Origin of the sequence: Halomonas sp. 328 (assembly GCF_015645095.1) — a bacterium.
Classification (GTDB): Bacteria; Pseudomonadota; Gammaproteobacteria; order Pseudomonadales; family Halomonadaceae; genus Bisbaumannia.
On the sequence record NZ_JADOTW010000014.1, the window covers coordinates 1 to 104,770 of the forward strand.

A 104,770-nucleotide genomic window follows, 5' to 3' on the forward strand; every position below is an offset into this window, starting at 1 on the left:
CGCCTTTTTTCCCTTGTCTGCCCTCCCCCCGCCGACTTTGGGAAAAAGGCCAGGTTACCTACCATCCAATGGCGGCGCCCCCGACTAGTGGGGGGCGCCGTTTTTTTGTGGGGGCGCGAGGTGGGAAAGGCTAGCAGTGGCCCGGGGCCTCGACGACCCACTCGCTGGCCACAAAGTGGCTGGTGCAGAGTGGTGGTTCGGGGCCCCGCAGCCGGGCGGCGAGGCGCCGCAGGGCCTGGCGGCGGTCGCCATTGGCCTGGTAGGGGCTCGCCAGCTGCTCGCTCTCGGCCACTGGCTGCCATGCCTCGCCCTCTCCCTCGCCCCCGCGGGTCGCCAGGGTGAAGGCGAAGGGGTGGAAGCCGGGGAAGCCCAGGCGCAAGTCGGTGGCGATCAGGGTCTCCTGTCCCTCCCAGTCGAGCGTCTCATAGCGCAGGAAGGGGCCGGCGAACCAGGCCAGGCGTTCGCCCCGGGGGTGGCTCTGGGCCAGAGGCTCCCACTCGGCGCCGCGACGGTAGCGCTCCAGGGACGGCTCGGCGGCACCATCGAACAGGCCCACCAGGGCCTCGTAGTGATCGTCGCCATCGATTACGGTGGCCCGCCACACCAGGGTGTTGAACGGCGTCGGCTGCACCAGGCGAGGCGCCGACTCGAGCCCCTGGGCCGCCAGCACCGGGGCCAGGCGCTGCTCCACGCTGAGCTTGGCGCCGGCGGCGAAGAGCAGGTAGGCACAGGCCAGCGCCAGGCCCCAGGCGCTGGCGCGATGAACCCGGCCGCCGACCAGGGCGGCGAGGAGGCCGCCGAGCAGGGCCAGGGTATAGAGCGGGTCGATGATAAAGACGATAGGGTAGGCGACGGGGGCAACGTCCAGTGGCCACCACAGCTGGGTGCCATAGGTGGTCAAGGCATCCAGCAGGGGGTGGGTGACCAGGCAGAGCACGAAGAAGGTCCACCAGCGCCCCAGGGAGATATCCCGGGCCGGGGCGAAGCGCCGACACAGCAGCGCCAGCAGGCTGGCGAGGCCGGTCAGCACGAACAGCGAGTGGCTGAAGCCGCGGTGCTCGGTGACATTGGCCACGGCGTCGCCGTAGTCCAGCACCACGTCAAGATCCGGGAGGGTGCCCAGCAGGGCCCCGATCACTATCGCCTTGCGGCCCAGGCGCCGTCCCAGCACCGTGCCGCCCACCGCTGCCCCCAGGGCCGCCTGGGTCAATGAATCCATAAGGTCGCTCCGAGCGTCGATAATCGTTGGATAGAGGCCTCAGGGCCCCGAGGGTTCCCGTCAGCGGGCCCAGGCGGGACCCGCGGCCAGGACTCGGGCCTGTATCGGGCAGTCGTCCCGGTGGGCACCGGGCAGGTAGCCGCTGCTCATCAGGAACTCGCCGACGATTTCTGGGCCGGTGAAGCGGAAGGTGCGGCGAAACAGCTTGACCCAGTCCGCATGGTTCAGGGGATGGTGCGCCTCCAGCCAGGCGTGGAAGCCGCCGTGGGAGTCGCGCAGCTCGCGCAGGACCCGGGCGTTATGGATCACTGCCTCGACCTTCAGGCGGTTGCGGATGATGCCGGCGTCGGCGAGTAGCCGGGCCCGTTCGGCCTCGCCATAGGCGGCGACCCGGTCGATCGCGAAGTCCTCGAAGGCGGCCCGGAAGGCCGCACGCTTGTTGAGCACGGTGAGCCAGGAGAGCCCCGCCTGATTGATCTCCAGTACCAGGCGTTCGAAGAGCGCGGCCTCGTCGGTGAGGGGAAAGCCATACTCATGATCATGGTAGGGGCCGTGCACGGGGTGGGACGGCGCCGTGTCGCAGTAGTGGGGCATGGTGACTCCTGTCGTGGCGGGGTATCCTGCCGTCAATGCCTGATAAGGGGAGACGATCGATGTTGGCAAGACCTATTGTACGCCGCCTGGCGGCCCTGGGGCTGGGCCTGATGCTCGCGCCCCTGGCCATCGCCGGGCCGCTGGTGGAGGTATGGAAAGATCCCGGCTGCGGCTGCTGCACCGCCTGGGCGGAGCACCTGGAGGCCGAGGGTTTCGAGGTGCGTCTCCATGACACTCGGGAGATGCGCCAGGTCAAGGTCGAGCGGGGCGTGCCGCCGCGGCTCGCCTCCTGCCATACCGCGGTGGTGGACGGCTACGTGATCGAGGGCCATGTGCCCGCCGCCGATATTCGCCGTCTGCTGGCGGAGGAGCCCGAGCTCGCCGGCCTGGCGGTGCCCGGCATGCCCCACGGCTCGCCGGGTATGGAGACCGGCCGCCTCGACGACTACACCGTCTACGGCTGGCATGCCGACGACCGTGCTCCGGATGTCTTCCAGCGCTATATTCAGCAGTAAAGGAGAGCCCCCATTATGCAATACCTACACACCATGGTTCGTGTCAGCGACCTGGAGGAATCCCTCTACTTCTACTGCGACCTGCTGGGCATGATCGAGATCAGCCGCAAGGAGAGCGAGAAGGGGCGCTTTACGCTGGTGTTCCTGGCTGCCCCGGAGGATGAGCTGGCGGCCCGGGAGAGCCGTGCGCCGATGCTCGAGCTGACCCACAACTGGGACCCGGAGGAGTACACCGGCGGGCGCAACTTCGGCCACCTGGCCTATCGGGTCAACGACATCTATGCCCTGTGCGAGAAGCTGCAGGCCGGCGGGGTGACCATCAATCGTCCGCCCCGGGACGGCCATATGGCCTTCGTCAAGAGCCCCGACGGCATCTCCGTGGAGTTGCTTCAGGCCGGTGAGCCCTTGCCGCCCAAGGCGCCCTGGAGCGAGATGGAGAATCACGGTACCTGGTAGAGAGTGCCTTCGAAAAGACGCCGCCCGGGGAAACCCGGGCGGCGTCTCGTTATTGGGCACCGCTCAATCCGGGCGGACGGCCAGGCGCCCGCTGCCGAGGAAGATCAGCGCCGCGGCGCCAAACAGGAAGAGGCCCTGCAGCTCCAGCTGCCAGCCGCCGGTCTGGTTGAGCATAAAGAGCTCGTGGCTGTGTACCAGGGCGATGGCCACCACCATATTGCCGGCCATCAACAGGCCCGCCACCCGGGTCTGCCAGCCGACGATGGCCATGATCGGGGCGATCAGCTCGCCGATCAGCACCCCATAGGCGAGGAAGCTGGGCAGGCCATAGCCGGCCAGCAGGTCGCCGATCCAGTTGAGGCTACCCGGGTTGAGCAACTTGTCGATGCCGTGCAGCAGCATCAGCACGCCCACCGAGAGGCGCAGGATCAGTTTGCCCAGGGCATCGTTATGAAGGGCTCGCAGCATAGGAAGGCTCCTTGATCGGGGAGGGGCACTGCCCCGGGTCCGTTTAGCATAGCCGCTCCATTGTTCCCCAGTTCGCTCGTAAAGAGAATCCTGATAAATCCCGGGGGCCGGCCTGGCGACAGGGCGTTCGACGCTGGCCAAGGTGCGGGGGATAGGGCACCCTTAGGCCTTTCGGATCAGTAACCGTTGGATCGACGAGAGGAAGGACGATGGTAAAGCCCTGGTGGATCGGCGCCCTGGCATTAACGCTGCTGGCGGGTTGCGGTAGCACGCCGCCGGCCCCGGAGCGGGAGGCCACGACGCCGGCGGCGAGCCGTGACGCAGACTCCCCGGTGATTGGCCCGCGCTGGCAGTTGATCCTGCTGGGCACCGACGAGCGCTGGCAGGGGGCCGAGCCGGCCTGGTTCGAGGTGGCGCCCGGACGCGGTGGCCTGCGGCTCACGGGCAGCGACGGCTGCGGCAGCCTGGATGGCAGCCTGACCCTGGACGATGGCAACCGCATCGCCATCGAGGGGCTCGGTGCGGGGCGCGACTGTGGCGCCGCACCCCAGGCGGCCCGGGCCGCCGAGATGATGCAGGGGGCCTACCGTTACCTGATCGATCACGATCGGCTGGTCTTCTTCGGCCGTGATAGCCGGGTGCTGGGGGGCTTCCAGCGCCGCTGATGCCCGTCCCCACGGAAAAAGGCCAGGCCCGACTGACGGGCCTGGCCTTTTTCGTGGGCGTTTGAGTCCTAGCGAGCCGGGCGCAGCCGGGTCTTGAGAGCGATCAGGCCGCGGGTAATGGCGGCGGCGGTGCGCGGCGCCAGGGGCGTGCACAGGGCCCAGGGCAGCAGGATCAGGGCGATGGCCAGGGCCCCGAAGTAAATATCGCTGAACCAGTGGGCGCCGCCGAGGATCCGCGGCGCGCTGAGCACCATCATCAGCAGGAGGCTGACCAGGCCCACTCGGCGCCCGGCGAAGCGCCACATAAAGGCGGCGAAGATCATCAGCATCAGGCCGTGGTCGCCGGGGAAGCTGACGGTCGAGACCGCCTTGGTGGAGTAGTCCACCAGCTCGGTGATCCGGTTGGCATTGTCATAGACCAGGGTGGGGCTGGGGTGGCTATAGGTGATGACATAGGATTCGATGCGATTGACGATGCCGGCGGTGAGCAGCATGGTGATGCCGATGCCACCCCAGCGCAGCAGTCGGTGCTCCACCTGTGGATCGCGGCGCATGGCCCACAGGAAGACCGCCAGTAGCCCCAGCAGGGTGACGCCGTCGAAGGCGCGGTTGTTGGAGAGTGCCACCAGATGCACCCAGGCCATGTTGCCCTCGTGTAGCCAGGCATTGGTGGTGAAGAAGACGGCGTCGTCCATGGCCTCCCAGATCAGCAGGTTGGGCGACCACCAGCTGAGGATCAGGGCGATCCCCAGCAGGTTGTAGAAGAGCAGTCGGGCCGGTGCGAACTCGGGGTGTTTCGGCAGCATGGGGGAACATCACCTGGGAACGATTTGGCCCCATTCTAGGCGATCCCCCGATAAGGGAACAGTGTTCCCAATGACCGCGGCGGCGTTCGCCGCCGCGACACGATAACGCAGGCCATGCAGCGCTACTGCATAGACCCGCCGTTCCAGCCGTTACTGCATATACCCGCCGTGGCTGGCGTATCACTACGTGAGTGCCCGGTGGGCACGCCGCTACTGCATATACCAGCCGTGGCTGGCTTATCACTACGAGAGTGCCCGGTGAGCACGCCGCTACTGCATATGCCAGCCGTGGCTGGCTTATCACTACGAGAGTGCCCGGTGAGCACGCCGCTACTGCATATACCAGCCGTAGCTGGCGTATTACTACGAGAGTGCCCGGTGAGCTGCGCTGTGACACGAGAACGCCGTTACTGCATATACCAGCCGTGGCTGGCCATCACTACGAGAGTGCCCGGTGAGCTGCGCTGTGACACGAGAACGCCGTTACTGCATATACCAGCCGTGGCTGGCTACCACCGATTGCCCGGTGAGGGCCGCCGAGGGGAAGGCGGCCAGGTGCAGGGCCACCTCGGCGATATCCTCCAGGGTGGTGAACTGCTGATCCACGGTGTCCTTGAGCATGATATCGCGGATCACCGCCTCCTCGGAGATGCCCAGTTCCCGGGCCTGCTCGGGAATCTGCTTGTCCACCAGGGGGGTGCGCACGAAGCCGGGACAGATCAGGTTGCTGCGAACCCCGTGGGCGGCGCCCTCCTTGGCCACGGTACGGCAAAGCCCCAGCAGGCCGTGCTTGGCGGTCACATAGGGGGCCTTGAGGGGCGAGGCCAGCTTGCTGTGTACCGAGCCCATGAACAGCAGGCAGCCGCCGCCCTGGGCGTACATCTGACGCAGGCTGGCGCGGGTGACCAGGAAGGCGCCGTCCAGGTGCACCGCCAGCACCCGGCGCCAGTCCGCCAGGCTCAGCTCGTGCAAGGGCTGGATATGCTGGATGCCGGCATTGGCCAGGGCGATATCCAGGCGTCCCCAGTGCTCCACCAGGCGGCTGACCCCCGCCTCCACGGCGGCCTCGTCGGTGACGTCCATGACCAGGGCCAGGGCCTCGCCGCCGGTCTGGCGGATCGCCTCGGCGGTGGCCTCGGCGGCCTCGGCGTCCCGGTCGGCGATGGCCACCCGGGCCCCCGCGGCGGCGAAGCGTTCGGCCACGGCGCGGCCGATGCCACCGGCGGCGCCGGTGATCAGGGCGGTCTTGTTATCGAGTCGCATCATGAAGTCTCCGAATCAGCGGCCGCCATAGATTTCGCTGGGCAGCCAGGTAGCCAGGGGGGCATAGAAGAACACTAGCAGCAGGCCCAGCAGCTGGATGGCCACGAAGGGGGCGACCCCCAGGTAGATATGCCGGGTGGTGATCTCCGGCGGGCAGACGCCCTTGATATAGAAGAGCGCGAAGCCCACCGGTGGCGTCAGGAAGGAGGTCTGCAGGCAGATGGCGAAGAGCATGGCGAACCACAGCGGATCGACCCCCAGGCTCATCACCACCGGCGCCACTAGCGGCAGGATGATCAGGGTGATCTCCACCCAGTCGAGGAAGAAGCCCAGCAGGAAGACCACCAGCAGGATGGTCAGCACGATCCCCGTCTCGCCGAAGGGCAGGCCGGTCAGGGCCAGGCGTACCACGTCGTCACCGCCCAGGCCCCGCAGCACCGCGGCGAACACCGTGGCCCCGATGAAGATGGCGAAGATGAAGGCAGTGGTGCGGCTGGTCTGGAAGAGCGCCTCGCGCAGGGTGTGCAGGGTCAGGCGGCGGTTGGCCAGGGCCAGCAGCATGGCCCCCAGGGCACCCACCGCCGAGGCCTCGGTGGTGGTGGCGAAGCCGGTGAAGATCGAGCCCAGCACGGCCAGGATCAGCGCCAGGGGCGGTAGCACCGCCTTGAGGACCCCCAGGAAGGCGGCCGCATCCAGGCGCTCGCGATCCTCGGGGGCCGGGGCCAGGTCCTTCTTCAGGTAGGCGGCGATCAGGATATAGGCGATATACAGCAGCCCCAGCATGATGCCGGGCACCAGGGCCGCCATGAACAGGCGCCCCACCGAGGCCTCCGGGGTGCCCAGGCGGTCGGCCATCAGCACCAGCATGATGCTGGGCGGTACCAGGATGCCCAGGGTGCCCACCGAACAGGCGGTGCCCACCGCCAGGCTCTTGTCGTACTGGGCGCGCATCATGGGGCCCAGGGAGAGCATGCCCAGCAGCACCACCGAGGCGCCGACGATGCCGGTGGAGGCGGCCAGCAGCACGCCGACGATCACCACGGTGACGGCGTAGCCGCCGCGCAGCCCGCCCAGCACCCGCACCAGGGAACTGACCAGGCGCTCGGCGATGCCCGAGCGGTCGAGCATGATGCCCATGAAGATAAACAGCGGCAGGGCCACCATCAGCTCATTGGCGACGATGCCATAGATGCGTCGATCCAGGGCGCCGATGGTGCCGCCCCAGCTGAACCACAGGTCGGCGTCGAAGAACTCCACCAGCCCATGACCGATCAGCGCGAAAAGGAAACCGATGCCGGCCAGCGACCAGGCGACGGGGAAGCCGGCCAGCAGCAGGCCCATAAAGCTGGCGAACATCGCCAGTACCAGGAATTGTTCCAGTCCCATGGAGAACCTCGTGACTCAGCGGGTGGGCGGCGTGCCGTCGCCCTCGAGGCGGCGGGGAAAGCCGAACAGCAGGGTGGCGCAACGTAGCGCCCGGGACGCCAGGGCGATGGCTACCAGGGTCAGGCCGATGGGAATCAGGGTCTTGATGATGAAGCGGTAGGGCAGGCCGCTGGGGGCCTGGGAGCGCTCGCCGCGCTCGAAGGCGCGGTAGCCGTAGGCATAGAGGGCCTCCAGCATCAGATAAAGGATCGGCAGGGCCAGCAGGACGATACCGAGCAGCTCGATCCAGGCCTGGGCGTTCGGTGAGAAGCGCTCGCGCAGCACGTCGACCCGCACATGGTCGTCGCTGACCACCGCATAGGCGAGGGTCAGGATCATGGTGGCGCCGAACAGGTGCCAGGAGAGCTCCTCCACGGCGATGGAGCCGCGGCCGAGGATGAAACGGTTGACCACATTGGTCAGCACCACCGCCAGGGTGGCCAGCCATAGCCAGGAGACCGCCTTGCCGATCCACAGGATGGCGCCGTCCAGACGACGGCTGAGACGATTGGTGGGCAGCACGGGGCTGCCCGCCGACCCGTGGCCGGCGGAGGAATCGGGGAGAGACATGGATGACTCCGAAGCGAAGGGACCGCCGCCCGCGGGCGGCGGTCACGGTCAGGGATCAGTCGCGGGTGAGGGCCTCGGGAGCATAGTAGCTGCGCGGCAGGTGGCCCTTGTGGTGCCAGGTGCCATGCACTTCCATGAACTCCCGCTGGCTCTCCAGGACCCGGGCGAACATCTCGTCCTCGGCGGCGATCTCCGCCTGCACCTCATTGGTGACCCGGCGCAGCTCGGCGAGGATCTCGTCGGAGAGTACCTGGGCGTTGACGCCTTCCGCCTCGAAGTCACGCAGCGCCTGGGGCGTCTCGAACTCGCTCTGGGCGTAGCCATAGAGGGTGGCGGCGCGGCAGCCCATGTCGATCTGTGCCTGGCTCTGGGGCGAGAGGGCGTCCCAGCTCTCCTGGTTGACCAGCAGATGGGCGGTGGTGAAGGTCTGGTGCCAGCCCGGCATCACATAGTTCTGGACGATCTCCTGCATGCCCAGGATGCGGTCCACCGCCGGCGCGGAGAACTCCATGGCGTCGATCACGCCCCGCTCCATGGCCTGGTAGAGCTCGCCGCCGGGGATCATGGTCACCGAGGCGCCCAGGCGCTCCATGACCCGGCCGCCGATGCCGGCGAAGCGGATGCGCAGGCCGTCGATCTGTTCCAGGGATTCCAGGGGTTCGGCGAACCAGCCGGCGGCCTCGGGGCCGATCATGCTGCACAGCAGGGGGTGAACGTCGTAGTCGGCGTAGATCTCCTCGAGCAGCTCGGCGCCGCCGCCGAAGTAGTGCCAGGCCAGGTAGGCGGGCGGCTCCATGCCGAAGGGCGCGCCGGCGAAGAGCGGCAGGGCGGGGATGCTGCCCTGGTCATAGCCGACCCAGGTGAAGCCGGCGTCGTAGATGCCCTGGGAGACCGCATCGAGGATCTCGAAGGGGGGAATCAGCTCGCCGGGCTCGTAGTAGCGCAGGGTGATATTGCCATCGGAGGTCTGCTCCAGTGACTCGCTGAGGTAGCGCACCGGGGTGCTCAGCCCCACCAGGTGGGAGGGGAAGGCGATGGGCACCTGCCAGCGCACCCGCTCCTGGGCCTCGGCCTGAGGGGCGGTCATGGGCAGGGTGGCGGTCCCCAGCATCACGGCGGTAACGGCGGCGGTCAGCGGGGCGGGACGGAAGATCTGGCGTGAGAGCGGCATGCGGGCTCCTGGTCTCATTGTTGTTGAGGAGGTGCCGTCGTCGCGGCACTTGCCTGATCCAATGCAGATGCCGTGCCAGAAAAGAAAAGTTGTTTTAAAACATATTGTTACTGATGTTCTGGAGGAGCCTGGCTCGAGAGGTGTCCGGATTTCTGGACGCTATTCAGAGGAATGCGAAACAAACTGTCCGTTAATGCGGTCAGTTGTCCGGATCCAAGGACAGCTTGGCCAGCTTGGTATAGAGCACCGAGCGGGGAATGCCCAGCAACCGCGCCGCCCGGGAACGGTTGCCGCCACTGGCGGCCAGGGCCTGGCGAATGGCCTGGCGTTCCGCCTCCGCCACGGCCTCCGCCAGGGGGCGCAGCGGCGGGGCGGGGGACGTCTCGCCGCCGGGCCGGGGCAGGGCGGGAGCCAGGGTGGCGGCGTCGATCACGCTGCACGCCTCGTGGAGGGCCAGGGTCTGCTCCAGCGCGTTGCGCAGCTCGCGGATATTGCCGGGCCAGGGCTGGGCGGCCAGCAGGGCCACCGCGTCCGGGGTGATCTCGGCGCGGGGCTCGCCGCTCTCCAGGGCCAGCTTCTCCAGCAGCGCCTCGCAGAGAATGCCCATGTCGGCGGGGTGTTCGCGCAGCGCCGGCAAACGGATGGTCAGCACATTGAGGCGGTAGTAGAGGTCGGAGCGGAAGCGGCCCTCGGCCACCATGGTCTCCAGGTCGCGGCTGGTGGCGGCGATCAGGCGCACATTCACCGGCTGCACCTCGTTGGAGCCCAGGGGCTCCACCTCGCCCTCCTGGATGGCCCGCAACAGCTTGGCCTGCAGCGCCAGGGGCATGTCCCCCACCTCGTCGAGAAACAGGGTGCCGCCATCGGCGAGCTGGAACTTGCCCTGGCGGGCCCGCTTGTCGGCGCCGGTATAGGCCCCCGGGGCCACGCCGAAGAACTCCGCCTCCAGCAGGCTCTCCGGTACCGCCGCCACATTGACCGCCACCAATGGGGCCCCGGCCCGGGGCGAGGCGGCATGGATGGCCTGGGCCAGCACCTCCTTGCCGGTGCCGGTCTCGCCGAGCAGCAGCACTGGCGTCTGGCGGGCCGCCGCCAGGCGGGCGCGACGCTTGACCTCCAGCACCTCGGGGCTGGCGCCGACGAAGTCGGCCATCTCGTAGCGGGCCCCGCGCCGGGCCAGGGCACGCTTGGCGGCGGCCAGGTCACGCTGCAGGCGCCGGTACTTGCTGACCATGGGGGTCAGCGGCTGGAGGTCGTCGTAGAGGATGAAGGCCACGGCACCGATCACCCGGCCATCGGTCTCGTCATGCACCGGCAGGCGCATCACCACCAGTTGCTGGCCATGGGCCTCCATGATGTCCAGCAGGATGGGGCGGCCGCTGCGAACCACCTCGGGCATGCGGGTATGGGGAATGATCCGGGCCACCGGCTGGCCGATGACGCTCTGGGGATCGTGGATCTCCAGCAGGCGACAGTAGCTGTCGTTGATCCAGGTGATGCGGCTGTCCACATCCACCGAGATGGCCCCGGCGCTGGCCTGCTCGAAGATCGGGAAGAGGATGTCCACCGCCTGGGGGCTGAGGCCCTCCCGGGGGGAGGGCGAGTCGCCCCGGCGCGGCTCGCCGGGGAAGGCGGCCCGGAAGCCGCCCTCGCGCTTAGACGTCGCCATGGCTAAGGTGTATGGCTCGGGTTCAGAGCGCGGCGATCTTGTCGCGCTGTTCGGCCAGCAGGCGGCGGGCGGCCTGGAAATCGCTTAGCTTGCCGCGTTCCTTCTCCACTACCGCCGCCGGGGCCTTGGCCACGAAGCTCTCGTTGCCGAGCTTCTTCTCGATGCCGCCGATCAGCTTGTCCTGCTTGTCGATTTCCTTGTCGAGGCGGGTCAGCTCGGCCTCCTTGTCGATCAGGTCGGCCATGGGCACCAGCACTTCCATCTCGCCCACCAGCTGGGTGGCGGAAAGCGGCGCCTGGGCCGGGTCGTCCAGCCAGGTGATGCTCTCCAGCTTGGCCAGCTTGGCGAGGAAGCGACGGTTGGCCTCCAGGCGCGCCCGGTCGGCCTCGCCGCCCTTGGTCAGCAGCACGTCCAGGGGCTTGCCCGGGGCGATGTTCATCTCGGCGCGGATATTGCGCACCGCCACGATCACCCCCTTGAGCCACTCGATATCCCGGGTGGCGGTCTCGTCGATCTTGTCCGCTTCCGGCTGGGGCCAGGGCTGGGCCATGATCGAATCGTCCCCGCCCTGATGGGTGCCGGCCAGGGGGGCGACCTTCTGCCAGATCTCCTCGGAGATATAGGGCATCATCGGGTGAGCCAGGCGCAGGATCGCCTCCAGCACCCGCACCAGGGTACGCCGGGTGCCGCGCTTGGCCTCCGCGCTGGCGTTGTCGTCCCACAGCACCGGCTTGGAGAGCTCCAGGTACCAGTCGCAGTACTCGTTCCAGACGAAGTCGTAGAGGGCCTGGGAGGCGTGGTCGAAGCGGAACTCCTCCATCGCCTTGGTCACCTGGGCCTCGGTCTGCTGCAGCCGCGAGACGATCCAGCGATCCGCCAGGGAGAGCTCGACCGGCTCGCCATTCAGGCCGGTATCCTCGCCCTCGGTGTTCATCAGCACATAGCGGGAGGCGTTCCACAGCTTGTTGCAGAAGTTGCGGTAGCCGTCCAGGCGGCCCATATCGAACTTGATATCGCGGCCAGTCGTCGCTTGAGAGAGGAAGGTGTAGCGCAGGGCGTCGGTACCGTGGGGCTCGATGCCCTCCGGGAACTCGGCGCGGGTGGCCTTGGCGATCGCCTTGGCCTTCTGCGGCTGCATCATATTGCCGGTGCGTTTTTCCACCAGGGTATCGAGCTCGATGCCGTCGATCAGGTCGATGGGATCGAGGACATTGCCCTTGGACTTGGACATCTTCTGGCCCTGGCCGTCGCGCACCAGGCCGTGCACATAGACCTGCTTGAAGGGCACCTCGCCGGTGAACTTGAGGGTCAGCATGATCATCCGCGCGACCCAGAAGAAGATGATGTCGAAGCCGGTGACCAGCACGCTGGAGGGGTGGAAGGTCGCCAGCTCCGGGGTCTGTTCCGGCCAGCCCAGGGTGCCGAAGGTCCACAGGCCCGAGCTGAACCAGGTGTCGAGCACGTCCTCGTCCTGGGTCAATTCGAGATCGGCGGGCAGGTCGTGCTTCTGGCGGGCCTCCTCGGCGGTACGGGCCACAAAGACGTTGCCGTCCTTGTCGTACCAGGCGGGGATGCGGTGGCCCCACCACAGCTGGCGGGAGATGCACCAGTCTTGGAGGTCGCGCATCCAGGCGAAGTACATGTTCTCGTAGTTCTTGGGCACGAACTGGATATCGCCCTTCTCCACCGCCTCGATGGCCGGCTTGGCGAGCGTCTCCACGGCGACGAACCATTGATCGGTGAGCAGCGGCTCGATGACGTCGCCGCTGCGGTCGCCGTAGGGCAGGGTGTTGTTGACCGTCTCGATCTGCTCGAGCAGGCCCGCGGCCTCCATGTCGGCGACGATGCGCTTACGCGCCTCGAAGCGGTCGAGGCCGGCGTAGGCCTCGGGCAGGCTCGGATCGATCTCGGGCAGCGGCCGGCCCTGGATATCGAAGGCCTCGGCCCGGGCCAGGATGGCGGCGTCCTGGGTGAAGACGTTGATCAGCGGCAGGCCCTGGCGGCGCCCCACCTCGTAGTCGTTGAAGTCGTGGGCCGGGGTGATCTTCACGCAGCCGGAGCCCTTATCCATATCGGCATGCTCATCCGCCACCACGGGAATGCGCCGGCCCACCAGCGGCAGCTCGATAAACTTGCCGATCAGCGAGGCGTAGCGGGGATCCTCCGGGTTGACCGCCACCCCGGTATCGCCGAGCAGGGTCTCGGGACGGGTGGTGGCGACCACCAGGTAGGCCTTGCCGTCGTCGGTGGTGACGCCATCGGCCAGGGGGTAGCGGAAGTGCCAGAACTGGCCCTGCTGGTCGCGGTTCTCCACCTCCAGGTCGGAGATGGCGGTGTGCAGGGTGGGGTCCCAGTTGACCAGGCGCTTGCCGCGGTAGATCAGCCCCTCGTCATAGAGGCGCACGAAGACTTCCTGCACCGCCTGGTAGAAGCCGTCGTCCATGGTGAAGCGCTCGCGACTCCAGTCGACGCTGGCACCCATGCGGCGCAGCTGGCGGGTGATATGGCCGCCGGACTCGGCCTTCCACTCCCACACCTTGTCGATAAAGGCGTCGCGGCCCAGGTCGTGACGGCTCTTGCCTTCCTCGGCGGCGACCTTGCGCTCGACCAGCATTTGCGTCGCGATCCCGGCGTGATCGGTGCCCACCTGCCAGAGGGTGTTGTGGCCCTGCATCCGCCGCCAGCGGATCAGGGTGTCCATGATGGTGTCCTGGAAGGCGTGACCCATGTGCAGGCTGCCGGTGACATTGGGCGGCGGAATCATGATCGAGTAGGGGGTGCCTTCGCCCGAGGGGGCGAAGCGGTTGTCGGCTTCCCAGCGCTGGTACCAGCGGGCTTCGATCTGTTCGGGTTGATAGGTCTTGTCCATGGGGCCTTCCGGAGCAATAAGAGTGATACCGCCCGGGAGGTCGCTTGGCGCCACCGGGGACGGGAAAAATGGGCACGATTATAGCCTGTCGCCGGGGGTAGCGTCAGCTAGGGCGTTTTTCGCTATCACCATCCGGCGAGGCCCGGGGCTCTCCTGGGGACAGGCCTTCGCGGGGCGCTGTGAACCCCTCCCTGGGCGCTACCGATGCCATCCATGGCATAGGACCCCCGCTCTTACCTGTCCCCAGGGCCCCTCAGCAATTGCCTCAGCGATGGCCTGGACGCTTGCTTAGGTCGTGGGCGGTAACCGGGTAGCCGCGCTTCTTGTAGGTCTGCCAGCAGGCGCGCTTGGTGGTCAGCACTTGCTGGTGCTGGTTGATGATCTCGGCGACCCGCTCGAAGCGGGAGAACCACTCGGGGATCTCCGGGTGCAGGTTGAGCAGCGCCTGGACCTCCCGGGCCGGGTCCGGCGGCGCCTCCCAGCCCAGGGTCACCGGCACCGTCTCGGCCTCGGCACTGCCCAGCAGGGCATGGGGGAGGTAGGCGTCGTCGCGGAAGCTCCAGAGCCGCTCGTCCAGGGCCTGGCCCATGGCCGCGTCTTCGCAGTGCAGATGCAGCCGATAGCCCTTGCCGGCGATGGTCTCGGCGAGCCGGCAGGCGAAGTCGAGGCGGGCGTCCAGGGTGGTCTCGGGGAGGATATAGAAGTCGACTCGGGTCATGAATATCCCCTTCGGGGAGCCATAAGCTGTAAGAGCGGAGCTTCGCTCCTGGAAGCTGGAAGAGCGAGGCTTCGCCCGGATACAAGCCTTAGGCTGGAAGAAAAGCTTGATCACAGGGTTGGTGGAATCACTCTGCCTTCCAGCTTCCAGCTCAGGGTTAGACCAGGCGGGTCAGCCAGCCGTGGGTATCCTCGGCGCGGCCGTACTGCAGGTCGAGCAGCTTGGTGCGCAGGCGCTTGGCCACGGGGTTGCCGTTGTCCGCCTTGAGGCGGATCGGCCCCTCCTCGGTGACCAGCTCGCCCACCGGGGTGATCACCGCGGCGGTGCCGCAGGCGAAGACCTCGGTCAGCTCGCCAGAGGCGGCGGCCTCGCGCCACTCGTCGATGCTGATCGGGCGCTCCTCCGGGGTCAGCCCCTCGTCCTGGGCCAGGGTCAGCACCGAGTCGCGGGTCACCCCCTCGAGGATGGTGTCGGTGAGCCGCGGGGTGGCGATGCGCCCGTCCTTGAAGACGAAGAAGAGGTTCATGCCGCCCAGTTCCTCGATCCACTTGTTCTCGGCGGCGTCGAGGAAGGCCACCTGGCCGCAGCCGTGGTCGCTGGCTTCCTTCTGGGCGGCCAGGGAGGCGGCGTAGTTGCCGCCACACTTGGCGAAACCGGTGCCGCCGGGGGCGGCGCGCTTGTAGTGGCTGGAGAGCCAGATGGAGACCGGCTCGATGCCGCCCTTGAAGTAGGCGGCCGCCGGCGAGGCGATCACGTAGTAGTCCACCTCCCGGGCCGGGCGCACGCCGAGGAAGGTCTCGCTGGCGATCATGAAGGGGCGCAGGTAGAGGCTGCATTCGTCGGCCGCGTCCTTGGGCGTCGGCACCCAGGTGTGATCCTGGGCCAGCAGCGCCTTGATCGAGCCGATGAAGTCCTCGTCGGAGAGCTCCGGCAGGGCCAGGCGGCGAGCGGAGCGGCGGAAGCGCTCGGCGTTCTTCTCGGGGCGGAAGGTCCACACCGAGCCGTCGGCATGGCGGTAGGCCTTGATGCCCTCGAAGATCTCCTGGGCGTAGTGCAGCACCGCGGCGGCGGGGTCCAGGGTCAGGGGGCCATAGGGGCGCACCTCGTGGCCGTGCCAGCCGGCGTCGAGGGTCCAGCGCACATGGGCCATATGGTCGGTGAAGTACTGACCGAAGCCGGGAGCGGCGAGGATATTGTCACGCACGACGTCGGCGGCGGGCGTCGTGGAAGGCAGCAGGGCAAAGCTTGCAGTGGACACGGCAAAAGGGTCTCCGCTAAGGCCGGCGGCATCAGGCGCCGGCGTCTCTCGAGCGATACGGGACGGCGGGCCTGGGCCCGCCGGGTGTCACAGATGTAAAGGTTGCCGACCGGCTTGGCAACCCCTAGGCGGCGGTGTCGCCCTCCTCGATCTGGCCCTCGACTTCGCGGTCCAGCAGGTACTGGGTCAGCATGCCCACCGGGCGGCCGCTGGCGCCCTTCTGCTTGCCTGAGGTCCAGGCGGTACCGGCGATGTCCAGGTGCGCCCAGGGGAACTGGTCGGCGAAGCGTGACAGGAAGCAGGCGGCGGTGATGGTGCCCGCCGGGCGGCCGCCGATATTGGCCAGGTCGGCGAAGTTGGAGTCGAGCTGCTCCTGATACTCGTCCCACAGCGGCAGGTGCCAGGCGCGATCCCAGGCGGTCTCGCCGGCATCCAGCAGGTCCAGGGCCAGGTCGTCGTCGTTGGAGAGCAGGCCGGTGGCGTGGTGGCCCAGGCCAATGATGCAGGCGCCGGTGAGGGTGGCGATATCCACCACGCTGGCGGGCCGGAAGCGCTCCACATAGGTGAGGGCGTCGCACAGCACCAGGCGCCCCTCGGCGTCGGTGTTGAGCACCTCAACGGTGAGGCCCTTGAGGGTCTTGATGATATCGCCGGGCTTGGTGGCGCGGCCATCGGGCATGTTCTCGGCGGCGGCGACCACGAACACCAGGTTGAGCTTGGGACGGATGGCGAGGATCGCCTGGGCGGTGCCGAAGACACTGGCGGCGCCGCACATGTCGAACTTCATCTCGTCCATGGCCTCGCCGGGCTTCAGCGAGATGCCACCGGTATCGAAGGTGATGCCCTTGCCCACCAGCACATGGGGAGCCTCGTCCGGGTCGTCGGCCCCCTGGTACTTCATGACGATCAGCCGCGAGGGCTGCTCGCTGCCGCGGCCCACCGAGAGCAGGCTATGGGCACCCAGGGCCTCCAGGGCGGCCTCGTCGAGGATCTCGGTGGTCAGGGTACCGCCGGAGGCGGCGGCCAGCTGCTCGGCCCGTTCGGCCAGGTAGCTGGGGGTGCAGACATTGCCCGGCAGGTTGCCGAGCTGGCGAGTCAGGTTGATGCCCTCGCCGATGGCGGCGCCGATGCGTGCGCCCTCGGCGGCGGCCGCGGCGTCATCGGCCTCGCTGACCAGCAGGGTGACCCGCTCGAGGCGCGGCTTGGGCGCCGGCTTGGACTTGAAGTCGCTGAAGCGATAGCCGGCGCGCAGGGCCGCCTCGGCGGTCATGCGGGCCTTCCAGTGGCCGTCGCGGTCGGCCACCGGCACGTCGGTGAAGGCCACGGCGGCGTCATCCACCGGCAGGCTGCTGAGCTGAGCGAAGGCAGCATCCAGGGCCTTGCGCAGGGCGGCCTCGTTGCACTTGGTGGCCTCGCCCAGGCCCACCAGCAGCAGGCGCTCGGCATTCAGGCCGGGCGCGAAGGGGACCAGCAGCACCTTGCCCAGGTCGGCCGAGAAGTCGCCGCGCTCGATCAGCTGGCCGATCAGCCGCTCGCTGGCATCGTCGAGCTTGGCGGCGGTGGGCAGCAGGTCGGCGTCCTTGAACACCGGAACCACGAGGCAGGCCGTCTCGGCCTTGGCCGGATTGGCCGTCTGAACAGGGAATTCCATGGCGTCTCCACAAGACAAGCGAAGGGGGATTCTGGATAATGCCGGCACGGCAGGCCGCCGCGGCCGAACCCCCAGTGTACGCAATGCGTGGCCGCAATGCATGGGGGTGACAAGGACGCCACGGCAATCGATGCGGAGACCCTCTTGATCCTATTTCGTTACCTGACCCGCGAGATCCTAGTGACCATGGCCGCCGTGGCCGGCGTGCTGTTGCTGGTGATCATGGGCAGCCGTTTCATTCGCTACTTCACCGATGCCGCAGAAGGCGAGATCCCGGTGGCCATCCTCGGCAACCTGATGCTCTTCCATCTGCCGGGCTTCCTGGAGCTGATCCTGCCCCTGGCCTTCTTCCTGGGGGTGCTGCTGGCCTATGGACAGCTCTACCTCAACAGCGAGATCACCGTGCTGGTGGCCTGCGGCATCAGCCCCGCCCGCTTGCTCCAGGTGAGCCTGGTCCCCGCCACCCTGGTGGCCGTGCTGGTGGGACTGTGCAGCCTGTGGCTGACCCCGGCGGGGGCGCTGCACAATGCGCTGACCCTGGAGGAGCAGCGTAGCCGCCTCGACTTCACCGCCCTGGCGCCCGGGCGCTTCCAGGCCTTCGGTGGGGGGCGCACCGCCTATGCGGAGGCCTTCAGCGAGGATGGCCAGGAGATGCGCGGGGTCTTTATCAGCGAACGCCAGCGTCGCGGCGATGGTGCCCCGGAGAGCGTGGTGACTCGCGCCGAGAGCGGCTACCAGACCGTCGACCCGGAGACCGGCAGTCGTTTCCTGGTGCTGGCGGACGGCCAGCGCTTCGGCGTCGACCCGGGACGCCACGAGGCGGAGGCGCTGCGCTTCGGCACCTACGCGGTGCGTCTCTCCGGTGGCGGCGAGCGCCACGAGTTGAGCGCCGCCGAATATGCGTCGACGCCGGCCCTGCTGGGCAGTGACGACCCCCGGGCCCAGGCCCAGCTGCAGTGGCGGCTGTCGCTGCCGCTGATGGTCTTCGTGCTGGTATTGATGGCCATGCCGCTCTCCCGGGTCAATCCTCGCCAGGGGCGCTTCGCCAAGCTGCTGCCGGCGATCTTCCTGCATATCAGCTACCTGAGCCTGCTGCTGGCGGCCCAGGACGGCATTGCCCGGGGCGCCTGGCCGGTGGCCGTCGGCATGTGGCCCATCCACCTGGGCTACCTGCTGATCGGCCTCGGCCTGCTGTGGCGGGCCCAGCGGCGGGGGATGCGCTGATGCTCGCCGATCGTCTCGACCGCTATATCGCCCGCAACGTCCTGGGCGCCATCATCGTGGTTCAGGTAGTGCTGCTGGGTCTGGACCTGGTGATCTCCTATATCAATGACCTGGACGACGTTCAGGGTGACTACGGCGCCTTCCAGGTGCTCCAGTACCTGCTGATGCGCCTGCCCTGGCGCTTCTATCAGTACTCGGCGGTGGGGGTGCTGATCGGTGCCCTGATCGGCCTGGGCAGCATGGCCTCCAGCAACGAGCTCACCGTGATGCGGGCGGCGGGGCGCTCCCTGACCCGCATCCTCTGGGGGGTGATGAAGCCGATCATCCTGGTGGTGGTGGTGGTCCTGCTCAGTGCCGAGTACGTGAGTCCGCGCACCGAGCAGTTCGCCAGCGCCTGGCGGCTGGAGAAAATGCAGGGAGAGGGCGCGGTGCTGACCCAGAGCGGCGGCTGGCAGCGGGAGGGAGACACCTTCTACCGCTTCGGCGCCATCCGCGCCGACGACACCGTGATCGACCTGACCCGCTACGCCTTCGAGGGCCAGGCCCTGCGCAGCGCCACCCAGGCGGCCCGGGCGGTATGGGATGGCGAGGCCTGGCGCCTGGAAGAGGTGGCGGTGACCCGATTCGAGGACGATCGCACCCGGGTGGCCCACCACGACACCCTGGCCTGGGAGACCCGTTTCACCCCGGAACAGCTCAACCGCCTGCTACGGCCGATCAATAGCCAGGCGCCCAGCGAACTCTGGGCCTATGCCCGTTTCCAGCAGGCCCAGGGGCTCCAGGCCACCCAGCCGCTGCTCTATTTCTGGCAGAAGTTGCTGATGCCGCTGACCATGGCCTCCCTGGTGCTGGTAGCCGCCTCCTTCGTGTTCGGCCCGTTGCGCAGCGTGGCCGCCGGTACTCGGGTCTTCTACGGGGTGATCACCGGCCTGAGCTTCAAGTACCTGCAGGACCTGTTGGCGCCGGCCTCCACGGTGTTCGGTTTCTCGCCGGTGTGGGCGGTGCTGGGGCCGACCCTGCTGTGTGCCGCCCTGGGACTCTACCTGCTGCGCCGTTCGGGCTGATCCCGTGCCGCGCGCTTTATCTTGTGCCGCTCGGGCTGATCCCGTGCCGCGCACTTTATCCTGTGCCGTTCGGGCTGATCCCGTGCCGCGCGCTTTATCCTGCGCCGTTCGGGCCAATCCCGGGCCGCGCCTTATCGGATGCTTTGAACGAGGACCGCATGCAACGACGCCAATTTTCCGATCTCGATCGTACCTGGCCGGCCGGGCTGGGGGTGCGTCTCGGAGCGATGATCTATGACGGCCTGGTGGTGATCGCCATCTGGGTGGCCCTGGGCTTTTTCGCCGTGGCCATCAACCAGGGCGAGGCCAACGAGACGCCGCTGTTCCACAGCGTATTGCTGGTAGCCACCTTCGCCTTCTTCGCCTTCTCCTGGATGCGCGGCGGCATGACCCTGGGCATGCAGGCCTGGCGGTTGCGGGTGCAGACTCCGGAGGGCGCGAGCATTACCCTGACCCAGGCGCTGCTGCGCTTCTTCGCTGGCCTGGCTTCCTGGGCGGCTCTGGGGCTCGGCTACTGGTGGATCCTCTTCGATGCCGAGAAACGCAGCTGGTCGGACATCGTCTCGGGTACCCGGGTGGTGGTGCTACCAAAGAAGTAACTGCTAATGATTCGCAAGGGGCTTGCCATAGTCTCTGCGAATCATTTACATTTGTTCTTGCAATGAATCGCGAGGACACCCACATGTATGTCTGCCTGTGCAAGGGAGTGAATGACCGAGCCATCCGCGACGCCGTGGAAGAGGGCGCGCGTAGCTGGCGCGAAGTGCGTGAGCGCACCGGTTGTGCTACCCAGTGCGGCAAGTGTGCCGGCACCGGCAAGGGTGTCATGCGCGAGGCGATCGCCGAGGAGATGGCGATGGCCGCCCAGGATCTCGCCTACGCGGTCTGAACGCCGCCATAAGAACCTAACGCATTGCTATTTTCTCTCTCCGACGGCAATGTCCCGCGCTTGAGAAGCTGTCGTAACCTGCTGTTATTCATGGAAATTTCATAAGTTCTGTCGCATACTTTCGGTGTCCCCTGCCGAAGGTGCGTTGCGTCGTGCCTGGCACCCAGAAAAATCGAGGAGATTCCCATGAAAGGCGACGCCAAGGTGATCGGCTACCTCAATACCGTGCTCGGCAACGAGCTGGTGGCCATCAACCAGTACTACCTGCATGCCAAGATGTACAAGGACTGGGGGCTCAAGGCCCTGGCCAAGTGGGAGTACGAGGAGTCCATCGAGGAGATGAAGCACGCCGATACCCTGATCGAGCGTATCCTCTTTCTGGAGGGGCTGCCCAACCTGCAGGACTATGGCAAGCTGTTGATCGGCGAGAACACCCGCGAGATGCTCGAGTGCGACCTCAAGCTGGAGCACAAGGCACGCAAGGACCTGATTGAGGCGATTACCCACTGCGAGAAGGTCAAGGACTATGTGAGCCGTGATCTCTTCCGGCATATCCTCGACGACGAGGAAGAGCATATCGATCACCTGGAGACCGAGCTGGGCCTGATCGACAAAGTGGGGCTCGAAAACTACCTGCAGAAGCAGATGCACGCCGCCGACTGAGTCGTGGGCCGGCGTCATGCCAGGAGGGCCATGTCGGCGCCATTATCCCCATCTCCTGCAACCCTGAGGGTGTCCGGAGAGACCCTCCACCTGGGGGGCGACTGGATTACCCTGCGCCTCTCGGCGGTGGCCGACGAGGCGCTGGCCCTGGTGCCTCAGGCTCCCTGGCACCTGGAGGCCAGTGACCTGACCCGCCTGGACAGCAACGGGGCGCGGCTGATCGGCCTGCTGGGTGGTGGCCGAGCCCCCGACGGGCTCGACGCCCGCTGGCAACCGCTGCTGACCCTGGTGCAGGAGGCCGTGGACGAGGCCCCGGCGCGGCCCCTGCCCCGGCAGGGCTTCCTGCACCGGCTGGGAGAGCGAGTGCTGGCGCCCCTGGCCAGTCTTCGCTCGTTGCTGACCATCCTTGGCCAGTTGCTGCTGGCGCTGGTGGCCCTGCTGCGTGACCCCCGCCGCCTACGCTGGCGGGAGACCCTCAATGTGCTCACCGCCAGTGGCGCCATGGCGGTGCCCATCATCGCCCTGCTGGCCTTCCTGCTGGGGGGCGTGCTGGCCTACCAGGGCGGCATCCAGCTGCGCACCTTCGGTGCCAATATCTTTATCGTCGAGCTGGTCACCCTGACCCTGTTTCGCGAGTTCGGCCCCCTGATCACCGCCATTATCGTCGCCGGTCGCTCCGGGGCCGCCTTTACTGCGGAGCTCGCCACCATGCGCGGCAACCGTGAGATCGATGCGTTGATGACCCTGGGCCTCTCCCCGGTGGAGCGCCTGCTGCTGCCCAAGTGGCTGGGGCTGGTGATCGCCATGCCGCTGCTCACCGCCCTGGCCAATGCCGCCGGCCTGGTGGGGGCCATCCTGGTGGCCGACGGCCTGCTGGGGGTGGGCTTCGAGACCTTCTACCGCCGGGTGCCGGAGGTGGTGGCGGCCCACCACTTCTGGGTGGGCATCGGCAAGTCGGTGGTCTTCGGCATGGTGATCGCCCTGGTGGGGTGCAGCGAGGGGATGCGCGCCCGGGGCGATGCGGAGAGCATTGGCCGCAACACCACCTCCAGCGTGGTGCAGTCGATCTTCTGGGTGATCGTGCTGGATGCGCTCTTCTCGATCCTCTTCAACGAGCTGGGGTGGTAGGCATGGACGAACCCGCACCGATTCGGCTATCCGGCATCGAGACCCGCTTCGGCGCCACCCAGGTGCATCGCGGCGTCGACTTGGAGGTGCGGCGCGGCGAGGCCCTGGGGCTGGTCGGCGGCAGTGGCAGCGGCAAGTCGGTGCTGCTGTCGGTGATCTCCCTGCTCAAGGCGCCCAGTGCCGGCGAGTTGGCGCTGTTCGGCGAGCGGCTCGATAGTGCCATGGACGAGGCGGCCCTGATCCCGGTGCGCCGGCGCATCGGGGTGATGTTCCAGCAGGGGGCGCTGTTCTCCTCGCTGACGGTGCTGGAGAACGTCATGCTGCCGCTCAGCGAGCACAGTGGCCTGCCGGCGCCCCTGGTGGAGGAGTTCGCACGCCTCAAGATCGCCCTGGTGGGGTTGCCCGCGGCGGCGGCGGGGCGCTATCCCCGGGAACTCTCCGGCGGTATGCTCAAGCGAGCGGGGGTGGCCCGGGCCCTGGCCCTGGACCCGGAACTGCTGCTGCTGGACGAACCCAGCGCCGGCCTGGATCCGGTCAGTGCCGCCGAGCTGGATGCCCTGCTCAATACCCTGCGCCACGCCCTTGGCCTGACCCTGGTGCTGGTCACCCATGACCTGGATTCGCTGTTCACCGTGACCGACCGGGTCGCCTACCTGGGCCAGGGGCGGGTGCTGGCGGTGGCCCCGGCCACCGAGCTGAGCGAGAGTCGGGAGCCGGAGATCGCCCGCTATTTTGGCAATGCCCGTGCCGCGCGCTTTCGTGACTCGGGGGGCGCCTGAGGAGGCGTTATGCAGACACGTATCAACCCGGCCCTGGTGGGGGGCTTCGTGCTGGGCCTATCGCTGCTGCTGGTCGGCATGGTGGTGTGGCTGGCCGGGGATCGGGACCAGTCCGACTACCTGCGCTACCGGGTGGTGGTCACCGAGTCGGTGGCGGGGCTTAACGAGCGGGCCACCGTCACCTACCGGGGCGTCGAGGTGGGCTTCGTGGAGGCGATTCGCCTGAGCTCCGACCTGGAGCGCATCGAGCTGGCCCTGCGGATCGCCCCCGATTACCCGCTGCGGGAGGGCACCACGGCCACCCTGCGCAGCCAGATCCTGACCGGGCGCAGCAGCGTCGAACTCTCCGGTGGGGAGGGGCCGATCCTCTCCCAGGGAAAACCGGCGCCGCTGATCACCTATCAGCCGTCGCGGCTCTTCCAGCTCGACCAGGCCCTGGGCGAGGCCCTGGACCGGGTCGATGTGATGGCCGAGCGGCTGGGCAGCATCGGTGCCAGCGTCGAGGCCCTGCTGGGGGAGGAGAATCGCGACTCGGTATCGCGTCTGCTGGATAGCGTGGCGGGCAGCGCCGAGCGCATCGAGGCGCTGCTGGATGACGAGGCCATGGCCAGTTTCCAGACCACCCTGGACAACCTGGCGGTGATCAGTACCCGGCTGGAGCGTTTCTCCGGCGGCGCCCTGGCCGACCTGGATGGCCTGGGCGACGAGGCTCGCGGCGTGCTGGCGGAGCTGGGCGTCACCCTGGAACAGCTGACCCGGGGGGCCAGCGAGACCTTCAGCCTGACCGGCGAGCAGGCGCGCCAGACCCTGCGGCGCTTCGATCGCCTGGTGGAGGAGCTGGCTGCCCTGACCCGGGAGCTGGAGGCCAATCCCCGTCAACTGCTGTTCGGCCCGGAGCGTCATCCGCCGGGTCCCGGCGAGCGATAACCCCAAGCAAGGAGTGCTTATGTCAATGCTGCGCCTGGCCCTTGTGCTGTTATGTGGCTTGCTGCTGGCGGGCTGTGCCGGGGCGGTCAGCCGGGAGGCGCCGACCCCGCTGCGCCTGGAGCCGGTGGCGGTACCCGCCGCCTATGCCGAGAAGCTGGCGCGCCTGAGCGTGGAGACGCCACGTATCGGCGCCGCGGTGGATCACCATGACCTGCTCTACAGCGAGGAAGACTTCCTGCGTCGCCCCTATGCCCGGGTGCGCTGGGGAGCCCCGCTGGGCCAGCAACTGGGTGACCTGGTGGTCGAGCAGCTGACCCGCAGCGGCCTGGTGGGAGCCATCCAGCAGGGTGGCGACCCACGCCTGGAAATCGAGGTGGTGGAGTGGCTGCACGACTATCGGGGCGAGGCGCCCGAGGCGCGGCTTGCCCTGCGCAGCAGCCTCTATCGGGGCGAGCGGGTGGTGGCCCAGTGGCGCTGGTCGGACAGTGCCCCCTTTAGCCCTGAGGGGCCCCTGCCGGGGCTGGCCGCCCAGCAGCGGCTGCTGGAGGCCTGGCTGGCGGAGCTATTGGCCTGGCTCGATGGCTTGCCGGAGTAGCCCGCGAGCTGGCTTAACCGTGGCGAAAGGCCTTCTCCAGCGCGAAGCGCGGCTGTTCCTTGCCGTCTTTCACCACCGTCTCGGTAAACATTGCCAGGGGGCGGACCCAGAGGCCGTAGTCGCCATAGAGCGCCCGATAGACCACCAGTGGTTCCTCGGTTTCGCTATGTCGGGCCAGGCCCATCACTTCATAAAGGGGGCCCTTGTAGTGCCGATAGATACCGGGTTCAGGGATGGCCGGATTCATGGGGTCTGCTCCTGGGGGGCTTGGGTGGTTTGCTGCTCTGCCTCGCGCTGGGCGCGGCGGGCGAATCGTGCCATCACCCGGGCGGCGGCGGCGAAGCCGAAGCTCCCGGTGACGAAGGTGGCGGCGCCGAAGCCCTCGGCGCAGTCGAGGCGGGTGGCATTGCCGGCGCCGGGTTTCTGCAGGCACACCTCGCCGTCGCTACTGGGGTAGACCAGCTGCTCCTCGGAATAGACACACTCCACGTCGAAGCGCCGCTTGGGGTTGCGCGAGAAGCCGTAGTCCCGGCGCAGCCGCGAGCGCACCTTGGCCAGCAGGGGGTCGTGCTGGGTGCGTGCCAGGTCCGCGACCCGGATGCGGGTGGGGTCGGTCTGGCCACCGGCGGCGCCGGTCACGGTGATCGGCAGCTTGCGGCGCTGGCACCAACTGATCAGCGCCGCCTTGGCGATCACGCTGTCGATGGCGTCTACCACATGGTCGGCGTCGGCGGGCAGGCGTTCGGCGAGGTTCGCCGGCGTCACGAAGGCGGTATCCGCCACCACCGTCATCTGTGGGGCGATGGCCCGGCAGCGTTCCGCCAGCACTTCCACCTTGGGGCGACCGATGGTGCCGTCCAGGGCGTGGAGCTGGCGATTGACGTTGGAGACGCATACATCGTCCAGGTCGATCAGGGTCAGCTTGCCGATGCCGGCCCGGGCCAGGGCCTCCACCGTCCAGCTGCCCACGCCGCCCACGCCCACCACCACCACGTGGGCGCGGCGGAAGGCGTCGCTGGCGCGGCGGCCATAGAGGCGGCGGATGCCGCCGAAACGCAGGTCGTAATCGTCGTTATGCATCAACGGGATTCTCGGAGTCTGTCTGGGGCTGGGGCCAGGACACGGGCGGCGACTCGTGCCAGGTGACGCCGCCGCGGGGTAGGTGGCCGGCCCAGCCGAAATGCTCGAAGAGCGCCGTCATGCTGGCGTCCAGGGGCGCGGTGACGTCGAGCCAACGGCCGTGCCGGGGGTGCTCGACACCCAGCGACACCGCCGCCAGCAGCAGCCGGGGGCAGCCCAGCCGCTCGGCGAAGAAACGGTTGTGTACCCCTTTGCCGTGCTTGGCATCGCCGATGATCGGGTAGCCGCGCCGGGAGAGATGCCGACGGATCTGGTGGCGGCGCCCGCTATGGGGGCGCGCCTCCATCAGCGAGTAGCGGCTCTGGGGGTAGCGATCCACCGCCACCGGCAGCTCCACGCTATCCAGGCGGCGTACCTCGGTCAGCGCCGACTGGGCCGGCATCTCCGCCTTGGGGCGGGGGCCATCCTCCTCCCGCAGGGGGTAGTCGAGGCGCGCTGCCTCGGGGCCGACGCCGCGCACCACCGCCAGGTAGCGCTTGCTGACCCGCTGCTCGGTAAAGGCGGCATTGAGCCCGGCGGCGGTGGACGAGTCCAGGGCGAAGAGCATCACCCCGGAAGTGGGGCGGTCCAGGCGATGCACCGGGTAGACCCGCTGCCCCAGCTGGTCGCGCAGCTGCTGCACCAGGAAGCGGGTCTCGCCCCGGGCCAATGGGCTGCGATGGACCAGCAGTCCGCTCGGCTTGTGCACCGCCACCAGGTGCTCGTCCCGGTAGAGGATGGCGATGGGGGTGTCGTCGGGGGAATGGCTTATGGGCACTACTTGCAAGACCTGAGCATCGGCAAAACGGGGCCTATTGTCGCCGCTGGGCGCCGCCCTGTCACGATGGCTGTCGCTCGATTACAGGAGCCTCCACCTTGGTCGTCTCGCCGTGACCGCTGGATTCCGCCAGGCTAGGGGCTGCTGCCTCTGGAGCCCGCCATGAAACTCTCCGCCGCCTACCGCCTCGCCGCCACCATCCTCCACGGCTTCGACGAATACCGTACCCGCTTCCGGGCGATTACCCGGGATGCCAGCCGGCGCTTCCGGGATGCCGCCTGGCGGGAGGCGCAGCAGGCCTCGGCGGCGCGCATCAACCTCTACGACGAGAAGGTGGCCGCGACCCTGGGGCGCCTGCGACGCACCTTCCAGGCCGAGGTGCTGACCCACTGCGAGTGCTGGCGGGAGGCCAAGGCTCACTACGCCGAGCTGATCGACCAGCGTCTCGATTACGAGCTCGCCGAGACCTTCTTCAACTCCCTGTTCTGCTCGGTCTTCCACCACCGCCATATCCGCGACGACTGGATGTTCGTCTACAGCTCCCGGGATAGCGCACCCCGCCACTCGGGCATCTGCCTGACCCGCACCCGGCGGGTCGCCGGCGACTGGGCCGGCGCCCTCCATTGGGCCCTGGGGGCGGCGCGCCTGGAGACCCCCTTCGATGATCTCGAGCGGGACGCTCGCCTGGGCGCCGACTTCCTCGTCGGCCATCTGCCTGCGGCGCTGCGCGACGGAGCGGAGACCGAGATGGAACTGCTCGAGAGCGTCTTCTATCGCAACAAGGGGGCCTACCTGGTGGGGCGGCTGCGGGGTGGTGGCGAGCAGCTGCCCCTGGTGCTGCCGATCCGCCACGGCGAGGGCTATGGCGAGGAGGCGGGGGCCAGCGAGGGACTGCACCTGGATACGGTGCTGATCGAGCCGGAGGAGGTCTCGATCATCTTCTCCTTCACCCGGGCCTACTTCCAGGTCGATACCCAGGTGCCCGGCGAATGCGTCGACTTCCTCCAGGAGCTGATGCCGGACAAGCCGGAGGGGGAGCTCTACTCCGCCATCGGCTTCTACAAGCACGGCAAGACCGAGTTCTTCCGTGGCCTCAACCGCCAGGTGGCCAGGCGCGAGGACCAGTTCATCATCGCCCCCGGGGTGCGCGGCATGGTGATGGCGGTCTTCGTGCTGCCCTCCTACCGCACCGTCTTCAAGATCATCAAGGATCGCTTCGACCCGGCCAAGGAGGTGACCCACCAGACCGTTCGCGACAAGTACCAACTGGTCAAGTGCCACGACCGGGTGGGGCGCATGGCGGATACCCAGGAGTTCTCGAATTTCATCGCCCGCCGCGACCACTTCGATCCCGAGTGCCTGGAGCACCTGCTGGAGGTGGCGCCCTCCACCGTCTCGCTGCGCGACGACAAGGTGGTCATCAAGCACTGCTATGTCGAGCGGATGATGACCCCCCTGAACCTCTACCTGGAGCAGTGCGATGAGGCCGAGACCCGCGCCGTGCTCAAGGACTACGGCAATGCCATCAAGCAGCTGGCGGCGGCCAATATCTTCCCCGGCGACATGCTACTGAAGAACTTCGGGGTGACCCGCCATGGCCGGGTAGTCTTCTACGACTACGACGAGATCTGCTACCTCACCGAGTGCCACTTCCGCCGCCTTCCCCGCACCCAAGCCTCGGGACAGGGAGAACCCGCGGAGCCCTGGTTCTCGGTGGGACCCAATGATATCTTCCCGGAAGAGTTCGGCCCCTTCATGGTCGCCAACCCCGAGCTGCGCGCCCTGTTCACCGAGCTGCATCCGGAGCTCTTCGACCCCGACTACTGGCAGGGGCTGCAGCGGGCGATCCGCGAAGGCAAGGTGATCGACGTGACCCCCTATCGCGACAAGCAGCGCTTCGTCGAGGCGGCTGCCCCGACCCACTGACGAGTCATCATGAGCGAGTCCCCCCATCTGGTGGTATTGAGCGGCGCCGGCATCAGCGCCGAGAGCGGCATCGCCACCTTTCGTGCCAGTGACGGCCTCTGGGAGAACCACCCGGTGGACGCGGTGGCCACCCCCGAGGCCTGGGCGCGGGATCCCGAGCGGGTGTTGCGCTTCTACGATGCCCGCCGTGACCAGGTGCGTCGGGCACGCCCCAATGCCGCCCACAAGGCCCTGGCCGCCTTGGAGAAGCGCGGCTTCCGGGTCAGTATCATCACCCAGAACATCGATGATCTTCACGAGCGGGCCGGCTCCCGACGGGTACTGCATCTGCATGGCGAGATCCTCCAGGCCCGCTCCACCGCCCACCCCGGCATGCGCTACCCGCTGCGTCGTGGCGGCATTCGCCTCGGCGATCTCTGCGACCTGGGCAGCCAGCTGCGCCCCGACGTGGTGTGGTTCGGCGAACCCGTGCCCCGCTATGTCGAGGCCCAGGAGATCGTCGCCGAGGCCGACCTGCTGCTGGTGGTGGGCACGTCGCTTGCGGTGATGCCGGCGGCCTCCCTGCTGGATCAGGCGCCACTGGATGCCGAGGCGATCCTGGTCGACCCCCAGGCCCACCAGCTGGCGCCCCCCGGGGTGGTGCGGCTCAGTCAGCCCGCCGGCCGCGGCGTACCGGCCCTGGTCCGGCACTGGACGCGGGAAGGGCGGCTATGGATGCCGGAGACGTTGCTGGAGCCGTAAGCGCGACAGCAGGGGGAGAGGGAAGTGACGGCGTGGGGTGGTAGAATACTGCCCCCTTCGACTCACCCGGACCCGAGCCCCATGCAGGAAGACGTTCATTCCCGCGATGCCACCGACCGCGATCCCGCCACTGGTCATCCGCGCCCGCCGCGCCGGGAGTTCAAGGCCCGAGGCAGCTTCGTGGCGCGCTGCGCGGGCTGCAACCTGCCGACCCTCAACTGCCTCTGCCCCTATCGGGTCGAGGCCGAGAGCACGGCCCGGGTGTGGCTCGTGACCCACCCCCTGGAGCACCACAAGCCCACCAATACCGGTCGCCTGATCCGCGACGTGCTGGGCAGCACCGAGGTCTTCACCTGGTATCGCACCGCCCCGGACGAGCGCCTGCTGGCGCTGCTGGCGGACGAGCGCTATGCCCCCTTCGTGATCTTCCCCGACGACCAGCCCGACTATGCCCACCGGGTGGTGGGCATGGAGGCCGTGGCGGCGGTGAAGGCCGCGGCGCGGATTCCGGTCTACGTGATCCTCGACGGCACCTGGCGCCAGGCACGGCGTATCTTCCGCAAGAGCCCCTATCTCGAGGCGCTGCCGGTGCTGCCGCTGCGTACCGAGCGCCTGACGCGTTATCGACTGCGCAAGCCCGCCTCCGAGGCCCATCTGTGTACCGCCGAGGTGGCCGCCGAACTGCTGCACCAGGGCGGCGACAGCGACGCCGCGGCGATCCTCGACGACTACTTCCAGGTCTTCAACGACAGCTATGCCGCCAGCCGCCGCTTCGAGAAGCTCGAGGCGCCGACGCCGGCCATGAGCCGGCTGCTGGCCCGGCGCGGTATCGAGGCCTGAAACGCCATCGCCCCGGTCAGGGCCGGGGCGATGCGTAAAAGTCGCGAGCGGGGGCTAGGCGCCGCCGCTGCCGAATAGCGCCCCGGCGATCCGTAGCCCCGCCACCCAGGTACCGGCGGCGGAGCCGATGGTGGCCAGCATGAATACCAGCAGGGTGCGCGAGACCCGGTTGCGCCACCAGCCCTTCACGCTGGCCACGTCGTGGCGCAGGGTGGAAAAGTCGCGCACCTTGGGCTTGCGCATGGCCAGTTCGACCCCGGCGGCCACGAAGCCGGCGCCGATGGTGGGGTTGAGCGAGGTCAGCGGCGCGGCGAAGAAGGTCGCGGCGATGGTGGCCGGGTGCCCCAGGGCGATGGCGGTCCCCAGCGCCGAGAGCACGCCATTGATCAGGAACCACTCGCCCACCAGTTGCAGGCCCAGGCCGGTGTCCCGGGAGAAGCCGATGGCGAAGCCGGTCAGCACCAGGGCGGTGATGAGCCAGGGCAGCAGCTTCCAGATCCGCGAACGGGGCGGGGTGTACTCCAGGGTCTCCCGCTCCACGCCGGGGGCCTGGGGCAGCGGCGCCTCCAGGTGCTCGCTAAGCCCCTTGAGGTGGCCGGCGCCGATGACGACCAGCACGTGGCGGTAGCGATTGGGATTCTCCTCCGCCAGGCGCAGGGCCATATAGCGATCCCGTTCGCGGATCAGCGGGGTATAGAGGGCCTCGGACTGCTCGGCGAATTCGCTGAAGGTGGACTCCAGCACGTCGCCCTCCTTGAGTCGCTCGATTTCCGCCGGGGAGACCTCCTGGCGGGAGATGACGCTGCTCAGCAGGCCGCTGATCAGCCCCATGCGCTGCCACCAGGGTACATTGGTGTAGATGCGCTTGAGGGTGATGCCCACGTCCCGGTCGATCAGCAGCAGCGGCAGCTTCGCCGCCTCGCTCTCCTCCAGGGCGGCGCGCATCTCGGCGCCGGGCTCGATGCCGGACTGCTCGGCGAGGCGCTGCTGGAAGGCGCCCAGGGCCAGGCTGGCGGCTACCATGCCCGCCTTGCCCTGGCGAAAGACCTGGAAGAGGTCCTGGTCGGCCATGGCATCCGGTTCCACCAGGCTGTGGTGGCGGGAGGGGCAGAGCTCGATGGCCACCGCATCGAAGTCGCCGGAGCGAATCAGCTCGCGCACCTCCGCCGCGCTCTGGGCGGAGACATGGGCGGTGCCCAGCAGGGTATAGCGGGTCTCGCCCACCTGCAGCACCTGGCGCGGTCCCGCCGTCACGCTTCCCGCTTGGGAGGGCTCGGCGGCGGTGATGTCCTGGGAGTCGGTCATGGAGGCTCGGCATCTGAGAGTGATGGCCCGATTATCCATAATGCCGGGTAGGGGGCGCAAACCCTTGGCGCCTGCCCCCCAGCGGCAACGCCCCACCTTGGGAGCTTCAGCGTCGCCAGAAGGCGGGGGTAAAGAGTACCAGCACGGTAAAGATCTCCAGGCGCCCCAGCAGCATGGCCATGACCAGGATCCACTTGGCGAGGTCGGGCAGGTCGCCATAGTTGGCGCTCGCCTCGCCCAGGGCCGGGCCCAGGTTATTGAGGGCCGAGGCCACCGTGGACCAGGCGGTGACCTGGTCGACGCCGGTGGCCATGACCCCCACCAGCATCAGGAAGAACAGCATCACATAGACCGAGAAGAAGCCCCACACCGCCTGGGCGATGCCGTCCGGCACGCTATGCTTGCCGACCTTGACCGCGATCACCGCATTGGGGTGGATCAGGCGCATGATCTCGCGCATCCCCTGCTTGAGGATCAGGATGATGCGGATCACCTTCATGCCGCCGCCGGTGGAACCGGAACAGCCGCCCACGAAGGCGGCCATGAACAGCAGGAAGGGCAGGGCCCCGGGCCAGACGGAGAAGTCGGCGACGCCGAAGCCGGCGGTGGTGGCCACCGAGACCACCTGGAAGAGGCCATGGCGCAACCCCAGGCTGTCGTCGTAGGTGGCGGTGGCCCAGAGGGCGCCGACGGTGATCAGCGCCAGGCCGCCGAGGAAGAGCAGCAGGAAGCTGGCCTCCGGATCGCGCAGGTAGTGGCTCAGGCGTTTCTCCCGCCAGGCGACGAAGTGCAGGCTGAAACTCATCGCCGAGACGATCATGAAGCCCACGCAGATCAGCTCGATGGTGGCGCTGTCGAAGTGACCGATGCTGGCGTCGTAGGTGGAGAAACCGCCAATGGCCACGGTGGAGAAGCCGTGGCCCAGGGCATCGAACCAGTGCATGCCCGCCGCCCAGTAGGCGAGGATACAGGTCAGGGTCAGGGAGGCGTAGATATACCACAGTGCCTTGGCGGTCTCGGTGATCCGCGGGGTGAGCTTGGAGTCCTTCAACGGGCCCGGGATCTCGGTGCGGTAGAGGGCCATGCCGCCGACGCCCAGGGTCGGCAGGATGGCCACCGCCAGGACCACGATCCCCATGCCGCCCAGCCACTGCAGCTGCTGGCGGTAGTAGCGCACCGACTCGGGCAGGCCCTCGATGCCGGTGATCACGGTGGCGCCGGTGGTGGTCAGGCCGGAGAAGGACTCGAAGAAGGCATCGGTCACCGACAGGGCGTGGACGCCATCGAGCATCAGCGGCAGGGCCCCGAAACTGGCCAGCACCGTCCAGAAGAGGGCGGCGATCAGGAAGCCATCTCGGGTGCGCAGCTCCTTGCGGGCGTGGCGGTTGGGCCAGAAGATCAGCGCGCCGGTGGCCGCGGTGATGCCCAGGGCGATGGCGAAGGCGCTCCACACCCCGTCGAGGAACAGCAGCGAGATCAGGATGGGTGGCACCATGGTCAGGCTGAACTGCATCAGCAGCAGGCCCAGGATGCGCAGGATCATGCGTAGACTCATGGTGCCGCTTTCCTTAGGGAAACCACCCGGTTCATCAGAAGAAGGTCAGGCCGACCTGGAAGAGGCGCTCCACGTCGCGGATACGGCGCTTGTCGATCACGAACAGGATGACGTGGTCGCCGGACTCCACCACCACGTCGTCGTGGGCGATCAGCACCTCCTTGCCGCGCACGATGGCGCCGATGGTGGTGCCGCTGGGCAGGTCGATCTCGCCGATGGCACGGCCCACCACCCGGGAGGAGCGGGCATCGCCGTGGGCGATCGCCTCGATTGCCTCGGCGGCGCCGCGGCGCAGCGAGTGGACATTGACGATATCGCCGCGTCGCACATGGGTCAGCAGGCTGCCGATGGTGGCCTGCTGGGGGGAGATGGCGATATCGATCTCGCCGCCCTGCACCAGGTCCACGTAGGCGGCGTTGTTGATCAGGGTCAGCACCCGCCGGGCGCCGAGGCGCTTGGCCAGCATCGACGACATGATATTGACCTCGTCGTCGTTGGTCAGGGCGCAGAAGATATCGCAGTCCTCGATGTTTTCCTCCAGCAGCAGGCGCTTGCTGGTGGCGCTGCCGTGGAGCACCACGGTGCGGTCGAGGCGCTCGGAGAGGGTGGTGCAGCGCTCCAGGCTGTGTTCGATGATCTTCACCTGGTGGCTATGCTCGAGCATCTCGGCGAGGCGCTCGCCGATATTGCCGCCGCCGGCGATCACCACCCGGCGGAAGTCCCGCTCGACCCGGCGCAACTCGCTCATCACCGCGCGGATATCGCGGCGGGCGGCGATGAAGAACACCTCGTCATCGGCCTCGATGACGGTGTCGCCGCGGGGAATGATCGGCCGGTTGCGGCGGTAGATGGCGGCGACCCGGGTATCCACGCTGGGCATGTGGCGGCGCAGGAAGCCCAGGTCCTGGCCCACCAGGGGGCCGCCGTAGAAGGCCTCCACCGCCACCAGCTGCACCTGGCCGCCGGCGAACTCCAGCACCTGCAGGGCGCCGGGGTACTCGATCAGGCGGCGGATATGGTCGGTGACCACCTGCTCGGGGCTGATCAGCACGTCGATGGGCACCGCCTCGTGGGCGAACAGCCCCTTGCGGGTCAGGTAGGCGGTGGCGCGGACCCGGGCGATCTTGGTGGGGGTGCGGAAGAGGGTGTGGGCGACCTGGCAGGCGATCATGTTGACCTCGTCCTGGCTGGTCACCGCGATCAGCATGTCGGCATCCTCGCAGCCGGCCTGGCGCAGCACCATGGGGTAGGAAGCGGGGCCGCTGACGGTGCGGATATCGAGGCGGTTGTGCAGCTCGCGCAGCCGTTCGCCATCGGTGTCCACCACCGTGATGTCGTTCTCCTCGTGGGCCAGGTGTTCGGCCAGGGTGCCGCCGACCTGACCGGCGCCGAGAATGATGATCTTCATGGCAGGAGGTTCCGTCTGCTGATGATCCGAGCCACCACCGACTCAGGGGAGGTCGGCGGTGGGTCGAAGGCGCCGGCTAGCATAAACCACCGGGCAACGAGGGTCACTCTTCCAGGGTGAAGCCCACCTTGATGGTGACCTGCCAGTGACCGACCTTGCCATGCTCGATATGCCCGCGGGTATCGATCACCTCGAACCAGCGCATGTCGTGGAGGGTGCGGTGCGCCCGGGCCAGGGCCTGGTGGATGGCATCCTCGATGCCTTCGGTGGAGGAGCCGGTGAGCTCGATATGCTTGTAGACGTGGGACATGGTGCCTCCCGTACCGATGGACAGGGCCCCGCCTGACGGCGGGGGCTCCTGGCAGTATAGGGCGGGAGGCTCCAGGGGCCGGTAAACGCTAATTCTTCACCGCTTCAGGGTGCCTTGCGTAGCCTGGCGTAGAAGAAACCGTCGTGGCTCTCCTCCTCGGGCAGCAGCTGGCGGCCGGCGCCGGCGGGGCGCCCCCAGGCCACGTCGGCGGGGGTGGTGACCTCGACGTCCGGGGTGCGGGCCAGGAAGGCCCGGATCTGGTCGGCATTCTCCTCGGGGAGCACCGAGCAGGTCGCATAGAGCAGGGTGCCGCCGGGGGCCAGCTTGGCCCAGAGGGCATCCAGCAGCCGGGCCTGGAGCTTGGCCAGTTGGGGAATGTCCTCGGCCCGGCGCAGGGCCTTGATGTCCGGGTGACGGCGGATCACGCCGCTGCCGGAGCAGGGGGCATCGAGGAGGATGGCGTCGAAGGGGGTGCCGTCCCACCAGGCGTCCTCGGCGGCATCGGCGTGCAGCAGGGTGGCCTCAAGATTGAGGCGCTCCAGGGTCGACTCGACCCGGGAGAGCCGCGTGGCGTCGCTGTCGATGCCGGTCAGGGCCAGGTCGAAGACCTCCAGCAGGTGGGCGGTCTTGCCGCCAGGGGCGCAGCAGGCGTCCAGCACCCGGGCCCCGGGGCGGGGGGCCAGCACCGGCCCCAGCAGCTCGGCGGCGAGCTGGGCGGCCTCGTCCTGGACGCTCACATGGCCCTCGGCGAAGCCGGGCAGCTGGTAGACATCGCAGGGGGTCTCCAGGGTCAGGCCATCCGGGGAGTGCAGGCAGAGCCGGGCCGGCTGATGCACCTCGTAGAGGCGCTCCATGTAGGCCTCCCGATCGCCGTGGCGGCGGTTGATGCGCAGGGTCATGGGGCCGGCCACGTTATTGGCCGCGGCGATGGCGCGCCAGTCGTCCGGCCAGGCCTGGCGCAGGGCCTTGAGCAGCCAGGCGGGGTGCATCAGGGCCACGCAGGGATCCTTGTCCACCTCGGCCTGCAGGGCCGGGGCCTCTCGCTGCAGGCGGCGCAGGCAGCCGTTGAGCACCCGGGTGGCCCACTCCTTGCCGAGCAGCCGGGCAGCGCCGGCGGTCTCGCCCACGGCGGCATGGGCCGGCACCCGCAGGTAGAGCAGCTGGTAGATGCCCACCAGCAGTAGGGCCTGGATATCCGCGTCACGACGCTTGAAGGGGTGCTTGAGCAGCCGGGTCGCCAGGGCTTCCAGGCGAGGCTGGGTACGGCAGACCCCGTAGCAGAGCTCCCGCAGCAGGCCCCGGTCACGCTGGCCTACCTGGCCCTCGTCGAGGGTCGCCAAGGAACCCTTGGCGGTGATCACCGGCACCAGGTTGCGGGCCGCGGCGGCGCGGACTTCCTGGCCATTGGGGGGGCGACGATCGTTCATCGGGGCGCCTCCGTGGGGGCGTCACCCAGGCGCATGCCCGGGGTGAAGCGGGCCTTGCCGGCATTGAGCAGTTCCCGGGCCGCCAGGGGCTTGCCGCCGGGCAGCTGGGCACGGCTCACTGCCAGCACCTCACGACCGTCGGCACCGCAGGCGATACGCAGGGCATCGCGGTCGGCGGAGAGCAGGGTACCGGGAAGCGTCTCCGGGTCCTCGGCGTGACGCTCGCCGACCGCCGCCAGCCAGAGGCGCAGGGGCTGGTCATCGAGGCGGGTCCAGGCCACCGGCCAGGGGTTGAAGGCGAGCACCCGGGCGGCCAGCTCGGCGGCGGGACGGTGGAAGTCGAGCTCCGCCTCCGCCTTGGAGAGCTTGGCGGCATAGGTGACGCCGGCCTCGGGCTGGGGAGTGGCCTCGAGGCCGCCTCCGGCGAGGCGGTCCAGGGCCTCGACGATGGCTTCGCCACCCAGCGCCGCCAGGCAGTCGTGGAGCTCGCCGCCGGTGGTGGTCTCGGTGATCGGCGCGGTGCGGGTCAGCAGCATGGGGCCGGTGTCCAGGCCGGCGTCCATCTGCATGATGGTCACGCCGCTCTCGCTGTCGCCGGCCTCGATGGCGCGCTGGATGGGGGCGGCGCCACGCCAGCGGGGCAGCAGGGAGGCATGCACGTTGAGGCAGCCCAGGGGCGGAATATCCAGCACCGCCTGGGGCAGTAGCAGGCCATAGGCCACCACCACCATGATGTCGGCATTCAGGGCCGCCAGTTCCGCCTGGGCCTCGGCGCTCTTCAGGCTCTGGGGCTGGTAGACGGGCAGGTCGTGCTGCTGGGCCAGGGCCTTGACCGGGCTGGGGGTCAGCTTGCGGCCACGGCCGGCGGGACGATCGGGCTGGGTATAGGCGGCGATGACCCGGTGGGGACTGTCGAGCAGTGCCTGGAGGCTGGCGGCGGCGAAGTCCGGGGTGCCGGCGAAGATCACGCGAAGGGGTCGAGTCATGCAGGATGGCCTTGCTGGGTCGTCGGTTCTGACAGGGTAGGCGACATGATAGCGCAAGGCGGCCCATAACGACGAAGGCCGGGGGATACCCGGCCTTGTCGCGTGGGGGAAGCCTAGGCTTCCTGCAGCTTATGGCGCTTCTGCATCTTCTTCATCACCCGCTGGCGCTTGAGGGCCGAGAGGTAATCGACGAAGAGCACGCCCTCGAGGTGGTCGGACTCGTGCTGGATGCAGTGGGCCAGCAGGCCGTCGGCTTCCAGCTCATAGGGCTGGCCGTCGCGATCCAGGGCCTTGAGATGGACCCTCAGGGCGCGGGGCACCTCGGCGTAATACTCGGGCACCGAGAGGCAGCCCTCCTGCATCGGCTGGCGCTCCTCGCCGATGGGGGTGTACTCCGGGTTGATCAGCACCAGCGGTTGGCTCTGGTCGTCGCTGACGTCCATCACGATGACGCGGCGGTGCACGTCCACCTGGGTCGCTGCCAGGCCGATGCCACGAGCGGCGTACATGGTCTCGAACATGTCATCGACCAGCTGGCGAACGGTGTCATCGACGCCGTCGACCGGAGCCGCCTTGGTGCGCAGACGCTCGTCGGGAAATTCGAGGATGGGTAACTTGGCCATGACGTTGAAATCACCGTTGTGCGGGAGGTCGAGTTTCTTTCCATATTGTAGAGGGGTGGCGACGGCAACGGAACCTCGCGGTTTCCCCATGGGCTCAATAGTCAGCCACTATCGTGGATCCTAGGGTGCGGGGGCGGGCCGCGGGGATTACACTGATTTACGAAACGCTACATGATAAGGCGGGGAATCAACCGGGCCGGCGCCCGTCGGGGCCGGCAGCGCTGGGGGTGCCAAGGGATGAAACGACTATTGCGAGTTTGCCGGGCCGGGACGCTGATCGTCCTGGCCATGCTGATGGCGGGGGTGGCCACGGCCCAGGCCCAGGCCCTGAGCTATGCCGGGCTTCGAAGCGATGCCCCGGAGCGCTATACGGTGGTGCGCGGCGATACCCTCTGGGACATCTCCGGGCGTTTCCTGCGCCATCCCTGGCAGTGGCCGGAGATCTGGCAGGTCAATCCGCAGATCCGTAACCCCCACCTGATCTACCCCGGTGACATCATCTACCTCGAGGACTGCAATGGCCGTCCCTGCCTGCGCATGGAGCGGGGGCAGGGCATGGTGCGGCTTTCGCCGGAGGTGCGTCGGGTGCCCCATCGGGAGGCGATCGCGCCCCTGCCCCTGGAGGTGGTGGAGAACTTCCTGCGTCGCCACCGGGTGGTGGACGATGCCGAGCGGCTCGATAACCTGGCCTATGTGGTGGGGGGCGACGACCAGCGCCTGATCAGCGGCGCCGGAGATGCCATCTATGTGCGCGGCGACCTGCCGAGGGAGGGGCGCCTGGGTATCTATCGGCTGGGCGACCGCTACCAGGACCCGGAGACCGGCGAGCTGCTGGGCATCGAGCTGACCAGCGTGGGGCGCGCCCTCTGGTTGCGTCGCGACGGCGATATCAGTCGCCTGGAGGTCACGGCATCCAATATCGAGGTGCGTAACGGCGACCTGATCCTGCCGGTAGAAGAGCGCGAGTGGGCCGGCCAGTTCCTGCCCCGGGCCCCGGACAGCGCCATCAGTGGGCGCATCCTGGCAGTGCCCGGTGGCGTGCGCTTCATCGGTCGATTGCAGGTGGTGGCCCTGGACCTGGGGCGTCGCGACGGCATCGAGGCGGGCCATGTGCTGCGGGTCGAGCAGCAGGGCGAGCTGGTCACCGACCCGCGCACCAATGAAGTGATTCAGCTGCCCGGCGAGGATGCCGGCCTGGTGATGGTGTTCCGTCCCTTCGAGAAGGTGAGCTACGCCCTGGTGATGCAGGCCAGTCGCTCCCTGGCGGTGGGGGATCGGGTCTATCACCCCGACCGCAGCGAGCTGCTGGCCGGCGCGCCCTGACGAGGCGTCACGCGGATGCTGACCGCCAGGGAGTGGGGGTTGCTGAGTCGCCTGCCGGGCCTCGGGGCCCTGCAACTGGCCCGGTTGCGGGCCCGGGAGCCGGCCTGGCCCGAGGGCTGGCTGGCCCTGCTGCCGGGGCGGGCCCGCCAGGCCTTGCGCCTGTGGCTCGAGCACCCCTCCCGCAGCCCACTCCAGGCCGAGCTGGACGCCCTGGAGGCCTGGGCGGCGTCGGCCCCGGATCATCACCTGCTGCATCCCGATCACCCGGCCTGGCCGCTGCTCCTCGACGAGCTGCCCGATCCGCCGCCGCTGCTCTGGGCCCGGGGTGACCTGGCGGCCCTGGGGCCATCCCGCCTGGCCATGGTGGGGTCGCGACGTCCCACCCGGGATGGCCTGAATAACGCGGCGGGTTTCGCCCAGGCCCTGGCCGAGCGGGGCTGGTGCGTGGTCAGCGGCATGGCGCTCGGCATCGATGGGCGGGCCCAGACCGCTGCCCTGGAGGCCGGAGGCACCAGCCTGGCGGTGCTGGGCTCCGGCATCGATGTGATCTACCCCCGCCAGCACGCCGGGCTCTATGAGCGACTGCGCCATACCGGTCTGCTGCTCTCCGAGCATCCCCCCGGCACCCGCCCCCATCCCGGGCACTTCCCGCGGCGCAACCGCATCATCACCGGTCTCTCCCTGGGCGTGCTGGTGGTGGAGGCCGCCGAACGCAGCGGTTCCCTGGTCAGTGCCCGCCTGGCCCTGGAACAGGGGCGAGATCTCTTCGTGCTGCCTGGCTCCCTGCATAACCCTCAGGCCCGGGGCTGCCTGCAACTGCTGCGCCAGGGCGCGACCCTGGTCACCCAGCCCGAGGAACTCCTGGAGGAACTGGGGCACTGGGAGGGCCCCTTGGCCGTGCCGATGACCCCGGACGAAGCGCCCGTCGAGGAGCCGCTGCTGTCCCTGCTCAGCGAAGTGCCGACGCCCCTGGATGCCCTGGTGGCGTTGACCGGCCTGTCGGTGGCGGAGTGCCAGCGGCGCCTGCTGAGCCTGGAGCTGGAGGGGCGGGTGGCGGCGACCAGCGGCGGCTGGATCCGCCTGCCCTAAGGCGCAGGCCATGGTAGACTTCGCCTTTTCAGCGAGAGCGATGAGGTCGCCATGGGTGATGCGCATCTTTCCAGTGAATCTTTGGCTCAGGGCGTCGCGGCGCTGCGTAGCGGCGGCGTGATCGCCTACCCTACCGAGGCGGTCTGGGGGCTCGGTTGTGACCCGGATGATGAGCAGGCGCTGACTGCCCTGCTGCGACTCAAGTCCCGGGATCCGGCCAAGGGGATGATCCTGGTCGCCGGCGATATCACCCAGTTCGGTCCCTGGCTGGAGGGCCTCGATCCGGCCCTGCATGCGCCCCTGGTGGCCAGCTGGCCCGGCCCCAATACCTGGCTGGTGCCGGATAACGGGCGCTCCCATCCCCTGGTGCGGGGGGGCCACCGCAGCGTGGCGCTGCGGGTCAGCGCCCATCCCCTGGTCGCCGAGCTATGTGCCGCCTTCGGCGGGCCCATCGTCTCCACCTCCGCCAACCCCGCCGGTGAGCCACCCGCCCTGAGCGCCGGACAGGTCCGCGACGTCTTCGGTGATGCCCTGGCGGCGGTGGTGGAGGGCTCCCTGGGCGGCCTCGATCAGCCCAGCACCATTCGCGACCTGGTCAGCGGGCGCGTGCTGCGCGGCTGATCGTTCTCGTTACCTTTGCATCGAGGCCGGGCGCTGGCGCCCGGCCCATCAACGACCGGAGGCCCCGTGGCTCACGCCCATCTCGATGCCGTCAAGACTTACCTGCTGGACTTGCAGGATCGCCTGTGCCGGGGCCTGGCCGAGGAGGATGGCCAGGCCGAGTTCCGTGAGGATGCCTGGACCCGAGAGGAGGGCGGCGGCGGACGTTCCCGGGTGATCGAGAACGGCGCCCTCTTCGAGAAGGGCGGCGTCAACTTCTCCCACGTCCATGGGGCCCAGTTGCCGCCATCGGCCACGGCGGCGCGGCCGGAGCTTGCCGGGCGCGCCTTCCATGCGGTGGGGGTCTCCTGGGTACTGCATCCCGAGAACCCCCATGTGCCCACCAGCCATGGCAATGTGCGCTTCTTTATCGCCGAGAAGGCCGGCGAGGCGCCGGTGTGGTGGTTCGGTGGTGGTTTCGACCTGACCCCCTTCTATCCGGTGCACGAGGACGTCCTGCACTGGCACCGGGTGGCCCGGGACGCCTGTGCGCCCTTCGGCGACGACGTCTATCCCCGTTACAAGGCCTGGTGCGACGACTACTTCTTCCTCAAACACCGTGGCGAGACCCGCGGCGTGGGCGGGCTCTTCTTCGATGACCTCAACGAGTGGGGCTTCGACCAGAGCTTCGCCTTCCAGCGCGCCGTGGGGGAGGCTTTCCTCGACGCCTACCTGCCCATCGCCCGGCGCCGCCGGCAGACCCCCTGGGGCAAGCGGGAGCGCGACTTCCAGCTCTATCGCCGGGGCCGTTACGTGGAGTTCAACCTGGTCTGGGACCGGGGCACCCTCTTCGGGTTGCAGAGCGGCGGGCGCACCGAGTCGATCTTGATGTCGATGCCGCCACTGGCCCGCTGGGACTACGGCTGGGAGCCGCAGCCCGACAGCCCGGAGGCGACGCTCTATCGGGATTACCTGCGTCCCCGGGAGTGGCTGGACGAGGCGGAGGACGGCCAGGAGAAACAGGCATGAGAGATCGCTACTGCGTCTTTGGCCACCCTATCGGCCACTCCAAGTCGCCGGCCATCCACGCCGCCTTCGCCGCCCAGTGCGGTGAAGCGATCGACTACACCGCCATCGAGGCGCCCCTGGATGACTTCGCCGGGGCCTGGCGCGCCTTCGTCGCTGCCGGGGGGCGCGGCGCCAATGTCACCGTGCCCTTCAAGGAGGAGGCTTATCGCCTCTGCGATACCCTGAGTCGCCGGGCCCGGCGGGCCGGGGCGGTCAACACCCTGGTGCTGGGCAAGAACGGCGAAGGTGACGATCCCAAGGTCTATGGGGATACCACCGATGGCATCGGCCTGGTGCGCGACCTCAAGCGCCACGGGGTGACCCTGGCCGGCGCACGGATCCTGGTGCTGGGGGCCGGGGGCGCGGTGCGCGGGGTGCTCGAGCCGCTGCTGGCCGAGGCGCCGGTGAGCCTCGAGGTGGCCAACCGCACCGCCGCCAAGGCCGAGGCCCTGGCCCGGGATTTCGCCGACCTGGGGCCCATCCAGGGGGGCGGCTTCGCGGCCGTCGCCGGGCCCTTCGACCTGGTGATCAATGGCACCAGCGCCAGCCTGGGCGGCGAGCTGCCACCCCTGCCCGACGAGCTCTTCGCCCCGGGGGCCAGCGCCTACGACATGATGTATGGCGCCGAGCCCACCGTCTTCCTGCGCTGGGCCGGCGAGCGAGGTGCCCATGGTATCGACGGCCTGGGCATGCTGGTCGAGCAGGCTGCCGAGGCCTTCTTCCAGTGGCGCGGCAAGCGCCCGGATACCGCCCCGGTGCTGGCCGAGCTGCGCCGCTCGCTCTGAATCGCTATCGCCAATCCCTAAGATGCTTCAGCACGCTTAGAATGGCCGAGGGGCGCTGGGGGCAGGGCGGAGCGGGGGTTTTTTGCCAGGGGTGAGGAGCATTGCTCCGAACGGGCTGGCCAGGGATGGCCAGCCCCGGTCCTGCAAGCGGAGCAGGATGCGAGAGCGCTGCAGGGCAAAAGTAGCGCCCAGGGAGGGGGTCACAGCGCCCCGCGAAGGCCTGTCCCCAGGGTAGCCCCGGGCCTCCGTGCTGAAAGTGTGCTAATTGCGATAACTCCGCCTAGCGGCGCTTGGTATAGAGCCCCACCATGCATAGCCCCACCCCCAGCACCGACAGCAGCATGCCGCCGTTGACCAGCAGGGGCTGACGTTGCAGCAGGGAGACGAAGGGCTGGGGCGTATCGCGGCAGACCCGCTCCAGGTAGTCCCAGTGGCCCCCGCCGTAGGTGCATTCGCGCAGTTGGCCCAGTTCCCAGAAGTAGATGCCCATCAGCGCCAGGGAGGGGACGATCAGCAGCAGTAGTCCGAGTCGTAGCATAAGGGGTCCGTTGTCAGGTTAGCCGGGAGCGCGGCAGTTGGGGGCGCGGCCGGCCTGGCGAGCCCGCTCGTAGCGGCTCAGGGCGTTGCCCATCTCCGCCTGGAGGGCTGCCATGCGCTGGCCATGGCTGGGGTGGGTGGAGAGCCAGGCGGGCGGCTGCCCACCGGAGGCGGCACGCATGTTCTCCCATAGGGTGAGGCTGGCGCGGGGATCGAAACCGGCGTCTGCCATCAGCCCCAGGCCGATGATATCCGCCTCGCTCTCGTGGCGCCGCGAGAAGGGCAGCAGGATGCCGTACTGGGCGCCGGCCCCCATCAGCCCCAGCAGTTGCTCGCTCTCGACGCCGGCGGAGCTCTGCAGCACCGACAGGCCCAGTTGGGTCATGGACTGGGTCGAGGCTCGCTCGTTGGCGTGGCGAGCCAGCACATGGCCGATCTCGTGGCCCACCACCGCGGCCAGCTGATGCTGGTCGGTGGCCACGCCGAGCAGGCCGGTGTGTACGCCCATATAGCCGCCGGGCAGGGCGAAGGCGTTCACCGACTCCTCGTCGAAGACGCGGATCTGCCAGTTCTGGTGACGCTCCCGCTCCGGCAGGGCGGCGACCAGCGCATTGGCCACGCACTCGGCGTAACGCTGGGTGGCGCCACCGGCCAGGGGCAGGTCCGACTGGTACTGGTCGAAGGCCTGCTGGCCCATCTGGTTCAGTTGCTCATCCGAGTAGAGGGTGAACTGCTGGCGCCCGGTGGGCGAGGTGGCGCAGGCGGTCAGGGTGGTGACGAGCGCGCCAACGGCCAGGTAACGCATCCATCCCATGGGGAGTCCTCATCGTGTCGTGGGCCGCCCCGGCGTCTCCGCGGAAGCGGTGTCCTGGGTAAGACCCTGGACGGGGGGCGAGGGTTCGCCACAAGATACCCCGATGCCATCCCAGGTCAACCACAGGAGTGGAGCAATGAATGAGGAATTGAGCCAGCGGCTGCTGGCACTGCTGGCGCGGGTCGAGCCCTGGCTGCCCCCGCCTCCCCAGGCGGTGGACTGGCGTCGCGACGTGGCGGCGCTATGGCAGCGCCATGCCTTGGGCGGGCAACTGTTGCCGGTACCGCCCCGGGATGCCCTGGGCTTGGACGACCTGCTGGGCATCGAGCGCCAGAAGCTGGCCCTGGTGGACAACACCCGCGCCTTCCTGCGGGGCCTGCCGGCCAACCATGCCCTGCTGTGGGGCTCCCGGGGTAGCGGTAAGTCGTCGCTGATTCGCGCCCTGCTCAACTCCCTGGCCGGCGAGGGGCTGAGATTGGTGCAGGTCGACCGCCACGACCTGGCCGGCCTGCCGCTGCTGGTGGAGCAGTTGCGCCGTGAGCCGCATCGCTTCGTGGTCTATTGCGATGACCTCTCCTTCGAGGGGCACGACGACGCCTACAAGGCGCTGAAGAGCGTGCTGGATGGCGCCCTTACCGGACCGCCGGAGAACGTCCTGCTTTACGCCACCTCCAACCGTCGCCACCTGTTGCCCGAGTCGATGAGCGACAACGACGCCAGTCGGCTGGTGGGCGAGGAGCTCCACCACGGCGATGCGGTGGAGGAGAAGATCTCCCTCTCCGACCGCTTCGGTCTGTGGCTCGGTTTCCACCCCTTCAACCAGGACGTCTACCTGGAGGCCTGCTGCCACTGGGTGACCCAACTGGGTCAGGCCAGCGACTGGAGTGGCGAGGCCCGGGCCGCGGCGATCCGCTTCGCCACCCTGCGCGGCGGGCGTAGCGGCCGCGCCGCCTGGCAGTTCGCCAACCAGTGGGTGGGCGGCCGACGCCTGGCCCAGGGCTAGCCTTTTTAGCCCTGGGGAGCCCGAGGAGTCAGGGTGCCGTCCTCGCCCACCGCGAAGCGCAGGGTGGGCGTCCAGAGCCCCGCCGGCAGGGTCATGCCCAGGCCGCGCAGGTCCCCCGGGGTGATCGCCAGCTCGCTGCCGGCGGGCAGTTCCCCCTGGCTGGCGAGCTGGGTGGCCAGCTCCACCATGGGCGCCAGCCGCGAGTCGCCGGCCAGCAGGTCGAAGCCGATGGGCAGACGCAGCTGGCTCGCCTCGCCGCCACCGCTGAGGCTGACGCTATCCCGGTAGTTGCCGCTCAGCGGTTCGACGCCGGGCATCTCCAGGGCCCAGCGGAAGCCCGCCATCTCCACCGCCGGCATGCCGGCGGGCAGGGCCAGGCCCATGGCCAGGGTGGCCTGAACCGGCAGGCTGCCCATGCCCAGGCTGGAGGCGATCAGCCGCGAGATATCGCTGGTATCCAGGCCCGCCTGAACCTTGTAGGGACCGATCTGCACCTCCTCCACGCCGAGGGAGGTAATCGCCAGGCGAAAGGCGAAGAGGCCGGTCTGCGGCAGGGCCAGGCAGCCCACCAGCAGGCTGGAGAGGCACAGCGGCGCCAGCAGGCGCCAGCGGCGGGCGAGACGGCGAAACGAGAACATGGCGACCTCCGAAGCGGGAATCGGCGCATTTAAGGGCCTGGGAGCGGCGGCGTCCAATGCCATCTTGGCATGGGCCGGAAATACCACTGTCCGGAGCCTCGGGGATGCCAGCCTGGCATGGGCCGCGAAATGCGCCACCGCCCGGGGCATCGAGGATGCCACCGGGCGGTGGGAAAGGCGAGGCGAGGGCCAAGGCTTTGTCTGAAAAGTCGGCGAGCGAAGGTCAGACAAGGCAAAAATCAGCGAAAAGACGGAGTTTACGCGGTGTAAATGAGTACTTTGAGCCGATTTTTAACGCCGTATGGCCGAGCGCAGCCAGTTTTCGGACATAGCCTAGCGGCGGTTCTTGCGCGCCTCCTTGGTACGCCCCAGCTCGCGCTTCTTGGCCTTGACCCGATCGCTGGCGCCGGCATCGGCGTCATAGGGGTTGTGGCCGGAGCGGAACTCGAAGCGGATCGGCGTGCCACGCACCTTAAGCACCTTGCGGAAGGTGTTGGTCAGGTAGCGCTTGTAGGCCTCCGGCAGCGACTCGGTCTGGTTGCCGTGGACCACGATGATCGGCGGGTTGGCGCCGCCCTGGTGGGCCATGCGCAGCTTGATGCGCCGCCCGCGCACCAGCGGTGGCTGGTGCTCGCTGACCGCGTCCTGGAGGATGGTGGTCAGGCGGTTGGTGGACCAGCGGGTGGTGGAGGAGGCGAAGGCCCGCTCGATGGAGGGGTAGAGGTCGCCCACCCCGGTGCCGTGCAGGGCCGAGATGAAGTGCAGGTCGGCGTAGTCGGCGAAGCCCAGGCGACGCTTGACCTCGGCGCGCATCTTCTCCTTCTGCTCGCTCTCCAGGCCGTCCCACTTGTTGACCGCCAGCACCAGGGCGCGACCGCTGGAGAGCACATAGTCGAGCAGGTGCAGGTCCTGCTCGACCAGGCCGGAGCGGGCATCCAGCACCATGATGGCGACGTGGCACTCCTTGATCGCCTCCAGGGTCTTGATGATGGAGAACTTCTCGGCGATCTCGCGGACGTTCTTGCGGCGCCGGATACCGGCGGTATCGACCAGCACATAGGGCCGGCCGCGGCGCTCGAAGGGGATCTCGATGGCGTCGCGGGTGGTGCCTGCCTCGTCGAAGACCACCACTCGCTCCTCGCCGAGCAGGCGGTTGACCAGGGTCGACTTGCCCACATTGGGGCGGCCGATGACGCCGATGCGGATGCCGTCGTCCCGCGCCGGTACCTCGTCCTCCTCGGGCTGATCCGGGAAGGGGGCGAGCACCTCCTCGATCAGGCGGCTGACGTTGCGGCCATGGGCGGCGGCGATGGGCCAGGGATCACCGCCCAGGCCCAGCTGCCAGAAGTCGGCCATGGCGGAGTGTTCCTCCAGGCCATCGGTCTTGTTGACCACCAGCCAGGTCTTCTTCTGGTTGACCCTCAGGTGGTTGGCGATGGCCTCGTCGGCCACGTTGAGACCGGCCCGGGCATCCACCAGGAAGAGCACGATATCGGCCTCGTCGATGGCGGCCAGGGACTGCTCGGCCATGGCCGCATCGATGCCTTCCTCGTCGCCGCTGATGCCGCCGGTGTCGATCACCGTGAACGGCTTGTCGCCGAGGCGTCCGTTACCGTACTTGCGGTCGCGGGTCAGGCCGGGGAAGTCGGCCACCAGCGCGTCCCGCGAGCGGGTCAGCCGGTTGAAGAGGGTCGACTTGCCCACATTGGGGCGGCCGACCAGGGCGATTACTGGGGTCATGGTGTCTCGCGAATGGTCAGGGCTTCGAGGCGCCCGTCGTTGGCCAGCACATGGATCTGGCGGCCCTCGGTGAGGGGGCGCAGCGTGATGCCGGAACGGTTGATGCGGGTGCGGCCGGCCAGCTCGCCGTCGCGGGCCTCCAGCAGGTGCAGGTAACCCTCGAAGTCACCGAACACCAGCTTGCCGTCGGCGAAGGCCGGGGCGGTGAGCCAGCGACCCTCCAGGTCCTCGTTACGCCAGATCAGCTGGCCGTTGAGGGCGTCCAGGGCGAGGACATGGCTCGCCTCGTTGACGGTGAACAAGAAGTCGCCCACCAGCAGCGGGGTCAGGTAGCTGGAGTGCTCGCGCTCCCACAGCACCTCGCCGGTGGTGGCTTCCAGGGCCACCAGGCGGCCGTTGTAGCTGGTCACGTAGAGGCGGCCATCCGGGGTCAGCAGCGGCTGGCCGTCCAGGTCGACCAGGCGGGCGATCTCGCTGCGCCCCTGGGGCACGGCGACCCGCAGGTCCCACAACGGCTGGCCGCTGCGGTTGTCCAGGGTCACCAGGCGGCCGTTGGCGAAGCCGGCGAAGGTGACCGGCTCGATCACCTGGGGTGTGCCGGTGCCGCGCAGGGTCAGCGCCGGCTCGTTGGCGCTGTAGACCCAGCGTTCGGCGCCGCTGGCGCGATCCAGGGCGGTAACGCTGCCGTCGACGCTCTGCACCACCAGCAACTGCTGGCTGGGCTGGGGGGCGGCCAGCACCTCGCTGGGTACCCGGGCGCGCCACTCGACGCTGCCGTCGGCCTGGCGCAGGGAGAGCACCTCGCCGTTGCGGGTGCCCAGGTAGAGGCGCTCGGCCACCGCGGTGATGCCGCTGGAGATGGCCTCGCCCAGGTCCTGGCGCCACTCGACCTCGCCACTGTCGGCGTCGATGGCCATCAGCCGGCCCTCGGCATCGGCGGCGAACAGGGTGTCGCCGTCCCGGTCCGGGCTGATCGGGTAGCCGGCACGGCCCAGGCCGCCGCCGACGCGGCGGTTCCAGTCGCCGGAGAGGGAGGCGCTGGCCTCGAAGCGCTCCAGGTCCTTGGGCGGATACTGCGGTTCACTCTTGCTGGCACAGCCGGCCAGCAGCGCCAGGGCGGCGCAGGCGATCACCAGGGTCGGTTTCATTGGTCGGCTCCTTCCTGACCGAGGTCATCCAGCTTGAGCTGGACGCCATAGAGGGCCTGGCCATGGCGCTCGGCCAGGCTCAGGGCATCGCGATAGGCGCGGCGGGCCTCGTCCACCTCGCCCAGGGCCAAGTGGGCATCGCCGCGCAGTTCGGCACGCTGGGCGGCCAGGGAGTCGCCCAGCTCGCCTCCCAGGGTCTCCAGGGCGGCCTGGGGCTCGTCATCGGCCAGTTGCAGGCGGGCCAGGCGCAGCCGCGCCAGGTCGCCCACATAGGCATCACCGCTGCCCTGCACCAGGTCGCCGAGCACGGCCCGGGCGGCCACCCGGTCGCCGGCCTCGACCGCCAGGCGCGCCTCGATCAGCCGTGACAGGTCGGCGTAGAGGGTGCGGCCATGGTTGTCGGTGATCTCGTCCACCAGGCGCTGGGCCTCGGCCAGGCCGGCCTCGTCGAGGCTCGACTGGGAGGCCAGGCCGATCAGTTGCTGATAGCGCAGGGAGGCGGCCTCGGCCTGGTTGGCCTGGTAGCCCTGCCAAGCATTCCAGCCGAGCAGGCCGGCGGCGGCCAACACGACACCGGCCACCAGCGCCAGGCCGTTCTCCTTCCACCAGCGCTTGAGGGCTTCTACCTGCTCTTCTTCGGTTCTCAGCTCCGCCACGGGCGGTCTCCTTGTGATCGGTATGTCGCGGGTCAGGGGGCGAGCAGTTCCGGCAGGGCCTGGGCCAGGGTCGCCCGGTCCAGGCTCTGCTGATCGCGTGCCTCGCGCAGGAACTTGACGGTCACACGGCCTTCGGCCAGCTCGTCCTCGCCGAGCAGCAGGGCCAGGCGCGCCCCGCTCTTGTCGGCCTTCTTGATCTGGCTCTTGAAGCTGCCGCCGCCGCAGTGGACCTGCAGGCGCAGCCGGGGCAGGGCGCCGCGCAGCTCCTCGCCGAGCAGCAGGGCGGCACGACTGGCGGCCTCGCCCATGCCCAGCAGGTAGAGGTCGAGGCCGGGCTGGGCCTCGGCGGGCATCAGCTCCAGGGTCTCGAGCAGCAGGATCAGTCGCTCGATGCCCATGGCGAAGCCCACCGCCGGGGTCGGCTTGCCGCCCAGCTGCTCCACCAGGCCGTCGTAGCGGCCACCGGCGCAGACGGTGCCCTGGCTGCCGAGTGCCGTGGTGGTCCACTCGAAGACGGTGCGCGAGTAGTAATCGAGGCCGCGCACCAGGCGCGGGTTGATCACGTAATCGATACCGGCGGCGTCGAGGATCGCGGTCAGGGCGGCGAAGTGTTCCCGGGACTCGGCATCCAGGTGATCCATCAACCGCGGCGCGGCGTCGAGCATGGCCGCCATGTCCGGGTTCTTGGAGTCGAGGATGCGCAGCGGGTTGCTGGTCAGGCGGCGCAGGGAGTCCTCGTCGAGCAGGGCCCGGTGCTCCTCGAAGTAGGCCACCAGGGTGTCCCGGTAGGCGGCGCGGGCGTCCAGGGAGCCCAGGGAGTTGAGCTCCAGGGTGACGTGCTCCATCAACCCCAGCTCCTGCCACAGGCGGGCGGTGAGCAGGATCAGCTCGGCGTCCACGTCGGGCCCCTCGAAGCCGAAGGTCTCCACGCCCACCTGGTGGAACTGGCGGTAGCGGCCCTTCTGGGGGCGCTCGTGACGGAACATCGGGCCCTGGTACCAGAGGCGCTGGGTCTGGTTATGCAGCAGGCCATGCTCCATGGCGGCCCGCACGCAGCTTGCCGTGCCCTCGGGACGCAGGGTCAGGCTGTCGCCGTTGCGGTCGTCGAAGGTGTACATCTCCTTCTCGACGATGTCGGTGACCTCGCCGATGGAGCGCGCGAACAGGGCGGTCTGCTCGACGATGGGGGTACGGATCTCGGCATAGCCGTAGCGCCGCATCAGGTCGCGCACCTTGCCCTCGAAGTACTGCCACAGGGGGGACTGCTCCGGCAGCAGGTCGTTCATGCCACGAATGGCCTGGATCTTCTTGCTCAACATTGACTCCTTGATGGGGGCGCCCTCAGCCGCGGGCGATCGTATCCTTCTCGGCGGCTTCCTTCTCGCGCACCTTGGTGCGGATCAGCGCCTCCAGCTCGTCGACCAGGTTGTCGTTGCGCAGCTTGCTGGCCGGCTTGCCATCGATGTAGACGAGGTTGGCGGGGCTGCCGCCGGTGAGGCCGATATCGCTCTCCTTGGCCTCGCCGGGGCCATTGACCACGCAGCCGATCACCGAGACGTCCAGCGGGGTCATGATGTCCTCGAGGCGCTCCTCCAGGGCATTCATGGTGCCGATGACGTCGAAATTCTGCCGCGAGCAGCTGGGGCAGGCGATGAAGTTGATGCCCTTGCTGCGCAGGCGCAGGCTCTTGAGCATGTCATAGCCGACCTTGATCTCTTCCACCGGGTCGGCGGCCAGCGACACCCGGATGGTGTCGCCGATGCCGTCCATCAGCAACAGGCCGAGGCCGATGGAGGACTTCACCGTGCCGGAGCGCAGGCCGCCGGCCTCGGTGATGCCCAGGTGCAGGGGCTGCTCGATGCGCGTGGCCAGGTCCCGGTAGGCGGCCACCGCCATGAAGACGTCGCTGGCCTTGACGCTGACCTTGTACTCCTGGAAGTCGAGGCGATCCAGGTGATCGATATGGCGCATGGCGGACTCCACCAGCGCCGCCGGGGTCGGTTCGCCGTACTTCTTCTGCAGGTCCTTCTCCAGGGACCCTGCATTGACGCCGATACGGATCGGGATGCCGTTGTCCCGGGCCGCGGAGACCACGGCGCGCACCCGCTCCTCGCGGCCGATATTGCCGGGATTGATGCGCAGGCAGTCGACGCCGAGCTCGGCGACCCGCAGGGCGATCCGGTAATCGAAGTGGATATCCGCCACCAGGGGCACGGCGACCTGCCGCTTGATCTGGCCGAAGGCCTCGGCGGCGTCCATGTCGGGCACCGAGACCCGCACGATATCGGCGCCGGCGGCCTCCAGACGCTGGATCTGGGCCACGGTGGCGGCCACGTCCAGGGTGTTGGTGTTGGTCATGCTCTGCACCGAGATGGGCGCATTGCCCCCCACGGGCACCGAGCCCACATGAATCTGGCGCGACTGACGACGGATGATCGGAGATTGGGCGTGCATAGGACTAAGGGTCATTCTCCCAGGGTGAAGCGCGCGACGTTATTGGCGCCGGCGCGGGCACCGAGATCGATGCTCTCGCCGCGGTAGCGCAGCTCGACGCCGGTGGCGTTGCCGATGGTCAGGCGGAAGGGCGGCTCGCCCTCCACGCTGGCGGTCTGCCCCGGCTGCTGCAGGCCGCTCAGGATGCGCTGGTTGCCGGCGTCGAAGATCTCGGTCCAGGACTCTTCGTTGAAGGTCAGCTCCAGGCGGCGCGGATCCGCGGCGACCGGGGCGGCTTCCTCCTCGGGCGCGTCGCCCGCCTCGGCGAGGCCGGTCGGCTCGACCACGCCGGTGTCATCGTCGGCGGCGTCGGCCTCGGTCGTGGCTTCCTCGGTCGTGGTTTCCTGGGGCCTGGCCTCGACGCGGGGGGCTTCGACCTCCGGCGCCGTGATGGCGGGGAGCTCGGGTTCGGGGGCCTGGTCGGTGGCCACCTGGCTGGACCAGTCGCCGGCGGGGGCGTCGGCCGGGGTGCCGTCCAGGCTATCCACCGCCACCGGGGTGTCATCCTCGAGGCCGCTCAGCTCGTTGCCGCCGCGGCTCTGCCACCACAGCAGGGTGAGGCCGACGAGGCCGGCGATCACCAGCAGGGTCACCAGCTTGAAGAGCCAGGCGCCGAGGCGTGACGGCGGTTTGGTGACCTGCACCGGGGTCACCGGTCGCTCCGCCTCCTGGCTGCCGTGGCGGGCATTGTAGGCCTGGATCACCGGGCCGTCATCGATGCCCAGGAAGCGGGCATAGGCGCGCAGGTAGCCGCGCCGGTAGGCGGAGACGGGGACCTCGCTGTAGTCGTCCTCTTCCAGGCCGCCGATCACCGCCGGGCGCAGGTTGATGGCGGCGGCGATCTGCTCCAGGGAGAGGCCCTGGCGCTTCCGCTCGGCCTTGAGCAGGGCGCCGGGGGAGTCACCGGTGGATACCGCATCGAATGAGGGGTCGTGCATGTCGCTCATGACTGAGCATCCTTGATCGAGAGTCGGGGGTCAGAGGGTGCCATGAGGACGCAGCGGCAGGGTCGATGACGAGGTGTTGCCGCCCTGGGCGGCGCTGATCTGGCTGGCCAGGCGCTGGCTGTCGGGGGTGGCGCCGGCCAGGCGCATGAAGACCTGCAACTGCTCCCAGGCACGTGCATAGTTTCCCTGGGCGTACTCGAGTTCGGCCAGCAGGTAGTAGCTGCGCGGGGCGCGGGCGTCGATGGCCTGGGCGCGTTCCAGGCTCTGACGCGCCGCCGCCACCTCGCCGATCTCCCGCTGGCACTGGCCCAGGTTGGCGAACAGCTGGGCCCGGTTGTTGTATTGGGTGTCGCTCGAGGCCTGTTCCAGCTGGGCGCAGGCCTCGCGGGTGTGGCCCTGATCATAGAGGAAGGCCGCATAGTTGTTGCGCGCCCGGGTAAAACCGGGGTCATGGCCCAGGGCGCGCTGGAAGAACTCGTCGGCCAGCCGGGTTTCCCCCTGACGTTGATAGACGATGGCCATGGCCTGCAGTGCCTCACCGTCCCGGGGGTCCGCCTCCAGGGCGTGATCCAGGGCGGCCATGGCGCGGGGCAGGTTGTTACGCTCCAGGTAGGCCAGCCCCAGGTCGGTATAGGCCCGGGCGGGGGAGGTGCTGCTCTGCTGCACCGCCTGGCCGGCGCAGCCCCCCAGGCCCAGGCTGGCGACCAGCAGCAGGGGGAGGGTGAGGCGGCGTGGGGCTCGGATCGGGATGGAGCGACGGGTCATCGAATCCTCGCATGGCGACGGAGTTGGGGCGCCGACCGGGAAGCGGGGCCGGGCCTTGGCAAAAGCCTCACCATCAAAGCGCCCCGCCCGGTTGAAGTCAAGGTGGCCGACGGCTCAGTCGGCGTCGATCTGGATCGACTGGATATAGCGCTCGTGGCGCTTGGTGCGATCCTTCACCCGGCCCACCAGCTGGCCGCAGGCGGCGTCGATGTCGTCGCCGCGGGTGGTGCGGATCGGCGCCGTGTAACCCAGCTCATAGAGCCACTGCTGGAAGCGCATCACCTGGTTGCGGGACGGCTTCTCGTAGCCCGAGTGGGGGAAGGGGTTGAAGGGGATCAGGTTGATCTTGCAGGGCAGCTCCTCGAGCAGCTTGGCGAGCTGCCTGGCGTGCTCCTGCTGGTCGTTGACGTCCTTGATCACCGTGTACTCGATGGTGACCAGGCGGGTGTCGTCGCACTTGCCCAGGTAGCGCTGGCAGGCGTCGAGCAGGGTGCGGATATTGTACTTGCGGTTGAGCGGTACCAGCTCGTTGCGCAGTTCGTCATTGGCGGCGTGCAGCGAGATGGCCAGGCTCACGTCGAGCTCGTCGCCGAGCTTGTCGATCATCGGCACCACCCCGGAGGTGGAGAGGGTGACGCGGCGCTTGGAGAGGCCGTAGCCGTTGTCGTCGAGCATCAGCTTCATGGCCGGCACGACGTTATCGTAATTGAGCAGCGGTTCGCCCATGCCCATCATCACCACGTTGGTGACCGGGCGATTGGCGGTATCCCGGCGCGGGCCCACGCTGCGCTGGGCGACCCACACCTGGCCGATGATCTCGGCGGCCGTGAGGTTGCGCTGGAAGCCCTGCTTGCCGGTGGAGCAGAAGCTGCAATCCAGCGAGCAGCCCACCTGGGACGAGACGCACAGGGTGCGGCGCTTGCCGTTCTCGGCGGGAATCAGCACCGTCTCCACATAGCTGCCGTCCTCTACCTCCAGCACCCACTTGCGGGTGCCGTCGCTGGAGGTGCCCTCGTAGACCACCCCGGGGCCACGGATCTCGGCCACCTCATTGAGCTTGGCGCGCAGCGACTTGGAGAGGTTGGTCATGGCCTCGAAGTCGTCGCAGCCTTCGATATGAATCCACTTCATCACCTGGGCGGCGCGGAATTTCTTCTCGCCCAGCGACACGAAGAAGGCTTCCATCGCCTCGCGGGTCATGCCGAGCAGGTTGGTACGTTGGGGCGTGGTAGTGGTCATGGCGATCAGCGGGTCGGGGGAGGGAAAGCGGCCGGGGAGGCGGGAGCTCGGCTCCCGCCCGAAGCCTGGATCAACGCGGGCAGATTTCGCTGTCCTGGAAGAAGTAGGCGATCTCGCGTGCGGCGGACTCGGGGGAGTCGGAACCGTGCACGGCGTTGGCATCGATGGTCTCGGCGAAGTCGGCGCGGATGGTGCCCGGGGCGGCTTCTTTCGGGTTGGTGGCACCCATCAGGTCGCGGTTCTTGGCGATGGCGTCTTCACCTTCCAGCACCTGCACGACCACCGGACCGGAGGTCATGAAGCCGACCAGGTCCTTGAAGAAGGGACGCTCCTTGTGCTCGGCGTAGAAACCGCCGGCCTTGTCGTCGTCCAGCTTGAGCATCTTGGCGGCGACGACCTGCAGGCCGGCCTTCTCGAAACGAGCGATGATCTCGCCGATGGCGTTCTTGGCGACGGCGTCGGGCTTGATGATGGACAGGGTGCGTTCGGTAGCCATGGGGCGTGTCTCCGTAATGGAATGGACAGGGTCTTCAGTATAACGACGCGCCGCCAGGCCCTGGGGAAGGGCCTGGCGGCGCCTCGGGTATGCGGTTCGGCGGCGGGCGGCCGCAGGGCGAGCCGAAAAGGCGCCGAGTGGGCGCGCATTATAGCGGCTTATCGCCCGCCGGGACAATCGGCGCCGGTAGAGTTCCTTGTGCACGCAGTTTCGGTCGAGGCCCGGGGCTACCCTGGGGATAGCCACTACGCGAAGACGCTGTGAACCCCTCCCTGGGCGCTCGACTTTTTCGTCCCTGAAAAAGACGCTTCGCTCCGGGCTACCCCCAGCGCCCCTTAGCTATTCCAGCGAAGCAGCTTAGGTCTTTGGTCTAGACGGTAAAGCTTTCGCCGCAGCCGCACTGGTCCTTGACGTTGGGGTTGTTGAAGCGGAAGAAGCGGTTCAGCCCTTCGTTGACGTAGTCCACCTCGCTGCCGTCGAGCATCTCCAGGGCCTCGGGGGCCACATAGACGGTGGCGCCGTGGGCCTCGAAGGCAGTGTCCTCGGCTTCGGCCGCGTCGGCGAAGTCGAGCACATAGCTGTAGCCGGAGCAGCCGCTGGGCTTGACCGAGACGCGCAGGCCCAGGCCGTGGCCGCGTTCGTCGAGGACGCGGTGAATCTGCTCGGCGGCGGCGGGAGTGATCGAGAGTTGCGCCATGGGACTTGCCTCCTGCAAGGAAGTGGGGGTCAGCGGCGTAGCCGGGTCAGGGCGTGGCGGATCTCCGCCAGGGCCTGGTCGATGTCGGCGTCGGTGGTGAAACGCCCGAAGCTGAAGCGCAGCGAAGCCAGGGCCCGCGCCCGGGGCACGCCGATGCCCTGTAATACATAGGATGGCTCGACGCTGGCGGAGTTGCAGGCGGAGCCGGTGGAGAGGGCCAGGTGACGCAGGGCCATCAGCAGCGACTCGCCGTCCACGCCGTCGAAGGCCAGGTTGACGATATTGGGCACGGCGGCCTCCACGCGAGTGTTGGCATGGATGCCGTCCAGATCGGAGAGCCCGGCCAGGAAGCGTTCGTGCAGCTCGGCGATGCGTGCCTGATCCTGTTCGCCCTCGGCCTGGGCCAGGGCGAAGGCCTCGCCCATGCCGACGATCTGGTGGGTGGCCAGGGTGCCGGAGCGCATGCCGCGCTCGTGGCCGCCACCGTGGATCAGCGCCTCCAGGCGGATCTCGGGGCTGCGCTTCACATAGAGCGCGCCGATGCCCTTGGGGCCATAGACCTTGTGGGCGGAGAGCGACAGCAGGTCGATGCCCTGAGCCGCCACGTCCAGGGGCAGCTTGCCGGCGGCCTGGGCGGCGTCAACATGGAAGACCGCACCATGGGCGTGGGTCACCTCGGCCAGGGCTGCCAGGTCATGGATCACCCCCAGCTCGTTGTTGACCGCCATCAGCGACACCAGTTGGGTGTCGTCACGCATCGCCTCGGCGAGCTGCTCCGGGGTGGTGCGCCCGTCCTCGCCCGGCGTCAGCCAGGTGACCTCGAAGCCTTCGGCTTCCAGGGCCTTGGCGGTATCGACGATCGCCTTGTGCTCGATGGTCGAGGTCACCAGATGGCGGCCACGCCCGCGGTTGGCGCGCATGAAACCGATCAGCGCCAGGTTGTCCGCCTCGGTGGCGCCACTGGTCCAGACGATCTCCCGGGGGTCGGCGTTGATCAGGTCGGCGACCTGGCGACGGGCGCCCTCCACCGCCTGTTCCGCCAGCCAGCCCGGCATATGGCTGCGCGATGCCGGGTTGGCGAAGGTGCCATCCAGGGTCAGGTGACGGCTCATGGCCTCGGCGACGCGGGGGTCGACCGGAGTGGTGGCGGCATAATCGAGATAGATGGGGGCGCTCATGGGCTGAATCGGGGCTCGCTGTAAAAACGGGGCCACTCAGGGCGTGGAGGTGGCGATGGTGCCATCGGTGTGCCGCAGTCGCTGGCGTTGTGCCACCTGCTGGACCTCCTGGCGGGCGATCAGGTCGGCCAGGGTGATGCCGTCGAGGAAGCCATGGATCTGCCGGGAGAGCTCGCACCACAGGTGGTGGGTCAGGCAGACATCGCCCTGCTGGCAGTCGGAGAGCCCCTGGCAGCGCGTCGCGTCCACCGACTCGTTCACCGCGTCGATGACCCGGGCCACGGTGATCGCCTCCGGGGCCACCGCCAGCAGGTAGCCACCGCCGGGGCCGCGCACGCTCTTGACCAGCTGGGCACGGCGCAGCCGGGCGAAGAGCTGCTCCAGGTAGGAGAGCGAGATCTCCTGGCGGCGCGAGATATCGGCCAGGCTGGTGGGCTCACGGCTCGCGTTCATCGCCAGGTCGAGCATGGCGGTGACCGCGTAACGTCCTTTGGTGGTCAGGCGCATAGGAGTGGCACGCTTGGTCGCGGCGCCAATGGCGGCGCCACGAGTGGCTGTCGGTCCACCATTATGGGGAAGTCCCAGCAGGAGGGTCAACTATTCCCCGGTGCCGGTGGCCTTGTCGCCGGGCGGGTTGGGACGCCCCTGGCGCGGCGCCTCCTCGGCCTCCGCCGGGGGGCAGCAGCCGTCCATGTCCTCGAGGATCTCGGCGAAATCCTCGTCGCGCAGCTCCGGCAGCTTGCCTTCCCGGTAGCTGGCGTCGAGCTTGCGCAGGGTGGAGCACATGCGCTCGATGCGCTCGTCCACCGCATGCATATGATCGAGCATGGCCTGCATGGAGCGGGCCATGGGGTCGGGCATGTCCTGACTGACGCCATAGGCGTCGAAGCCGAACTTCTTGCGGATCGCCTCGCGGCGCTCCGGGTCGAAGTCGGGCATCTCCTCCATGTCCGGCTCGTCGCGCTTGACGATCTTGCCGGGGATGCCCACCACGGTGGCCCCGGCGGGTACCGCCTTGGTGACCACTGCATTGGAGCCGATCTTGGCCCCGGCGCCCACGGTGAAGGGGCCGAGGATCTTGGCCCCGGCGCCGACGATGACGCCATCTTCCAGGGTGGGGTGACGCTTGCCCTTGTTCCAGCTGGTGCCACCCAGGGTCACGCCGTGGTAGAGGGTCACGTCGTCGCCGATCTCGGCGGTCTCGCCGATCACCACCCCCATGCCGTGGTCGATAAAGAAGCGCCGGCCGATCTTCGCGCCGGGGTGGATCTCCACGCCGGTGAGCCAGCGGGTCAGGGTCGAGAGGGTGCGCGCCAGCCACTTGAGGTTCTTCTGCCACAGCCAGTGGTTACAGCGATGCGCCAGCAGGGCGTGCAGACCGGGGTAGTTGGTCAGCACTTCGAAGAAGTTGCGTGCCGCGGGGTCGCGGGCGAAAACGCTATCGATATCTTCGCGCAGGCGTCGAAACATGCGGTGATCCTTGGTGGCGATGGCCGCCGCTCCCGGGGGGGGGGCGGCAAGGCGGCTTGGGCGTCAACTCAACCGGCGGATGGGGCTATGCCTTCATAGTGGGGGCCCGCGCGACCGCCTTCAACCCTCATGGCGGCGCGCCGCCTCGGCCTGCTTCTCGGTGGCGCTGAGGATGCCGCGCAGGATGTTCACCTCCATGCTGTCGGGGCGGGCACGCATCATTAGGCGGCGCAGCCGGGCCATCAACTGACGCGGGGTGGCCGGGTCGTGGAAGCCGATGGTGATCAGGGTGCGTTCCAGGTGCGCGAAGTAGCGCTCCAGGTCGTCATGGGTGGCCGGCGGTGCGGTCTCCGTCATGCCCATGGGCGGCAGGGCGTCGTCGTCCTGCTGCTGGTCGAGCCAGGCCAGGCGGCACTCGTAGGCCAGCACCTGCACCGCGGTGGCCAGGTTCAGGGAGCTGAACTCCGGATTGGCGGGGATATGCACATGGGCATGGCAGCGCTGCAGCTCGGCATTGGAGAGGCCGCTGTCCTCGCGGCCGAAGACCAGGGCGATGCGCGCCTCGGCGGGGGCCAGTTCCTCGGGGAGGCGTTCGCCCAACTGGCGGGGGCTGATCATCGGCCAGGGCAGGGTACGTGAGCGGGCGCTGGCTCCGACCACCAGGGTGCAGTCGGCCACCGCCTCTTCCAGGGTCTCGACGACCCGGGCGCCATGCACCAGGTGGTCGGCCCCGGAGGCCCGCGAGACGCTGTCGGCGGTGAGCACCTCGCAGCGTGGGGCCACCAGGGCCAGGTCGGCCAGCCCCATGTTGTGCATGGCACGGGCGGTGCCGCCGATATTGCCGGGGTGGCTGGTGCCGATCAGCACGATACGGATGCGCTCTAGCATGGGGAATACCTGGGGCTGCTGAATCCAAGGGAGCAGAGTCTAGCATGCCGAAAGGCGTCATGTGCGTGGCGCAAGCGGCGGCGATCTGCTAGGATTCGCGCCGTCCTCTGTCGACGCCCTGCGTCCGTTCTTTAACAGTCACCGACTCCTCAAGGCCCGATCATGCATCCGATGGTCCAATTCGGCCTGCGCGCCGCCCGTAGCGCCGCCGAACAGTTTCTGCGTATCCGTGAGCGTATCGAGAACGCCCATGAAGAACACAGCCTCGACCGGCTGCTGGAAGATACCGCCCGCAATGCCGAGACCCTGATCACCCGCCAGCTCGCCCGGGGCTATCCCGAGCATGGCGTGGCCGGCCGCTACACCCCGCACCGCGAGGGGCAGGGCGAGGGTCGGGACTACCACTGGCAGATCGAGCCCTTCCACGGCTACTCCAACCTCAGCGTGGCCGGCCGCGGTTTCGCGCTCTCCCTGGTGTGCCTGCACAAGGGGCGCCCGGAGCATGCCATCGTGATCTGTCCCTTCAGCGATGATGAATACCTGGCCAGCCGCGGTCGGGGTGCCCAGCACAATGGCAAGCGTATCCGCGTGCCCAAGGCCGCCGCTATCGAGGGCAGCCGCCTGGCCCTGGGCCTGCCCGAGCTGTGGCAGCGCACCCGTCACTTCCCCGCCTACCTGACCCTGGCCCAGCGCCTGGGGCCCCAGGTGGAAGTGCAGCTGGCCACCGGCAGCGGCCTGCTGGACATGGCCGAGCTGGCCGCCGGGCGTGCCGATATGGTCTTTGTGCTGGGCCTGGAGGAGCAGGACAAGCTGGCCGGCAGCCTGCTGCTCAAGGAGGCCGGGGCGCTGATCGGTTCCCTGGACGGCGCCCCCAGCGTGCCCACCGAGGGGCAGCTGATGGCCGCCAACCCGCGCCTCTTCAAGGCGCTGATGCAGCAGCTCAAGCCGCACTTCTAAGCCTGAAGCTGAAAGAAAAACCGCCCCCATGGCCATGCCATGGGGGCGGTTTCGTTTGGGCTGCTTGCCAGCGTCCAGCGAGGCTAGGGCAGCTCTTCCGCTTCCGGGTCTTCCTTCTTGGCCGGGATCAGGTCCTCGCGGTTGAGCTTCACCGCCAGCAGCAGGGCCGCGGCCACGTAGATGGAGGAGAAGGTCCCCACCACCACGCCGAGGATCAGGGCGATCGAGAAGTAGTGGATCATGTCGCCGCCCAGCAGCAGCAGCGCCATCAGCACCAGCAGGGTGGTACCGGAGGTCGCCAGCGTGCGGGACAGGGTCAGGTTGATCGCTTCGTTGAAGATCGCCGGCATGTCGTCGATCCGTGAGGTGCGGATCGTCTCGCGGATGCGGTCGTAGACCACGATGGTATCGTTCAGCGAGTAGCCGATCACCGCCAGCAGGGCCGCCAGCACGGTCAGATCGAAGTCGAACTGGAACAGCGAGAAGACGCCGACCACGATGATGACGTCGTGCATCAATGCCAGCAGGGCGCCGATGGCGAACTTGTACTGGAAGCGGAAGGCCACGTAGAGCATCACGATGCCCAGCGCCACCAGCAGGCCCAGGCCGGACTGATCGCGCAGCTGCTCGCCGACCTGGGCGCCGACGAACTCGGCACGCACCAGGTCGACGCCGACGCCGCCCTCGCGGAGCAGGGCCACCACCTGATCGCCCACGTTGGGGTCGAAGGCCTGCTGCAGGCGGATCAGGATCTCGGTGGAGGCGCCGAAGGTCTGCACCGAGACGTCCCGGAAGCCGGCGGCCTCCAGGGTCTGGCGCACCGCATCCAGGGCCGGGGCGGTGGCATAGCGCACCTCCACCAGGGTGCCGCCGGTGAAGTCGAGGCCCAGGTTGAGCTGCTGGAAGAGCAGCGAGGCGATCGACACCAGCAGCATGACACCGGAGATCGCGAAGGCGATCCGGCGCTTGCCCATGAAGTCGAACTGTCGATTGACTAGGGTTTTCATGCTCACCTCTTAGATCCGGAGCGTCTTCAGCGGCTTGCCGCCATGAGTCAGGTTGACCATGGCGCGGGTCACCAGCAGGGCCGTGAACATCGAGGTCATGATCCCCAGCGACAGGGTCACCGCGAAGCCCTTGACCGGGCCGGTGCCGATGGAGAACAGGATCACCGCCACCAGCAGGGTGGTGATATTGGCATCGATGATCGAGGTGAAGGCGCGCTCGTAGCCGGCATGGATCGCTTGCTGCACCGAGAGTCCGCCCCGTAGCTCCTCGCGTATGCGCTCGAAGATCAGCACGTTGGCATCCACCGCCATGCCCAGGGTCAGCACGATACCGGCGATGCCGGGCAGGGTCAGGGTGGCGCCGAGCAGCGACATGGCGGCCACCAGCAGCATCAGGTTGATGGCCAGGGCCAGGTTGGCAATGATGCCGAACACCTTGTAGCGGATCAGCATGAACAGCACCACCAGCAGCAGGCCGATCATCACCGACATCACCCCGCGGTCGATGTTGTCCTGCCCCAGGCTCGGCCCGATGGTGCGTTCCTGGACGAAGTAGATGGGCGCCGCCAGGGAGCCGGAGCGCAGCAGCAGGGCCAGTTCCGCCGCCTCGGTGGGGGAGTCGAGGCCGGTGATGCGGAAGCTGTTGCCCAGTGCGCTCTGGATGGTCGCCAGGCTGATCAGGCCGCGTTCGGTGTAGGGATCGCGGACCACCACCTCTTCGCCATCTTCCAGCACCACCCGGTCACGGGTCTTGTGCTCGATGAAGAGCACCGCCATGTTGCGGCCGATATTGGTGCGGGTGGCGCGGTTCATCAGGGTGCCGCCGGTGCCGTCCAGGTTGATATTGACCTGGGGGCGGCCGTTCTCGTCGAAGCTGCGGCTGGCGCTGGAGACGCTGTCACCGGTGATGATGACGTCGCGCATCAGGTCGGCGCTGCGCGAAGGATCGTTGCGGAAGCTGAAACGCTCGGTCTCGGCGTCCGGGGTGTCCGGGCGCGCCTCGAGGCGGAACTCCAGGTTGGCGGTGGCACCCACCACCCGCTTGGCGGCGGCGGTATCCTGCACGCCGGGCAGCTCCACCACGATGCGGTTGGGGCCCTGGCGCTGCACCATGGGCTCGGCCACCCCCAGCTCGTCCACCCGGTTACGCAGGGTGGTGAGGTTCTGGTTGACGGCGTAGTCCTGGATCTCGTTGACCGCCTGGTCGGTGAGGCTCATGGCCAGGGCCGCACCACGACCGTTGCCGACGTTCTCGTAGTCGAAGTCGCGGAACTCGCGGCTGATCAGCCGGCGGGCGGTGTCGCGATCCTCGTCGTTGATGAACGACAGGGTCAGGGTGCGTCCCTCGATCTCGGTGCCGCGGTAGCGGATGCGCTCGCCGCGCAGCAGCTCGCGCATGGCGCTGGCGTTGACCTCGAGGCGCTGGGTCAGGGCCGCGTCCATGTCCACCTCGAGGAGGAAGTGCACGCCGCCGCGCAGGTCCAGGCCCAGGGTCATGGGGGAGGCGGCCAGGCTGGAGAGCCAGGCGGGGGTCGACTCGGCCAGGTTGATGGCCACCACCTGGTCGTCATCCACCAGGCCGGAGATGATCTCCCGGGCCGGTAGCTGGTCATCGGCGTGCAGCAGGCGAATCAGGGTGGTGTCGCCGCTCTGCTCGCTGGCCTTGACGGCGATGCCGGCCTCTTCCAGGGCGCGTTCGATGCGGGACAGGTGACGCTCGTCGAGGGCGATATCGCTGCGGGAGCTGCTGATCTGAACGGCGGGGTCTTCCGGATAGAGGTTGGGAAGGGCGTAGATCAGGCCGACGAGTAGAACCAGAAGTATAAGGAGATACTTCCACAGGGGGTAACGGTTGAGCATGCAAGCCCTGCCTTGTTGCTAACGCAAGAAATGGCGGATGCCGGGCGGGGGAAACCGCCCGGCGTGGCCGGGCGGTCGAGGATCAGATGGACTTGATGGTGCCCTTGGGCAGCACCGCCGCAACGGCGTTCTTCTGTACATTGACCTCGGTACCGTCGGCGACTTCCATGCTGATGAACTCGTCGTTCACCTTGGTGATACGACCCACCAGGCCGCCACCGATGACGATCTCGTCACCCTTGGAGAGGCCGCCGATCAGCTGCTTGTGCTGTTTGGCCCGCTTGGCCTGGGGGCGCCACAGCAGGAAGTAGAAGATCAGCACGAAGCCGACCAGCATCACGATCTGGGCGATACCGCCACCCGCGGCGGCGCCACCTTCGGCATGGGCCGGAGCGATGAGGAAATCCAGCATGGGTTAGTGTCTCCTGGACAGGTTGGAAATCGTATGCCGCGGGGAGTTCCCGCGGCGGGGGGCAAACTGCGCCGCCGGGTTATTGCGGAGCCTCGGGAACCGGCAGCCCCCGGCGCGCATAGTAGTCTTCCACGAAGTTCGCCAATGTACCCGCTTCGATAGCCCCGCGCAAACCGGCCATCAGGCGCTGATAGTGGCGCAAGTTATGGATCGTATTGAGCATTGAACCGAGCATCTCGCCGCAGCGATCCAGGTGGTGCAGGTAGGCCCGGGAGAAGTTCTGGCAGGTGTAGCAGTCGCAGTCCTCTTCCAGGGGGCGAGTGTCGTGGCGATGCTTGGCATTGCGGATCTTGACCGTGCCCTCGAAGGTGAAGAGGTGGCCGTTGCGGGCGTTGCGGGTGGGCATCACGCAGTCGAACATGTCGACGCCGCGGCGCACTCCCTCGACCAGATCCTCCGGCTTGCCCACGCCCATCAGGTAGCGGGGCTTGTCCTCCGGCATCCAGGTGGGCAGGTAGTCGAGGACCTTGATCATCTCTTCCTTGGGTTCGCCCACCGAGAGGCCGCCGATGGCCAGGCCATCGAAGCCGATCTCCAGCAGGCTGTCCAGGGAGCGGCGGCGCAGCGCCGGGTACATGCCGCCCTGGATGATCCCGAACAGCGCCGAGGGGGAGTCGCCATGGGCCTCCCGGGAACGCTTGGCCCAGCGCAGGGAACGCTCCATGGAGAGCTCGGCCTCCCGCTCGGTGGCCGGGTAGGGGGTGCACTCGTCGAAGATCATCACCACGTCGGAACCCAGGGAGCGCTGCACCGCCATGGACTCCTCGGGACCCATGAAGACCTTGGCGCCATCCACCGGCGAGCGGAAGTGCACGCCCTCCTCGGTGATCTTGCGCATCTCGCCCAGGGAGAAGACCTGGAAGCCGCCGGAGTCGGTGAGGATCGGCTTGTCCCACTGGGCGAAATCGTGGAGGTCGCCGTGGGCCTCGATCACCTCGGTGCCGGGGCGCAGCCAGAGATGGAAGGTGTTGCCGAGGATGATCTCGGCACCGATCTCCTTCACCGAGGCCGGGGTCATGCCCTTGACGGTACCGTAGGTGCCCACCGGCATAAAGGCCGGGGTCTCCACGGTGCCGCGGGGGAAGGTCAGGCGGCCACGCCGCGCCCGGCCATCGCTGGCCAGGTGCTCGAAGGTCATGAAGCAGTCGTTACGCATGGGAATCTCTACATAAAGGCAAGGGAGCTCAGGCGCTTCGGCGAGTCAGGAACATCGCATCGCCGTAGCTGAAGAAGGCGTAGCGCTCGTGCACCGCCTCCCGGTAGGCCGCCATCACGCTGTCATAGCCGGCGAAGGAGGAGACCAGCATCAGCAGGGTCGACTCCGGCAGGTGGAAGTTGGTGATCAGGCCGTCCACGCAGCGCCACTCATAGCCGGGATAGATGAAGATATCGGTGTCGCCCTGCAGCGGGGCGATCTCGCCGCCGGCGCTGGCGCTCTCCAGGCAGCGTACGCTGGTGGTGCCCACGGCGATCACCCGGCGGCCGGCGGCCTTGGCGGCACGCACCTGCTCGCAGACCGCCTCGCTCACCTCCACCCACTCGCTGTGCATCTGGTGCTCGCGGATATCGTCGGCGCGCACCGGCTGGAAGGTACCGGCGCCCACGTGCAGGGTGACGAAGGCGCTCTCCACGCCCTTGGCGGCGAGGCGCTCGAGCAACGGCTCATCGAAGTGCAGCCCCGCGGTGGGGGCGGCCACGGCACCGTCGCGGCGGGCATAGACGGTCTGGTAACGGTCGCGGTCGCTGAGTTCGTCATCGCGGGTGATATAGGGCGGCAGCGGCATATGGCCGTGGCGCTCGAGCAGCTCGATCATCGGCGTCTCGCCGAGGAAGCGCAGCTCGAACAGCGCCTCGCGACGCCCCTCCACCACCGCCCGGATGCCGCCCTCGAAATGCAGCTCGGTGCCCGGCTTGGGAGACTTGCTGGCGCGCAGATGGGCCAGGCCGCGATGGGCGTCCAGGGGCCGCTCCAGCAGCATCTCCACCTTGCCGCCGCTGGCCTTGTGGCCATGCAGGCGGGCGGGGATTACCCGGGTGTCGTTGAACACCAGCAGGTCGCCGGGAACCAGCAGCTCGAGCAGGTCGGGGAAACGGCGATGGGCCAGCTCGCCGCTGTCACCATCCACGCACAACAGACGACAGTCGCTGCGCTGCTCGGAGGGATAACGGGCGATCAGCTCCTCGGGGAGCTCATAGTGAAAGTCGGCGCGCTGCATGGCGGTTCGGGCTCGTTCGGCTCGGTGGCAGGGAGTGAGACTCGGGCGCCGGGCGCCCGGAAAAAACGCGCCCTAGGATACCCTGTCCTGACCGGCAAGTCAGGCCGTCCGGCGCATTCTCGATTGACCTGCCCGGCCCGCTGCGTATAATGCCACGCCGTTGCCGGTGTGGCGGAATTGGTAGACGCAGCGGATTCAAAATCCGCCGGGTGCAAGCCCTTGTCGGTTCGAGTCCGACCACCGGTACCACTTGAAAAACAGTCGCTTACGAGCGGCTGTTTGCGTTTACCCCCTCCCTGTTTTTAGTGCGTGGTCGCGGTTGAGCCGCAGATGGCTGCATTCGGGCGTGGCAGCCTGGCTGCAAATTGATGCTCCTTCCTAGCTGTCAGCGTAGTTGTCACCTAGCCGGATGATGGTGATCAAGATGCGCTAATGACAAAAAGCCCTGGCCGAAGGGCCAGGACTTTGTCAGCAATCTGAACTCCCGCCGTGGCGAGGCTAGTCGGTATTCTTGTCGTCTTCAGAAGCTGGCTGGGCGCCTTTCGTCGCTTGCTGCCTAGCTGCTAGTCCTTCTAGCACACGAGGGGCAACAAACAGGGCGACCATGCCAAACAGATCCAAAGCCCCGATGATGCCGGCTACCCAAGGGCTGAAAGGTGCAATGATGGCTGCGGCCAGGAGGCCAGAAAGTGCAATCGTCAGGCCGTAGCGCTGACCCCGCTTGTCCTTCTCGATAGCGCCATTCAGTCCGGCTTTCTGCATGTCATGGGTATGCTTCTGGTCATCCACGGCCATCTGCAAGATGACCTTGCGAGTCGGCTCGTCATAGGCGTTGAACTGCTCGGCATGGGGCAGAGGGCCGCTGTACATGGTCTGCTGCTGCCGAAATGCCAGCATCTGGTGAGGTGGCTCGTCCTCTACCAGCATGTCAGCCAGGGCTTCTTGCTGGCTGGGAGTCAGTTGCCCACTCTTCAACCCTTGAACCAGAGCATCGGCATCTGCTTCGGGCTCAAGGTACTCCTCGACTGCCTGTGCCTCCGGATCCCTTCCGGAGGCTTCGCTAGCCTTTGTACCGGATTCCGGTTCGGTGCCCTGTGGTTTCTGGCTCTCATTCCTCATGACTTAGCTTCTCGTACCCTTTGAGAGCCTTACGCAAATGATTGCCGGTATTTTGCCAGTGCTGGCCGATACGCTGTTGCGGCGTACCTTTCGGCATGTGCTCGATGTAGTTGCCAGTGGGCCAAATTTCCATCACAGAGCCTACCGTCTGGATCGTGCGGCTGGTCTGGACGTGAATACGCATGCTTCGACTCCTCGAAATCTCTATCGCTGTGCCGGACAAAGATCACAGGCGGATGTGCTATGCATTATGCGATAGCAAATCTTCAACCTCCAGTTGAGTTCTCATACCGATGATGCCGTAATCAAGGCGACCAGTATTCATTTCCACGCCCTGGCGCTTCACGTCTCCTGAAGGGGTGACAAGAGTGGCAGGGCGCGGCACCTCCATGCTGATAGTCGTCGCCGACCATTACTCTGTGGATGGCTCGGTACCTAGGCGTATTCTCGACCCGGCCAGCCCGTTTCGCGGTTGGTTTCCGCCTTCCCCTGAGTCATGCTGGTTCCCGTTGGCGGCCTAGTGCCGTGAATTCATCGGGCAGGGGAGGTACCCATGGGAGTCAAGACCTTCGCCGGGTTGCTGATCGGCCTGGGCGTGGTGCTGCTGGTAGTCGGCTGGTGGGCCTGGAATCCGGTGGGCTTCGTGGGGGCGGTGCTGATCGCGCTGGGTGCCGTGGTGCGTATGACGCGCCCCCGCGACGGGGAGTCCCGCTGAGGGCGTCCGGCTATCGGAGGGGCTGTCAAAGCCCCTCGCAAAGGCTTATGATGCGCTGAATTCACAGTCCTTCGCCCGCTTGCGGGCGGAGGGCTGTTTTCGTTGGACGGTCGGTTTTTCGTCCATAGAGCGTTGACCGGCCTGTAGGAGGCACCATGTCGTCACGTCCCGCCATTATCATCAACCGTCTCGATGCCGAGCGCCTGCAGCGGCTGATCGATGCCGCCAGCGACAAGGACCTGCCGGTGGCCGAGTCCCTGGAGGAGGAGCTGACCCGGGGCGAAGTCATCGACCCGGAGGATATCCCCGAGGATGTGGTCAGCATGAATAGCCAGGTGCAGTTCACCGACCTGAACCGCAACAAGCAGATGATTCGTACCCTGGTCTATCCTCATGCCCTGGCCGCCACCGAGGATGGCCTCTCGGTGATGGCGCCCATCGGCGCGGCCCTGCTGGGCCTGCGTATCGGCGATATCATCGACTGGCCGCTGCCGGACGGCAGCGAGATCAAGCTGCGTATCGATGCCATCTTCTGGCAGCCGGAGCGCGAGGGGCAGTTCCATCGCTGAGCCTGGCGGGGGAGGGCGCGCCAGCCCCGGTCTTGGTAGGCTTGGAGTACCGCGTTCGCGTCAATAATTCGAGGGAGGAGAGGGCAGGATGCCATTGTCACTGTGGTTGTCATTGGCGGCGGTCTGCGCCATGGGGGCGGTCTCGCCGGGGCCCAGCCTGGCCCTGGTGCTGCGCCATACCCTGGGCGGCGGCCGTGCCCCGGGAGTGACCGCCGCCATCAGCCATGCCCTGGGGGTGGGGTTCTATGCGCTGCTCACCGTCTGGGGCCTGGGCGCCCTGGTGGCCCGCCAGCCGGCGCTGTTCCAGGCGATCACCTGGCTGGGGGCGGCCTACCTGGCCTGGTTGGGCATCAAGGCGCTGCGCGCCGGGCGCGGCGCCGCCCTGGCCGCCGAAGGCGTGGCCACCACGCCGCGCCAGGCGGCCCGGGAGGGGCTGTTGGTGGCCCTGGGCAACCCCAAGCTGATCCTCTTCTTCGTGGCCCTGCTGAGCCAGTTCGTCAGCCCCGAGATGTCGGTAGCGGCCAAGGCGCTGATCGTCGCCACCGCCATGATCATCGACGGTGGCTGGTACGCCCTGGTGGCGGTGGGCCTCTCCCATGGCCGGGTGCTGCCCTGGTTGCAGGCCCGGGCTCACTGGATTCACCGCCTTACCGGAGTGCTGCTGCTGGGCCTGGCGATACGCGTGATCTGGGGGCCCCTCTAGCAGTCTGTCGGGTTTGACCGATCGTCACGAGAACCACGGGTTTCGAGTCAAATTTATCGATCGATTGAGGCGAATAGCGGGCTATTTAACGAAATGGATCGAATGAAGTTGGCCGAAAGTCCGGGATTCGCAGCCGATTAGCGTTAAGTCCGACAGACTGCTAGCGCCACCCCGCGTTGACGCCCCGCCTGGCACTCCGGCCCGCCCCTGTTAGGCTTAGGCTGATATAGCGAGCCTATCCCGGGAGAGAAGGGCATGACGTCGACGCATCCCAACGAGGCGGCGGTGCTGGACAGCGACCAGGACGTGGCCGCCTCCCTCTCCCTGCAGCTGCATACCCTGGGTATTCGTGCCCGCTACTATCGGAGCCGCCAGCGCCTGCTGGAGGAGCTGGATCGGCGCCGTCCGCAACTGGTGGTGCTGGCCCTGGAGCCGGGACGCATCGACGGCATCGCCGTGCTGCGCGACCTGGCCAGGCTCGGCTATGTGGGCGCCGTGCTGCTGCTCAGCGGCGTCGAGCGCAAGGTGGTACGCATCGCCGAGCGGGTCGGTCGCACCCTGGGGCTGCTGATGCTCGATTCCCTGCCCAAGGCCTTTCGCCTGGCGGAGCTGCGCCAGCGTCTCGATGGCCTGCACCCCTTGCCCCGAAAGCGCTGTCGGACGGAGGCGGGAGTCGCTCCGCGTATCGGTGAAGAGATCGAGCGAGCCCTGACCCAGGGCGAGTTCCTGGTCTACTACCAGCCCCAGCTGGAGCTGGCCGGTCAGCGCATCAGCGGCGTCGAGGCCCTGGTGCGCTGGCGGCATCCCCGGCGAGGCCTCCTGGTGCCGGGACAGTTCCTGGGTGCCATGGCGCCCGAGCAGTACCGCCGCCTGACTCGCTGCATGCTGATGGGGGTGATGGCCGACGCGGTACTCTGGCCGGCCCTGCAGGGGCTCGACAGCATCTCGGTGAACGTGACCCCCGAGGAGCTGATGAGCGAGGAGCTGCTGCTGATGATGGAGGAGCTTCGCGCCGGCCTGGCCAAGGCGCCGCCCCTGGTGCTCGAGGTGACCGAGACCGCGGCCATGGACGACGAGCTGCTGGGGGGCGAGGTGGCGGCGCGGCTGCACCTGCACGGCCTGGAGCTGGCCATCGATGACTTCGGGGTGGGGTTCTCCTCCCTGGCCCGGCTACAGATGCTGCCGGTCAGCGAGCTGAAGCTGGATCGCAGCTTCGTCAGCCACCTCCAGGAGGAGCCCCTGGATGCCGCCATCGTCGAGGCGGTGGCCCTGCTGGGACGGCGCCTGGGCATCCGGGTGGTGGCGGAGGGAGTGGAATCCCTTGGCACCCTGGAAGCCCTGGCCCGCTATGGCTGTACCCACGCCCAGGGCTATGCCCTGGCTCCGCCCATGCCGGCGGCAGCCCTGGCGGGCCTGTTGACCCGCCGTGCGGGGTAAGGCCGTTACGGCTCAGTGGTGATGGTGGTGATGCGCATCCGCGGCCTCGCTGCCCACCGCGGCCTCTTCCACCCAGACCTCGACCTCGACGCTATCGCGCTCGGCGAACTCCAGGGTCAACGGGAAGCGCTGGCCCACGCTGAGGGGCGCCTCCAGATTGATCAGCATGAGGTGCTTGCCGCCGCCGGGACGCATGGTCAGGGTCTCGCCGGGCGCGATCTCGAAGGCCTCGAGCTTGCGCATCACCATGCGGTCGTCCTCCATGGTCATGTCGTGCAGTTCCACCACCTCGCTGACCGGGCTACTGGCGCCGATCAGCCGCGCCGGGCGCTCCCCCTCGACACCGATATCCAGGTAGGCGGCGCCATTCGGCGCCCCCGGCGGGGTGGGGGTGGCGAAGGGGTGGGCGATGCGCAGGTCGTCGTGGTGGAAGTCGTGGGCCAGGGCCGGCAGGGCAACGGCGGCCAGGCCGGCGGCGAGGGCGAGGCGGCGAAGCGAAACTGCGAACATGATGCATCCTTGTCGTTTAGCGAGGCGTTTAGCTTAGTCGTGGCCGGCACTCAGCCAAGGTGACGCTTTGTCGCACTCAGGGGAGGGGCAGTCGGTCGAGGATCGGCGCCAGGGCCAGGTCGGCGGGCAGGCAGCCGTAGGCGGGGCTGGCCTCGCCCAGGCGGCTGCGACAGAAGCCCTCGGCCACTGCCGGTGGGCCCTGGGTCAGCAGCAGCGCCGCCTGGGTGGCCTGGGCCAGGCGTTGGGTCAGCCAGCGGGCCCGGGGCTCCAGTGCCTCGGCGGGGCCGGCCAGTGCCCGATGGATCTCCTCGAGGGCGCGATCATAGTCGCCCTGCCGGCCCCTGGCCTTGGCCAGCAGGGCGAGCAGCGCCTCCAGGCTCCGGGGGTGGCGGGTCATGACCCGCAGCAGGTCCAGGCAGATCACGTTGCCGGACCCCTCCCAGATGGAGTTGACCGGCGCCTCCCGGTAGAGCCTGGCCAGGGGCGACTCCTCCACATAGCCGATGCCGCCCAGGCACTCCATGGCCTCGGCCATGAAGCCGGGGCCGCGGCGGTTATGCCAGTACTTGGCCAGGGTCGGCAGCAGCCGCGCCAGGGCTGCCTCCTCGGCGTCGCCGGCGGCGGCGTCGAAGGCCCGGGCGGCGCGCAGGCCGAGCACCACCCCGGCCTCCACCTCCAGGGCCAGGTCGGCGATCACCGCGCGCATCAGCGGCTGCTCCGCCAGGCGCTGGCCGAAGGCGTGACGGTTGCAGGCATGCTGCCAGGCACACACCAGGGCCTGGCGCATCATGCCCACCGGGGCGATGGCGGCATCGAGGCGGGTCTGCTGGACCATCTCGAGGATGGTGGCGATGCCGCGGCCCGGGTCGCCCACCGGCAGGGCCCAGGCGCCCCGGTACTCGATCTCCGCCGAGGCATTGGCGCGATTCCCGCACTTCTCCTTGAGGCGCTGCAGTTCGATGGCATTGCGCGCACCATCGAGGGTGAAGCGGGGCACCAGGAAGCAGCTCAGGCCCTCGCTCTGCTGGGCCAGGGTCAGGAAGCCGTCGGACATGGGGGCGCTGCAGAACCACTTGTGGCCGGTGAGGCGGTAGCCGTCGCCGTCGCGCTCGGCCCGGGTGGTGTTGGCGCGCACGTCGCTGCCGCCCTGCTTCTCGGTCATCGCCATGCCCAGGGTGGCGGCGGCCTTGTCGGCCAGGGGCAGGGCGCGGCCATCGTAGTCATGGGCCAGCAGCTTGGGCTGCCACTCGGCGAGGACCTCGGGGGCTTGGCGCAGGGCGGGCAGGGCGGCATGGGTCATGGTGATCGGGCAGCAGAAGCCCGGTTCCGCCTGGGTCAGCAGATAGAGGGCCGCCACATGGGCCTGATGGCCGCCGCGACCCTCTTCCCGCCAGGCCACGGCGTGCCAGCCGCCGCGGCAGGCCAGCGCCATCAGCCGATGATAGGCCGGCGGGTAGCGCACCTCGTCCAGGCGTCGCCCGTGGCGGTCGAAGAGGCGCAGCTCCGGCGGGTGGCGGTTGGCCTCCTCGCCCCAGGCCTGTACCTCGCGGCTGCCTACTGCCTGGCCCAGTGGCGCCAGGCGCTCGGCGACCCAGGCCGGGGCCTCGCGGCTCAGGGTCTCGCGCAGCGGCAGGTCGTCGGCGAAGGCGTCCCGGTCGTCGTCCGGGGGCGGCTGATTCTCGACCCGATGGCTGGCCAGGGTCTCGCGGGGCGAAAAATCGCGCATGGGGAGTCTCCCGAGAAGGCATGCCTTGAGCATGGGCAGGCGCCAGCGGTGCGGTCAAACTCGCGGTCGCGTTCTGGCCCTATGGACGGGGACTGAGTAGGCTGAGGGGAGATCCACAGGAGAGTCCGATGACCGCCGATATCGCTTCGACCCTGGCCCTGCCCGAGCCGGTGATCGCCGATGAGTCCATTCAACTGGTAGATGCCCGTAATCGCCCCTGTGGCAGCGCCCCCCGGGCACTGATGCGACGCTTCCGCTTCTGGCACCGGGCCACCTATGTGGTGGTGCGCAATGCCCGGGGCGAGCTCTGCGTGCAGCGCCGTACCCTGACCAAGGAGGTCTTTCCCGGTCACCTGGACCTGGCCGCCGGGGGCGTGGTGGGGGCCGGCGAGGCGGAGCATGTCGCCGCCCGCCGCGAGCTCGCCGAGGAGCTGGGCATCCGCGGCGTGCCGCTGCGCGCCTGTGGCGGCTTCCGCTACGTGGAAGGCGGGCACCATATCTTCGGCAGCCTCTTCCTGGTGCACTACGACGGCCCCCTGATCCTCCAGGCGGAGGAGGTGGCGGAGGCCTTCTGGCTGCCCCTGGGCGAGGCCCTGGCCCTGGACTCGGTGACCCCGGACACCCGCTGCGCCATCGAGGCGTTGCGGTGCCGTGGCTGGCTGGAGTCGCCCGCATGAATCGCCCCCTGCCGCCGCCACTGAGCGAGGCGCGCCTGGCCCGGGTGGTCGAGGCCCTGTCTCGGGTGGTGCGCGGCAAGCCCCGGGAGGTGCGCCTGGCGCTCTGCTGCCTGCTGTGCCGGGGGCACCTGCTGATCGAGGACCTGCCGGGGCTGGGCAAGACCACCCTGGCCCAGGCCCTGGCCCGGGTCACCGGCCTGGCGATGCAGCGCATCCAGTTCACCAGCGACCTGCTGCCGGCGGATGTCCTGGGGGTCTCGGTGTTCGACCCCCGGGATGCCAGCTTCCGCTTCCATCCCGGCCCCATCTTCCACGGCCTGGTACTGGCCGACGAGATCAACCGCGCCACCCCCAAGACCCAGAGCGCCCTGCTCGAGGCCATGGAGGAGGGCCAGGTCACCATCGAAGGCGAGACCCGTGCCCTGCCGGATCCGTTCTTCGTCATCGCCACCCAGAATCCCCAGGAGCAGTCGGGCACCTTCCCGCTGCCGGAGTCGCAACTGGATCGCTTCCTGATGCGCCTCTCCCTGGGCTATCCGGATGCCAGGGCGGAACGCGAGATCCTCAAGGGCGAGGCGGGGCGGGGGCGTCTCGATGAACTCGCCGCCCTGCTCGACGCCGAGACCCTGCGCGGCTGGCAGGCGCGGGTCACCGAGGTCCACGCCTCCGATAACCTGCTCGACTATGTGCAGGCCCTGGCCAAGGCCAGCCGCGAGCACGCCGAGCTGCCCTGGGGGCTCTCCACCCGGGGCGTGCTGGCGCTGCTCCACGCGGCCCGCGGCTGGGCCCTGCTGGAGGGGCGCGATCATGTGCTGCCGGAGGACGTCCAGGCGGTCTGGGTGCCGGTGGTGGGCCACCGCTTCAGTGAGGCGCGCCGGGAGGAGGGCGAGGGCCTGGCCTGGCAGCTGCTCACCGCGGTACCGGTGCTGGGCTAGCCATGGCGCGGGATATGGCCTCCCGGGGGGGCTGGCGGCAGCGCTGGCGGCATCGCCTGGCCACCCGCCAGGGGCAGCCGCTGCATCAGCGCCGCCTCTTCCTGCTGCCCACCGCCTTCGGCCTGGGCTGGGCCGCTTTGGTACTGGTGCTGCTGCTGTTCGGTATCAACTACCAGAACAACCTCGCCTACGGCCTCGCCTTCTGGCTCTTCGCCATCGCCCTGGTGGCGCTGTGGCGGGGCTGGCGTAACCTGCACGGCATCCGCGTCACCCTGCGCCCACCCCAGGAGGTCTTCGCCGGAGGCGAGGCGCGCCTGGGGGTGCATCTCCAGGCGCCCCGACCCCGCCAGGGCATCCAGCTGCGCCTGGGGGGCGACCCGGTGACCTGTGTGATCGAGCACGGCGAGGGCCAGGCCCAACTGACCCTGCCGGCGGCGCACCGCGGCTGGCAGCCCTTGCCGCTGTTGCGCCTGCACAGCGACTGGCCCCTGGGGCTGGTGCGGGTACTGGCCTGGGTGGTGCCCGGCGACCCGCTGCTGGTCTATCCGGCCCCCCTGGACGAGGCGTCCCGCGCCACTCGGGACGAAGGGGAGGGGCAGGAGGAGCGCGACTTCAGCGGCTTGCGCCGCTATGTGCCCGGCGATAACCCGTCCCGACTGGCCTGGAAGCAGTGGAGCCGCACCGGCATGCTGGCCACCAAGCAGTTCAGCCGGCCACCGCGGCGGGTGCTGTGGCTCGATTATGACGAGGCGCCGGGGGACCCCGAGCGTCGCCTCGCCTGGCTATGTGCCCGGGTGCTGGCCCATCACCGGGCCGGCGATGCCTATGGCCTGCGCCTGCCCGGGGTGACCCTGGCCCCGGACGGCGGCGATGCCCAGCGCCGTCGCGCCCTGCGCGCCCTGGCCCTATGGGGACAGACCCCGGAGGTGACCCCATGAGCGCGGCTCCAGAGGTACTCCCATGAGCGCGGCCCCGGTGGTGCTGGCGGATGGCCGCTCCCTGTCGGCGGCCATGCTGCGTCAGCTGTTTATCGGCCAGTGTCTGGTGGTGGCCCTGCACCTGGCCTGGATGCCGCCCTGGCTGCTGGGGGTGGCCCTGGCCGCCGCCAGCTGGCGCTACCTGCAGCTGCGTGACCGGGTGCCCCGGGCCAGTATCCTGCTGCGCCTGACCGCGGTGGTCGGCGTGCTGGCGGCGCTCTGGGTGGAGTTCGGCAGCCTGCATGGCATGGATAGCCTGATCGGCGTGCTGCTGGGCATCTACCTGCTCAAGCTGCTGGAGACCCACAATCGTCGCGATGCCCGGGTGGTGATCTGCATCGGCTTCGTGGCCATGACGGTGGCTTTCCTCCATGACCAGGGGGTGCTGATGACTCTGGGGGCCCTGGTGGCGTCGGTCTGGCTGCTGCAGTCCCTGGTGGGCCTGGCCGGGGCCGCCCAGCCCGCGAGCCGCTGGCGCGAGACCCTGTGGCTGGCGGGACTGTCGCTGCCGCTGATGGTGGTGCTCTTCCTGGGCTTCCCGCGCCTCGGACCGCTATGGAGCATGCCGCAGACGGAGCGCGCCGCCACCGGCCTCACCGAGGAGATCGCCCCCGGTGATATCGCCGAGCTCTCGCGCAGTGCCGCCCGCGCCTTCCGGGTGCGCTTCGAGGGGCGCGAGCCGCGCCCCGACGAGCGTTATTGGCGGGTCTATACCCTGTCGCGCTTCGATGGCGAGCGCTGGTCGCGGTTGACCCCGGCGGAGCTGGCCCAGTCCCTGGGCCGGACGGAGGAGAGCCTGGCGGTGGCGGCCACCCGCTCGCCCTTCGCCGAAGGCGCACCGACGCGTTTTCGCACCGAGCTGCTGCTGGAGCCGGATAGCCGCCCCTGGCGCCCCTCGCTAGGGACGCCCCTGGCCAGCGACGTGCGCCAGCGTTACCTCCCCGATGGCACCCTGGAAGGGCTGGAGCCCCTGGCCGGGCGCAGCCTGCTGCGCCTGGCCAGCAGCGGCGAGGCCCCGAGCCATGCCGACCCCGCGGGGCCGGCCTGGTACACCCGGCTGCCCGAGGGCACCAACCCGCGCAGCCAGCGTCTGGCCCGGCAGCTGTGGCAAGCGGCGGACGGCGATCCCCAGGCCTATCTGGCGGCGCTGATGGCGCGCTTCGGCGAGGCCCCCTTCCGCTATACCCTGGCCCCGCCGCGGCTCACCGGCCGCGACCGGGTCGATGAGTTCCTCTTCGAGTCCCGGGCCGGCTACTGCACCCACTACGCCTCCGCCACCGCGGTGATGGCCCGGGCGGTGGGGATTCCGGCGCGAATCGTGGTGGGTTTCCTGGGCGGCGAGCGTCACCCCGACGGGTACTACACGGTGCGTGACTACGACGCCCATGCCTGGACCGAGGTGTGGATCGACGGTGCCTGGCGGCGCCTCGACCCCACCGCCGCCATCGCCCCGGAGCGCATCGAGGAGGGGCCCCAGGCGGTGAATGACGCCGACCAGGCCTACCTGGCCAATGCGCCCTTCTCGCCGCTGCGGCTGCGGGAGGTGAACTGGCTCAATCAAATGCGCCTGGAGTGGGAGCGCCTGGAGTACCGATGGCAGCGCGGGGTGGTGGGCTATCAGCAGCAGCGCCGGGAGGCCGTGCTGGCCCGGCTGCAGCAGTGGTGGGGCGAGGCCTGGGCCCGTTTCACCTCGGGCCTGCGTGGCCCACTGCTGTTGGTGCTGCTGGTGGGGCTAAGCGGGGGTATTGCCCTGGCGCTGCGCCGGGGCTGGCCGCGCTGGCGGGCGCGCCATCATGAAGCCTTGCTGATACGCCGCCTGCAGGCCTGGCTGGCACGGCGTGGCCAGGGGGCGCATCCCGGCGAATCGCCGGCGGCCCATCTGCGCCGGGTGGCGGCCCTGGGGCTGGCGCCGGCTCCCCTGGACGAGGCGGCCCGGGCCTACGAACGCCTGGCCTATGCGCGATTGAGCGAGGCGGAGCGCCGTCAGCGCCGGGAGCAGCTGGCCGGGGCTTGTCGGCGTATTAGGCACCAGTGGCCACGCCGCTAGCTCGATTGCTTAAATTCAGGCATGAAAGAGGGGCGCTGGGGGCAGGGCGGAGCGGGGGTTTTTTGCCAGGGAAGGCAAAAGTAGCGCCCAGGGAGGGGTTCACAGCGCCCCGCGACGGTCTGTCCCCAGGATAGCCCCGGGACTCAACAGGGTAAGAAGGCCGAGATCTCTGGGCAAGGGTGGCATCCCCTGCGGTGACATGGCATCTTGGAATCTCTTGAACAGCGGGCCTGCGGCATGTCGCTCTACGATATCGATTGCCATACCCACCTCGGCGAACCCTTCAACCTGCGCGCCCTGCGCGGCCAGGTGCTGTTGATCACCAACGTGGCCAGTCGCTGTGGCTACACGCCCCAGCTCGAGGAGCTGGAGGCCCTCTATCGGCGCTATCACGATCAGGGCCTGATGGTGCTGGGCTTTCCCTGCAACCAGTTCGCTCGCCAGTCGCCGGAGTCGGCCCGTGACTTCTGCGCCTTCTGTGCCCGGGAGTACCGGGTCACCTTCCCGCTGATGGAGAAGGTCAAGGTCAATGGCCCCGGGGCCCATCCGCTGTTTCTCGAGTTGCGGCGTCAGGCGCCGGGGATGCTGGGCAGCACCCTGATCAAGTGGAACTTCACCAAGTTCCTGGTGGGCCGCGACGGCCGGGTGCTGGCGCGCTTCGCGCCCCGGGACGGCCAACGGGTGATTCGCCCCGCCCTGGAGCGGGCCCTGGAGAGCCCCTTTACCACCGGCTAGTCGGCCCGCTCGGCGTCCAGTGCCGCCTCGTCCTGAGCCAGCTGCACCCGCATCATCAGCTCCTGCCAGCGGTGGCGGGTCATCATGGTGGTCAGCCCCGAGAAGAGCGCCCAGCATTGGCGTCGCCAGCCGATCAGGCGGCGGTTGTGGGCCACCAGTTGACGCAATAGCCGCTCCTCGTTGAAGGCGCGCCACTCCCCGGCCACCGACATCTGATGCCGCGACAGCACCGGCGCCAGCTCCAGGCGGAAGATCCACTCCAGCTGCTTGAAGGTGAGGCCGCTACGCTGGATCACTCCCACCATGCGGGCATAGTCCCGCTCGCCGGGCTCCCGATCGAGCCACAGCGGCGCCAGCGTCAACCAGAGTTCGCGGCGCTCCTCGACCAGTGTGTTGATATCCATCCTGACGTACCTGCTAAACGGTGCGCCCGTCGGGCGCCTTGCCGGCATCTTCGTTCATCTGGCCGCCGCTCTCAAGGGCGGACAGCCCGGCGGCGAGTCGGTAGAATGTCGGCACCACTCGGCGTGGCCGGCAGACGGCCGCGAAGGATCGAACAGCAAGAAGTCGAGGTCAGTCGTGATCATCAAACCCAAGGTTCGCGGTTTTATCTGCACCACCACCCATCCCGTCGGCTGCGAGCAGAACGTGCTCGAGCAGATCGAGGCAACCCGCGCCCGGGGCCTCGATAAGGCCGCCGGTCCCAAGAAGGTGCTGGTGATCGGCGCCTCCAGCGGCTACGGCCTGGCGGCCCGCATCACCGCGGCCTTCGGCTATGGCGCCGACACCCTGGGGGTGTTCTTCGAGAAGCCCGGTACCGAGAAGAAGCCCGGCACCGCCGGCTGGTACAACTCCGCCGCCTTCGACAAGTTCGCCAAGGCCGAGGGCCTCTACAGCAAGGCGATCAACGGCGACGCCTTCTCCCATGAGGTCCGGGCCAAGGCCATCGAGCTGATCAAGGAAGACCTCGGCCAGGTCGACCTGGTGGTCTACTCCCTGGCCTCGCCGGTGCGCAAGCTGCCCGACAGCGGCGAGCTCAAACGCTCCAGCCTCAAGCCGATCGGCGAGACCTACCGCGCCACCGCCATCGACACCAACAAGGACGCCATCATCGAGGCCGAGGTGGAGCCCGCCACCCAGGAGGAGATCGAGGACACCATCACCGTGATGGGCGGCGAGGACTGGGAGCTGTGGATCGACGCCCTGGACAAGGCCGGCGTGCTGGCCCCGGGGGCCCGCAGCGTGGCCTTCAGCTATATCGGCACCGAGATCACCTGGCCGATCTACTGGCACGGGGCGCTGGGCAAGGCCAAGGAGGACCTGGATCGCGCCGCCGGCGAGATCGACCGTCGCCTGGCCGCCTCCGGTGGCGGCGCCAACGTGGCGGTGCTCAAGTCGGTGGTCACCCAGGCCAGCGCCGCCATCCCGGTGATGCCGCTGTATATCGCCATGGTCTACCAGGTGATGAAGGCCCAGGGCCTCCACGAGGGCACCATCGAGCAGCTCAACCGCCTGTTCGGTGAACGCCTCTATGCGGGACAGGGCGGCGACATGACCACCGACGAGGCGGGGCGCCTGCGCCTCGACGACTGGGAGCTGCGCGACGACGTCCAGCAGGCCTGCAAGGCGCTCTGGCCCCAGGTGACCACCGAGAATCTCTTCGAGATTACCGACTATGCTGGGTATAAGCATGAATTCCTGAAGCTCTTCGGCTTCGAGCGCGACGACGTGGATTATGAGGCCGACGTCGATCCGGTGGCGGAATTCGATGTGATCAGCGTCTGACCAGCGCCTCGGCGCCGGTCGGCAAGTGCAACTGGCGCGGAGGCTCGCGATGGATACTCGTGAAAGCAAGACCCCGGAAGAGGAACGTCAGCACCTCAAGGAAGTCAGGCAGCCGGAGGATTACAGCAACCCCGAACCCGACGAGGACCAACCCGAGGCCCGGGAGTCGGCCCATGGCGTGCACCGGGTCCTGCTGATCGCCATCCTGGTGGGTATCATCGCGGTGGGCTTCTTCCTCTTCGGTCGCTGATCTCCGTCGCCGGCCGCCCCAAGGGGCGGCCTTTGTCTTTCCGGGACGGCTTTTTCTCTCGGCTCGTCCCGCCGCTTTCCCCCCCGTGGCAATTGGGTAAGATGGTGGGTTCCGCGATCGGAGTCTGCCCATGCACGATGCCCCCTTTTCCAGCGCCAACCTCGGACACCCCCGCCGCGTGGGGGCGGTGATGCTGCCGGGTTTCTCGCTGATGGCCCAGGCCTGTGCCCTGGAGCCTCTGGCGGTGGCCAATCAGCTCGCCGGGCGACGCCTCTACGAGCTGCATAGCTTGGGCCTGGATACCCGGGAGGTGGGCAGTGCCGCCGAGGTGGCGATACTGCCCGGCGAGCGCTTCGACGCGCTGGACGCGGCCCCGGACCTGCTGCTGGTCTGTGCCCCCTCGCCCCTGGCGGGTAGCCTGGCGCCCTCCCTCGAGGAGTGGCTGCGGCGGCTGGCGCGGGGAGGGGTGGTGCTGGGCGGCATCGCCGGTGGCGCCGAGGTGCTGGCCCGGGCCGGGGTGCTGGACGGCTACCGCGCGACCCTGCCCTGGCAGCGCTTCGACGCCTTCGCCCGGGACTACCCCCGGGTGCGGCTCTCCCATCAGTTGTTCGAGATCGACCGGGATCGCCTGACCTGTGGTGGCGGCACCGCCGCCATGGACATGATGATGACCCTGGTCGGCATGCAGCATGGCCAGCCCTTGGCCGAGGCGGTCTCCGAGCACTTCGTGCTGGAGCGCATCCGCATGGCCGACGAGCCCCAGCATGTGCCGCTGCGCTCGCGGCTGGGCCACGCCCCCCAGAGCCTGATCGATGCGGTGACCCTGATGGAGGCCAATATCGAGGAGCCCCTGACCACCCACGAGCTGGCCGAGCACCTGGGGATCTCCCGGCGCCAGCTGGAGCGGCTGTTCAAGAAGTACCTGCAGGCGGTGCCCAGCCGCTACTACCTCAACCTGCGCCTGCAGCAGGCCCGTAAGCTACTGCGGGAGAGCGATCAGGCGGTAGGCGAGATCGCCCTGCAGACCGGCTTCTCCTCCGGCGCTCATTTCTCCACCGCCTACCGCAATCACTTCGGCATGACGCCCCGGGAAGAGCGCCTTACCGCCTGAGGCTCGGCTTGCCGGGCCTAGTCGTCGTTCTCGCCTGACGGAGGATCGGCCTTGCGGGCCCGCAGGGCGCGGAACAGCGTGCCCATCAGCACCGGCCGGTCGGCCTCGATCACGAAGCCGGCGGTCTCCAGCAGCGGCCGGGCCTGGCGGGTGATATCGGTGGCGATGGCGCGGGTCACCAGGTTGAGGGCGCGCCGCCCCAGGCCGGCGGGGCGGTCATCGGCCTGGAACTTGTCCATCACCGCCAGCCGGCCCGAGTCGCGCAGTACCCGATGGGCCTCGGCGAGCCCCCGTTCCGGGGCCGGCATCACCGCCAGGATCAGGTGCATCACCACCACGTCGAAGTGCCGGTCCGGGTAGTCCAGGTCGGCGGCATCCATCACCCGGCAGTGCACCTTCCGGCCCAGCGCCTCGGCGCGGCGGGCGATTCGTCGTACCATGGCCGGCGACAGGTCGGTGGCATGCACCTCGGCGTCCTCCGGCAGCCAGGGCAGGTCGAGGCCGGTACCGGCCCCCACCAGCAGTACCCGGGCCCGGGGCGGCCACGTCAGCTGCGCCAGGGCCTCTTGGCGCGGCCGCCGGAAGGCACGTTCGGCCAGCGCATCGTAGATCGGCGCATAGAGGCCGTAGCGCAGGCGATTCCAGGTGGTGGCATCGAACATTCCGCACCTCGTCATCTTGGGCCGCGCCCAACCGCTTTTGATAATTCGCCGTCCCATCGATGAAAGCTTCCTTGGGCTGGCGTCCCTATACTCCCATGATCGAGCATTCCCACAGGATGGAGAAGACCATGAGCTATACCCCGACTCGCAGCGACTTCGACCAGTACATGGTGCCCAACTACGCCCCCCAGCAGGTGATTCCGGTGCGTGGCGAGGGCAGCCGCCTGTGGGACCAGCAGGATCGCGAGTACATCGACTTCGCCGGCGGGATCGCCGTCAACGCCCTGGGTCACTGCCACCCGGTGCTGGTGGAGGCCCTCAAGGCCCAGGCCGACAAGCTCTGGCACCTCTCCAACGTCTACACCAACGAGCCGGCCCTGGCCCTGGCCAAGTCCCTGGTGGAGCGCACCTTCGCCGACAAGGCCTACTTCTGCTCCTCCGGCGGCGAGGCCAACGAGGCGGCCCTGAAGCTGGCGCGGCGCTGGGCCCATGACACCCATGGCGCCCACAAGGACAAGATCATCTCCTTCCGCCAGTCCTTCCACGGCCGCACCTTCTTCACCGTCAGCGTCGGTGGCCAGCCCAAGTACTCCCAGGGCTTCGGCCCGGTGCCCGGCGGCATCCTCCACGCCGAGTTCAACGACCTGGAGAGCGTTCGCGCGCTGGTCGGCGACGACACCTGCGCCATCATGGTCGAGCCGATGCAGGGCGAGGGCGGCATCGTGCCGGCCACCCCGGCCTTCCTCCAGGGCCTGCGCGACCTCTGTGATGCCCACGACGCCCTGCTGATCTTCGACGAGGTGCAGACCGGCGTCGGCCGTACCGGCAAGCTCTACGCCTACATGAACTATGGCGTCACCCCGGACATCCTGACCACCGCCAAGTCCCTGGGCGGCGGCTTCCCGGTGGGCGCCATGCTGACCACCGACAAGGTGGCGCCGTCCCTGGCCATCGGCACCCACGGCTCCACCTATGGCGGCAACGCCCTGGCCTCCGCCGTGGCCCTGGCCGCCGTGGAAACCATCGACACCCCCGAGGTGCTGGGCGGCGTCGAGGAGCGCCACGCCCTGTTCCGCGAGCTGCTCGAGGCGATCAACCGCAAGCACGGCATCTTCAAGGAAGTGCGCGGCATGGGCCTGCTGATCGGCGCCCAGATGGCCGATGCCTGGGAAGGCCGCGCCAAGGACATCCTGCCGCTGGCCATCGAGGAGGGCGTGATGGCCCTGATCGCCGGCCCCAATGTGCTGCGCATGGCGCCCTCCCTGGTGATCCCCGAGGCGGACATCCGCGAGGGCATGGCGCGCCTGGAGCGTGCCATCGACCGCCTCGTCGCCCAGGGATGAGGTCGCCCATGCCCGCGCATCAATCCTTGCCCCCTGGAGGACTCGCCATGCTGGTCGTACGCCCCGTGCGGCCGGCGGACCTGCCGGCCCTGGAGCGGCTGGCGGGCTCCGCCACGCCGCGGCTGACCAACCTGCCGGCCCATCGCGACCGGCTGGAGGAGCGCATCACCCGCTCGCAACGCGCCTTCGGCCGCGAGGTCGATTTCCCGGGTGACGAGCACTACACCTTCGTGATCGAGGATCGCGAGCGCGGCGAGGTGGTGGGTACCGCCACCATCCGCGCTCAGGCGGGGGCCAACGAGGCCTATTACACCTACCGCCAGGAGACGCTGATCCACGCCTCCCAGCAGCTCAACGTGCGCCGCGAGGTGCAGACCCTGTCGCTCTCCCACGAGGTCTCCGAGGCGACCCTGCTGTGTGCCCTCTCCCTGGACGAGCGCTACAAGGGCACCAGCGCCGAGAGCCTGCTGCGCCGGGCGCGGCTGATGTTCATCGCCCAGTACCCGGAGCGCTTCGCCGAGATCCTGGCGGTGGCCTTCCCCGGCTACCTGGATGCCGAGGGCGAGTCGCCGTTCTGGAACAGCGTGGGCAATCACTTCTTCGCCCGGGGCTACCAGGACATCAACCATATCGCCGGGGTGCGCTCGAAGAGCTTTATCGCCGAGGTGATGCCGCAGTTCCCGCTCTACCTGCCGCTGCTCACGCCCCAGGCGCGGGCCGCCATCGGCCGCGAGCACCCGGCCCACGAGACGCCCATGCAGGAGATGCTGGCGGAGGGCTTCGTGCGCTCCCGCCATGTGGATATCTTCGATGCCGGCCCGGTGATCAAGGGCGAGCGGGAGCGTCTGGAGACCTTCCGTCGCGCCGCCTGGCACCCGGTGCGGGTGCGCCCGGCGGCCAGCCTGCCGGACGCCGAGCCGGCGATGATCGCCAACCAGAAGCTGGGCGAGTTCCGCTGCGTGGTGGCCCGCTACGCGCTCTCGCCCACCGGCCAGCTGATGCTGTCGCCGGAGCACGCCGAGGTGCTCGGCGTGGAGGAAGGTCGTGCGGTACTGGTGGCACCCCTGGCCCTGCCCGCCGTGGATGACGTCTATGACGAGGGAGAGCTGTGATGCGTATTCGCCCCATCGCCCGTGATGACCTGGACGGCCTCCAGGCCCTGGCCCAGCAGACCGGGGTCGGCTTCACCTCGCTGCCCGACAACCGCGACTTCCTGGCCGGCAAGATCGAGGCCGCCGCCAGCGCCTTCGAGGAGCGCACCCCGGTGGACGACCGCCTCTACTTCTTCGTCCTCGAGGACGAGGCGAGCGGCGAGCTGGCCGGTTGCTGCGCGGTGGTCGGCCAGGTGGGCCACGATGCCCCCTTCTACAACTACCGGTTGGGGACCCTGGCCCACTCCTCGGTGCAGCTCGACCTGCACCGCACCATCGATACGCTCTTCCTGAGCTCCGATCACACCGGCGACGCCGAGGTCTGTTCGCTGTTCCTGCGCCCCGAGTACCGCAAGGATCGCAACGGCACCCTGCTCTCCAAGGCGCGCTGGCTGTTCATGGCGCAGTTCCGCGACCGCTTCCCGGACAAGGTGCTGGCGGAGATGCGCGGGCGCTTCGACGAGAACGGCATCAGCCCCTTCTGGCAGTGCCTGGGCAGCCACTTCTTCCCCATGGACTTCAACGAGGCGGATCGCCTCACCGGCCTGGGGCAGAAGAGCTTTATCGGCGAGCTGATGCCCAAGTTCCCCATCTACACCCCCTTCCTCAGCGAGGAGGCCCGGGACTGCATCGGCCAGGTTCACGAGCACACCCGCCCGGCCCTGGAGATGCTCAAGAAGGAAGGGCTGCGCTGGGAAGGCTATATCGACATCTTCGACGGCGGCCCCACCGTGGAGGCCTACCTGGATGACGTGCGCGCGGTGCGTAACTCGCGACTCTGTCAGGTGGAAGTGGTCGCCCGGGCCGAGAGCAGCGAGCGCCCCGGCTGGCTCGCCTCCAGCACCTCCATGCTGGACTTCCGCGCCGGCTGGGTGGGCCGCGGCCCCAACGCCGACGATGTCATCGTATTGACCGAGGAGGAGTCGCGTCGACTGGGTGTCGGCGCGGGCGATTCCCTCCGCTTACTCGAGACTTAGGAGAAACGCATGCAGGCCAAGCAGCAACAGTTGATCGGCGGCACCTGGGTCGACGGCGACGCGGAGGCGCTTGCCAAGACCGACCCGGTATCCGGCCAGACGCTCTGGACGGGCCGCTGTGCCAGCCCCACCCAGGTGGAGGCGGCGGTGGCCGCCGCCCGCGCCGCCTTCCCGGCCTGGGCCCAGACCCCCTTCGCCGAGCGTCAGGCGCTGGTGGAGCGCTTCCGCGAGGTGCTGGAGCGTCACCGGGAAGCCCTGGCCACGGCCATCGCCGGTGAGACCGGCAAGCCGCTCTGGGAGGCACGTACCGAGGTGGGGGCGATGATCGGCAAGGTGGCCCTGTCGATTCGCGCCTACGAGGAGCGCACCGGCGAGCGCGCCCGCGACCTGGGCGACGCCAAGGCGGTGCTACGCCACCGGCCCCACGGGGTGATGGCGGTCTTCGGCCCCTACAACTTCCCCGGCCACCTGCCCAACGGGCACATGGTGCCGGCGCTGCTGGCCGGCAATACCGTGGTCTTCAAGCCCAGCGAGCAGACCCCGCTGACCGCCGACCTGGCCCTGCAGTGCTGGCGCGAGGCGGGCCTGCCCGACGGCGTCATCAACCTGGTACAGGGCGCGGCCCCGGTGGGCCAGGCCCTGGCCTCGGCCCCGGATATCGACGGCCTGCTGTTCACCGGCAGCGCCAAGGTGGGGGGGCTGCTGCACAAGCAGTTCGCCGGCCAGCTGGACAAGATCCTCGCCCTGGAGCTGGGCGGCAACAACCCGCTGGTGATCAAGGACGTGCCGGATCAGGACGCCGCCGTGCTGACCATCCTGCAGTCCGCCTTCCTCTCCGGCGGCCAGCGCTGCACCTGCGCCCGGCGCCTGATGGTGCCCGAGGGCGAGGTGGGTGATCGCCTGATCGAGGCCCTGGTCTCGGCCATCGACAAGCTGCGGGTGGCCGGCCAGTTCAGCGAGCCCGCCCCCTTCTACGGCGGTCTGGTCAGCGTGGCCGCCGCCGACGGCCTGCTCAAGGCCCAGGACGAGCTCGAGGCCCTGGGCGGCACCGTGCTCTCGCGCATGCAGCGCCTGGAGGAGGACACCAGCCTGCTGAGCCCGGCGCTGATCGATGTCACCGGCCTGCCGGTGCCCGACGAGGAGCACTTCGGCCCGCTGCTCAAGGTGTATCGCTATCGGGACTGGGACGAGGCCCTGCGCCTGGCCAACGACACCCGCTACGGCCTCTCCGCCGGCCTGATCGGCGGCGAGCGCGCCGACTGGGACGATTTCCTGCTGCGTATTCGCGCCGGCATCGTCAACTGGAACCGCCAGACCACCGGCGCCTCCGGCGACGCCCCCTTCGGTGGCGTCGGCGACAGCGGCAACCACCGCCCGAGCGCCTACTATGCCGCCGACTACTGCGCCTATCCGGTGGCCTCGGTGGAGGCCGACGACCTGGCGCTGCCCGATTCTCTTCCGCCGGGGGTGAGTCTATGAGTCGCTGCTTGATCCCTGCTGCCATCAAGGCGCTGCCAGCGCGCTCTCGTATTGGCACCGCCGACTACTGCGCCTATCCGGTGGCCTCGGTGGAGGCCGACGACCTGGCGCTGCCCGATTCACTGCCGCCGGGGGTTTCGCTGTGAGCGTGCTTGAAGTCAATTTCGATGGCCTGGTGGGGCCGACCCACAACTACTCCGGCCTGGCCCATGGCAACGTGGCCTCCATGTCCCATGGCGGCCTGGTCTCCAACCCCCGGGAAGGGGCCCTCCAGGGCCTGGGCAAGATGAAGTCGCTGATGGACGCGGGTTACGCCCAGGGCGTGCTCCCGCCCCAGCAGCGTCCCGACCTGGGCGCCCTGCGGGCTCTGGGCTTCACCGGCAGCACCCGCGAGGTGCTGGCCCGGGCCGCCAAGGAGGCGCCCCAGTTGCTGCGGGCGGTGTGTTCCGCCTCCAGCATGTGGACCGCCAATGCCGGCACCGTGACCCCCAGCGTCGATGCCCCGGACGGCCGGGTGCACTTCACCCCGGCCAACCTGCAGTCCAGCTTCCATCGCTACCTGGAGCCGGAGACCACCGGCCGGGTGCTGGCGGCCATCTTCAAGGACGAGGCCCACTTCGCCCACCATCCGGTGCTGCCGGCCACCCCGGCCTTCTCCGACGAGGGCGCGGCCAACCACACCCGCCTGGGCGCCAGCCACGGCGAACCCGGGGTGCACCTCTTCGTCTACGGCCGCCGGGCCTTCGGCGAGGGCATCGAGCCCAAGCGCTACCCGGCCCGCCAGACCCTGGAGGCGAGTCAGGCGGTGGCCCGCCAGCACGGCCTGAGCGAGGCCCAGACGGTGTTCGCCCAGCAACACCCGGACGCCATCGATGCCGGCGTCTTCCATAACGACGTGATCGCGGTGGGCAACGGCCCGGTGCTGCTCTATCACGAGATGGCCTTCCTCGACGAGCAGGGCACCCTCGACGAGCTGCGCGCCAAGATGGCGACCCCGCTGATCCCGGTGCGGGTGCCCAAGGAGGCGGTGAGCATGGAGGACGCGGTGGCCTCCTACCTCTTCAACTCCCAGCTGCTCTCCAACCCGGACGGCTCCATGACCCTGGTGGTGCCCGGCGAGTGCCAGGAAAACGAGGCGGTGTGGCGCACCATCCAGGACCTGCTGATCGCCGGCCCCAACCCGATCAACGAGGTGCTGGTCAAGGACGTCAAGCAGAGCATGCGCAACGGCGGCGGCCCCGCCTGCCTGCGCCTGCGGGTCGCCCTCTCCGAGGCGGAACGCGCCGCCCTGAGCGGCCGGGTGCTGCTCGATGATGGCCTGCACGGCGACCTGACCGCCTGGGTCGAGCGCCACTACCGGGATCGCCTGGCCCCGGAAGACCTGGCCGACCCGCGGCTGGCCGAGGAGACCCTGACCGCCCTGGACGAGCTGACCCAACTGCTCGCCATCGGCAGCGTCTACCCCTTCCAGCAGGCCTGATCGCCCGCCGCTCAATGCAAGGGCCCCGCCTCGAGACTCGAGGCGGGGCCCTTGGCGTTGCAGGGGGTTACAGCTCCTGGCGTTCCTGGCGAGTCGGGGGCTCGTCGCCTTCCGGCACGCCCCAGAGGGTCTCGCGGCTGCCGTCGGGGAAGGTATTGACCGTGCAGCCGGCGAGCCACAGGGCGCAGAGCAGGGCGAACAGGGCAGAGGCGTGGCGGCGCATAGGGAGTCTCCGGGCCGGAAGGGGGTAGTTGCTCAAGTATTGCAGGTTCGCGGCGGGAGGGCTTCAACGCCTGGCCATTCCCGAGCGGCGGCGCCTCGCCTACCATGGGGCGGGAACCTCACGATAAGGATGCTGCGATGACCTCCGATCCCCTGCTCTCGAGCCTCTTGGCGGGCCTGTTCGGGGCCCTGCTGGCGGCCGGCCTGGCCGGGTGGGTCGCGGCACGCCGCCAGGGCACGGCTCGGGAGACCCAGGCGCGTCTCGAGGCGCAGCGGGATGCCGCCCGGGAAGCCCTGGCCCAGGCTCGCGAGGCCCAGCAGGGCCTCGAGACCCGCCTGGCCCGCGCCCAGCAGGGCGAGCAGGAGCTGCGCCAGGAGCGCGAGCGTCTCACCGAGCACCTGGCCCTCAAGGAGCAGCACTTCCAGGAGCAACTGGCCCTGCTCCGGGAGAGCCGCAGCCAGCTGACCCAGGAGTTCGAGGCCCTGGCCAACGAGGTGCTGGAGCGCAAGGGGCGAGCCTTCGGCGAGCTTTCCCAGCAGCGCATCCAGGGCCTCCTGCAGCCGCTGCACAGCGAGATGAAGGGCTTCCGCGACCAGGTGGCCAGCATCCAGCGCCAGGAGAGCGAGCAGCGCATCCAGCTGCGCACCGAGCTGCAGCAGTTGCAGGCCCTCAACCGGGAGATCACCGATCAGGCCCAGCGCCTGACCCAGGCCCTCCAGGGGCAGAAGAAGGTCCAGGGCAACTGGGGCGAGCTGATGCTGGAGAACGTCCTCGATGGTTCTGGCCTGCGCCTGGGCAAGGACTATCGCCGCGAGGTGAGCATCGCCACCGAGGCGGGGCGGCGGCGCCCGGACGCCATCGTCTACCTGCCCCAGGGCCGCCACCTGGTGATCGATGCCAAGACCTCCCTGGTCGCCTATGTGCGCTACGTCAACGCCGAGTCGGAGGCGGAGCGCCAGGCGGCCCTGGCGGAGCACTGCCGGGCCATGGCGGCGCGCATCGACGAGCTGGCCGAGCGCCACTACTACGACCTGCCGGGGCTCAACTCCCCGGAGGTGGTGGTGATGTTCGTGCCGGTGGAGTCCGCCTATGTGGAGGCCCTCAAGGCCGACGAGACCCTCTTCCAGCAAGCCCTGGAGAAGAACGTTCTGGTGGCCACCCCCACCACCCTGCTGACCAGCCTGAACATCGTCCGCCAGCTATGGCGCTTCGAGGACCAGAGCCGGCACAGCGCCGAGCTGGCCGGTCGCGCCGAGCGCTTCCATGCCAAGCTGCGTACCTTCCTGGTCAGCATGGAGGAGGTGGGGCGCAAGCTGGATGGCGCCCGCGGCAGCTACGACCAGGCCCTGGGGCAGCTGGTCAATGGCAAGGGCAACCTGGTCAAGCAGGCCGCCGACTTCGCCGAGCTGGGGGTGGCGGTGAAGCGGGAGCTACCGGAGTCCCTGGTGGAGCGGGCGCGGCTGGAACTGGAGACGCCCCGCGGCGAGGCCGGTGATGTCGGTCCCCTGAGGTGGGAGTGATGAGCCTGCTGCTCTGGCTGGGCATCCTCCTCTGCCTGCTGCAGTCGGCGCTCTTCTCGGGGCTCAACCTGGCCTTCTTCACCATCGGCAAGCTGGAGCTGGAACTGGAGGCGCGCAAGGGCAACCCCCGGGCCCAGCGGGTACAGCGCCTGCGCCAGGACGCCAACTTCCTGCTGGTCACCATCCTGTGGGGGAACGTGGCGGTCAATGTGCTGCTGGCGCTGCTCTCCGGTTCCGTGCTGGGGGCCCTGGGCGCCTTCTTCTTCTCCACCGTGGTGATCACCCTGTGTGCCGAGATCCTGCCCCAGGCCTTCTTCTCGCGCCATGCCCTGCCCATGGCGTCGCGGCTGGCGCCGATGATCCGCTGCTATCAGTGGCTGCTGTGGCCGGTGGCGCGACCCACCGCCTGGGTGCTGGATCGCTGGCTGGGGCCGGAGGCGATTCCCTACTTCAAGGAGCGCGACCTGCATCAGCTGATCCGCCTGCACATGGAGTCCGGCGATACCGAGATCGACCGGGTGGAGGGGCGCGGCGCCATGAACTTCCTGACCCTGGACGATGTGCCCCTGGCTCGCGAGGGGGAACCCCTGGCCCCGGAGAGCCTGATCGAGTTGCCCTTCGCCGGGCCCTGGCCCGTCTTTCCCGCCATCGAGCGTACCCGTCACGATCCCTTCCTGCGCCGCCTGCAGGCCAGCGGCAAGCGCCGTGCCGTGCTGGTGGACGAGGCCGGCGAGCCGCGCCTGGTGGTGGACGTGGACGCCCTGCTGCGGGCGGCGCTCTTCGCGGAGGAGGCGTTCCTGCCCCTGGCCTTCTGCCATCGGCCCATCGTGGTGCGCGATTCGGCCACCCCCCTGGGGGAAGTGCTGCAGCGCTTCCGGGTGCGTCCCCTGCATCGCGAGGATGACGTCCTCGACGAGGACGTCATCCTGCTGTGGGGCGAGGAGAAGCGCATCCTCACCGGCTCCGATGTCCTGGGCCGGCTGCTGCGGGGCATCGCCCGCAGCGAGGCCTGCCCCGTTTCTTCCTAGGTCATTCGGCCGCGGCCCGGGCGGCCTCCAGCCAGGTATCCACGAGTTCGCGGTTGGCCTCGATCCACTCCATCGCCAGGGGCCGTACCTGGTCGTCGGTGAGCTCCTGCTCGCCCATGGCGCTGTCCACTTCGCTGATCCAGGCCAGCGGCAGGCGTACCTGGCGGAACAGCTCGGCGGCGGCGGGGTTGGCCTCGAGGAAGGCGTTATTGGCGGCCACGCGGATATCGGCGGCCACGAACCCCATCTCGATGGGGTCGCTCACCGCCCCGGTCACGCCCTCGGCGCGCTCCGCCTCGTCGCCGACGATGCCCGGGGCATTGATCCACCTCACCTCCCCGCCGGGCGTCAGGGCCAGCAGCCAGGCACTGGGGCCCCAGGTGTAGTAGAGGGCCGGTTCGCCGCTCTGGATCCGCGACAGCACTTCGGCGAAGTTGGCGGCGTAGCCCGCGTCCACATGGTTGATATGCTCGTGCAGTTCGAAGGTATCGAGCATGGCGTTGATGCCCTCGTGGCAGCCCCAGCCCGGGGGACAGCCGAAGAGGTCCGCCTTGCCGTCGCCGGTGGCGTCGAAGGCGGCCTTCACCTCGTCGCGGGTGAAGTCATCGATGCCGGTGATGCCGAAGGCCTCCACGGAGGCGCTGTCCACCAGGTAGCCCTGGATGCCGCAGGCGGCGCAGTGGGCCTCGAAGAGGGTGGCGGCGTCGTGGAAGCCGTCGGGCAGCTGCGGGTCGTGGAGGGGGAACCAGCCATTGGGCCAGTAGTGGGCGTCGCCCTCGGTGATCGCCAGGTAGGCCACCGGGTTGGAGAGGGCGATGGGCGAGCGCACCTCGTAGCCGAGTTCCTCCAGCAGCTCGACGAAGACCCAGCTCACCGGTACCGCCGAGGTCCAGGTGGCCACCGCCGGCTGCACGCTGACGCCCGCCCCGGGCGTCTCGGCGGCGGCGTTGTCGGTGGCGGTGAGGGCATAGGCCGCGGCGGCGGCCAGCAGGGCCCACTTCAGGGGGCGAGCTCGATGGATGACGTCTTTCATGACACACCTCCTCTGACGATCAGGGGCGCTCGTCGGGCGCCCGGCCCGGCGCCTTGTCGCCCAGGCCTTGGGTGATACGGTCCAGCACCATGGCCAGCAGCACGATACCGATGCCGCCGACGAAGGCCTGGCCGATATTGAGTCGCTCCAGGCCGGCGTAGACCTCGAGACCGAGGCCGCCGGCGCCGATGATGGCGGCGATCACCACCATCGACAGCGACAGCATGATGGTCTGGTTGAGCCCCGCCATGATGGTTGGCAGGGCCAGTGGAAACTGCACCTTCCAGAGGGTCTGGCGAGGCGTGGAGCCGAAGGCCTCGGCGGCCTCGATATACTCCTGGCTGACCTGGCGGATGCCCAGGTTGGTGAGGCGGATCATCGGCGGCATGGCGAAGATGATGGTGGCGATCAGTCCCGGCACATTGCCGATGCTGAACAGCATCACCGCCGGCACCAGGTACACGAAGGGCGGCGTGGTCTGCATGATGTCCAGCAGCGGGCGCATCAGGGTGGCGACGCGGTCGCTGCGGGAGCAGAGGATGCCCAGGGGCAGGCCGATCAGCACGCAGAACAGCACCGCGGTGACCACCAGGGAGAGGGTCACGATCAGGGCATCCCAGACCCCCATGACGCCCACCAGGGCGAAGGCCACGAAGGCGAAGAGACCGACCCGCCAGGAGGCCGCCCGCCAGCCGATCAGGAAGATGCCGATCAGGAAGAGGCCGGGGGGCAGGCTGCCCAGGGCCCATTGGGTGGTCTGCATCACCGTCTGCACCGGCGGGCTCACATAGCCGCGGAAGAAGCCGCGGAAGTTGGCTACCACCCAGTTCACCGCCTCGGTGATCCACTGGCGCACCGGCAGGGCCTCGAAGAGGCCGAAGGGGTCGGTGATCAGCAGGCGCAGGAACTCCATCAGCTCGTTCATGCGGTCGCCTCCTCGACGCGGGGGCCGCGCTTCTCCAGGATGCCATGGATCAACTGGGGCTCGTCGATCAGCCCCTGCAACTGGCCCTGGGGCCCGGTGACCAGCAGCGGCAGGCTGCTGTGTAATCGGCCGCGCAGCACCCGACGCAGTACCTCCTCCCGAGAGCAGCTCAGCAGCAGGTCGTCCCGGGGGCGGTCGGGTGGGGGTGTCTCCAGGGCCCTCTCCAGCTCGTCCAGGGGCAGGGGGTGGTCTCTCCGCCAGGCGCCGCGCAGGTGCCCCGCCTCGTCCAATCCCAGGCTCAGCGTCGGGTGGTCGCGGTGTCCCAGCAGGCGTAGCCCCTGCCGCTCGCCCTGGGGGCTGAAGGCATCATCGGCGAGGGGCAGGGCGATGGTGCCGGCGGTGATCACCGCGGTGGGGTCGGCGTGCTCGACGAAGCGCGCCACGTAGTCGGTGCGCGGATTGACCAGGATCTGTTCCGGGGTGCCCAACTGGACGATGGCGCCGTCCTCCATGATGGCGATGCGATCCCCCAGACGCATCGCCTCGTCCAGGTCGTGGGTGATAAAGAGGATGGTGCGCCCCAGCCGCGCCTGCAGCTTCTTCAGCTCCTGCTGCATGGTGACCTTGATCAGCGGATCCAGGGCCGAGAAGGGTTCGTCCATCAGCAGCACCCGGGCCTCGGTGGCCAGGGCCCGGGCCAGCCCGACCCGCTGCTGCATGCCGCCGGAGAGGGTCTGGGGATAGGCATCGCCCCAGTCGCCCAGGCCGACCATCGCCAGCACCTCCTGGGCGCGGCGCAGTCGCTCGGCGGCCGCCACCCCCTGGATCTCCAGGCCATAGGCCACGTTGGAACGCACCGAGCGATGGGGGAAGAGGGCGAAGTGCTGGAAGACCATGCTCAGATGGCGGCGGCGCAGGTATCGCAGCCGTTCGGGGGAGGCGCCGGTGATCTCTTCGCATCCCGTCTCCGGGTCCTCCAGGAAGATGCGCCCGGCGGTGGGCTCGATCAGGCGATTGATGCAACGGATCAGGGTCGACTTGCCGCTGCCGGAGAGCCCCATGATGACGAACACCTCGCCGGGCTCCAGGGCGAAGCTGACGTCGTTGACGCCCAGCACATGGCCGCTCTCGGCCTGCAGTTCGGCCTTGCCCTGGCCCGCTTCGAGCCGGGCCAGGGCCGACGCCGGATCGGGACCGAACAGCTTGGTCACGCCTTCCACGCGGATCACGGTACTTCCCCCTGGTGAGCCGCCCCGGCCCGGGATCTCCGCCGGGGCGGTATCGATCGGGTTGCAGTACCTACAGCATAGAAGCTCCGGGCGTCACCCTGCCGGCCGCCTCAGGGAGCGGGACGCGTCAGGCTCAAGGCCAGGGCAGCATTCGCTGGGACCTCGACCTCGGCCCGGCCATCCGCCGCCACCCTGACCCGGGTGGCGCAGTCGTCCAGCAGGTTGCAGTAGTCGCCGGCGGGCAGGCCGGTGGCCAGGGTCGCGCGCCATGCCTCGGGGTCGCGGTTCAGGGCCACGAAGCCGCGTTCGCCGCGGGCGAAGGCGATGCGCGACGCCCCCGCCTGCTGCCAGTGGGTGACCGGGGCCTCGCCCATGGCCTGGCGGAAGGCCACCATCTCGGTGACCAGCGGCCAGCGATGCTCGCAGACCCAGCCGTGATCGTCGTAGGCGCCTTCGGCCAGGCAGCCGAGCCCCGCCTCGCCATGCACCGGCAGGGTCTGCCAGCCCTCCTCGGCCACCGAGGGCGGGCCCTGGTCGCCATGCTCGAAGGTGTAGCTCGACATCAGCTTGGGGGTGCCGTAGGGCCAGGCCAGCATGAAGGTGAGCCCCAGGGCGTAGTGGTCGTCGCGGTGCATCAGTACGCCGCCACCCACATGGCCGCGCTGGTTGTCGTGGTTGTCGACGAACACCAGGGCCCGTTCGCTGGGCAGCCAGGCTTCGTCGGCACCGATCCGGGCCAGGTCGGCCAGGTCGCCGCCGGCGATGGCGGTGGCCAGGCGATGGGGATAGCCGAACTCGGTCACCGCGGCATTGGCCAGGTACTCGGTGGCCTTGATCGGTTCGTGGCCCGGGTCGATCACCTCCTGGAAGACGTAGGGATGGCCCTCGAGGCGTGCCAGGATCGCGCCGATATCGTCCGCCGGCATATGCTTGGCGGCGTCGATACGAAAGCCCGCCACCCCCAGGTCGAGCAGGCCCTGCAGGTAGTCGGCGAGTTGCGCCTGTACCGCCTCGCGGCCGGTGGCCAGGTCGGCCAGGCCCAGCAGGTGGCAGTGCTGGACCTCGTAGCGGTCCTGGTAGTCGCGGATCTGGTCGTCGCCGTGGCGACCACAGTGGTTGAAGTCCGCGTCGCGGGTGAACAGCTCGCCATAGCGGAAGGGCGCATAGGCGGTACCGGCGATACCGACGCCCTCGCCGATGCCGGCCATATGGTTGATCACCGCATCCACCAGGATGCCCACGCCGGCGGCCTCGCAACGCTCGACCATCTCCACGAAGGCCTCGCGATCGCCGCTGCGGGAGTGGAGGTCATGGCTCACCGGCTGGTAGCGAGCCCACCAGGCGCCCTCGACGCCCTCCAGGGCGATATGCTCGTTGGGCGGCGAGACCTGGACGGCGTCGATGCCGGCCGGGCCGAGGTGGGTCTCGCATTCGGCGGCGATATCGTCCCAGCGCCACTCGAAGAGATGAACGATCAGCGGGGTCTCGCTGCCGAGCCGGGTGGCATCGCCCAGGGGGGCGGCCTGGGCGGTGGCCGCCAGGCTCAGGGCCAGGCCGAGGGGCAGGGCCTTCAGGGCCAGGGAGGTGGGGGTAGGCTTCATGGCATCCTCGTCTTGTGATTGTTGAGAGCTGCCCCGCCCATGCTAGGCCCCGGGCCCCGGCGTGACCTCCTCCCGGGGTCGGCCGGGGCGCCGGCCACTACGCCCCCCGGATACGCCGCCTCCTCCTCCCGGGGGGAGGAGGCGGGCTTGTCGCCCAGCGGCGAGGCTAGGAGCCTGTCGGGTTTATCGCGTTTTTGCCGCGACCCATCAGGACTCACCCATAACAATCAAGGGGCATGACACCCATGAGCATGACACGCCGAACCCTGCTCCCGCTGCTGGCCGCCGGCACCCTGGGGCTGAGCGCCCAGGCCCTGGCCTTCGACGACGACCGCCTGACCATCTGGATGGGCGACAACAAGGGCCCCGAGGGCGTCCGCGAGGTGGCCGAGCGCTTCACCGCCGACACCGGCATCGCCATCGAGATCGTCCACCCCGATAACCTCACCGACCGCTACCAGCAGGCCGCCGGCAGTGGCCAGGGGCCGGATATCGTGATCTGGGCCCACGACCGCCTGGGCGAATGGGCCCAGAGCGGCCTGCTCCGCCCGATCGCCCCGTCCAGCGACTTTCGCGACCGCTACTTCGACTTCACCTGGCAGGCCACCCAGTGGAACGGCGAGACCTACGGCTACCCCATCTCGGTGGAGTCGCTGGGGCTGATCTACAACAAGGCGCTGGTGGAGACCCCGCCGGAGAGCTTCGCCGAGCTGATGGCGCTGGATGCCGAACTCGCCGCCGAGGGCAAGAAGGCGATCCTCTTCGACTACGCCGAGCCCTACTACGGCTGGACCCTGCTGGCCGCCAACGGTGGCTACCCCTTCCGCCTCACCGCCGAGGGCTTCGATGTCGAGGATATCGGCGTCAACAATGCCGGGGCCCTCCAGGGCGCCGAGCTGCTCGCCGAGCTGATCGACAGCGGCGTGCTGCCCCGCGGCACCGACTACAACCTGATGGACACCCGCTTCAATCGTGGCGAGGTGGCCACCATGATCAGCGGCCCCTGGGCCTGGAACAACCTGCGCCAGAGTGGCATCGACTTCGGCGTGGCCCTGCTGCCCCGGGTGGGTGACGAGCGTGCCCGACCGCTGTTCGGGGTGATGACGGCGATGATCAACTCCGCCTCGCCCAACGACTTCCTGGCCACCGAATTCCTCGAGAACTACCTGCTCTCCGAGGAGGGGCTGCGCACCTTCAACGGCGACGCCTCCCTGGGCGCCGTGGCCCATATGGCCTACCAGCGGGAGCTGGCGGAGGACCCCAATATCGCCGCCACCCTGGCCAATGCGGAGATCGGCCTGCCGATGCCCAACATCCCCGAGATGGGCGCCTTCTGGGCCGCCATGGAACCGGCCCTGCAGAACATCGGCAGCGGTCGCCAGTCGCCCCAGGAAGCGCTGGACGCCGCGGCTCGCCGCATGCGCCAGTAAGCACTTCCCCCACGCCACGCGCCGCCGGCGGTTATCCGCCGGCGGTCCTGCAGGCTCGTTTCACAGGTCATGCCCATGTACACCACCAACGCTTCCCGCGGCCTGCCCCGGCACCGCTCGCGCCACCCCACCGAACGCTATGGCCGCTGGGCCGGCCGTGCCCTGGTCGCCACCCTGGTCGTCTCCCTGCTGTGGCTGGTGCTGGCCTTCCATCTCAACGGCCAGTGGATGTTCGCCCTGCTGTTCCTGGTGCTCGGCAGCTCGCTGGCGGTGGTCTTCACCAAGCGCAGCCTGATGAGCCACCGCTACATCTTTCCTGCGGTGGCGGGGCTCGGGGTCTTCGTGATCTTCCCGCTGCTCTACACCATCGGTATCAGCTTCAGCAACTACAGCTCCAGCAACCTGCTCAGCGAGGAGCGGGTGCGCGATCAACTGCTCTCGCGCACCTTCCAGGCCGAGGGCGCCGCCTTCGATTTCGCCCTCTACCGCGACGGCGAACGGGCCCGCCTCTATTTGCACGGCGGCGACCTGACGCCCGAGGATGACCTTCCCGAGGCGAGCCAGGGCTTCGTCACGCCGCCCCTCAACCTGGACAATCCCGAGCCGCGCCGGGTGGGCCTGCAGGCGGCAGACCGCCCCCCCAGCGGCGAGCCGTTGCCGATGCGCGAGGTGATCGCCGCCCGCAGCCTGCTCCAGGGCCTGACCCTGCTGACCCCCGAGGGGCCGGAGCTGCGCATGGCGGGGCTGCGTCACTACGCGCCCATCCTCGACCGCTATGAGGCTCGGGACGACGGCAGCCTCTATGATCGTCGCGACGACCGGGTGCTGACCCCGGACCCGGCGATCGGCTTCTTCGTCACCGACGATGGCGAGCGCATCACCCCGGGATGGCCCGTCGCCGTGGGCCTGGACAACTACACCCAGATCTTCACCGACCCGGATATCCGCGGGCCCTTCCTGCAGATCTTCGTCTGGACCTTCGTCTTCGCCGGGCTCACCGTGGTGTTCACCCTGGCGGTGGGGTTCGTGCTGGCCTCCCTGCTGCAGTGGGACCAGCTCAGGGGCAAGGCGATCTACCGCACCCTGCTGATCCTGCCCTATGCGGTACCGGCCTTTATCTCGATCCTGATCTTCAAGGGCATGTTCAACCAGCACTTCGGTGAGGTGAACATGATCCTCGAGACGCTGTTCGGCATCCGTCCCGAGTGGTTCACCGATCCCTGGCTGGCGCGCAGCATGCTGCTGATCGTCAATACCTGGCTCGGCTACCCCTATATGCTGCTGCTGTGCATGGGGCTGATCCAGTCGATTCCCCGCGACCTCTTTGAAGCCTCGGCGGTGGATGGCGGCGGCCCCCTGACCAACCTGTGGCGCATCACCCTGCCGCTGATCCTCAAGCCGCTGACGCCCCTGCTGATCGCCGCCTTCGCCTTCAATTTCAATAACTTCGTCTTGATTGCCTTGCTCACCGGCGGCAACCCGGACATCCTCGGCGCCAGCACCCCGGCGGGCACCACCGACCTGCTGGTCAGCTACACCTACCGCATCGCCTTCCAGGATGCCGGCCAGAACTTCGGCCTGGCGGCGGCCATCGCCACCCTGATCTTCCTGCTGGTCGCGGGCCTCTCCTGGCTCAATCTGCGGCTTTCCAAGGTCAAGGTCTGATTCACACGGTCAAAGGAGCTATCGCCATGGCCATGGTCCAACCCCGCTCGATCCGCGCCCGCCGGCTGGGCGCCCACCTGCTGCTGATCGGCCTCGTCAGCCTGGTCGTCTTCCCGCTGTTGCTGGTGATCTCGATCTCCTTCCGCGAGGGCAACTTCGCCACCGGCAGCCTGATCCCCGAGCGCTTCTCCCTGGAGCACTGGGCGCTGGCCTTCGGCATCCCCTGGGAGCGCGCCGACGGCAGCGTGATCCAGCCGCCCTTCCCGGTGCTGCTGTGGCTGTGGAACTCGGTGAAGGTGGCGGTGGTCTCGTCGCTGCTGATCGTGCTGCTCTCCACCACCAGCGCCTACGCCTTCGCGCGCATGCGCTTCAAGGGCAAGGCGCCGATCCTCAAGGGCATGCTGATCTTCCAGATGTTTCCGGCGGTGCTGTCGCTGGTGGCCCTCTATGCGCTCTTCGACCGCCTGGGCCAGCTGGTGCCGGCGCTCGGCATCAACACCCACGGCTCGCTGATCGTCGCCTCTTTGGGCGCCGTGGCCCTGCATATCTGGACCATCAAGGGCTACTTCGAGTCCATCGACGGCTCGCTGGAGGAGGCCGCCATGGTCGACGGTGCCAGCACCTGGCAGGCGTTCCGCTACATCCTGCTGCCGCTCTCGGTACCGATCCTGATGGTGGTGTTCATCCTCGCCTTCGTGATGAGCATCATGGAGTACCCCATGGCCTCGGTGCTGCTGGTCGACGAGCACAAGCTGACGCTCGCCGTGGGGGCCCAGCAGTACCTGGCCGACCACAACCAGCGCTGGGGCAACTTCGCCGCCGCGGCGGTCTTGTCCGGCCTGCCCATCACCCTGATGTTCCTGCTCTGCCAGCGCTGGATCGTCGGTGGCCTCACCGCCGGTGGCGTGAAAGGCTAATCGAGCCCCCGAATGTTGTTGTCGTGCTGGTCCATCGGCGGGCTTACCCAACCCCGCCGGTGGCGTGAAAGGCTAATCGAGCCCCCGAATGTTGTTGTCGTGCTGGTCCATCGGCGGGCTTACCCAACCCCGCCGGTGGCGTAAAAGGCTAACGAGATGGTTTATCTCTCCTCCGCTTCGACCCCGGCGCTCGCCGGGGTTTTTTTATGCCGGCGCCGCAGGAGGGCGGGGGAGGAGGGGCGGGGGAACTACGCCCCCCGCCCCCGCCTCCCGGGCGTGGGGGGAGGAGGACGGCAAGGCGTCGGTGCTGCGAGATAGTCGAGACTCGGCGACCGCCGTCGCCGTGCTCCATTGGCAACTTCTTCGCCATAACAACAACGAGGTTAGGATGAAACGTCTCCCCATCGCTCACGTCTCCCGTCTGCCCCTGCGCACCGCCCTCGCCAGCGCCGTGGCCCTGGGCCTGGCCGGCACCGCCCAGGCGGCCTCCCTCGACTTCAGTGGCTATGCCCGCTCCGGTATCGGCGGCACCTCCGGTGGCGGCGACCAGGCCTGCTTCCAGGCCCGGGGTGCCGGTGCCAAGTATCGCCTCGGCAACGAGTGCGACACCTACGCCGAGCTCGGCTTCGGCTCCACCCTCTACGAGGAGGCGGATACCCGCTTCCGTTTCGAGAGCCGGGTGGCCTACGCCTCCCAGCAGCGCAACGATTGGGAAAGCGTCAACGACGACGACACCCACCTGGCCTTCCGCGAGGCCAATGTGCAGGCCACCGGGGTGATCGAGTCGCTGCCCGAAGCCACCGTCTGGGCCGGCAAGCGCTTCTACCAGCGCCACGATATCCACATGAACGACTACTACTACTGGGACGTCTCCGGGCCCGGTGGCGGTATCGAGAACATCGACCTGGGGGTAGGGCGGCTGAGCCTGGCCTGGCTGCGCAACGGCAGCAGCGACGAGGCCTTCCCCGGCGGCGAGCGCAACAACCTGGCCAACGATATCTTCGATATTCGCCTGGCGGGGCTGGAGACCAATCCCGGCGGCAGCCTGGAGCTGGGCTACGACTACGGCTCGGCACGGCTGACCAGCGAGCAGCGGCGCGCCGGGGCGGAGTCCCGGGACGGCCATATGCTGACCCTCGAGCATACCCAGGGGGACTGGTTCGGCGGCTTCAACAAGGCGGTGGTGCAGTACGCCACCGACGGCATGATCGGCGGCTTCGGGCGTGTCAATTCCGCCTCCGACGCCCCCGAGGGCGATATGCTGCGGCTGATCAACCACGGCCTGGTGAGCCTGGCGCCGAACCTCGACATGCTCTACGCGCTGATCTACGAGGATCGCAACCTGGATGACGGCAATGGCCAGACCTGGGTCTCGGCGGGGGTGCGTCCCACCTACTACTGGTCCGACTACCAGAGCACCGCCCTGGAACTGGGCCATGATCGGGTCTCGCCCCAGGGCGACGGCGACAGCGCACGGCTTACCAAGCTGACCCTGGCCCAGCAGTGGAGTGCCGGCCGCGGCGCCTTCGTGCGCCCGGTGGTACGCGCCTTCGTCACCTATGCGGATTGGAACGGCGATGCCTACAACGCCGCCAGCGAGGCCATCGAGGATGGCGACGGCTCCGGCCTCACCTTCGGCCTCCAGGCCGAGGCCTGGTGGTAAGCGACCCCGTCCCGCTCGCGTTACTGTTTCCTCGTTTGCCGGCGCCCTGCGCCGGCTTTTTTTAGGTTCATCGCAGATCAGCGTGAAGCCACAACATGGATGATTCCGGCTTGCTATCGTGGGAGTTTGGCTATGCCGAACGATTGGGCGACGAAGTCGCCCCTGGTCGCAGCCAGGATCGCCCTTCGGGCGATATCGCGCGGAATCCGCGCTCCCACGGCGGCATTCACGCCAGAGTGCGAAGAGCCTTTTTTTATGTCCGTGGCAGCGATAATCGCCTTCAACGCACAGGGCCCCGGCAACCTGCCGGGGCCCTGTCGTGGAGCGCTCTGCAGCCTGGGGTGAGCCTAGCGGCTGACCCCGGGCACCGTGGTCTGGCGCGGGCAGGCGCGGCCGCTGGCGTCGAAGAGATGACAGTGCTCCCCGGCCAGGCCCAGGGTCACCGGCTGGTGGGGTTCCAGGTGGGTCAGGCCATCCAGGCGCTGCACCAGGGCGCCCTCGACGCCTTCCACCGCCAGGTGGGCCAGGGTCTCGTAGCCCAGTTGCTCGGCCACCAGCAGGCGGGCCGGCAGGCGGGCCTCGGCCCGGGTTTCGTCGACGAAGGCCTCGGCGCGCACCCCCAGGGTGGCGGTGTCGCCGGCGCTCAGGCCGCTGCCGTCCACCGCCACCGCCAGGCTCTCGCCACCGGGCAGGCGCACCGTGGTATGGCGCGGGCCCGGGTCGAGCACCGTCACCGGCAGGGTGTTGATGCGCGGCGAGCCGATGAACTCCGCCACCTCCAGGGTCTGGGGGAAGTGGTAGAGGGAGAGCGGCGCCCCGACCTGGGCGATGCGCCCGCCGGAGAGCAGCACGATGCGATCGGCGAGCGTCATGGCCTCCACCTGATCGTGGGTCACATAGATCATGGTGGCGCCCAGGCGCTCATGCAGTTCGGCGATTTGCACCCGCATATCGACGCGCAGGGCGGCGTCCAGGTTGGAGAGGGGCTCGTCGAAGAGGAACACCGCCGGCTCCTTGACCAGGGTGCGGCCGATGGCCACCCGCTGGCGCTGGCCCCCGGAGAGGTCCTTGGGCTTGCGCTCCAGCAGCGTGGAGAGGTGCAGCATCTCGGCGGCGTGTTCCACCCGGCGGCGGATCTCCGCCTTGTCGGTGCGCGCCAGCTTGAGGCCGAAGGCCATGTTCTCGGCCACCGTCATATGCGGGTAGAGGGCATAGGACTGGAAGACCATGCCGATGTCCCGCTCCTGGGGCGGCACCTCGTTGATGCGTTCCCCGTCCAGGCACATCTCCCCCCGGGTGATCTCCTCGAGCCCGGCGATCATGCGCAGCAGGGTCGACTTGCCGCAGCCGGAGGGGCCGACGAAGACCACGAACTCGCCATCCTCGATGGTCAGGTCGATATCCCGGGAGATCTCGACCCCGTCGTAGGATTTGCCGATACCGCTGAGCGTCAAACGTCCCATGCCTGATCCTCCTCTGTCGAACAACTGGCGATGGCGATGCCGTAGGGGGGCAGGCGCAGCCGCCCGTTGGTCCAGGTGCCGTTGACCAGCTCGGGGGTGGCGTCCAGCGCCTGGGCCGCCCGGGGCGCCGGCAGCTCGCGGGCCTGGTCACTGAAGTTCAGGGCCACCAGCAGGCGCTGGCCCTGGTAGTGGCGTTCCAGGCAGAGCACCTCGTCACGAATCGGGTGATAGTGCACCTCGCCCTTGACCAGCGCCGGCTGGCCGCGACGGAAGGCCAGCAAGGCGCGGGTGGCGTGGAGCAGGGCCTCGGGGTCCGCCTCCTGGCGATCCACCGCCAGGGCCCGGTGGGCCTCGGGAATCGGCAGCCAGGGCGCGCCGCCGGAGAAGCCGGCCTGCTCGGCCCGGGCCGCCCAGGGTAGGGGCGTGCGGCAACCGTCGCGGCCCTTGTAGGCGGGCCAGAAGGTGATGCCGGCGGGGTCGACGAGCTGCTCGAAGGTCAGGGACGCCTCCGGCAGGCCCAGCTCCTCGCCCTGGTAGAGGCAGACGCTGCCGCGCTGGGTGAGCAGGAAGGCCAGGTAGAGGCGCAGCTTCGCCGCATCCTCTTCGGCGTTCCAGCGGGTCGCCAAGCGGGTCACGTCGTGGTTGCCCAGCGCCCAGCAGGGCCAGCCGTCGCCGATGCGCGCCTCCATCTCGGTGAGGGTATCACGCAGGAAGGCCGGGTCGTGGCGCTCCCCCAGCAGGTCGAAGGAGTAGGCCATATGCAGGCGCTTGCCGCCCTGGGTGTACGCCGCCATCACGCCCAGGGAGTCGTCGTCGCCCACCTCACCGACGCTGGTGGTGCCCGGGTACTCGTCGAGCAGGGCGCGCAGCTTCTCCAGGAAGGCCAGGTTCTCCGGCTGGGTCTTGTCGTGGTGGTGGAGCTGGAAGCCGTAGGGGTTGTCCGGCCGTACCCCGATAAAGCCCTCGACGATCTCCTTCCGGGGCGGGTTGTCTTTCAACTCGCCATGGGTGCAGAAGTTGACCGCATCGAGGCGGAAACCGTCGACGCCGCGCTCCAGCCAGAAGCGCACCTCGCCGAGGATCGCCTCCACCACCGCCGGGTTGCGGAAGTTGAGGTCCGGCTGGCTGCTCAGGAAGTTGTGCAGGTAGTACTGGCAGCGGCGGGTGTCCCACTGCCAGGCGCTGCCACCGAACACCGACTGCCAGTTGGTGGGCGGCGCGCCGTCGGGACGGGCATCGGCCCAGACGTACCAGTCGGCCTTGGGATTGTCGCGGCTGGCGCGGCTCTCGGCGAACCAGGGGTGCTGGTCCGAGGTGTGGGAGAGCACCTGGTCGATGGTGACGCGTAGGCCCCGGGCATGGGCCGCCTCCACCAGGCGGTCGAAGTCCTCGAGACTGCCGAACATGGGGTCGACGCCGCGGTAGTCGCTGATGTCGTAGCCGAAGTCCTTCATCGGCGAGGTGAAGAAGGGCGACAGCCAGATGGCGTCGACATTCAGGGAGGCGATGTAGTCGAGGCGCTCGATGACCCCCTTGAGGTCGCCGATGCCGTCGCCATTGGTGTCCTGGAAACTGCGCGGGTAGATCTGGTAGATCACCGCCCCGCGCCACCAGTCGCTGCCTTGCCTGCCGAGCTGGGTCGTCATGGTCGATTCCTTAGCCTGGTTGATCGAGATGGGGTCGAGGCTATGGTGGCCCCGCCCGGGGCGGCGGGGATCATCCCGGGGGCGGGGCAGGCGGCGTAGCTGGGGGGCGTAGGCGGAGGAGCAAGCGAAGGGAAGGGCAGCGTATCGAGCGGCGACAGGGCAGGGCGCGTCCGGGGAATCTTCGTAACCCCGATAACCTTCCTTAACCCCGTGGTAACGAATCACCGGGTCATTTCTTGCCCGCGGGCAAGAAATGACCCGATTTTCAGGCAACTTCTTGCCCGATCGAAATGTTTTTACCGCGCTTATTTTTATAATTCGTTGATTATCAATGGCTTTGTGGTTTCTG

General features: G+C 68.5%; 104 protein-coding genes and 1 tRNA gene. 47 read left to right on the plus strand and 58 right to left on the minus strand.

The annotated features are described in order from the left end of the window. Window positions 1-130: 130 nt before the first annotated feature. Entirely contained in the window at window positions 131-1,219 is a 1,089-nt protein-coding gene (locus tag IHD13_RS08485) for a metal-dependent hydrolase (protein ID WP_195860610.1), read from the minus strand. Between the two features lie 60 nt (window positions 1,220-1,279). Continuing rightward, the gene (locus IHD13_RS08490) at window positions 1,280-1,813 is read right to left on the minus strand and encodes a DNA-3-methyladenine glycosylase I (RefSeq protein ID WP_195860611.1); all 534 of its coding nucleotides are present in this window, start codon (window positions 1,811-1,813) and stop codon (window positions 1,280-1,282) included. Window positions 1,814-1,872: 59 nt separating this feature from the next. Here IHD13_RS08490 and IHD13_RS08495 point away from each other — a divergent pair, with 59 nt between their 5' ends. Both IHD13_RS08495 and IHD13_RS08500 read left to right on the plus strand, forming a co-directional pair. After that, the gene (locus IHD13_RS08495; RefSeq protein ID WP_195860612.1) at window positions 1,873-2,328 is read left to right on the plus strand and encodes a DUF411 domain-containing protein; all 456 of its coding nucleotides are present in this window, start codon (window positions 1,873-1,875) and stop codon (window positions 2,326-2,328) included. 15 nt (window positions 2,329-2,343) lie between these two features. Then, entirely contained in the window at window positions 2,344-2,784 is a 441-nt protein-coding gene (locus IHD13_RS08500) for a VOC family protein (RefSeq protein ID WP_195860613.1), read from the plus strand. A 63-nt stretch (window positions 2,785-2,847) separates the two neighbouring features. Here IHD13_RS08500 and IHD13_RS08505 read toward each other — a convergent pair whose 3' ends face one another. Next, on the minus strand, window positions 2,848-3,252 hold the full coding sequence (locus IHD13_RS08505; RefSeq protein ID WP_195860614.1) for a DoxX family protein: 405 nt from the start codon (window positions 3,250-3,252) through the stop codon (window positions 2,848-2,850). A 209-nt stretch (window positions 3,253-3,461) separates the two neighbouring features. Here IHD13_RS08505 and IHD13_RS08510 point away from each other — a divergent pair, with 209 nt between their 5' ends. Continuing rightward, window positions 3,462-3,917 (plus strand): META domain-containing protein, encoded by a 456-nt coding sequence (locus tag IHD13_RS08510; RefSeq protein WP_195860615.1) that lies wholly within the window; start codon window positions 3,462-3,464, stop codon window positions 3,915-3,917. Between the two features lie 68 nt (window positions 3,918-3,985). Here the strand turns inward: IHD13_RS08510 and IHD13_RS08515 are convergent, their stop codons facing one another. The 10 genes from IHD13_RS08515 to IHD13_RS08560 form a co-directional block, all read right to left on the minus strand. After that, window positions 3,986-4,723 (minus strand): phosphatase PAP2 family protein, encoded by a 738-nt coding sequence (locus tag IHD13_RS08515; protein ID WP_195860616.1) that lies wholly within the window; start codon window positions 4,721-4,723, stop codon window positions 3,986-3,988. A 483-nt stretch (window positions 4,724-5,206) separates the two neighbouring features. Beyond that, complete coding sequence (locus IHD13_RS08520; protein ID WP_230086215.1) at window positions 5,207-5,989, minus strand: 3-hydroxybutyrate dehydrogenase; 783 nt, start codon at window positions 5,987-5,989, stop codon at window positions 5,207-5,209. A gap of 12 nt (window positions 5,990-6,001) precedes the next feature. Then, window positions 6,002-7,372, minus strand: a complete 1,371-nt coding sequence (locus tag IHD13_RS08525; protein WP_195860617.1) for a TRAP transporter large permease — start codon at window positions 7,370-7,372, stop codon at window positions 6,002-6,004. A gap of 15 nt (window positions 7,373-7,387) precedes the next feature. Next, window positions 7,388-7,981: a TRAP transporter small permease subunit gene (locus IHD13_RS08530; protein WP_195860618.1), complete on the minus strand. Its 594-nt coding sequence runs from the start codon at window positions 7,979-7,981 to the stop codon at window positions 7,388-7,390. A 55-nt stretch (window positions 7,982-8,036) separates the two neighbouring features. After that, entirely contained in the window at window positions 8,037-9,152 is a 1,116-nt protein-coding gene (locus tag IHD13_RS08535; protein WP_195860619.1) for a TRAP transporter substrate-binding protein, read from the minus strand. A 199-nt stretch (window positions 9,153-9,351) separates the two neighbouring features. Next, window positions 9,352-10,821, minus strand: coding sequence for a sigma-54 interaction domain-containing protein (locus tag IHD13_RS08540; protein WP_195860620.1), 1,470 nt, complete (start codon window positions 10,819-10,821; stop codon window positions 9,352-9,354). A gap of 22 nt (window positions 10,822-10,843) precedes the next feature. Further along, window positions 10,844-13,690 (minus strand): valine--tRNA ligase, encoded by a 2,847-nt coding sequence (locus IHD13_RS08545; RefSeq protein ID WP_195860621.1) that lies wholly within the window; start codon window positions 13,688-13,690, stop codon window positions 10,844-10,846. Between the two features lie 265 nt (window positions 13,691-13,955). After that, entirely contained in the window at window positions 13,956-14,408 is a 453-nt protein-coding gene (locus tag IHD13_RS08550) for a DNA polymerase III subunit chi (RefSeq protein ID WP_195860622.1), read from the minus strand. 157 nt (window positions 14,409-14,565) lie between these two features. Continuing rightward, window positions 14,566-15,666, minus strand: coding sequence for a branched-chain amino acid aminotransferase (locus IHD13_RS08555; protein WP_195860623.1), 1,101 nt, complete (start codon window positions 15,664-15,666; stop codon window positions 14,566-14,568). Window positions 15,667-15,790: 124 nt separating this feature from the next. Then, window positions 15,791-17,317: a leucyl aminopeptidase gene (locus IHD13_RS08560; RefSeq protein ID WP_195860624.1), complete on the minus strand. Its 1,527-nt coding sequence runs from the start codon at window positions 17,315-17,317 to the stop codon at window positions 15,791-15,793. 144 nt (window positions 17,318-17,461) lie between these two features. On the opposite strand from IHD13_RS08560, the gene lptF reads away from it, so the two are divergent. The 9 genes from lptF to IHD13_RS08605 all read left to right on the plus strand — a co-directional run bounded on the left by lptF (window position 17,462) and on the right by IHD13_RS08605 (window position 24,586). Further along, entirely contained in the window at window positions 17,462-18,541 is a 1,080-nt protein-coding gene (gene lptF, locus IHD13_RS08565) for an LPS export ABC transporter permease LptF (protein WP_195860625.1), read from the plus strand. After that, window positions 18,541-19,605, plus strand: coding sequence for an LPS export ABC transporter permease LptG (lptG, locus tag IHD13_RS08570; protein WP_195860626.1), 1,065 nt, complete (start codon window positions 18,541-18,543; stop codon window positions 19,603-19,605). Before lptF ends, lptG begins: the two co-directional genes overlap by 1 nt. 158 nt (window positions 19,606-19,763) lie before the next feature. Beyond that, complete coding sequence (locus tag IHD13_RS08575) at window positions 19,764-20,204, plus strand: RDD family protein (protein ID WP_195860627.1); 441 nt, start codon at window positions 19,764-19,766, stop codon at window positions 20,202-20,204. Between the two features lie 83 nt (window positions 20,205-20,287). Further along, entirely contained in the window at window positions 20,288-20,494 is a 207-nt protein-coding gene (locus tag IHD13_RS08580; RefSeq protein ID WP_195860628.1) for a (2Fe-2S)-binding protein, read from the plus strand. Between the two features lie 186 nt (window positions 20,495-20,680). Then, entirely contained in the window at window positions 20,681-21,157 is a 477-nt protein-coding gene (bfr, locus tag IHD13_RS08585; protein WP_195860629.1) for a bacterioferritin, read from the plus strand. 69 nt (window positions 21,158-21,226) lie between these two features. Then, window positions 21,227-22,285 (plus strand): MlaE family ABC transporter permease, encoded by a 1,059-nt coding sequence (locus IHD13_RS08590; RefSeq protein ID WP_195860630.1) that lies wholly within the window; start codon window positions 21,227-21,229, stop codon window positions 22,283-22,285. Window positions 22,286-22,287: 2 nt separating this feature from the next. Further along, window positions 22,288-23,064, plus strand: a complete 777-nt coding sequence (locus tag IHD13_RS08595) for an ABC transporter ATP-binding protein (RefSeq protein WP_195860631.1) — start codon at window positions 22,288-22,290, stop codon at window positions 23,062-23,064. 9 nt (window positions 23,065-23,073) lie between these two features. Next, window positions 23,074-23,991: an MlaD family protein gene (locus IHD13_RS08600; protein WP_195860632.1), complete on the plus strand. Its 918-nt coding sequence runs from the start codon at window positions 23,074-23,076 to the stop codon at window positions 23,989-23,991. Between the two features lie 19 nt (window positions 23,992-24,010). Further along, window positions 24,011-24,586: an ABC-type transport auxiliary lipoprotein family protein gene (locus tag IHD13_RS08605; protein ID WP_195860633.1), complete on the plus strand. Its 576-nt coding sequence runs from the start codon at window positions 24,011-24,013 to the stop codon at window positions 24,584-24,586. Window positions 24,587-24,599: 13 nt separating this feature from the next. Here the strand turns inward: IHD13_RS08605 and IHD13_RS08610 are convergent, their stop codons facing one another. From IHD13_RS08610 to IHD13_RS08620, 3 genes are read right to left on the minus strand one after another with little or no spacing between them, the layout of a single operon-like run. After that, complete coding sequence (locus tag IHD13_RS08610; RefSeq protein ID WP_195860634.1) at window positions 24,600-24,833, minus strand: DUF1653 domain-containing protein; 234 nt, start codon at window positions 24,831-24,833, stop codon at window positions 24,600-24,602. After that, window positions 24,830-25,666, minus strand: a complete 837-nt coding sequence (gene tcdA, locus IHD13_RS08615; protein ID WP_195860635.1) for a tRNA cyclic N6-threonylcarbamoyladenosine(37) synthase TcdA — start codon at window positions 25,664-25,666, stop codon at window positions 24,830-24,832. The genes IHD13_RS08610 and tcdA overlap by 4 nt, the downstream gene beginning before the upstream one ends. Beyond that, a complete protein-coding gene (locus IHD13_RS08620; RefSeq protein ID WP_326838331.1) occupies window positions 25,659-26,483 on the minus strand; it encodes a pseudouridine synthase in 825 nt (274 codons plus the stop codon). The genes tcdA and IHD13_RS08620 overlap by 8 nt, the downstream gene beginning before the upstream one ends. A 162-nt stretch (window positions 26,484-26,645) precedes the next feature. Here IHD13_RS08620 and aceK point away from each other — a divergent pair, with 162 nt between their 5' ends. The 3 genes from aceK to IHD13_RS08635 all read left to right on the plus strand — a co-directional run bounded on the left by aceK (window position 26,646) and on the right by IHD13_RS08635 (window position 29,990). Next, on the plus strand, window positions 26,646-28,409 hold the full coding sequence (gene aceK, locus IHD13_RS08625; RefSeq protein ID WP_195860636.1) for a bifunctional isocitrate dehydrogenase kinase/phosphatase: 1,764 nt from the start codon (window positions 26,646-26,648) through the stop codon (window positions 28,407-28,409). A gap of 9 nt (window positions 28,410-28,418) precedes the next feature. Further along, window positions 28,419-29,150 (plus strand): SIR2 family NAD-dependent protein deacylase, encoded by a 732-nt coding sequence (locus tag IHD13_RS08630; RefSeq protein WP_195860637.1) that lies wholly within the window; start codon window positions 28,419-28,421, stop codon window positions 29,148-29,150. Window positions 29,151-29,231: 81 nt separating this feature from the next. After that, the gene (locus tag IHD13_RS08635) at window positions 29,232-29,990 is read left to right on the plus strand and encodes a tRNA-uridine aminocarboxypropyltransferase (RefSeq protein WP_195860638.1); all 759 of its coding nucleotides are present in this window, start codon (window positions 29,232-29,234) and stop codon (window positions 29,988-29,990) included. 54 nt (window positions 29,991-30,044) lie between these two features. Here the strand turns inward: IHD13_RS08635 and IHD13_RS08640 are convergent, their stop codons facing one another. From IHD13_RS08640 to def, 7 genes are all read right to left on the minus strand, one after another. After that, a complete protein-coding gene (locus IHD13_RS08640; RefSeq protein WP_195860639.1) occupies window positions 30,045-31,295 on the minus strand; it encodes a TraB/GumN family protein in 1,251 nt (416 codons plus the stop codon). 106 nt (window positions 31,296-31,401) lie between these two features. Then, a complete protein-coding gene (locus IHD13_RS08645) occupies window positions 31,402-32,850 on the minus strand; it encodes a TrkH family potassium uptake protein (RefSeq protein ID WP_195860640.1) in 1,449 nt (482 codons plus the stop codon). A 34-nt stretch (window positions 32,851-32,884) separates the two neighbouring features. Beyond that, a complete protein-coding gene (gene trkA / locus IHD13_RS08650) occupies window positions 32,885-34,258 on the minus strand; it encodes a Trk system potassium transporter TrkA (protein WP_195860641.1) in 1,374 nt (457 codons plus the stop codon). 103 nt (window positions 34,259-34,361) lie between these two features. After that, a complete protein-coding gene (locus IHD13_RS08655) occupies window positions 34,362-34,568 on the minus strand; it encodes a dodecin (RefSeq protein ID WP_195860642.1) in 207 nt (68 codons plus the stop codon). Window positions 34,569-34,672: 104 nt separating this feature from the next. After that, the gene (gene rsmB / locus IHD13_RS08660) at window positions 34,673-35,995 is read right to left on the minus strand and encodes a 16S rRNA (cytosine(967)-C(5))-methyltransferase RsmB (RefSeq protein ID WP_195860643.1); all 1,323 of its coding nucleotides are present in this window, start codon (window positions 35,993-35,995) and stop codon (window positions 34,673-34,675) included. Beyond that, complete coding sequence (gene fmt, locus IHD13_RS08665; protein ID WP_195860644.1) at window positions 35,992-36,981, minus strand: methionyl-tRNA formyltransferase; 990 nt, start codon at window positions 36,979-36,981, stop codon at window positions 35,992-35,994. Before fmt ends, rsmB begins: the two co-directional genes overlap by 4 nt. 113 nt (window positions 36,982-37,094) lie before the next feature. Next, window positions 37,095-37,604, minus strand: a complete 510-nt coding sequence (gene def / locus IHD13_RS08670; RefSeq protein WP_195860645.1) for a peptide deformylase — start codon at window positions 37,602-37,604, stop codon at window positions 37,095-37,097. 288 nt (window positions 37,605-37,892) lie between these two features. Here def and IHD13_RS08675 point away from each other — a divergent pair, with 288 nt between their 5' ends. The 5 genes from IHD13_RS08675 (at window position 37,893) to aroE (ending at window position 42,469) form a co-directional block, all read left to right on the plus strand. Continuing rightward, entirely contained in the window at window positions 37,893-38,927 is a 1,035-nt protein-coding gene (locus tag IHD13_RS08675; protein ID WP_195860708.1) for a LysM peptidoglycan-binding domain-containing protein, read from the plus strand. Window positions 38,928-38,942: 15 nt separating this feature from the next. After that, window positions 38,943-40,016, plus strand: coding sequence for a DNA-processing protein DprA (gene dprA / locus IHD13_RS08680; protein ID WP_195860646.1), 1,074 nt, complete (start codon window positions 38,943-38,945; stop codon window positions 40,014-40,016). 51 nt (window positions 40,017-40,067) lie between these two features. After that, window positions 40,068-40,637: an L-threonylcarbamoyladenylate synthase gene (locus IHD13_RS08685; RefSeq protein WP_195860647.1), complete on the plus strand. Its 570-nt coding sequence runs from the start codon at window positions 40,068-40,070 to the stop codon at window positions 40,635-40,637. 66 nt (window positions 40,638-40,703) lie between these two features. Continuing rightward, complete coding sequence (gene hemF / locus IHD13_RS08690) at window positions 40,704-41,645, plus strand: oxygen-dependent coproporphyrinogen oxidase (RefSeq protein WP_195860648.1); 942 nt, start codon at window positions 40,704-40,706, stop codon at window positions 41,643-41,645. Next, entirely contained in the window at window positions 41,642-42,469 is an 828-nt protein-coding gene (gene aroE / locus IHD13_RS08695) for a shikimate dehydrogenase (RefSeq protein ID WP_195860649.1), read from the plus strand. Before hemF ends, aroE begins: the two co-directional genes overlap by 4 nt. 280 nt (window positions 42,470-42,749) lie before the next feature. On the opposite strand, the gene IHD13_RS08700 is transcribed toward aroE, so the two are convergent. Then, window positions 42,750-43,007 carry a hypothetical protein gene (locus IHD13_RS08700; RefSeq protein ID WP_195860650.1) on the minus strand — a complete coding sequence of 86 codons (258 nt, stop codon included), beginning with the start codon at window positions 43,005-43,007 and terminating at the stop codon, window positions 42,750-42,752. 18 nt (window positions 43,008-43,025) lie between these two features. Next, entirely contained in the window at window positions 43,026-43,820 is a 795-nt protein-coding gene (locus tag IHD13_RS08705) for a M48 family metallopeptidase (protein WP_195860651.1), read from the minus strand. 136 nt (window positions 43,821-43,956) lie between these two features. Between IHD13_RS08705 and IHD13_RS08710 the strand changes: the two genes are divergently transcribed. Beyond that, on the plus strand, window positions 43,957-44,823 hold the full coding sequence (locus tag IHD13_RS08710) for an ATP-binding protein (protein ID WP_195860652.1): 867 nt from the start codon (window positions 43,957-43,959) through the stop codon (window positions 44,821-44,823). A 5-nt stretch (window positions 44,824-44,828) separates the two neighbouring features. On the opposite strand, the gene IHD13_RS08715 is transcribed toward IHD13_RS08710, so the two are convergent. From IHD13_RS08715 to trmJ, 15 genes are all read right to left on the minus strand, one after another. Continuing rightward, window positions 44,829-45,461 carry a hypothetical protein gene (locus IHD13_RS08715; RefSeq protein ID WP_195860653.1) on the minus strand — a complete coding sequence of 211 codons (633 nt, stop codon included), beginning with the start codon at window positions 45,459-45,461 and terminating at the stop codon, window positions 44,829-44,831. A gap of 333 nt (window positions 45,462-45,794) precedes the next feature. After that, window positions 45,795-47,201 carry a ribosome biogenesis GTPase Der gene (gene der, locus IHD13_RS08720; RefSeq protein WP_195860654.1) on the minus strand — a complete coding sequence of 469 codons (1,407 nt, stop codon included), beginning with the start codon at window positions 47,199-47,201 and terminating at the stop codon, window positions 45,795-45,797. Next, window positions 47,198-48,349 carry an outer membrane protein assembly factor BamB gene (gene bamB, locus IHD13_RS08725; RefSeq protein WP_195860655.1) on the minus strand — a complete coding sequence of 384 codons (1,152 nt, stop codon included), beginning with the start codon at window positions 48,347-48,349 and terminating at the stop codon, window positions 47,198-47,200. The genes der and bamB overlap by 4 nt, the downstream gene beginning before the upstream one ends. Continuing rightward, window positions 48,346-49,005, minus strand: coding sequence for a YfgM family protein (locus IHD13_RS08730; RefSeq protein ID WP_195860656.1), 660 nt, complete (start codon window positions 49,003-49,005; stop codon window positions 48,346-48,348). The genes bamB and IHD13_RS08730 overlap by 4 nt, the downstream gene beginning before the upstream one ends. 32 nt (window positions 49,006-49,037) lie before the next feature. Further along, complete coding sequence (gene hisS, locus IHD13_RS08735) at window positions 49,038-50,321, minus strand: histidine--tRNA ligase (protein WP_230086217.1); 1,284 nt, start codon at window positions 50,319-50,321, stop codon at window positions 49,038-49,040. A 25-nt stretch (window positions 50,322-50,346) separates the two neighbouring features. Then, the gene (gene ispG / locus IHD13_RS08740) at window positions 50,347-51,459 is read right to left on the minus strand and encodes a flavodoxin-dependent (E)-4-hydroxy-3-methylbut-2-enyl-diphosphate synthase (RefSeq protein ID WP_195860658.1); all 1,113 of its coding nucleotides are present in this window, start codon (window positions 51,457-51,459) and stop codon (window positions 50,347-50,349) included. Window positions 51,460-51,470: 11 nt separating this feature from the next. After that, window positions 51,471-52,445, minus strand: a complete 975-nt coding sequence (locus IHD13_RS08745; RefSeq protein ID WP_195860659.1) for a RodZ domain-containing protein — start codon at window positions 52,443-52,445, stop codon at window positions 51,471-51,473. 30 nt (window positions 52,446-52,475) lie between these two features. Then, a complete protein-coding gene (gene pilW / locus IHD13_RS08750; protein ID WP_195860660.1) occupies window positions 52,476-53,210 on the minus strand; it encodes a type IV pilus biogenesis/stability protein PilW in 735 nt (244 codons plus the stop codon). A gap of 114 nt (window positions 53,211-53,324) precedes the next feature. Beyond that, complete coding sequence (rlmN, locus tag IHD13_RS08755; protein ID WP_195860661.1) at window positions 53,325-54,449, minus strand: 23S rRNA (adenine(2503)-C(2))-methyltransferase RlmN; 1,125 nt, start codon at window positions 54,447-54,449, stop codon at window positions 53,325-53,327. Window positions 54,450-54,519: 70 nt separating this feature from the next. Continuing rightward, on the minus strand, window positions 54,520-54,945 hold the full coding sequence (gene ndk / locus IHD13_RS08760; RefSeq protein ID WP_195860662.1) for a nucleoside-diphosphate kinase: 426 nt from the start codon (window positions 54,943-54,945) through the stop codon (window positions 54,520-54,522). Between the two features lie 370 nt (window positions 54,946-55,315). Further along, on the minus strand, window positions 55,316-55,642 hold the full coding sequence (locus IHD13_RS08765; protein WP_195860663.1) for a HesB/IscA family protein: 327 nt from the start codon (window positions 55,640-55,642) through the stop codon (window positions 55,316-55,318). A gap of 29 nt (window positions 55,643-55,671) precedes the next feature. Further along, window positions 55,672-56,820 (minus strand): aminotransferase class V-fold PLP-dependent enzyme, encoded by a 1,149-nt coding sequence (locus IHD13_RS08770; protein ID WP_195860664.1) that lies wholly within the window; start codon window positions 56,818-56,820, stop codon window positions 55,672-55,674. Window positions 56,821-56,856: 36 nt separating this feature from the next. Continuing rightward, window positions 56,857-57,327 carry a Fe-S cluster assembly transcriptional regulator IscR gene (gene iscR, locus IHD13_RS08775; protein ID WP_195860665.1) on the minus strand — a complete coding sequence of 157 codons (471 nt, stop codon included), beginning with the start codon at window positions 57,325-57,327 and terminating at the stop codon, window positions 56,857-56,859. A gap of 90 nt (window positions 57,328-57,417) precedes the next feature. After that, window positions 57,418-58,290 carry a serine O-acetyltransferase gene (gene cysE, locus IHD13_RS18555; RefSeq protein WP_195860666.1) on the minus strand — a complete coding sequence of 291 codons (873 nt, stop codon included), beginning with the start codon at window positions 58,288-58,290 and terminating at the stop codon, window positions 57,418-57,420. Window positions 58,291-58,410: 120 nt separating this feature from the next. Then, on the minus strand, window positions 58,411-59,178 hold the full coding sequence (gene trmJ / locus IHD13_RS08785; protein ID WP_195860667.1) for a tRNA (cytosine(32)/uridine(32)-2'-O)-methyltransferase TrmJ: 768 nt from the start codon (window positions 59,176-59,178) through the stop codon (window positions 58,411-58,413). A 162-nt stretch (window positions 59,179-59,340) separates the two neighbouring features. On the opposite strand from trmJ, the gene IHD13_RS08790 reads away from it, so the two are divergent. Beyond that, on the plus strand, window positions 59,341-60,135 hold the full coding sequence (locus tag IHD13_RS08790; protein ID WP_195860668.1) for an inositol monophosphatase family protein: 795 nt from the start codon (window positions 59,341-59,343) through the stop codon (window positions 60,133-60,135). 83 nt (window positions 60,136-60,218) lie between these two features. On the opposite strand, the gene secF is transcribed toward IHD13_RS08790, so the two are convergent. The 5 genes from secF to queA form a co-directional block, all read right to left on the minus strand. After that, the gene (gene secF, locus IHD13_RS08795) at window positions 60,219-61,142 is read right to left on the minus strand and encodes a protein translocase subunit SecF (protein WP_195860669.1); all 924 of its coding nucleotides are present in this window, start codon (window positions 61,140-61,142) and stop codon (window positions 60,219-60,221) included. Between the two features lie 9 nt (window positions 61,143-61,151). Next, on the minus strand, window positions 61,152-63,002 hold the full coding sequence (gene secD / locus IHD13_RS08800; protein ID WP_195860670.1) for a protein translocase subunit SecD: 1,851 nt from the start codon (window positions 63,000-63,002) through the stop codon (window positions 61,152-61,154). Window positions 63,003-63,084: 82 nt separating this feature from the next. Next, window positions 63,085-63,414 (minus strand): preprotein translocase subunit YajC, encoded by a 330-nt coding sequence (yajC, locus tag IHD13_RS08805; RefSeq protein ID WP_195860671.1) that lies wholly within the window; start codon window positions 63,412-63,414, stop codon window positions 63,085-63,087. Window positions 63,415-63,493: 79 nt separating this feature from the next. Continuing rightward, window positions 63,494-64,612 carry a tRNA guanosine(34) transglycosylase Tgt gene (gene tgt / locus IHD13_RS08810; protein ID WP_195860709.1) on the minus strand — a complete coding sequence of 373 codons (1,119 nt, stop codon included), beginning with the start codon at window positions 64,610-64,612 and terminating at the stop codon, window positions 63,494-63,496. 46 nt (window positions 64,613-64,658) lie between these two features. Beyond that, window positions 64,659-65,690 carry a tRNA preQ1(34) S-adenosylmethionine ribosyltransferase-isomerase QueA gene (gene queA / locus IHD13_RS08815; RefSeq protein WP_195860672.1) on the minus strand — a complete coding sequence of 344 codons (1,032 nt, stop codon included), beginning with the start codon at window positions 65,688-65,690 and terminating at the stop codon, window positions 64,659-64,661. A gap of 162 nt (window positions 65,691-65,852) precedes the next feature. On the opposite strand from queA, the gene IHD13_RS08820 reads away from it, so the two are divergent. Further along, window positions 65,853-65,939: transfer RNA gene (locus tag IHD13_RS08820), tRNA-Leu, on the plus strand. Between the two features lie 249 nt (window positions 65,940-66,188). Here the strand turns inward: IHD13_RS08820 and IHD13_RS08825 are convergent. Both IHD13_RS08825 and IHD13_RS08830 read right to left on the minus strand, forming a co-directional pair. Continuing rightward, the gene (locus IHD13_RS08825) at window positions 66,189-66,809 is read right to left on the minus strand and encodes a hypothetical protein (protein WP_230086218.1); all 621 of its coding nucleotides are present in this window, start codon (window positions 66,807-66,809) and stop codon (window positions 66,189-66,191) included. Next, complete coding sequence (locus tag IHD13_RS08830) at window positions 66,799-66,993, minus strand: hypothetical protein (protein ID WP_195860673.1); 195 nt, start codon at window positions 66,991-66,993, stop codon at window positions 66,799-66,801. Before IHD13_RS08830 ends, IHD13_RS08825 begins: the two co-directional genes overlap by 11 nt. 369 nt (window positions 66,994-67,362) lie before the next feature. On the opposite strand from IHD13_RS08830, the gene IHD13_RS08835 reads away from it, so the two are divergent. From IHD13_RS08835 to IHD13_RS08850, 4 genes are all read left to right on the plus strand, one after another. Then, the gene (locus IHD13_RS08835; protein ID WP_195860674.1) at window positions 67,363-67,524 is read left to right on the plus strand and encodes a hypothetical protein; all 162 of its coding nucleotides are present in this window, start codon (window positions 67,363-67,365) and stop codon (window positions 67,522-67,524) included. 155 nt (window positions 67,525-67,679) lie between these two features. Next, on the plus strand, window positions 67,680-68,093 hold the full coding sequence (rnk, locus tag IHD13_RS08840) for a nucleoside diphosphate kinase regulator (RefSeq protein ID WP_195860675.1): 414 nt from the start codon (window positions 67,680-67,682) through the stop codon (window positions 68,091-68,093). Window positions 68,094-68,181: 88 nt separating this feature from the next. Continuing rightward, entirely contained in the window at window positions 68,182-68,796 is a 615-nt protein-coding gene (locus tag IHD13_RS08845; protein ID WP_195860676.1) for a LysE family translocator, read from the plus strand. A 255-nt stretch (window positions 68,797-69,051) separates the two neighbouring features. Beyond that, entirely contained in the window at window positions 69,052-70,233 is a 1,182-nt protein-coding gene (locus tag IHD13_RS08850) for an EAL domain-containing response regulator (RefSeq protein WP_195860677.1), read from the plus strand. Between the two features lie 12 nt (window positions 70,234-70,245). On the opposite strand, the gene IHD13_RS08855 is transcribed toward IHD13_RS08850, so the two are convergent. Both IHD13_RS08855 and IHD13_RS08860 read right to left on the minus strand, forming a co-directional pair. Continuing rightward, window positions 70,246-70,743, minus strand: a complete 498-nt coding sequence (locus tag IHD13_RS08855; RefSeq protein WP_195860678.1) for a copper chaperone PCu(A)C — start codon at window positions 70,741-70,743, stop codon at window positions 70,246-70,248. A 76-nt stretch (window positions 70,744-70,819) separates the two neighbouring features. Then, on the minus strand, window positions 70,820-72,469 hold the full coding sequence (locus tag IHD13_RS08860; RefSeq protein ID WP_195860679.1) for an acyl-CoA dehydrogenase family protein: 1,650 nt from the start codon (window positions 72,467-72,469) through the stop codon (window positions 70,820-70,822). 128 nt (window positions 72,470-72,597) lie between these two features. Here IHD13_RS08860 and IHD13_RS08865 point away from each other — a divergent pair, with 128 nt between their 5' ends. The 5 genes from IHD13_RS08865 to IHD13_RS08885 all read left to right on the plus strand — a co-directional run bounded on the left by IHD13_RS08865 (window position 72,598) and on the right by IHD13_RS08885 (window position 77,840). Beyond that, window positions 72,598-73,146, plus strand: coding sequence for an NUDIX hydrolase (locus tag IHD13_RS08865; RefSeq protein WP_195860680.1), 549 nt, complete (start codon window positions 72,598-72,600; stop codon window positions 73,144-73,146). After that, window positions 73,143-74,081: an AAA family ATPase gene (locus IHD13_RS08870; RefSeq protein WP_195860681.1), complete on the plus strand. Its 939-nt coding sequence runs from the start codon at window positions 73,143-73,145 to the stop codon at window positions 74,079-74,081. The genes IHD13_RS08865 and IHD13_RS08870 overlap by 4 nt, the downstream gene beginning before the upstream one ends. 2 nt (window positions 74,082-74,083) lie before the next feature. After that, window positions 74,084-75,019, plus strand: a complete 936-nt coding sequence (locus IHD13_RS08875; protein WP_195860682.1) for a DUF58 domain-containing protein — start codon at window positions 74,084-74,086, stop codon at window positions 75,017-75,019. Window positions 75,020-75,041: 22 nt separating this feature from the next. Then, the gene (locus IHD13_RS08880; protein WP_195860683.1) at window positions 75,042-77,105 is read left to right on the plus strand and encodes a DUF3488 and transglutaminase-like domain-containing protein; all 2,064 of its coding nucleotides are present in this window, start codon (window positions 75,042-75,044) and stop codon (window positions 77,103-77,105) included. 237 nt (window positions 77,106-77,342) lie between these two features. After that, window positions 77,343-77,840, plus strand: a complete 498-nt coding sequence (locus IHD13_RS08885) for a glutathione peroxidase (RefSeq protein WP_195860711.1) — start codon at window positions 77,343-77,345, stop codon at window positions 77,838-77,840. Here the strand turns inward: IHD13_RS08885 and IHD13_RS08890 are convergent. Next, window positions 77,837-78,244 carry a DUF7079 family protein gene (locus tag IHD13_RS08890; RefSeq protein WP_195860684.1) on the minus strand — a complete coding sequence of 136 codons (408 nt, stop codon included), beginning with the start codon at window positions 78,242-78,244 and terminating at the stop codon, window positions 77,837-77,839. The two genes, IHD13_RS08885 and IHD13_RS08890, sit on opposite strands and share 4 nt — an antisense overlap. 175 nt (window positions 78,245-78,419) lie before the next feature. On the opposite strand from IHD13_RS08890, the gene fabV reads away from it, so the two are divergent. The 3 genes from fabV to IHD13_RS08905 all read left to right on the plus strand — a co-directional run bounded on the left by fabV (window position 78,420) and on the right by IHD13_RS08905 (window position 80,986). After that, entirely contained in the window at window positions 78,420-79,625 is a 1,206-nt protein-coding gene (gene fabV, locus IHD13_RS08895) for an enoyl-ACP reductase FabV (RefSeq protein WP_195860685.1), read from the plus strand. Window positions 79,626-79,674: 49 nt separating this feature from the next. Further along, on the plus strand, window positions 79,675-79,875 hold the full coding sequence (locus IHD13_RS08900; RefSeq protein WP_195860686.1) for a hypothetical protein: 201 nt from the start codon (window positions 79,675-79,677) through the stop codon (window positions 79,873-79,875). A 130-nt stretch (window positions 79,876-80,005) separates the two neighbouring features. Then, a complete protein-coding gene (locus IHD13_RS08905) occupies window positions 80,006-80,986 on the plus strand; it encodes a GlxA family transcriptional regulator (RefSeq protein WP_195860687.1) in 981 nt (326 codons plus the stop codon). 17 nt (window positions 80,987-81,003) lie between these two features. On the opposite strand, the gene IHD13_RS08910 is transcribed toward IHD13_RS08905, so the two are convergent. Beyond that, window positions 81,004-81,648: a class I SAM-dependent methyltransferase gene (locus IHD13_RS08910; RefSeq protein WP_195860688.1), complete on the minus strand. Its 645-nt coding sequence runs from the start codon at window positions 81,646-81,648 to the stop codon at window positions 81,004-81,006. Window positions 81,649-81,776: 128 nt separating this feature from the next. Here IHD13_RS08910 and IHD13_RS08915 point away from each other — a divergent pair, with 128 nt between their 5' ends. From IHD13_RS08915 to astB, 6 genes are read left to right on the plus strand one after another with little or no spacing between them, the layout of a single operon-like run. Continuing rightward, entirely contained in the window at window positions 81,777-82,991 is a 1,215-nt protein-coding gene (locus IHD13_RS08915; RefSeq protein WP_195860689.1) for an aspartate aminotransferase family protein, read from the plus strand. Between the two features lie 47 nt (window positions 82,992-83,038). Then, window positions 83,039-84,103: an arginine N-succinyltransferase gene (locus tag IHD13_RS08920; protein ID WP_195860690.1), complete on the plus strand. Its 1,065-nt coding sequence runs from the start codon at window positions 83,039-83,041 to the stop codon at window positions 84,101-84,103. Then, on the plus strand, window positions 84,103-85,119 hold the full coding sequence (gene astA, locus IHD13_RS08925) for an arginine N-succinyltransferase (protein WP_195860691.1): 1,017 nt from the start codon (window positions 84,103-84,105) through the stop codon (window positions 85,117-85,119). The genes IHD13_RS08920 and astA overlap by 1 nt, the downstream gene beginning before the upstream one ends. A 9-nt stretch (window positions 85,120-85,128) precedes the next feature. Continuing rightward, window positions 85,129-86,598, plus strand: coding sequence for a succinylglutamate-semialdehyde dehydrogenase (gene astD / locus IHD13_RS08930; protein ID WP_195860692.1), 1,470 nt, complete (start codon window positions 85,129-85,131; stop codon window positions 86,596-86,598). Then, window positions 86,595-86,744, plus strand: a complete 150-nt coding sequence (locus IHD13_RS08935) for a hypothetical protein (RefSeq protein WP_195860693.1) — start codon at window positions 86,595-86,597, stop codon at window positions 86,742-86,744. The genes astD and IHD13_RS08935 overlap by 4 nt, the downstream gene beginning before the upstream one ends. Then, window positions 86,741-88,078 (plus strand): N-succinylarginine dihydrolase, encoded by a 1,338-nt coding sequence (gene astB, locus IHD13_RS08940; RefSeq protein WP_195860694.1) that lies wholly within the window; start codon window positions 86,741-86,743, stop codon window positions 88,076-88,078. The genes IHD13_RS08935 and astB overlap by 4 nt, the downstream gene beginning before the upstream one ends. Window positions 88,079-88,145: 67 nt before the next feature. On the opposite strand, the gene IHD13_RS08945 is transcribed toward astB, so the two are convergent. Further along, window positions 88,146-88,301 carry a hypothetical protein gene (locus IHD13_RS08945; protein ID WP_195860695.1) on the minus strand — a complete coding sequence of 52 codons (156 nt, stop codon included), beginning with the start codon at window positions 88,299-88,301 and terminating at the stop codon, window positions 88,146-88,148. Between the two features lie 137 nt (window positions 88,302-88,438). On the opposite strand from IHD13_RS08945, the gene rmuC reads away from it, so the two are divergent. Both rmuC and IHD13_RS08955 read left to right on the plus strand, forming a co-directional pair. Further along, entirely contained in the window at window positions 88,439-89,821 is a 1,383-nt protein-coding gene (gene rmuC, locus IHD13_RS08950; protein ID WP_195860696.1) for a DNA recombination protein RmuC, read from the plus strand. Then, window positions 89,821-90,849: a DUF21 domain-containing protein gene (locus IHD13_RS08955; RefSeq protein ID WP_195860697.1), complete on the plus strand. Its 1,029-nt coding sequence runs from the start codon at window positions 89,821-89,823 to the stop codon at window positions 90,847-90,849. Before rmuC ends, IHD13_RS08955 begins: the two co-directional genes overlap by 1 nt. Before the next feature lies 1 nt (window position 90,850). Here IHD13_RS08955 and proX read toward each other — a convergent pair whose 3' ends face one another. From proX to IHD13_RS08975, 4 genes are all read right to left on the minus strand, one after another. Further along, the gene (gene proX, locus IHD13_RS08960; RefSeq protein WP_195860698.1) at window positions 90,851-91,882 is read right to left on the minus strand and encodes a glycine betaine/L-proline ABC transporter substrate-binding protein ProX; all 1,032 of its coding nucleotides are present in this window, start codon (window positions 91,880-91,882) and stop codon (window positions 90,851-90,853) included. A gap of 19 nt (window positions 91,883-91,901) precedes the next feature. Next, on the minus strand, window positions 91,902-92,807 hold the full coding sequence (locus IHD13_RS08965) for an ABC transporter permease (RefSeq protein WP_230086219.1): 906 nt from the start codon (window positions 92,805-92,807) through the stop codon (window positions 91,902-91,904). Beyond that, on the minus strand, window positions 92,804-94,036 hold the full coding sequence (locus tag IHD13_RS08970) for a quaternary amine ABC transporter ATP-binding protein (RefSeq protein ID WP_326838333.1): 1,233 nt from the start codon (window positions 94,034-94,036) through the stop codon (window positions 92,804-92,806). The genes IHD13_RS08965 and IHD13_RS08970 overlap by 4 nt, the downstream gene beginning before the upstream one ends. A gap of 110 nt (window positions 94,037-94,146) precedes the next feature. Continuing rightward, window positions 94,147-95,637, minus strand: coding sequence for an alpha-amylase (locus IHD13_RS08975; RefSeq protein WP_195860699.1), 1,491 nt, complete (start codon window positions 95,635-95,637; stop codon window positions 94,147-94,149). 251 nt (window positions 95,638-95,888) lie between these two features. On the opposite strand from IHD13_RS08975, the gene malE reads away from it, so the two are divergent. From malE to IHD13_RS08995, 4 genes are all read left to right on the plus strand, one after another. Then, complete coding sequence (gene malE / locus IHD13_RS08980) at window positions 95,889-97,067, plus strand: maltose/maltodextrin ABC transporter substrate-binding protein MalE (protein ID WP_442786566.1); 1,179 nt, start codon at window positions 95,889-95,891, stop codon at window positions 97,065-97,067. Between the two features lie 75 nt (window positions 97,068-97,142). Further along, complete coding sequence (gene malF / locus IHD13_RS08985; RefSeq protein WP_195860701.1) at window positions 97,143-98,732, plus strand: maltose ABC transporter permease MalF; 1,590 nt, start codon at window positions 97,143-97,145, stop codon at window positions 98,730-98,732. Between the two features lie 26 nt (window positions 98,733-98,758). Next, complete coding sequence (malG, locus tag IHD13_RS08990) at window positions 98,759-99,649, plus strand: maltose ABC transporter permease MalG (RefSeq protein WP_195860702.1); 891 nt, start codon at window positions 98,759-98,761, stop codon at window positions 99,647-99,649. Between the two features lie 388 nt (window positions 99,650-100,037). Further along, on the plus strand, window positions 100,038-101,312 hold the full coding sequence (locus IHD13_RS08995) for a maltoporin (RefSeq protein WP_195860703.1): 1,275 nt from the start codon (window positions 100,038-100,040) through the stop codon (window positions 101,310-101,312). A 347-nt stretch (window positions 101,313-101,659) separates the two neighbouring features. Here the strand turns inward: IHD13_RS08995 and ugpC are convergent, their stop codons facing one another. Both ugpC and IHD13_RS09005 read right to left on the minus strand, forming a co-directional pair. Then, window positions 101,660-102,775: a sn-glycerol-3-phosphate ABC transporter ATP-binding protein UgpC gene (gene ugpC, locus IHD13_RS09000; protein WP_195860704.1), complete on the minus strand. Its 1,116-nt coding sequence runs from the start codon at window positions 102,773-102,775 to the stop codon at window positions 101,660-101,662. Continuing rightward, on the minus strand, window positions 102,763-104,421 hold the full coding sequence (locus tag IHD13_RS09005) for an alpha-amylase family glycosyl hydrolase (protein ID WP_195860705.1): 1,659 nt from the start codon (window positions 104,419-104,421) through the stop codon (window positions 102,763-102,765). Before IHD13_RS09005 ends, ugpC begins: the two co-directional genes overlap by 13 nt. Window positions 104,422-104,770 lie beyond the last annotated feature (349 nt).

What these genes read in the sequence shown, in the direction of transcription:
- IHD13_RS08485 (WP_195860610.1), bottom strand. Translation starts at nt 1,219, where the DNA reads ATGGATTCATTGACCCAGGCGGCCCTGGGGGCAGCGGTGGGCGGCACG.
- IHD13_RS08490 (WP_195860611.1), bottom strand. Translation starts at nt 1,813, where the DNA reads ATGCCCCACTACTGCGACACGGCGCCGTCCCACCCCGTGCACGGCCCC.
- IHD13_RS08495 (WP_195860612.1), top strand. Translation starts at nt 1,873, where the DNA reads ATGTTGGCAAGACCTATTGTACGCCGCCTGGCGGCCCTGGGGCTGGGC.
- IHD13_RS08500 (WP_195860613.1), top strand. Translation starts at nt 2,344, where the DNA reads ATGCAATACCTACACACCATGGTTCGTGTCAGCGACCTGGAGGAATCC.
- IHD13_RS08505 (WP_195860614.1), bottom strand. Translation starts at nt 3,252, where the DNA reads ATGCTGCGAGCCCTTCATAACGATGCCCTGGGCAAACTGATCCTGCGC.
- IHD13_RS08510 (WP_195860615.1), top strand. Translation starts at nt 3,462, where the DNA reads ATGGTAAAGCCCTGGTGGATCGGCGCCCTGGCATTAACGCTGCTGGCG.
- IHD13_RS08515 (WP_195860616.1), bottom strand. Translation starts at nt 4,723, where the DNA reads ATGCTGCCGAAACACCCCGAGTTCGCACCGGCCCGACTGCTCTTCTAC.
- IHD13_RS08520 (WP_230086215.1), bottom strand. Translation starts at nt 5,989, where the DNA reads ATGATGCGACTCGATAACAAGACCGCCCTGATCACCGGCGCCGCCGGT.
- IHD13_RS08525 (WP_195860617.1), bottom strand. Translation starts at nt 7,372, where the DNA reads ATGGGACTGGAACAATTCCTGGTACTGGCGATGTTCGCCAGCTTTATG.
- IHD13_RS08530 (WP_195860618.1), bottom strand. Translation starts at nt 7,981, where the DNA reads ATGTCTCTCCCCGATTCCTCCGCCGGCCACGGGTCGGCGGGCAGCCCC.
- IHD13_RS08535 (WP_195860619.1), bottom strand. Translation starts at nt 9,152, where the DNA reads ATGCCGCTCTCACGCCAGATCTTCCGTCCCGCCCCGCTGACCGCCGCC.
- IHD13_RS08540 (WP_195860620.1), bottom strand. Translation starts at nt 10,821, where the DNA reads ATGGCGACGTCTAAGCGCGAGGGCGGCTTCCGGGCCGCCTTCCCCGGC.
- IHD13_RS08545 (WP_195860621.1), bottom strand. Translation starts at nt 13,690, where the DNA reads ATGGACAAGACCTATCAACCCGAACAGATCGAAGCCCGCTGGTACCAG.
- IHD13_RS08550 (WP_195860622.1), bottom strand. Translation starts at nt 14,408, where the DNA reads ATGACCCGAGTCGACTTCTATATCCTCCCCGAGACCACCCTGGACGCC.
- IHD13_RS08560 (WP_195860624.1), bottom strand. Translation starts at nt 17,317, where the DNA reads ATGGAATTCCCTGTTCAGACGGCCAATCCGGCCAAGGCCGAGACGGCC.
- lptG (WP_195860626.1), top strand. Translation starts at nt 18,541, where the DNA reads ATGCTCGCCGATCGTCTCGACCGCTATATCGCCCGCAACGTCCTGGGC.
- IHD13_RS08575 (WP_195860627.1), top strand. Translation starts at nt 19,764, where the DNA reads ATGCAACGACGCCAATTTTCCGATCTCGATCGTACCTGGCCGGCCGGG.
- IHD13_RS08580 (WP_195860628.1), top strand. Translation starts at nt 20,288, where the DNA reads ATGTATGTCTGCCTGTGCAAGGGAGTGAATGACCGAGCCATCCGCGAC.
- bfr (WP_195860629.1), top strand. Translation starts at nt 20,681, where the DNA reads ATGAAAGGCGACGCCAAGGTGATCGGCTACCTCAATACCGTGCTCGGC.
- IHD13_RS08595 (WP_195860631.1), top strand. Translation starts at nt 22,288, where the DNA reads ATGGACGAACCCGCACCGATTCGGCTATCCGGCATCGAGACCCGCTTC.
- IHD13_RS08600 (WP_195860632.1), top strand. Translation starts at nt 23,074, where the DNA reads ATGCAGACACGTATCAACCCGGCCCTGGTGGGGGGCTTCGTGCTGGGC.
- IHD13_RS08605 (WP_195860633.1), top strand. Translation starts at nt 24,011, where the DNA reads ATGTCAATGCTGCGCCTGGCCCTTGTGCTGTTATGTGGCTTGCTGCTG.
- IHD13_RS08610 (WP_195860634.1), bottom strand. Translation starts at nt 24,833, where the DNA reads ATGAATCCGGCCATCCCTGAACCCGGTATCTATCGGCACTACAAGGGC.
- tcdA (WP_195860635.1), bottom strand. Translation starts at nt 25,666, where the DNA reads ATGCATAACGACGATTACGACCTGCGTTTCGGCGGCATCCGCCGCCTC.
- aceK (WP_195860636.1), top strand. Translation starts at nt 26,646, where the DNA reads ATGAAACTCTCCGCCGCCTACCGCCTCGCCGCCACCATCCTCCACGGC.
- IHD13_RS08630 (WP_195860637.1), top strand. Translation starts at nt 28,419, where the DNA reads ATGAGCGAGTCCCCCCATCTGGTGGTATTGAGCGGCGCCGGCATCAGC.
- IHD13_RS08635 (WP_195860638.1), top strand. Translation starts at nt 29,232, where the DNA reads ATGCAGGAAGACGTTCATTCCCGCGATGCCACCGACCGCGATCCCGCC.
- IHD13_RS08640 (WP_195860639.1), bottom strand. Translation starts at nt 31,295, where the DNA reads ATGACCGACTCCCAGGACATCACCGCCGCCGAGCCCTCCCAAGCGGGA.
- IHD13_RS08645 (WP_195860640.1), bottom strand. Translation starts at nt 32,850, where the DNA reads ATGAGTCTACGCATGATCCTGCGCATCCTGGGCCTGCTGCTGATGCAG.
- trkA (WP_195860641.1), bottom strand. Translation starts at nt 34,258, where the DNA reads ATGAAGATCATCATTCTCGGCGCCGGTCAGGTCGGCGGCACCCTGGCC.
- IHD13_RS08655 (WP_195860642.1), bottom strand. Translation starts at nt 34,568, where the DNA reads ATGTCCCACGTCTACAAGCATATCGAGCTCACCGGCTCCTCCACCGAA.
- rsmB (WP_195860643.1), bottom strand. Translation starts at nt 35,995, where the DNA reads ATGAACGATCGTCGCCCCCCCAATGGCCAGGAAGTCCGCGCCGCCGCG.
- fmt (WP_195860644.1), bottom strand. Translation starts at nt 36,981, where the DNA reads ATGACTCGACCCCTTCGCGTGATCTTCGCCGGCACCCCGGACTTCGCC.
- def (WP_195860645.1), bottom strand. Translation starts at nt 37,604, where the DNA reads ATGGCCAAGTTACCCATCCTCGAATTTCCCGACGAGCGTCTGCGCACC.
- IHD13_RS08675 (WP_195860708.1), top strand. Translation starts at nt 37,893, where the DNA reads ATGCTGATGGCGGGGGTGGCCACGGCCCAGGCCCAGGCCCTGAGCTAT.
- dprA (WP_195860646.1), top strand. Translation starts at nt 38,943, where the DNA reads ATGCTGACCGCCAGGGAGTGGGGGTTGCTGAGTCGCCTGCCGGGCCTC.
- IHD13_RS08685 (WP_195860647.1), top strand. Translation starts at nt 40,068, where the DNA reads ATGGGTGATGCGCATCTTTCCAGTGAATCTTTGGCTCAGGGCGTCGCG.
- aroE (WP_195860649.1), top strand. Translation starts at nt 41,642, where the DNA reads ATGAGAGATCGCTACTGCGTCTTTGGCCACCCTATCGGCCACTCCAAG.
- IHD13_RS08700 (WP_195860650.1), bottom strand. Translation starts at nt 43,007, where the DNA reads ATGCTACGACTCGGACTACTGCTGCTGATCGTCCCCTCCCTGGCGCTG.
- IHD13_RS08705 (WP_195860651.1), bottom strand. Translation starts at nt 43,820, where the DNA reads ATGGGATGGATGCGTTACCTGGCCGTTGGCGCGCTCGTCACCACCCTG.
- IHD13_RS08710 (WP_195860652.1), top strand. Translation starts at nt 43,957, where the DNA reads ATGAATGAGGAATTGAGCCAGCGGCTGCTGGCACTGCTGGCGCGGGTC.
- IHD13_RS08715 (WP_195860653.1), bottom strand. Translation starts at nt 45,461, where the DNA reads ATGTTCTCGTTTCGCCGTCTCGCCCGCCGCTGGCGCCTGCTGGCGCCG.
- der (WP_195860654.1), bottom strand. Translation starts at nt 47,201, where the DNA reads ATGACCCCAGTAATCGCCCTGGTCGGCCGCCCCAATGTGGGCAAGTCG.
- bamB (WP_195860655.1), bottom strand. Translation starts at nt 48,349, where the DNA reads ATGAAACCGACCCTGGTGATCGCCTGCGCCGCCCTGGCGCTGCTGGCC.
- ispG (WP_195860658.1), bottom strand. Translation starts at nt 51,459, where the DNA reads ATGCACGCCCAATCTCCGATCATCCGTCGTCAGTCGCGCCAGATTCAT.
- IHD13_RS08745 (WP_195860659.1), bottom strand. Translation starts at nt 52,445, where the DNA reads ATGAGCGACATGCACGACCCCTCATTCGATGCGGTATCCACCGGTGAC.
- pilW (WP_195860660.1), bottom strand. Translation starts at nt 53,210, where the DNA reads ATGACCCGTCGCTCCATCCCGATCCGAGCCCCACGCCGCCTCACCCTC.
- rlmN (WP_195860661.1), bottom strand. Translation starts at nt 54,449, where the DNA reads ATGACCACTACCACGCCCCAACGTACCAACCTGCTCGGCATGACCCGC.
- ndk (WP_195860662.1), bottom strand. Translation starts at nt 54,945, where the DNA reads ATGGCTACCGAACGCACCCTGTCCATCATCAAGCCCGACGCCGTCGCC.
- IHD13_RS08765 (WP_195860663.1), bottom strand. Translation starts at nt 55,642, where the DNA reads ATGGCGCAACTCTCGATCACTCCCGCCGCCGCCGAGCAGATTCACCGC.
- IHD13_RS08770 (WP_195860664.1), bottom strand. Translation starts at nt 56,820, where the DNA reads ATGAGCGCCCCCATCTATCTCGATTATGCCGCCACCACTCCGGTCGAC.
- iscR (WP_195860665.1), bottom strand. Translation starts at nt 57,327, where the DNA reads ATGCGCCTGACCACCAAAGGACGTTACGCGGTCACCGCCATGCTCGAC.
- cysE (WP_195860666.1), bottom strand. Translation starts at nt 58,290, where the DNA reads ATGTTTCGACGCCTGCGCGAAGATATCGATAGCGTTTTCGCCCGCGAC.
- trmJ (WP_195860667.1), bottom strand. Translation starts at nt 59,178, where the DNA reads ATGCTAGAGCGCATCCGTATCGTGCTGATCGGCACCAGCCACCCCGGC.
- IHD13_RS08790 (WP_195860668.1), top strand. Translation starts at nt 59,341, where the DNA reads ATGCATCCGATGGTCCAATTCGGCCTGCGCGCCGCCCGTAGCGCCGCC.
- secF (WP_195860669.1), bottom strand. Translation starts at nt 61,142, where the DNA reads ATGAAAACCCTAGTCAATCGACAGTTCGACTTCATGGGCAAGCGCCGG.
- secD (WP_195860670.1), bottom strand. Translation starts at nt 63,002, where the DNA reads ATGCTCAACCGTTACCCCCTGTGGAAGTATCTCCTTATACTTCTGGTT.
- yajC (WP_195860671.1), bottom strand. Translation starts at nt 63,414, where the DNA reads ATGCTGGATTTCCTCATCGCTCCGGCCCATGCCGAAGGTGGCGCCGCC.
- tgt (WP_195860709.1), bottom strand. Translation starts at nt 64,612, where the DNA reads ATGACCTTCGAGCACCTGGCCAGCGATGGCCGGGCGCGGCGTGGCCGC.
- queA (WP_195860672.1), bottom strand. Translation starts at nt 65,690, where the DNA reads ATGCAGCGCGCCGACTTTCACTATGAGCTCCCCGAGGAGCTGATCGCC.
- IHD13_RS08825 (WP_230086218.1), bottom strand. Translation starts at nt 66,809, where the DNA reads ATGAGGAATGAGAGCCAGAAACCACAGGGCACCGAACCGGAATCCGGT.
- IHD13_RS08830 (WP_195860673.1), bottom strand. Translation starts at nt 66,993, where the DNA reads ATGCGTATTCACGTCCAGACCAGCCGCACGATCCAGACGGTAGGCTCT.
- IHD13_RS08835 (WP_195860674.1), top strand. Translation starts at nt 67,363, where the DNA reads ATGGGAGTCAAGACCTTCGCCGGGTTGCTGATCGGCCTGGGCGTGGTG.
- rnk (WP_195860675.1), top strand. Translation starts at nt 67,680, where the DNA reads ATGTCGTCACGTCCCGCCATTATCATCAACCGTCTCGATGCCGAGCGC.
- IHD13_RS08845 (WP_195860676.1), top strand. Translation starts at nt 68,182, where the DNA reads ATGCCATTGTCACTGTGGTTGTCATTGGCGGCGGTCTGCGCCATGGGG.
- IHD13_RS08850 (WP_195860677.1), top strand. Translation starts at nt 69,052, where the DNA reads ATGACGTCGACGCATCCCAACGAGGCGGCGGTGCTGGACAGCGACCAG.
- IHD13_RS08855 (WP_195860678.1), bottom strand. Translation starts at nt 70,743, where the DNA reads ATGTTCGCAGTTTCGCTTCGCCGCCTCGCCCTCGCCGCCGGCCTGGCC.
- IHD13_RS08860 (WP_195860679.1), bottom strand. Translation starts at nt 72,469, where the DNA reads ATGCGCGATTTTTCGCCCCGCGAGACCCTGGCCAGCCATCGGGTCGAG.
- IHD13_RS08865 (WP_195860680.1), top strand. Translation starts at nt 72,598, where the DNA reads ATGACCGCCGATATCGCTTCGACCCTGGCCCTGCCCGAGCCGGTGATC.
- IHD13_RS08870 (WP_195860681.1), top strand. Translation starts at nt 73,143, where the DNA reads ATGAATCGCCCCCTGCCGCCGCCACTGAGCGAGGCGCGCCTGGCCCGG.
- IHD13_RS08875 (WP_195860682.1), top strand. Translation starts at nt 74,084, where the DNA reads ATGGCGCGGGATATGGCCTCCCGGGGGGGCTGGCGGCAGCGCTGGCGG.
- IHD13_RS08880 (WP_195860683.1), top strand. Translation starts at nt 75,042, where the DNA reads ATGAGCGCGGCCCCGGTGGTGCTGGCGGATGGCCGCTCCCTGTCGGCG.
- IHD13_RS08885 (WP_195860711.1), top strand. Translation starts at nt 77,343, where the DNA reads ATGTCGCTCTACGATATCGATTGCCATACCCACCTCGGCGAACCCTTC.
- IHD13_RS08890 (WP_195860684.1), bottom strand. Translation starts at nt 78,244, where the DNA reads ATGGATATCAACACACTGGTCGAGGAGCGCCGCGAACTCTGGTTGACG.
- IHD13_RS08900 (WP_195860686.1), top strand. Translation starts at nt 79,675, where the DNA reads ATGGATACTCGTGAAAGCAAGACCCCGGAAGAGGAACGTCAGCACCTC.
- IHD13_RS08905 (WP_195860687.1), top strand. Translation starts at nt 80,006, where the DNA reads ATGCACGATGCCCCCTTTTCCAGCGCCAACCTCGGACACCCCCGCCGC.
- IHD13_RS08910 (WP_195860688.1), bottom strand. Translation starts at nt 81,648, where the DNA reads ATGTTCGATGCCACCACCTGGAATCGCCTGCGCTACGGCCTCTATGCG.
- IHD13_RS08915 (WP_195860689.1), top strand. Translation starts at nt 81,777, where the DNA reads ATGAGCTATACCCCGACTCGCAGCGACTTCGACCAGTACATGGTGCCC.
- IHD13_RS08920 (WP_195860690.1), top strand. Translation starts at nt 83,039, where the DNA reads ATGCTGGTCGTACGCCCCGTGCGGCCGGCGGACCTGCCGGCCCTGGAG.
- astA (WP_195860691.1), top strand. Translation starts at nt 84,103, where the DNA reads ATGCGTATTCGCCCCATCGCCCGTGATGACCTGGACGGCCTCCAGGCC.
- astD (WP_195860692.1), top strand. Translation starts at nt 85,129, where the DNA reads ATGCAGGCCAAGCAGCAACAGTTGATCGGCGGCACCTGGGTCGACGGC.
- IHD13_RS08935 (WP_195860693.1), top strand. Translation starts at nt 86,595, where the DNA reads ATGAGTCGCTGCTTGATCCCTGCTGCCATCAAGGCGCTGCCAGCGCGC.
- IHD13_RS08945 (WP_195860695.1), bottom strand. Translation starts at nt 88,301, where the DNA reads ATGCGCCGCCACGCCTCTGCCCTGTTCGCCCTGCTCTGCGCCCTGTGG.
- rmuC (WP_195860696.1), top strand. Translation starts at nt 88,439, where the DNA reads ATGACCTCCGATCCCCTGCTCTCGAGCCTCTTGGCGGGCCTGTTCGGG.
- IHD13_RS08955 (WP_195860697.1), top strand. Translation starts at nt 89,821, where the DNA reads ATGAGCCTGCTGCTCTGGCTGGGCATCCTCCTCTGCCTGCTGCAGTCG.
- proX (WP_195860698.1), bottom strand. Translation starts at nt 91,882, where the DNA reads ATGAAAGACGTCATCCATCGAGCTCGCCCCCTGAAGTGGGCCCTGCTG.
- IHD13_RS08965 (WP_230086219.1), bottom strand. Translation starts at nt 92,807, where the DNA reads ATGAACGAGCTGATGGAGTTCCTGCGCCTGCTGATCACCGACCCCTTC.
- IHD13_RS08975 (WP_195860699.1), bottom strand. Translation starts at nt 95,637, where the DNA reads ATGAAGCCTACCCCCACCTCCCTGGCCCTGAAGGCCCTGCCCCTCGGC.
- malE (WP_442786566.1), top strand. Translation starts at nt 95,889, where the DNA reads ATGACACGCCGAACCCTGCTCCCGCTGCTGGCCGCCGGCACCCTGGGG.
- malF (WP_195860701.1), top strand. Translation starts at nt 97,143, where the DNA reads ATGTACACCACCAACGCTTCCCGCGGCCTGCCCCGGCACCGCTCGCGC.
- malG (WP_195860702.1), top strand. Translation starts at nt 98,759, where the DNA reads ATGGCCATGGTCCAACCCCGCTCGATCCGCGCCCGCCGGCTGGGCGCC.
- IHD13_RS08995 (WP_195860703.1), top strand. Translation starts at nt 100,038, where the DNA reads ATGAAACGTCTCCCCATCGCTCACGTCTCCCGTCTGCCCCTGCGCACC.
- ugpC (WP_195860704.1), bottom strand. Translation starts at nt 102,775, where the DNA reads ATGGGACGTTTGACGCTCAGCGGTATCGGCAAATCCTACGACGGGGTC.
- IHD13_RS09005 (WP_195860705.1), bottom strand. Translation starts at nt 104,421, where the DNA reads ATGACGACCCAGCTCGGCAGGCAAGGCAGCGACTGGTGGCGCGGGGCG.